General features: G+C 41.0%; 77 protein-coding genes, 3 tRNA genes and 4 pseudogenes. 52 read left to right on the forward strand and 32 right to left on the reverse strand.

The features are described 5' to 3' along the window. Positions 1-908, reverse strand: a 908-nt coding sequence (locus ABF638_RS05585; protein ID WP_435020981.1) for a FecR domain-containing protein, incomplete at its 3' end; no start/stop codon positions are given. Between the two features lie 674 nt (positions 909-1,582). Between ABF638_RS05585 and ABF638_RS05590 the strand changes: the two genes are divergently transcribed. Continuing rightward, entirely contained in the window at positions 1,583-2,887 is a 1,305-nt protein-coding gene (locus ABF638_RS05590; RefSeq protein WP_435020983.1) for a hypothetical protein, read from the forward strand. A gap of 55 nt (positions 2,888-2,942) precedes the next feature. On the opposite strand, the gene ABF638_RS05595 is transcribed toward ABF638_RS05590, so the two are convergent. Further along, positions 2,943-3,764, reverse strand: a complete 822-nt coding sequence (locus ABF638_RS05595) for a sulfurtransferase (protein WP_435020985.1) — start codon at positions 3,762-3,764, stop codon at positions 2,943-2,945. A gap of 26 nt (positions 3,765-3,790) precedes the next feature. Between ABF638_RS05595 and ABF638_RS05600 the strand changes: the two genes are divergently transcribed. From ABF638_RS05600 to ABF638_RS05625, 6 genes are all read left to right on the forward strand, one after another. Further along, positions 3,791-4,723, forward strand: a complete 933-nt coding sequence (locus ABF638_RS05600; protein WP_435020987.1) for a tRNA (5-methylaminomethyl-2-thiouridine)(34)-methyltransferase MnmD — start codon at positions 3,791-3,793, stop codon at positions 4,721-4,723. Positions 4,724-5,611: 888 nt separating this feature from the next. After that, complete coding sequence (locus ABF638_RS05605; protein ID WP_435020989.1) at positions 5,612-6,850, forward strand: HD domain-containing phosphohydrolase; 1,239 nt, start codon at positions 5,612-5,614, stop codon at positions 6,848-6,850. A 223-nt stretch (positions 6,851-7,073) separates the two neighbouring features. Then, entirely contained in the window at positions 7,074-8,426 is a 1,353-nt protein-coding gene (gene glmU, locus ABF638_RS05610) for a bifunctional UDP-N-acetylglucosamine diphosphorylase/glucosamine-1-phosphate N-acetyltransferase GlmU (RefSeq protein WP_435020991.1), read from the forward strand. A gap of 47 nt (positions 8,427-8,473) precedes the next feature. Next, on the forward strand, positions 8,474-8,701 hold the full coding sequence (locus tag ABF638_RS05615) for a type II toxin-antitoxin system HicB family antitoxin (RefSeq protein ID WP_181932482.1): 228 nt from the start codon (positions 8,474-8,476) through the stop codon (positions 8,699-8,701). 25 nt (positions 8,702-8,726) lie between these two features. Next, the gene (locus tag ABF638_RS05620) at positions 8,727-8,918 is read left to right on the forward strand and encodes a type II toxin-antitoxin system HicA family toxin (protein ID WP_435020993.1); all 192 of its coding nucleotides are present in this window, start codon (positions 8,727-8,729) and stop codon (positions 8,916-8,918) included. Between the two features lie 3 nt (positions 8,919-8,921). Then, a complete protein-coding gene (locus ABF638_RS05625; protein ID WP_435020995.1) occupies positions 8,922-9,344 on the forward strand; it encodes a DUF29 family protein in 423 nt (140 codons plus the stop codon). Here ABF638_RS05625 and ABF638_RS05630 read toward each other — a convergent pair. The 4 genes from ABF638_RS05630 to ABF638_RS05645 all read right to left on the reverse strand — a co-directional run bounded on the left by ABF638_RS05630 (position 9,335) and on the right by ABF638_RS05645 (position 13,755). After that, on the reverse strand, positions 9,335-10,288 hold the full coding sequence (locus tag ABF638_RS05630) for an isoaspartyl peptidase/L-asparaginase (RefSeq protein WP_435020997.1): 954 nt from the start codon (positions 10,286-10,288) through the stop codon (positions 9,335-9,337). The two genes, ABF638_RS05625 and ABF638_RS05630, sit on opposite strands and share 10 nt — an antisense overlap. Continuing rightward, positions 10,266-10,394, reverse strand: a complete 129-nt coding sequence (locus tag ABF638_RS05635; protein WP_435020999.1) for a hypothetical protein — start codon at positions 10,392-10,394, stop codon at positions 10,266-10,268. Before ABF638_RS05635 ends, ABF638_RS05630 begins: the two co-directional genes overlap by 23 nt. 40 nt (positions 10,395-10,434) lie before the next feature. Next, positions 10,435-10,590, reverse strand: a complete 156-nt coding sequence (locus ABF638_RS05640; protein WP_181932485.1) for a DUF2256 domain-containing protein — start codon at positions 10,588-10,590, stop codon at positions 10,435-10,437. A 246-nt stretch (positions 10,591-10,836) separates the two neighbouring features. After that, positions 10,837-13,755, reverse strand: coding sequence for a GAF domain-containing protein (locus ABF638_RS05645; RefSeq protein WP_435021001.1), 2,919 nt, complete (start codon positions 13,753-13,755; stop codon positions 10,837-10,839). Between the two features lie 139 nt (positions 13,756-13,894). Here ABF638_RS05645 and ABF638_RS05650 point away from each other — a divergent pair, with 139 nt between their 5' ends. Together ABF638_RS05650 and ABF638_RS05655 are read left to right on the forward strand one after the other, a co-directional pair. Beyond that, positions 13,895-14,290 (forward strand): hypothetical protein, encoded by a 396-nt coding sequence (locus tag ABF638_RS05650; protein ID WP_435021003.1) that lies wholly within the window; start codon positions 13,895-13,897, stop codon positions 14,288-14,290. Between the two features lie 15 nt (positions 14,291-14,305). Beyond that, on the forward strand, positions 14,306-15,439 hold the full coding sequence (locus ABF638_RS05655) for a quinone-dependent dihydroorotate dehydrogenase (protein ID WP_435021005.1): 1,134 nt from the start codon (positions 14,306-14,308) through the stop codon (positions 15,437-15,439). 26 nt (positions 15,440-15,465) lie between these two features. Here the strand turns inward: ABF638_RS05655 and ABF638_RS05660 are convergent, their stop codons facing one another. After that, entirely contained in the window at positions 15,466-16,197 is a 732-nt protein-coding gene (locus tag ABF638_RS05660; protein WP_435021007.1) for a hypothetical protein, read from the reverse strand. Between the two features lie 521 nt (positions 16,198-16,718). Between ABF638_RS05660 and ABF638_RS05665 the strand changes: the two genes are divergently transcribed. From ABF638_RS05665 to ABF638_RS05680, 4 genes are all read left to right on the forward strand, one after another. Next, positions 16,719-16,848, forward strand: a tRNA-OTHER gene (locus ABF638_RS05665). Positions 16,849-16,890: 42 nt separating this feature from the next. Beyond that, a tRNA-OTHER gene (locus ABF638_RS05670) sits at positions 16,891-17,019 on the forward strand. Positions 17,020-17,065: 46 nt separating this feature from the next. Continuing rightward, a tRNA-OTHER gene (locus ABF638_RS05675) sits at positions 17,066-17,191 on the forward strand. Between the two features lie 37 nt (positions 17,192-17,228). After that, positions 17,229-18,830, forward strand: coding sequence for a TROVE domain-containing protein (locus ABF638_RS05680; RefSeq protein WP_435021009.1), 1,602 nt, complete (start codon positions 17,229-17,231; stop codon positions 18,828-18,830). Between the two features lie 321 nt (positions 18,831-19,151). Here the strand turns inward: ABF638_RS05680 and ABF638_RS05685 are convergent, their stop codons facing one another. Then, a complete protein-coding gene (locus tag ABF638_RS05685; protein ID WP_435021011.1) occupies positions 19,152-20,006 on the reverse strand; it encodes a peptidoglycan-binding domain-containing protein in 855 nt (284 codons plus the stop codon). A gap of 254 nt (positions 20,007-20,260) precedes the next feature. Between ABF638_RS05685 and ABF638_RS05690 the strand changes: the two genes are divergently transcribed. Beyond that, positions 20,261-22,558: an NB-ARC domain-containing protein gene (locus ABF638_RS05690; RefSeq protein WP_435021013.1), complete on the forward strand. Its 2,298-nt coding sequence runs from the start codon at positions 20,261-20,263 to the stop codon at positions 22,556-22,558. 351 nt (positions 22,559-22,909) lie between these two features. Further along, positions 22,910-24,256, forward strand: coding sequence for a glutathione-disulfide reductase (gorA, locus tag ABF638_RS05695; RefSeq protein ID WP_435021015.1), 1,347 nt, complete (start codon positions 22,910-22,912; stop codon positions 24,254-24,256). Between the two features lie 80 nt (positions 24,257-24,336). On the opposite strand, the gene ABF638_RS05700 is transcribed toward gorA, so the two are convergent. Then, complete coding sequence (locus ABF638_RS05700) at positions 24,337-26,697, reverse strand: CHASE2 domain-containing protein (protein WP_435021017.1); 2,361 nt, start codon at positions 26,695-26,697, stop codon at positions 24,337-24,339. 739 nt (positions 26,698-27,436) lie between these two features. On the opposite strand from ABF638_RS05700, the gene ABF638_RS05705 reads away from it, so the two are divergent. From ABF638_RS05705 to ABF638_RS05730, 6 genes are all read left to right on the forward strand, one after another. Then, entirely contained in the window at positions 27,437-27,958 is a 522-nt protein-coding gene (locus tag ABF638_RS05705; RefSeq protein ID WP_041565194.1) for an NYN domain-containing protein, read from the forward strand. Positions 27,959-28,053: 95 nt separating this feature from the next. Beyond that, on the forward strand, positions 28,054-29,658 hold the full coding sequence (locus tag ABF638_RS05710) for a 2-isopropylmalate synthase (RefSeq protein ID WP_435021020.1): 1,605 nt from the start codon (positions 28,054-28,056) through the stop codon (positions 29,656-29,658). Between the two features lie 101 nt (positions 29,659-29,759). Next, positions 29,760-30,239 (forward strand): GNAT family N-acetyltransferase, encoded by a 480-nt coding sequence (locus ABF638_RS05715; RefSeq protein ID WP_435021022.1) that lies wholly within the window; start codon positions 29,760-29,762, stop codon positions 30,237-30,239. Between the two features lie 46 nt (positions 30,240-30,285). Then, positions 30,286-30,780 carry a hypothetical protein gene (locus tag ABF638_RS05720; protein ID WP_435021024.1) on the forward strand — a complete coding sequence of 165 codons (495 nt, stop codon included), beginning with the start codon at positions 30,286-30,288 and terminating at the stop codon, positions 30,778-30,780. Positions 30,781-31,038: 258 nt separating this feature from the next. Further along, complete coding sequence (locus ABF638_RS05725) at positions 31,039-31,497, forward strand: hypothetical protein (RefSeq protein WP_435021026.1); 459 nt, start codon at positions 31,039-31,041, stop codon at positions 31,495-31,497. A gap of 474 nt (positions 31,498-31,971) precedes the next feature. After that, positions 31,972-32,643, forward strand: coding sequence for an ester cyclase (locus ABF638_RS05730; protein ID WP_435021028.1), 672 nt, complete (start codon positions 31,972-31,974; stop codon positions 32,641-32,643). A gap of 173 nt (positions 32,644-32,816) precedes the next feature. Here the strand turns inward: ABF638_RS05730 and ABF638_RS05735 are convergent, their stop codons facing one another. Together ABF638_RS05735 and ABF638_RS05740 are read right to left on the reverse strand one after the other, a co-directional pair. Then, positions 32,817-32,963, reverse strand: a complete 147-nt coding sequence (locus ABF638_RS05735; protein WP_435021030.1) for a hypothetical protein — start codon at positions 32,961-32,963, stop codon at positions 32,817-32,819. 30 nt (positions 32,964-32,993) lie between these two features. Beyond that, positions 32,994-33,254 carry a hypothetical protein gene (locus ABF638_RS05740; protein ID WP_435021032.1) on the reverse strand — a complete coding sequence of 87 codons (261 nt, stop codon included), beginning with the start codon at positions 33,252-33,254 and terminating at the stop codon, positions 32,994-32,996. A gap of 163 nt (positions 33,255-33,417) precedes the next feature. Here ABF638_RS05740 and ABF638_RS05745 point away from each other — a divergent pair. Next, positions 33,418-33,705, forward strand: a pseudogene (locus tag ABF638_RS05745) (DEAD/DEAH box helicase); the annotation flags it as partial. Positions 33,706-34,070: 365 nt separating this feature from the next. Here ABF638_RS05745 and ABF638_RS05750 read toward each other — a convergent pair. After that, positions 34,071-34,409, reverse strand: a complete 339-nt coding sequence (locus ABF638_RS05750) for a hypothetical protein (protein ID WP_435021034.1) — start codon at positions 34,407-34,409, stop codon at positions 34,071-34,073. 271 nt (positions 34,410-34,680) lie between these two features. Further along, positions 34,681-34,830: pseudogene (locus ABF638_RS05755) on the reverse strand (BRO family protein); the annotation flags it as partial. 205 nt (positions 34,831-35,035) lie between these two features. On the opposite strand from ABF638_RS05755, the gene ABF638_RS05760 reads away from it, so the two are divergent. The 4 genes from ABF638_RS05760 to ABF638_RS05775 all read left to right on the forward strand — a co-directional run bounded on the left by ABF638_RS05760 (position 35,036) and on the right by ABF638_RS05775 (position 36,877). Continuing rightward, positions 35,036-35,347 carry a hypothetical protein gene (locus ABF638_RS05760; protein ID WP_435021036.1) on the forward strand — a complete coding sequence of 104 codons (312 nt, stop codon included), beginning with the start codon at positions 35,036-35,038 and terminating at the stop codon, positions 35,345-35,347. An 8-nt stretch (positions 35,348-35,355) separates the two neighbouring features. After that, the gene (locus tag ABF638_RS05765; protein WP_435021038.1) at positions 35,356-35,637 is read left to right on the forward strand and encodes a hypothetical protein; all 282 of its coding nucleotides are present in this window, start codon (positions 35,356-35,358) and stop codon (positions 35,635-35,637) included. A 115-nt stretch (positions 35,638-35,752) separates the two neighbouring features. After that, positions 35,753-36,205, forward strand: coding sequence for a hypothetical protein (locus ABF638_RS05770; protein ID WP_435021040.1), 453 nt, complete (start codon positions 35,753-35,755; stop codon positions 36,203-36,205). Between the two features lie 372 nt (positions 36,206-36,577). Next, positions 36,578-36,877 carry a hypothetical protein gene (locus tag ABF638_RS05775; protein WP_435021042.1) on the forward strand — a complete coding sequence of 100 codons (300 nt, stop codon included), beginning with the start codon at positions 36,578-36,580 and terminating at the stop codon, positions 36,875-36,877. A gap of 158 nt (positions 36,878-37,035) precedes the next feature. On the opposite strand, the gene ABF638_RS05780 is transcribed toward ABF638_RS05775, so the two are convergent. Next, positions 37,036-38,508 (reverse strand): tyrosine-type recombinase/integrase, encoded by a 1,473-nt coding sequence (locus tag ABF638_RS05780; protein ID WP_435021044.1) that lies wholly within the window; start codon positions 38,506-38,508, stop codon positions 37,036-37,038. A gap of 62 nt (positions 38,509-38,570) precedes the next feature. Between ABF638_RS05780 and ABF638_RS05785 the strand changes: the two are divergent. The 3 genes and pseudogenes from ABF638_RS05785 to ABF638_RS05795 form a co-directional block, all read left to right on the forward strand. Then, positions 38,571-39,194, forward strand: a pseudogene (locus ABF638_RS05785) (helicase-related protein); the annotation flags it as partial. A gap of 248 nt (positions 39,195-39,442) precedes the next feature. Continuing rightward, positions 39,443-41,329 carry a S9 family peptidase gene (locus ABF638_RS05790; RefSeq protein ID WP_435021046.1) on the forward strand — a complete coding sequence of 629 codons (1,887 nt, stop codon included), beginning with the start codon at positions 39,443-39,445 and terminating at the stop codon, positions 41,327-41,329. A gap of 211 nt (positions 41,330-41,540) precedes the next feature. Next, positions 41,541-41,867 carry a PadR family transcriptional regulator gene (locus ABF638_RS05795; RefSeq protein WP_238845510.1) on the forward strand — a complete coding sequence of 109 codons (327 nt, stop codon included), beginning with the start codon at positions 41,541-41,543 and terminating at the stop codon, positions 41,865-41,867. 123 nt (positions 41,868-41,990) lie between these two features. Here ABF638_RS05795 and ABF638_RS05800 read toward each other — a convergent pair whose 3' ends face one another. Further along, positions 41,991-42,416: a fused DSP-PTPase phosphatase/NAD kinase-like protein gene (locus tag ABF638_RS05800; RefSeq protein ID WP_435021048.1), complete on the reverse strand. Its 426-nt coding sequence runs from the start codon at positions 42,414-42,416 to the stop codon at positions 41,991-41,993. A 141-nt stretch (positions 42,417-42,557) separates the two neighbouring features. On the opposite strand from ABF638_RS05800, the gene ABF638_RS05805 reads away from it, so the two are divergent. Next, a complete protein-coding gene (locus ABF638_RS05805) occupies positions 42,558-43,772 on the forward strand; it encodes a chromate transporter (RefSeq protein WP_435021050.1) in 1,215 nt (404 codons plus the stop codon). 47 nt (positions 43,773-43,819) lie between these two features. Here the strand turns inward: ABF638_RS05805 and ABF638_RS05810 are convergent, their stop codons facing one another. The 4 genes from ABF638_RS05810 to pheS are packed head-to-tail and all read right to left on the reverse strand — an operon-like array spanning position 43,820 to position 45,493. Further along, positions 43,820-43,945: a hypothetical protein gene (locus tag ABF638_RS05810; protein WP_277926727.1), complete on the reverse strand. Its 126-nt coding sequence runs from the start codon at positions 43,943-43,945 to the stop codon at positions 43,820-43,822. A gap of 13 nt (positions 43,946-43,958) precedes the next feature. Continuing rightward, positions 43,959-44,243, reverse strand: a complete 285-nt coding sequence (locus ABF638_RS05815) for a type II toxin-antitoxin system RelE/ParE family toxin (protein WP_435021053.1) — start codon at positions 44,241-44,243, stop codon at positions 43,959-43,961. Beyond that, positions 44,240-44,455 carry a hypothetical protein gene (locus ABF638_RS05820; RefSeq protein WP_435021055.1) on the reverse strand — a complete coding sequence of 72 codons (216 nt, stop codon included), beginning with the start codon at positions 44,453-44,455 and terminating at the stop codon, positions 44,240-44,242. Before ABF638_RS05820 ends, ABF638_RS05815 begins: the two co-directional genes overlap by 4 nt. A 45-nt stretch (positions 44,456-44,500) precedes the next feature. Then, positions 44,501-45,493, reverse strand: coding sequence for a phenylalanine--tRNA ligase subunit alpha (pheS, locus tag ABF638_RS05825; protein ID WP_420760043.1), 993 nt, complete (start codon positions 45,491-45,493; stop codon positions 44,501-44,503). Between the two features lie 373 nt (positions 45,494-45,866). On the opposite strand from pheS, the gene surE reads away from it, so the two are divergent. The 4 genes from surE (at position 45,867) to ABF638_RS05845 (ending at position 50,463) form a co-directional block, all read left to right on the forward strand. Further along, the gene (gene surE, locus ABF638_RS05830) at positions 45,867-46,673 is read left to right on the forward strand and encodes a 5'/3'-nucleotidase SurE (RefSeq protein WP_435021057.1); all 807 of its coding nucleotides are present in this window, start codon (positions 45,867-45,869) and stop codon (positions 46,671-46,673) included. Between the two features lie 277 nt (positions 46,674-46,950). After that, on the forward strand, positions 46,951-47,847 hold the full coding sequence (locus ABF638_RS05835; protein WP_435021059.1) for an MBL fold metallo-hydrolase: 897 nt from the start codon (positions 46,951-46,953) through the stop codon (positions 47,845-47,847). A 503-nt stretch (positions 47,848-48,350) separates the two neighbouring features. Further along, on the forward strand, positions 48,351-49,415 hold the full coding sequence (locus ABF638_RS05840) for a bifunctional riboflavin kinase/FAD synthetase (RefSeq protein WP_435021061.1): 1,065 nt from the start codon (positions 48,351-48,353) through the stop codon (positions 49,413-49,415). A gap of 139 nt (positions 49,416-49,554) precedes the next feature. Further along, positions 49,555-50,463 carry an AAA family ATPase gene (locus tag ABF638_RS05845; protein ID WP_435021063.1) on the forward strand — a complete coding sequence of 303 codons (909 nt, stop codon included), beginning with the start codon at positions 49,555-49,557 and terminating at the stop codon, positions 50,461-50,463. A 474-nt stretch (positions 50,464-50,937) separates the two neighbouring features. On the opposite strand, the gene ABF638_RS05850 is transcribed toward ABF638_RS05845, so the two are convergent. Further along, a complete protein-coding gene (locus ABF638_RS05850) occupies positions 50,938-52,266 on the reverse strand; it encodes a hypothetical protein (RefSeq protein ID WP_435021065.1) in 1,329 nt (442 codons plus the stop codon). 35 nt (positions 52,267-52,301) lie between these two features. Beyond that, complete coding sequence (locus ABF638_RS05855; RefSeq protein WP_435021067.1) at positions 52,302-53,396, reverse strand: cysteine synthase family protein; 1,095 nt, start codon at positions 53,394-53,396, stop codon at positions 52,302-52,304. A 760-nt stretch (positions 53,397-54,156) separates the two neighbouring features. On the opposite strand from ABF638_RS05855, the gene rppA reads away from it, so the two are divergent. The 7 genes from rppA to ABF638_RS05890 all read left to right on the forward strand — a co-directional run bounded on the left by rppA (position 54,157) and on the right by ABF638_RS05890 (position 62,817). Beyond that, positions 54,157-54,909, forward strand: coding sequence for a two-component system response regulator RppA (rppA, locus tag ABF638_RS05860; RefSeq protein ID WP_435021069.1), 753 nt, complete (start codon positions 54,157-54,159; stop codon positions 54,907-54,909). After that, a complete protein-coding gene (rppB, locus tag ABF638_RS05865) occupies positions 54,896-56,335 on the forward strand; it encodes a two-component system sensor histidine kinase RppB (protein WP_435021071.1) in 1,440 nt (479 codons plus the stop codon). The genes rppA and rppB overlap by 14 nt, the downstream gene beginning before the upstream one ends. Before the next feature lie 371 nt (positions 56,336-56,706). Next, complete coding sequence (locus ABF638_RS05870; protein ID WP_435021073.1) at positions 56,707-57,273, forward strand: cytochrome C; 567 nt, start codon at positions 56,707-56,709, stop codon at positions 57,271-57,273. 278 nt (positions 57,274-57,551) lie between these two features. Then, positions 57,552-60,344, forward strand: coding sequence for a preprotein translocase subunit SecA (secA, locus tag ABF638_RS05875; RefSeq protein ID WP_435021075.1), 2,793 nt, complete (start codon positions 57,552-57,554; stop codon positions 60,342-60,344). 188 nt (positions 60,345-60,532) lie between these two features. After that, the gene (locus ABF638_RS05880; RefSeq protein ID WP_435021077.1) at positions 60,533-61,507 is read left to right on the forward strand and encodes an S-4TM family putative pore-forming effector; all 975 of its coding nucleotides are present in this window, start codon (positions 60,533-60,535) and stop codon (positions 61,505-61,507) included. Between the two features lie 297 nt (positions 61,508-61,804). After that, on the forward strand, positions 61,805-62,137 hold the full coding sequence (locus tag ABF638_RS05885; RefSeq protein ID WP_435021079.1) for a low molecular weight protein tyrosine phosphatase family protein: 333 nt from the start codon (positions 61,805-61,807) through the stop codon (positions 62,135-62,137). Beyond that, the gene (locus tag ABF638_RS05890) at positions 62,134-62,817 is read left to right on the forward strand and encodes a class I SAM-dependent methyltransferase (RefSeq protein ID WP_435021081.1); all 684 of its coding nucleotides are present in this window, start codon (positions 62,134-62,136) and stop codon (positions 62,815-62,817) included. The genes ABF638_RS05885 and ABF638_RS05890 overlap by 4 nt, the downstream gene beginning before the upstream one ends. A 42-nt stretch (positions 62,818-62,859) precedes the next feature. Here ABF638_RS05890 and ABF638_RS05895 read toward each other — a convergent pair whose 3' ends face one another. Together ABF638_RS05895 and ABF638_RS05900 are read right to left on the reverse strand one after the other, a co-directional pair. Beyond that, complete coding sequence (locus ABF638_RS05895) at positions 62,860-63,303, reverse strand: hypothetical protein (protein ID WP_435021083.1); 444 nt, start codon at positions 63,301-63,303, stop codon at positions 62,860-62,862. Between the two features lie 203 nt (positions 63,304-63,506). After that, positions 63,507-66,086: a penicillin acylase family protein gene (locus ABF638_RS05900; protein WP_435021085.1), complete on the reverse strand. Its 2,580-nt coding sequence runs from the start codon at positions 66,084-66,086 to the stop codon at positions 63,507-63,509. A gap of 565 nt (positions 66,087-66,651) precedes the next feature. Between ABF638_RS05900 and ABF638_RS05905 the strand changes: the two genes are divergently transcribed. Next, on the forward strand, positions 66,652-68,439 hold the full coding sequence (locus ABF638_RS05905) for a right-handed parallel beta-helix repeat-containing protein (protein WP_435021087.1): 1,788 nt from the start codon (positions 66,652-66,654) through the stop codon (positions 68,437-68,439). A 449-nt stretch (positions 68,440-68,888) separates the two neighbouring features. Here ABF638_RS05905 and ABF638_RS05910 read toward each other — a convergent pair whose 3' ends face one another. Genes ABF638_RS05910 through ABF638_RS05925 form a run of 4 tightly spaced genes read right to left on the reverse strand, consistent with a single transcriptional unit; the run spans position 68,889 to position 74,723 of the window. Beyond that, positions 68,889-70,142 carry an ABC transporter ATP-binding protein gene (locus ABF638_RS05910; RefSeq protein WP_435021089.1) on the reverse strand — a complete coding sequence of 418 codons (1,254 nt, stop codon included), beginning with the start codon at positions 70,140-70,142 and terminating at the stop codon, positions 68,889-68,891. Next, positions 70,143-70,940, reverse strand: a complete 798-nt coding sequence (locus ABF638_RS05915; protein WP_435021091.1) for an ABC transporter permease — start codon at positions 70,938-70,940, stop codon at positions 70,143-70,145. Between the two features lie 19 nt (positions 70,941-70,959). Beyond that, a complete protein-coding gene (locus ABF638_RS05920) occupies positions 70,960-73,623 on the reverse strand; it encodes a glycosyltransferase family 2 protein (protein ID WP_435021093.1) in 2,664 nt (887 codons plus the stop codon). An 11-nt stretch (positions 73,624-73,634) separates the two neighbouring features. After that, complete coding sequence (locus tag ABF638_RS05925) at positions 73,635-74,723, reverse strand: glycosyltransferase family 2 protein (RefSeq protein WP_435021095.1); 1,089 nt, start codon at positions 74,721-74,723, stop codon at positions 73,635-73,637. A gap of 483 nt (positions 74,724-75,206) precedes the next feature. Here ABF638_RS05925 and ABF638_RS05930 point away from each other — a divergent pair, with 483 nt between their 5' ends. The 6 genes from ABF638_RS05930 to ABF638_RS05955 all read left to right on the forward strand — a co-directional run bounded on the left by ABF638_RS05930 (position 75,207) and on the right by ABF638_RS05955 (position 81,914). Continuing rightward, complete coding sequence (locus tag ABF638_RS05930) at positions 75,207-75,341, forward strand: hypothetical protein (protein ID WP_435021097.1); 135 nt, start codon at positions 75,207-75,209, stop codon at positions 75,339-75,341. 211 nt (positions 75,342-75,552) lie between these two features. Then, entirely contained in the window at positions 75,553-76,557 is a 1,005-nt protein-coding gene (locus ABF638_RS05935) for a glycosyltransferase family 2 protein (protein WP_435021099.1), read from the forward strand. Between the two features lie 26 nt (positions 76,558-76,583). Then, on the forward strand, positions 76,584-78,071 hold the full coding sequence (locus ABF638_RS05940; RefSeq protein ID WP_435021101.1) for an NAD(P)/FAD-dependent oxidoreductase: 1,488 nt from the start codon (positions 76,584-76,586) through the stop codon (positions 78,069-78,071). A gap of 31 nt (positions 78,072-78,102) precedes the next feature. Beyond that, the gene (locus tag ABF638_RS05945; RefSeq protein WP_435021103.1) at positions 78,103-79,251 is read left to right on the forward strand and encodes a glycosyltransferase 87 family protein; all 1,149 of its coding nucleotides are present in this window, start codon (positions 78,103-78,105) and stop codon (positions 79,249-79,251) included. A gap of 185 nt (positions 79,252-79,436) precedes the next feature. After that, positions 79,437-80,177, forward strand: coding sequence for an RNA methyltransferase (locus ABF638_RS05950; RefSeq protein WP_181927719.1), 741 nt, complete (start codon positions 79,437-79,439; stop codon positions 80,175-80,177). 174 nt (positions 80,178-80,351) lie between these two features. Then, complete coding sequence (locus ABF638_RS05955; RefSeq protein ID WP_435021105.1) at positions 80,352-81,914, forward strand: serine hydrolase; 1,563 nt, start codon at positions 80,352-80,354, stop codon at positions 81,912-81,914. Positions 81,915-82,048: 134 nt separating this feature from the next. Here ABF638_RS05955 and crtD read toward each other — a convergent pair whose 3' ends face one another. Next, a complete protein-coding gene (gene crtD / locus ABF638_RS05960; RefSeq protein WP_435021107.1) occupies positions 82,049-83,563 on the reverse strand; it encodes a C-3',4' desaturase CrtD in 1,515 nt (504 codons plus the stop codon). A 562-nt stretch (positions 83,564-84,125) separates the two neighbouring features. Here crtD and ABF638_RS05965 point away from each other — a divergent pair. The 4 genes from ABF638_RS05965 (at position 84,126) to ABF638_RS05980 (ending at position 87,425) form a co-directional block, all read left to right on the forward strand. Beyond that, a complete protein-coding gene (locus ABF638_RS05965; protein WP_435021109.1) occupies positions 84,126-84,515 on the forward strand; it encodes a hypothetical protein in 390 nt (129 codons plus the stop codon). A 195-nt stretch (positions 84,516-84,710) separates the two neighbouring features. Continuing rightward, positions 84,711-84,902, forward strand: a complete 192-nt coding sequence (locus ABF638_RS05970; RefSeq protein WP_435021121.1) for a type II toxin-antitoxin system VapC family toxin — start codon at positions 84,711-84,713, stop codon at positions 84,900-84,902. Between the two features lie 228 nt (positions 84,903-85,130). After that, positions 85,131-86,441: a M16 family metallopeptidase gene (locus ABF638_RS05975; RefSeq protein WP_435021111.1), complete on the forward strand. Its 1,311-nt coding sequence runs from the start codon at positions 85,131-85,133 to the stop codon at positions 86,439-86,441. A gap of 120 nt (positions 86,442-86,561) precedes the next feature. Further along, on the forward strand, positions 86,562-87,425 hold the full coding sequence (locus tag ABF638_RS05980; protein WP_435021113.1) for a fructosamine kinase family protein: 864 nt from the start codon (positions 86,562-86,564) through the stop codon (positions 87,423-87,425). A gap of 127 nt (positions 87,426-87,552) precedes the next feature. On the opposite strand, the pseudogene ABF638_RS05985 reads toward ABF638_RS05980, so the two are convergent. The 4 genes and pseudogenes from ABF638_RS05985 to ABF638_RS06000 all read right to left on the reverse strand — a co-directional run bounded on the left by ABF638_RS05985 (position 87,553) and on the right by ABF638_RS06000 (position 91,446). Further along, a pseudogene (locus tag ABF638_RS05985) lies at positions 87,553-88,647 on the reverse strand (transposase). A gap of 363 nt (positions 88,648-89,010) precedes the next feature. Next, the gene (locus ABF638_RS05990; RefSeq protein ID WP_435021115.1) at positions 89,011-90,339 is read right to left on the reverse strand and encodes an IS701 family transposase; all 1,329 of its coding nucleotides are present in this window, start codon (positions 90,337-90,339) and stop codon (positions 89,011-89,013) included. Positions 90,340-90,583: 244 nt separating this feature from the next. After that, positions 90,584-91,153 (reverse strand): transposase, encoded by a 570-nt coding sequence (locus tag ABF638_RS05995; protein ID WP_435021117.1) that lies wholly within the window; start codon positions 91,151-91,153, stop codon positions 90,584-90,586. Continuing rightward, the gene (locus tag ABF638_RS06000) at positions 91,150-91,446 is read right to left on the reverse strand and encodes a hypothetical protein (protein WP_435021119.1); all 297 of its coding nucleotides are present in this window, start codon (positions 91,444-91,446) and stop codon (positions 91,150-91,152) included. Before ABF638_RS06000 ends, ABF638_RS05995 begins: the two co-directional genes overlap by 4 nt. Positions 91,447-91,611 lie beyond the last annotated feature (165 nt).

Raw genomic sequence — 91,611 nt, forward strand, 5'->3', positions numbered from 1 at the left:
GTTGAGGCGTTGGGTTTTGTCTCAGTTGAGGCGTTGGGTTTTGTCTCAGTTGAGGTGTCGGGTTTTGTCTCAGTTGAGGTGTCGGGTTTTGTCTCAGTTGAGGCGTTGGGTTTTGTCTCAGTTGAGGCGTTGGGTTTTGTCTCAGTTGAGGTGTCGGGTGTAGGAGCTAGCTTCATTTCAAATACTCCCTCGCCTTTTATCGGTGGCTGTGCTTCCAAAGCCTCAACAGTTTCGGCTTGAACACTTGTGATTGCAGGATCAGGTGTAGGTACAGGATTTTGCCTGTTCAAATCAAGTTCTCGAACCAGTTGGCTCGTTTCATAAAAATTTCTTAGATCAAAATCATATAACCTATCAAATTTCCCTTTAACTATAATCACCATTTGCCCTGCTTCCAACACCTGAGTTTCAGAAGCTTCCTTGTTAGAAACTTCAATGCCGCTATTTGTTAGCGCACCCACAATAGTGGTGTCTGTTTGTTGGTCGTAGCGCACAAATAATGCTGAACCACGAATTGCTGCTGCTGCATTTGGTGTTTGTATACGTGTTTGTCCTTGTCCTGGTGGGATGAGCAGCAACACAGTCCCATTTGACAGTTTAAAGTCACGAGTCTTCGGTAAAAATTGAAATAACGCCTGTTCTCCAACTCGTGCCAAAGAGCCATCATTGAAACGTAAATCTGCTAGGGAAGCTCTACCAGTTGACAACCCATCCCCAGGAGTCATTGCATCTAACTTGCGTGCAGGACGTTTCTTCAATTTATCTTTCGGTATCAGTTGTACGATGTTGCGGAGGTTCTGAATCTCTGCTCGCGTTAGAGGAGTTATGGCGCTTACCCGATTTGGCAAAGGCAGTACTATAACTGCCCATAAACTAATCACCAATAATGGAAACGATTTATAAAACATAGGTTAATAATTTTTGAGCTTCAACTAATACCAAAAAAATTATTTTTTAATCTAAATGCTAATTTTTATAGGATTTTTTAGGTAAACTTATTTGAATTTTTATTTACTTTCTAATAAATAGAGGAGATAATAAGTAAACTAGATAAATGCATGTTTGGTTTTTAAGAAAAATCAATATTATTTTATTACTTTTTTCTCTTCCCTGCTCCCTCTCTACGCAAGTAAGTTCAGGAATAAAATCAGATTACTAATATGTACTTAGTTGATTTAATTTCTCATTCTGAGAGTAACATTAGTGTGTAATAAAATCTGTAGCAGATTTAAAAATTAGTATTTGATATCAACAATTAAATAATGAGTACGTTACATATAATTCTCTCTAATCATTTCAGCCAAAGGGTTATCAGTTATGCAGGGCAATAAGTTGCGAGGGATTTTTTGTGAGATTACTCACTGGCTATATTTCATTAAATTTCAGCAGAAACTTGATCGGGGCATTTCAGTTTTACAAAATAATGTGGGAAAAAATCCGAAAAGCAACAATTTTAGTTTGTAGTTTCAGTATATACCTACAAGGCTAAAATAGATGCAGTCAATTGTCTATTCAGAATCGGAACTTCCGGTACAGCTTGTGGGTCTACATTTGCCAAACGCGATCAACGCGATCTAACCAGATGCGACTCCAAAACTGGAAAAATTTGTTTTTTTGTATTTTATTAGCATCCAGTGGTGGAAGCTGGTGTTGCATTAGAGTAGATGCGGCAGAATCTGCAAATACAGATATTTCGCGTCCGAACAGTTTAGTAAGCACACAGGTAAATTATCAACGGTTATGTCAGAAGTTGGAACAAGAGGCAATTAACTATTTGTGCAAGCAGTCGAGTGAGTCGCATTTTTTAGACTCTCAAATGCCGTTGAATCTGACACAGCAAGCACCAGAAATACCTCAAACTCCAGTCCAAACTGAAGAACTTGAAAATGCTCAAAGGCAAAATGAGCCGCCACAGCTAGAATCGCAGCCAAGTAATTTGCCAACATCTCCTTCAGACTCAAAAGAGCGACTATTAAAGACACCTGAGATAGATTATTCTCAAAGGCTAGAGAGGCTAATAGAACTGCTACGATCGCCAAAACAACCACCTGAGTCTGATAGCGATCGCGAATTGGGGTTGCGGGTGCGGTTACGACCCCTAGAACAGCAGCTACCACCCATAGAACAACCCATCATACCTAAAAATTTTAAACCAATAGGCTACCTACAGGGTCGTGTAGGCTACTTCCAGACGACTAATATTTTTTCCTCAGATGATAGTCCCATAGAAGATGGTTTAATTATTTCTGGACTGACACTAGCCTCTGCATATTTCCCTTTGACATCTAAGACTTATTTAAACGCCTCAATTGATGGCAATCTCATTCGTTACATAAATCAGTCACAATATCATTACAACCAGGTGAGATTAAATCTCAGTCTTTACCAGCATCTCTCCCAGCGGATGTACGGTGAAATCACTTGGAGCAATCAACACTTATTTTATGCCAACAACAGCGATCGCCTGGATGGCTTTAAAGCAGGCGATCGCTTTTTAAATGAGAATTCCCTGCAACTGTCTTTAGGAAGGCGAGATCCCTTAACTTCAAGATTAACCCTAGATAGCTTTTACGAATTGAGTGTAAATTTTGCTGACCCCCCAAGTCGTAATCGGATAATCAATACCTTTTGGGTGTCTCTGAACTACTACTTGCAAAAGCCTCTCCAGGTTGGCATTAACTACCAGGGTAACTTCTCAGACTTTACACAGCGCGATCGAGAAGACCAATTTCATCGGCTATTCGGGCACTTAAATTACCGAATATCCGATACTAGTAATCTGAATTTACAGGCTGGAGCAAGTTTGGGTAGTTCAACCGCCGAAAACATTGATTTTGATGGCTGGTTTTTCAGTATTAATTACAGTTTGCAATTAGGTAGGTTTTGAAATTTGTCATTTGTCATTTGTCATTAGTCATTTGTTAAAAACCAATGACTAATGACTACATATAACTAATCCAATCACTCCAACTGCCCGCATAAAGTTTACCTTTGGTAATATCAGCTAATTCTAAAGAAAGTAAATTTACGCAAGCAGTAACGCCAGATCCGCAATATACCAAGATTTCTTCGGCTGCTTGTAGCTTCTCCCACCGACGACGTTGTTCCTCTTGAGGAAGTAGGTAGCCGGAAGAATCTGTAACTTCTTGCCAAGGATAGTTGACTGCGCCGGGAATATGCCCAGCAATTTTATCAATTGGCTCTCGTTCTCCTCGGTAGCGATCGCTTTCTCTTGAATCTACCAATACTACCTCGTGGCTATCTTTCTGGCTTTTCACCGCTGTAATATCTACCACCTTTTCTGTTTGTACTTGAGCTACAAACGTACCTATTCGGGCGGGAGGAATAACATCTGTAACAGGATAACCAGCTTTTTGCCATCCAGCAAAGCCTCCATCCAGTACTGCTACTTGCTCATGTCCGAGATAGCGCAACAGCCACCACAGACGAGCCGCAAAGGCAAAGCGCGAATCATCATAAGCTACAACTAAAGTTTTTTGGTAATTTACCCCAATCGCCGCAAATTTCTTCGCTATATCATTAGAGTTAGGTAAAGGATGTCTTCCACCATGCTTACCCACTGGACTAGAAAGATCCTGATTCAAATCTAGGTAATATGACCCTTTTATATGACTTGTCTGGTACTGTTGTTGTCCTAGTTGTGGATCGGCTAAAGAAAAGCGACAATCCACAATAACGACTTGCGGATCATCTAGATGTTCAAACAGCCAAGTTGGCGAAACAACGAATTGGGAATTTGGCATTGGTCATTATTTAGTTTTTTTGTAAGATGTCAGACTTAAAAAATTTTACACCTAAGCTAACAGCAGATGGTTCTTTCACCTTTGTCTCTCAAGAGTTTGGTGAATCTTTTCACAGTCATTATGGAGCGCAGCAGGAGAGTTTTTCCAAGTTTGTGGAACCGACTCAACTGGCTATAGCAGCGCAAAAACCAGTTTTACGACTATTGGATATTTGTTATGGTCTAGGATATAACACGGCTGCTGCTTTGCAGACAATTTGGGCAGTGAATCCTAGTTGTTGTGTGGAAGTAATCGGTTTAGAACTAAATCCAGGTGTACCACAAGCTGCGATCGCTCATCGCTTGTTCGACAATTGGAACTGTAACTATATTGAAATGTTGCAAGAGCTAGCTTTTGAGCATCAAGTGGAAACACCTCGCCTAAAAGCGAAGCTACTAATTGGCGATGCTAGAACTACGATAAAGCTAGTACATCAATCGGGTTTTTGGGCAGATGCAATTTTCCTCGATCCCTTTTCACCACCTCAATGTCCTCAATTATGGACTGTTGAATTTATTAAACAGCTGTCATTGTGCTTACATCCAGATGGTTTATTAGCCACCTATTCTTGTGCTGCTGCTGTACGCATAGCGCTTTTATCTGCTGGCTTGATCATAGGTTCTACTCCACCCGTGGGAAGGCGATCGCCTGGTACTGTGGCATCGCACGCAAGAGATGGGGGAGCAGAAGTTAGTCCACCCAAAGAGTCTTCTCTGCCCCTCTCACAAATTGAAAAAGAACACTTGCTAACTCGTGCTGCCATTCCTTATCGCGATCCTCAATTGAGCGATCCAACCAAAGTCATAGTGATGCGGCGACAACAAGAGCAAGAAATCTCTTCGCTGGAACCTACCTCCTGTTGGCGAAAAAGGTGGCTATTAGGAAAACAAAGTAGAGATTTTTTGGGAAATACTTTGTAGTTCGGTTGTGATGTCTACGACGGGCTACACCTGAGCAACTACAAGTCTCATCTTTAATCCTTAATTCCACAAAAGTAAACATTTTTTGGAAAAATTTCTGATTTCTTTATTCACATACTCAGGCAACGAGTTTTTACAAAGAAAGGCAGAGGGCAGAGGGCAGAAGGAAAGAAGTATTAATAAAAACTTTAGTTGTGGGTCTAGCAGCCCATTAGTATAAAAAGATTTGTGTCGAGCGGAAAGTGCCACGAGACACAAGGCGTCCCAATACTGCTCGCTTTGTGCATTTTTAACTCGGAATTGGGTTTTGGGAAAAGGGTAAAGGTTAAAGGTTTTTTCTTTCCCCTTCCCCTTTTCCCCTTAACCGACAAGTATTGCAAGGCGTCCTTACTTCAATCCCACGTTTTTAAACGTGGGTTCCCTTCTGCCTTCAGCCTCCTGCCTTCTGCCTTTTGAAAAGCCAAATAGCTTGTTTTTGTGGTAGTATTTAATATCACATTAGCATTGGCAGTAATTGAGTATTGCTATAACTAAGTAAGTAAAAATATGTATATATAATAATTACAATAAATATTTGACACTCAAAACCCGATATCTCAATAGAAATTGGTAAACTATAACGTTTTCTGACGCTGCTAGGTTAAATAATCTCCGTAAAAAACCTGATTTAACATTTATGAAAATTCATCATACTGGAATTAGGAGCAAAAAATTTGACAAAAAGATACACCTTGTTCGTAACATAAAAGATACATACTGCGAAAAACTCAGATAGGCAGTTTGATATCATACATAATCCCTATGAAAACTCTGGCTCAGATACAATCGAATATTAATTTTTTTTGAAATTTAACACTGTTAACTTGTGCAAAAACTTGGAGTGCCTTTGTGATTCAATGGAAATCCAACCATACAGGCTTTACAGAACAAATTGTTAGTGGGTCAAACCCTATTAACACAGTGAAGAGTATAGGTTTAAATAATACCGTAGGATCGCAAAATGCGGAGAGTTATTCTTTAGGCTTATCTCAAGGAGACCTTATGCTTGAAGATAGCCAAGCACTGTCTTCTTGGATAAAAGCTGATGTTAGTTGTGGTGATGATTCACTGGTTTCTAGAACACTACAAGCCAAAGGTTCTAAAGTGAATGGGTTTGATTTAGATCCGCCGAAGGTTTTAGTTGTTGACGATCATGCCGCCAGTCGGATGACTGCTGTTGCCCTCTTGGGGATGGAAGGATACGAAGTGATTGAGGCGGACAGTGGTTCCATTGTTGTGGGATTGGTAACTCAAAAACAACCAGATTTAATTTTGCTGGATGTGATGATGCCGGGAATGGATGGATTTGAAGTGTGCCAATTGCTTAAACAGGATGAGCAGACTAGACTAATCCCTGTGATTTTTATTACAGCGTTAAATGACAGGCGATCACGCATCCGGGGAATTGAAGTTGGTGCAGATGATTTTCTCACCAAACCCTTTGATCGAGTGGAACTGTCGGCGCGTGTAAAGTCTTTGGTGCGGCAAAAGCGTCTAAACGAAGATTTAGACCATGCCGAACAAGTACTGTTTTCCATTGCCATGTCCATTGAAAGTCGCGATCCCAATACGGGCAACCATTGTGAACGGCTAGTAAAACTGGGACAAGTTTTTGGTGAATACCTCGGCCTATCACGCTATCAAATTCGAGATTTAATGTGGGGTGGTTATCTCCACGATATCGGTAAGGTGGGTATCCCCGATGCAGTGCTACTGAAAAAAGGCGAACTCACCCCCGAAGACTGGCAGATCATGCAGCAGCACGTTTTGATTGGGGAAAAAATCTGCCAGCCACTACGCAGTATGCGGGGTGTAATTCCGATTATTCGTCATCACCACGAACGCTGGGATGGCTCAGGCTACCCTGATAAAATCAAAGGGGATGATATTCCCTACCTGGCGCAAGTATTTCAGTTAATTGATATTTACGATGCCCTAACCAGCGAACGACCTTACAAAAGAGCTTTTCCTTCAGCAGAAGCACTTTCAGTAATGCAAAAAGAAACTGATTCCGGTTGGCGTAATCCCAAACTAATGCAGCAGTTTGCAGAGTTTATTCGCTCTTGTCATGGAAAAGAAAGAGAGTAGGGAGTAGGGAGTAGGGAATAATTTGAATTTCTAGCTGCTACTGTAATGAACGCCAATTGGTATTATTGCAACTTGCGCCTTTGATGAGTTAATTTCTCACAACTCCTGAATTCTGACTCCTTTGATAATTTCAGTCTTCTATAATTAGCTGGTATGATTTGAGCCTGTATTTCAAAGTACCAACAGCATTAATCACAATTTCACTGATAGCTGATAGCTAATTATGGTAGTTGTAGCAATTCTAGCGGCGGGACGCGGCACACGGATGAAATCACGCTTACCTAAAGTTTTACATTCTTTGGGTGGGCGATCGCTAGTAGAGAGAGTTCTCGACAGTGTAGAACCACTTTCGCCCTCACGGCGAATCGTGATTGTGGGATATCAATCCGAGGAAGTGCAAGCCGCCATGCATTTAATTCCCAGTTTAGAGTTTGTCGAACAGACTGTGCAATTGGGTACAGGTCATGCCATCCAGCAATTACTGCCTCACTTGGAAGATTACACAGGGGATTTGTTGATACTTAACGGCGATTTACCGTTGATACGCACCCAAACCCTCAAGCAGATGTTACAAACTCACGCCCAAAATCAAAACGCTGCCACTATTCTTACCTCCCAACTACCCGATCCCACGGGCTACGGGCGCGTTTTTTGTAACGATGAAAATATTGTGCAGCAAATGGTCGAACATAAAGATTGTAGTGCTGCCCAAAGACAAAATCACCGCATTAACGCTGGAGTTTACTGCTTCCGCTGGCCAGATTTGGCAAAAGTGCTTCCCCATTTACAGGCAAACAATGCCCAAAAAGAATACTATCTCACTGATGCCGTAACTCAGGTAGGACAAGTGATGGCAGTCGATGTGGAAGATTACCAAGAAATTCTCGGTATCAACGATCGCTTGCAACTGGCAACAGCATCCGAAATTTTGCAAAAACGAGTCAAGGAAAAGTGGATGCTAGCGGGTGTAACCCTCATAGATCCCACAAGTATCACCATTGATGAAACTGTAGAATTACAGCCGGATGTCATTATTGAACCCCAAACTCATCTACGGGGAAATACTGTGATTCAAACAGGAAGTCACATTGGGCCAGGGAGTTTAATTGAAAATAGCCAGTTGGCTGAAAATGTCACAGTGCAGTATTCAGTAGTAACAGATAGCACTGTGCAGGCAGGAAGCCGAATTGGCCCCTATGCTCATTTACGCGGTCACGTAGAAGTGGGTGCTGGTTGCCGCGTGGGGAATTTTGTGGAATTGAAAAATACGCAATTAGGCGATCGCACAAATGCAGCACATTTGTCGTATATAGGTGATACCGTTGTCGGCAATCAGGTAAATATTGGTGCTGGTACAATTACTGCCAATTATGATGGCGTGAAGAAACATCGTACCAAAATAGGCGATCGCACAAAAACTGGTGCTAATAGCGTTTTAGTAGCTCCACTCACCTTGGGAGATGATGTCTATATTGCAGCTGGTTCTACAGTCACAGAAGATGTGCCTGATAATTCTCTGGTGATTGCCCGTAGCCGTCAGGTAGTGAAACCAGCTTGGCGCAAGAAAAGCCAATAAAGCGATAATTAAATCATCAGATTAGCTGATTTAACTAAAGGTAAAAGATGAGGAAAACAAAACAACTTACCGCTATTATTGAGCGTGAAGAAAAGGGCTATGTATCGCTTTGTCCAGAATTAGATATTGCTAGCCAAGGTGACACCATCGAAGAAGCACGCAGTAATTTGGTTGAAGCATTGGAATTATTTTTTGAGACAGCTGACCCCTCTGAAGTCCAAGATCGGCTAATTACAGAAGTTTTTATTACGCGCCTAGAGGTAAATATTGGGTAAGCTGCGAGTTCTTTCGAGTAGGGAAGTGTGTCAAATTTTAGAGATGCATGGTTTTGTGCAAGTACGCCAGCGCGGTAGCCATATTATTATGCAGCAGCGAACAGAAGACTCAACTCTAACTGTTCCTGTTCCTAATTATGATGAGCTTCGTGTTGGCACTTTACGCTCTATTATTCGCCAGTCAGGATTGCCACGCGCTCTTTTTGAGGTGACTTAGCAGATGGAAGAATTGCTAGAACTGAGGCAATTTCTAGAACAAGGCAAAATCCATGAGGCGCTGCTGTTGGTGGATGAGTTAGAAGAAATGAGCCTCAGTGACAAAATCAATAAAATTGATAGTTATGGTGTAATTCTGCTCATCCATTTAATTAAACAAAAGGCTGAAAAACGTTCTACTCGCTCTTGGGATGTTTCGATAGAAAATACAGTGCGGGAAATCAACAAAATAAATAAGCGCCGCAAATCCGGTGGTTTTTACTTGAATCAAGCAGAATTAATCGATATTCTGCAACAAGGATATCAAGTGGCACTAAAAAGAGCGGCGCTAGAAGCTTTTGAGGGGCGTTATGAAGCCCAAGAATTAGCTGAAATGCTTGACCAGCAAGAAACTTTAGCCGAAGCACTAGAACTGATTCAACAATAGCCAATCAATTCATTATCATTCCACTCCAAGGTGTCACCAACTTTTTCGCCGTCGTGGTAGGCGGCGAGTAAGATTTCGCTAGTTTTTCCCCAAGCGATCGCTCCACTGACATCTAAGGCGATCGCTCCCAAATCTCGTTTGTTGTGGTGCGCTTCTCCAAAGGAGCGCTGCATAGCATCCTTCAGGGACATACCATCAGTGACACGCACCACAATCCGGGGAGCTAAACACTCATCAATGATATCTTCCCCAATCCCAGTACAACTCACACCAGCATTACTAGTAGCATAATTACCTGCGGGCATCGCAGAATCACTTACTCTTCCAATGCGCTCAAAGCCCTTTCCACCAGTAGAAGTGCCAGCAGCTAGCCTACCAGATGCATCTAAAGCTACTACGCCGATGGTGCCGCGTCCGGCATTGCTGGTTTCCACGAGTTCGGGTTCTGCTACCACGCCAGCCATTGTGCTTTTAAAATTATCTTGGCGCTCTTGCATCCACTCTTGTAACCGCAAATCAGTTAAAGCGTTATAGCTGGGAAGTTGCATTTCTCGCGCCAACTCAGCCGAGCCGAAATCTGATAGCACTCGGTCTGGCGAACTTTGTAAAAATTGCGCTAAATCAATGGGATTTTTCACCCGTGAGATATTAATCACACCACTAAACCGCCCTGATGCACCATCCATCAAAGAAGCACTCATGCGGATTTGCCCATCAGATTGCAGTACTGAACCAGTACCAGCATTAAAGCGGGGATTGTCTTCGAGCATTTGGCAACCCTGCACCACCGCCTCAGAGGCAGTTGCTCCTGACAATAGTAGAGAATAGACTTCTTCTATTACTGTATGGAGCGATCGGCGCACCGCCTCTAATCCTCCTTTACCGTGGAGAGAACTACCAGCCCCTCCATGAATAATTAATTTAGGTTGCACCTGTAACTCCATTAATCTCTTGCGCTATTTGCGTCTGTGTTGCAGTTGGTTTTATTAGGGATTGGGGATTGGGTATCAGGGATTGGGTATCGGGAATTGAGTATTGGAAAGAATTCATTCCCCATTCTCCAGTTCTTAGTCCCCAGTTCCCAGTCCCTTTAAGTTTGCGCTTCAGAACGGCGACGACGACAACGTTCTGAACAGTATTTCACATCCTCCCAGCAATCTTGCCACTTTTTACGCCATGTGAAAGGACGTTGACATACCGGACAGATTTTTGTGGGTAGGTCAGATTTAGAACGAACACGTCCCATATAAATACTGTGTAGATGAGAATTTCATTTCTGAGGGAGATGGAAAATAATTATAACCAGTTTGTTACAAAGGGAGGATGCTTACGACAAATAAATGTTTTGTCAATCTATCTTAAGACTTATTTTAGGATTATGTAGTATTTCGCCAAAGTTAGAAGGGAGCGATCGCTTTCTTCTGACAAGAGTTTACTAAGAATCTATAAGATTTTTGTTAGTGCAACCAGAAAAATCTGATAAAACCATTCGCTAATCATTACCAACTAACGGCAACAATAATCGACTAACTACTCGATTATCTGGTAACTGATAGAAATTCAACTCTCCTCCTAGTTCCTGCATGAGGTTTTGGCAGATTACCAGATGTAAAGCTGGTGGTTGGTCGAGGTTGCAGGGAGCAAGCACATCTTTGGGTGTATTATCATGTAGTTCTGTTAATAACTGTGGTTCGATGGCACCGTTGTATGTAATCGACAGTTCTAGAGATGTCTGATGATCAGCCCCTTCACTTGTAGAATAATGCTTTGCCTCTGAGGGTTTTGACGCATCTAAACGGCGACACCAAATATCAATTCTGCCGCCGCTTTGAGAACGGTTACAGGCAGTAACCAATAATTCATGGATAACTAATTCAATTTTGACAATATCACCAGCGATCGCCATTGAAGATTGAGCGCTGGAGCTAGGAACACCTCTGACTAATGAAGAATTCTTTGGCGACTCTTGCTCGTCAATCGGTTGTCCTAAGCCATGTACACCAATCCATAGCTTTTGTTGTTTAAGTAAATTGTCGATGCGTTCGAGCGATCGCTTCAGTAAACTGGCTATGGGCATAGTTTCCCAACTAATATGTAGCTGCCAATGCTCAAGTTTAAGCATTCCACTCATAGAGGTAGCTGTATGATCTAACTGCCGCAGCAATAGTTGGTAGCGCATCTGAGTCAATTCATTAGCAGGAATCCCCAAATCATGTATTTGTTTAAGGGACAGCGCCGTTATTCTTTGGATTTCCTCTAGGCGACGATGTTTATACCAGTTGAGTTGTCGTAATTCCTCTGTTGTAGATTCTAAAAGTCGGGTAATTTGCTTTTCACGACGCCACCAAGCTAACAGAGAAATCAGAGTTGCAGTCGCACTGAGGTTTTGTTCTGACCAGCGACGCTCTTGATAGTCTACTAACAAGACTACACCAGTGGTTTCATAATCAGCATTGGTACGTAATGCCATCACCAAAATTTGACTTTTATCTGGAACATTCAACCATTTTCGAGTTTCCGGGGGTAAATTATCCACCTTCAAAGTCAGGTAATTCTCTGTCGCAAGTGCCCACTGAATTAAGGCTTCAGACTGAATAGAAATAGATGCATCGGAAACAATTCCAAATAGGCTATTATCAATCACTCCAGGGATAATTTCTGCCCTCCTTTCACCAGGTGACCAGGATAGCATTACTGCTAAGGGACAACCCAAAATTGATGCTATTTGTTCGAGTGCTGTACGTTCTAAATGCTTTTTTTCAACCTCGACGCTGTTCTGAGATTGTGTCAAGATGCGTAGGCATTGCTCAAATGCCTGGGAAGTTTTTTGCTGCTGGGTGGTACGGTTATGTAATTGCCACTGACGAACAATTACGCCAATCTGTTGACTGACGGCCCACAGCAATTCTTTTTCCAGAGTTGTCCAAGAACGATGGGTTTCGTGAGTGATGACCAAAAGTGGTGCTGGTATCTGACCGTGAGTGCATTTACAAATAAGTAGCGATCGCACACCATTCTCTAACAACGAGGGACGCCAGTTAAAAAAGCGTAAATCTTCATCTAAGTTTTCAATCTCCACCGCTTGAGTTGAACGTTGCAAAAGCTGCCCATCTAATTCCTTGAGAATATTCAGGCTAAATGTCAACGGTCGGCGATTATGAGGCTGACTTTGGTAAATAAATTGATAATTATTCTGCTCAGAGTCATGCTGCAACAGCAAAAAGCGGGTAGCACCTAGTCTAGCTAAAACTCTTTTAGCACAGCTGTGTAAGGTTTCCTGAAGGTCATGTTCGCTATAGATACCTTGGGCAACTTGGCTAGTCAGTTGGGCATCTTCTTGAATCTGTTTAATGGTGCTTTCCATACTTTCGGTAGGTGCAACCAGTGAGATTAAACCAGCAACACCTTGGACGAAATTTTTGTCTGTGTCCGTCCAGATGCGGGGTTCATTACTTTCCACTGCCAGAAAACCGACTAAGTTCTTTTGCCAGATTATCGGAGCGGCCAGGAGCGATCGCACTTTCAGCCGTTGCAGCAATTTTGCCGTAAAATGACTCTTCAAAGAACTGCGTGCATCACCAATTGAGACAATTTGGTTAACTGCCAAAGCATAATAAAAGTCGCTCAACTCCTGTACAGTCATTCCCGCTGATTGCTGACTGCTGGAATTGCGATCAATTTTAACTAGCTGATTGCTCATTCGACACCAAAAGTAACGCCCTTCCCGCTCAAACCAGTAAACATTTGTTCGGTTGGGGGAGACAAATTTATGCGTTGCTTGCACCGCTGCTTCAAGTCTTTGATTCAGGTTACTGAGAGTGCGTAAATTTTCTAGCAATTCTAATAATGGCTCGTCGGTTCGCTTGGTTTGCTTTTGCTGCTTATGCATCTCATGTTGATAAAGCACTGCCCCCAGTTCACCTAAAACCATCATCAAACGTGCTTTTGTTTCTCCTGTCAGTAGGTAGCCCCAGCGTTCTGAACCCAGTAACAGCAAGCCTAAGCAACGGTCTTTATAGCGAATTGGTAAAATAATCGTTCCTTGAATGTGGAGTTTTTCGGCAATTTTTCCCCATTCGGCGGCGCGGATTTCAGTTTGTAAATCAGCTATACCCAAGGGATGCTGTTCAATCACCACTTGTTCTAATAAATCTCCAGGACTGAGAACAACCCTTTGGCGTAAAAAGCTCGTATCATGATCAGGTGTAATGCCGCCTTTGCCGAATAATATGTGATTTAGGCGATCGTAAAGAGCAATCCAAATCAGTCTGTAGTCAAACTGTTCCTTGAGATAAGAAATAGTAGTTTCAATCAGAACGTCAACATCATCTTCTTCTCTAAGGCTCTGGAGGACACGTCCCAAGGAGAGGATCTGCTGTTCGGCGGCTATAGGTTTTTGCGGCTGCCCCATCTGATTTATTGGTTAACATAACTTGTAATATATAAGATGCCCAGAAAAGCACCCTGAGTAATATTGCCACGGGTGTTTGCTGAAAGTTCTAAGTAACGAGTTGGTTGGAGTTAGATTATGGAGTGCTAGGGATAGGGAAATGGGCGAAACTTCATCCGATGCTCTAGAGGAGCAAAGACAAGTCTCAGAGGAAAAGCGAGAGTCTGCTGAAGATACCAGGCTCTCAAAAGAGAAGGAGCGAGAGTCTGCTGAAGATGTCAGATTCTCACAAGAGGAGCAGCGACAGTTTGCTGAAGAAATGAGAAATTCTGCCGAAGAAATGCGGCAGATTGCTGAAGAAATGAGAAATTCTGCGGAAGTAATCCGGCAGATTGCTGAAGAAGTGCGGCTAGCTAAAGAAGAACTCCGACAAGTTAGAGAGGAAGCACGGCAAGTCAAAGACGAACTCCGACAAGCTAAAGAGGGACTCCAAGAAGCTAAAGACGAACTCCGACAAGCTAAAGAGGAAGCGCGGCGGTCTACCGAATTCGCGTAGTGTTTAAGGATTAAAATGGATATTTATCAACTTGCTATTCGTCCGCTTTTGTTCAATCTGGTAAAAACCGATTCAGAATGGTTACACCAGCAGACGATTCGCACTTTTAGCTGGCTATCGCAAACCCCTGCTAGTTGGGCAAACCAACGCTTACGAAAATCTTTATGTCTGTACGATTCCCGCCTAGAACAAAATTTGTTTGGGCTAAACTTTCCAAATCCCGTAGGGTTAGCAGCTGGCTTCGATAAGGATGGAGTCGCTGCTGGCATTTGGCCTAATCTGGGTTTTGGCTTTGCGGAATTAGGAACTGTAACTTTTCATGCACAGCCAGGAAATCCACGTCCTCGTTTGTTTCGCCTACCGTTGGATAAAGCTGCTCTCAATCGGATGGGTTTTAATAATCTTGGTGCAGCAGCAATGGCGGCACGTTTGACACAGGAAAAACAGGAGTTAACTCAGTCAATACCCATAGGGATAAATTTGGGTAAATCTAAGGTGACTCCCCTAGAAGCAGCCGCACAGGATTATCTCGATAGTTTTCGCTTACTCAAGGATTTGGGAGATTATTTTGTTGTTAATGTCTCTTCTCCCAATACACCAGGGTTGCGATCGCTCCAAGATGCTTCTATGCTCAGTGCCATCTTAGATTTATTACAACAAGAAAATACTTCACAAAAACCAATTTTTGTCAAGATAGCGCCAGATTTATCATGGGAAGCGATCGCTGACATTATAACTCTTGCTAAAACCTACCAACTGGCGGGAATTATTGCCACTAACACCACCATTAGCCGTGATGGACTAAAAACTCAGGTAATTGACCAAACTGGCAAATCACCCCAGGAAGAAGCTGGCGGAATTAGTGGTGAACCATTGCGCGATCGCTCCACTGAGGTAATTCGTTTTATTTGGCAGCAAACCCAAGGACAAATCCCAATTATTGGCGTTGGTGGCATCTTTTCTGCTGAAGATGCTTGGGAAAAAATTACTGCTGGTGCTAGTTTGATTCAGGTTTATACTGGCTGGATTTACGAAGGGCCACTGATGGTACGCCGGATTCTAGCAGGTTTGCTTTCCAAGCTAGAACAAAACGGATTAAATTCCATCAACGAAGCTGTGGGTTTACAAACAAATATTCCAAAATCCTAATTACGAATTACGAATTACGAATTGTTTTACCCTTCTTCCTCCACTGGGAAAAACTCCTTAGTTTTTTCCGAGTATGTCCAGGCAATACCATCAGGGTCTTTGCTGCGACTCCATTCTGGAAACTCTGGATCATTTCGCCGTTTATAAACTGTACTGGAATAGACATTTAGCCGTTTAGCAAGTTCAGATTGAATCAGAGAGCCAAAAATTAACTGTTTTTCCAGTGATCGTTTCGCTTCCTCATGGGTTGGCTGTGGGAGTGATTCGGTTTCTGGTTCTTCCTCCTGTGGGGTTGGTGGTGGCGGTGGTGCTAAGAGCGATCGCGCAGTTTTAGTAACTGCTTGAGCCGGAAGCTCTTTAACAGGCTCACTACTGTCAAGAATATTGCCGAGAATACTGGCAGTTATAAAGTAATAAGACTGCCCCGCCTCTTCAGAGTTGACTATACTGGCACCAAATTCCGAGGCTTTACCATCCAAGTAGCGTTTTGCCGTTGTTCCAGGAAAATTGCCCTTGATTGCCAAGTCCATTGGCGTAAGTCTGCCTTGATTTTCGCGAACTAACTGATGAAAAATGGGGTTAACTCGATGAGTCCACTGTTGCCATTGATATTCCTGCCAAAGCTTGAAGCCAATTACCAGCACAATTAGCGCCAGTAAAATTCTCCATGTGGCAACCAGGAAAATAATCAAAAACGAGATGGGCAAAAGTAGAACGAGAAAAGCCTTGCCGTTATCTTCTATGGGTTTCTCACTCATGCCGATTTTTGCCAAGTGAATTTTGGGAAATAATATTATTATTATATTGGCAAAAATTGGCACACTTTTTTGTATCTTTTGGCAAAGTTGCAGCAAATTTGCCGGCAAAAGCTTTTTTCAGTAAGTGTTATAGGCTTTGGTCTGCGATGCCTACAGCGGTAAACTACGCGCAAAAGTTTTTTAGCAGAGAAAATGAAAGTATTTTTAACTCAACCAACAACTCTATAAATTAGCTTGCCACCCTCTTGACAACAAATACTACATATACTACATTAGTAATACAAGTCAACTTTCACTAGGGAGTTAGCTTTCACCAGTAGCGGATAGCTCAAATGGCAGAGCGCCCACCTTGCCCGAAAGGGCCGACGTATCGAGGGTTATCGCATATAACAAAAACACCCTTGATTAAACTTCTGGAGGTGTAGGTAAAAAACCTACTTCGCTACAGCAAATAGAGTGCTGAGTGACGAATTTTAAATGTTTAACTCATAACTCCTCACTCTTAACTCATAACTTTATATGTGGTGGGTAGCTCAGTGGTTAGAGCGCCTAAACATCCTTATTCACCCCTTGCCTGAAAAGGCCGAAGAATTGAGGGTTATTGCCTGCCAAGCGGGAGGTCGCGGGTTCGATTCCCGCTCCACTACACCAAATCTAGTCCTGAATTTTTAATTTTTAATTTTTAATTTTCATGTGGCGGGTAGCTCAGTTTGGTAGAGCGCTAAACATCCTTGTTCACCCCTTGCCTGCAAAGGCCGACGAATTAGGGTTATCGATTAGGGTTCGAGAGGTCGCGGGTTCAAATCCCGCTCCGCTACACCAAATAATTTTGGATTAAATTTAAAATCCAAAATCTAAAATTTTCATGTGGCAGATAGCTCAGTTGGTAGAGCACCGAAAAACATCCTTGTTCACACCTTGCCTGAAAAGGCCGACGAATTAGGGTTATCGCCTCTTAAGCCGGATGTCGCAGGTTCAAATCCTGCTTTGCCACCTTTCATTTTTGCCCGCAAGGGCCGGGAGATGAAGCGATGAATTACAATTTTTTCACTAAAAAGAAAACAACTACACCCCAAAATCAACCTATCCCCGGACGAGAAGCAGAGATGATTCCGGGACGTTCCGGTGGCTTTATGTTTGATGCTGGCATTTGGAAAATGCTGCGCCGTTGTCTTTTAGTTGGCACAGCAAAAAGCACTTACTACGCTGGTAAACAGGAATTAACTGAAGATTTTGTGACAGTTGTCAGACAAGCTGTTGCCGAAAATCCTGGTCGTGTAGCGGAAGAAATTCTCTATGCTAGCGATGGACGCGCCATCAACAACAGTGCGCCTATATTAGCTTTAGTGTTGCTATCAATGGGTGAAACACCAGAAGCAAAACAGGCGTTTGGTGAAATCTTCCCGCAAGTTGTCCGTACTGGTAGCCACTTCTACGAATGGCTGAACTACACCAAATCTCTGCGGGGATTTGGCAAAGTAGTGCGGGAAGCTGGTAAAACTTGGCTCTCAAGGGAAGATGTCAAAGGCTTGGCTTATCAACTGTTGAAATATCAACAGCGTCAAGGCTTCTCCCACCGAGATGCATTGCGGTTGTTCCATGTCAAACCGCCTACAGAAAATCACCGTCAACTATTTGAGTGGGTAGTTAGAGGCTGGGAAGAATTGCCAGCAGACATCCCTTCAGAGGCGTTGACGCAGATTTGGTGGTATGAGTGGCTGAAGCGGAATCCCACCCAAACCCATGAAGCTATTTCCCAAGGACGCTTAACCCACGAAATGGCTGCACCTGTGGGCAAAATGGACAAGCTTGCTTGGCAGCTGCTATTTCAGGAAATGCCAATAGGTGCAATGTTACGTAACCTGGGTTCTTTAACTGAACTGGGTGTGTTACGAGCTGATGAAAACGCTAATTTGCTTCAAGTGGAAGCAGTTCTTAATCGCAGAGAACATCTGCGTAAAGGTCGCATCCATCCGATTGATGTTTTGAAAGCACTCAAAACTTATGAATCTGGTGGGACATTAGGACGTAGTAAGAAAACTTGGAATCCAGTTCCTCGGATTGTAGACATATTAGAAAAGGCGGTTGAACTGTCTTTTGATGTTGTCCAACCCACAGGTAAAGTGTTCATGCACGCCGTGGACGTTTCTGGTTCTATGGGTAGCATGGTTGCAGATATGGGACTGACTTGCTGTGAAATTGCCACCATAATGGCACTGGTGACAGCAAAAGCAGAGAAAAACTACATGATTCGCGGCTTTGCTACCGAATTCCGGGAATTGGGTATCACCGCCAAAGATAGTTTTAGTTCTGCGGTTCGCAAAGCTAGCAACCAAAACTTTGGTGGAACGGATGCATCTGTAGCTTACGACTGGATGATTAAGAATAAGTTCAAGGCGGATGTAGTCTGCTTTTGGACTGACTCGGAAAGCTGGGCTGGGTATAAGCATCCAAGTCAAGCGCTGAAGGAGTACCGCAAAAAGGTAAATCCCAACGTCAAGGCGGTTTATGTCACCTTGACACCTTACCAAATTACCTTGGTAGATCCTGAAGATTCGCTCTCTTGGGATTTGGCAGGATTCGACCCAGGTACACCTCGGATCATCCAGATGCTAGCTGCGGGTGAATTATAGATATTGCTGAAGGATAAAGGATGAAACACTTTATCCTTCATACTTCATGGTGGGTTATCCTTGTTCGCAACTTGCCTTTCGGGGACGGAGAATTTAGGGTTATCGGTTACGTCTCCACCATTGTGGGGATTAGCGGGTTCAATCCCCGCACCCGCCTTTGTTTGATTTTTTCGTTACGCAAGAGCGCAAAGAAGAAGGCGATTTAATTTTTGAATGGTCGTTTTTCTATTTCAGCTATGGGTAAGAGTAGGGTTTTTTCGATGTGCGATCGCTATTTTTAGAAGCACAACGATCGCTCATCATCTATTCACCCACTCAATGTTAATTAAACAATGTCCCCACAAAACCGATAATTGGTTTCCAAAAGATACCAGTTAACACATAAGGAGCATATTCTAAAAGCGGTAAACTTGAGTGCTTCGAGGGCTTCAGTGGTAAACACTCCAAAAGAAAAGGCACTATACAGGTGAGTCCATAGGCAGTTGCTAAGGCTATATTCCATTTCAGTTCATCTGCTACTGGTATGGGGCTACAATAAATACCCAGTAGAATGAAAGAGATCATTAAAAGCTGCTCACAAAAAAACCAGGATTGGGGCGAGAGAAAATAAACTAACTGGAGAAAGCTTTTGTTATCTATTTTTTGTCGCATTCCCATTAATACAGCCCAAGTCGCAGCCCCAACTACGCCATCATCTTTCAGTCCATAAGTTCTTTGAAAACGTTTAACACCTCTTTCAGTTTCCCGACTAAAATATCCATCAGGTTCTTTTTTGAAAAATCCTTCTTCATTAAGGATAGTTTGCAGTTCCTTTATAGCATCCTGTAATTTCGGCGACATACTTTTCTGATTGCGGTAAAGCCTTGGGTATAAAAGGCAAGCCCAACTTAATGGCCCTACTACTCCATCTACCTGAAGATTATTGGTTTTCTGAAATTTTATTACAGCTTCTTCTGTCTCTAGGTCAAATTTACCACTAAGAGTTGAGAGAAAACCCTGAGCTTGCAGTCGCTCTTGCAGTTCATTAATCGATTCCTGTGCAGAGGTTGGCGAAAAATCTCGGTACAGTATGGGACGTTTATTGAATACACAGACTTGTTTTTCTTCTGGGAAATAACGCCGAGATTGTTTTAGCCCAAATAAGATACTTAAGAACTTGAGTGTTGTATTTTTCATAGTTTTGTTGAGTAAACAGTTTTGAGAAGTTTTAGAGATTAGAAGCAGGCATTATCTGGAGTAACTCCCTACCTACCAAAGAAAAAAATCAATTTAGATACTAATATACGAATATTTGCTATTAATAGCCCGTTGCAAAGTTAACAACGTGTTAATGCTTTGTAAGTTAAATAAATTGATACAATATCTGAAAATTTTGTCCGTTAAAATGTTCGTAATACAACATTTAATCAAAAACTAATAGGGCGATATTTATGTCAGATGAGTCAGAGGGTGGGAATCTGTCTGAAACCTGGTATCAAAAGGTTTTACAGGACTGGGATATAGATCGTTTATTGACTGACTTGGAGTCTAGAATTCAAAAGCGATACAGACAAAATACTAAGAAAGACCTGTTACTTGGGTTGCTGTGCGGGTATAGCTTGACAAAGATCAGTCAGGACTTGTATAGAGATAACGCTGGTGTAAGAGTGGTATTGAGCAATATCTATCGAGATATTGAAACTTTGACAGGAGAACCAGACAACAGCGTGAGGTCAAGCAACCTTATTTGCATTCTAGAGAGACATGGATATCGCAGAGGTGTTGCTGTCCCCCACAATCTGCCATCACCAACCTACACAGAATTTATTGGGCGCGAGGCAGATATGAAAAAGCTACTGGAACGGCTTTTGCCGATGCATGGCGCTCACATGATTACAGTGCATGGCATTGGTGGCGTAGGGAAAACAGCGCTGGTATTAGCAGCTGCTTACGTATGTTTAGAAGCTAGCAACGAAAACAGTTCTGATGCACCTAAATTTGATGCGATTATTTTCACTTCAGCCAAACAACAAGAACTGATTCCCGATATGATTTTGCAACGGCAGCAAGGACAGCGTAACCTGCGCGAAATTTTTCGGGTGATTGCTAATGCTTTAAACGACTCTACAATTATTCAATCTCCTCCCAATGACCAATTTGAGCGTGTACGCCAATGTCTTTCTAAACAGCGAACGCTTCTGATTGTGGACAATATGGACACTATAGAGGACAGGGATGAGGTTATAGAATTCCTATACAATTTACCCATTTGCGTCAAAGTAGTAATTACTACCCGCGAACGAATTGCCTTGCTGCCAATCAGTCTGCGAAACTTGCCCCTGAATGATGGTTTGCAGTTGATTCAGCAACAAGCCGAAGAAAAAGGTATAACTATCCAAGATGAAGACTCTAGCTTGCTCTATGATCGCACTGGAGGAATCCCTCTCGCTATTGTCTACGCACTCGGTCAAGTTTCTAGTGGCTACTCTTTGAACTTCGTATTGAAGCAGTTAGCCTCTGCTACAGGCGATGTGGCTCGTTTTTGCTTTGAGAAATCAGTGCAAAATATCGAGGGACAGCCACCCCACAAGTTACTAATGTCATTGGCGATTTTTCCTGACTCTCCCATCCAAGCCGCTGTGGCTGAAGTAGCTGGACTAACATCTGCTCCTGATTCTGTCAATAATGGCCTGGTACGTTTGCAGCAACTCTCATTAGTGAATCTGAACTCAGAAACTAAACGATACGAGATGCTGTCTCTGACTCGTGAGTATGCCTTAGCACAATTAGCTGCTTACCCAGATTTTGAGAAAGAAGTACGGAAACGGTGGGTGAAATGGTATCTAAATTTTGCTTACAGATACGGCGGAGAAGATTGGGAGAACTGGATACATTACGACAGGTTAAAGGAAGAGGAAGGAAATTTACGGGCAGTACTTTATTGGTGTAAAAACCAAGACCATTATGCAGAAGTTAGGGATTTGTGGTTGCTCTTGAACCACTACGCCAATCTCTATGCTTATTGGAACGAGCGCCTCGATTGGTTGGAATGGTTGATAGAACAATCAGAACGACGTGGTGAATGGTCATCTTTAGTAAAATTCATGATCCGCAAAACCTGGCTGCTAATTCGGGAGTGTTCACCCCAAAGTCTCACGCAAGCAGACGAAATATTGCAGCGGGCGTGGGTTTTACGCGACCATGCAGATTCATACGTTCAGGCTGACTTAGCCGAAAGTATGGCTAGACTGCGAATCAGACAAAATAATTATACAGATGCACGCCACTGGCTAATGGTAGAAGAAAAATTGGTGATTGATGCGAATCTAGAGGAGCGACAGCACATCCGCTATTTTATTCCCGTTCTTTATCATCGGGCTGAAATCTTTTATTCAGAAGGTGAATATTTTTCAACAAAGAAACTATTTCAAGATGTGATGAAAAGCGCAGAAAAAATCAATTGGCATCGGGTGATTAATTCTGCTCAAAATTGGCTTGCTGATATTGCCATCGAACAAGGCGATCGCGATGAAGCTCAAAAGCTATTAATTAAAGGCTTAACTGTCGCCGAAAGCAGCAATAATAAACGGCGTCTGGCTCGTTATCAACGTTCTCTAGCCCGTTGGGAGAAAAAGTGGGGAAGTGCCCAGAAAGCCTGCCAATTATCAACTCAGGCTTTTAATGGTTTTGAGCAATTGGGAATGACAAGGGATGCACAGGAGATGCAAACTTTACTTGATTGCCCATAATTGTCTGCAAACAACGCATTTCCGGTTAGAGAGACGCGATAAATCGCCGTCTCTACAATGGGCTGCACTTCACCGCCAGCGATCGCACGCCCACCCGAAGCGATCGCACTTATATCTCTTGTAAGATGTACAATATGCTTGTTTAGCAACATAATGTAATATAACTTAGCAATAATGGAGCGATCGCTGTTCCTTTTGAATCTAATTGCTAGGAAAGCAGCAATCTGCTACATATCAGGATGGTTTGATCTCAATTTGTCCACCCAAAGACAGTAGATTAAGTTTTGTCTGAATAACTATAAGGGATGAAATAGCTCTGCTTTCCAAAAAGTGAAAAAGGAACAGATTTTTATGACATTTGATTACGATTTGTTTGTCATTGGTGCTGGGCCTGGGGGATTGGCAGCAGCTAAAAAAGCAGCTAGTTACGGTGTACGTGTCGCTATTGCCGAACAAGAATCCCTCGGTGGGACTTGTGTAAATCGCGGTTGCGTTCCGAAAAAACTGATTGTTTACGCCGCTGACTTCGCCCTGCAAAATAAAATAGCGCACAGTTATGGGTGGAGTGACTGTCAAACATACTTTGACTGGACATTATTTATTAAGTCAGTACATCAGCATATTGACACCATTAATCAATCATATTTTCAGCAATTGCACAAAGCTGGGATTGAATTAATTTCTCACCATGCCACTTTCATCGATGCCCATACGATCAATGTTGATGGACGCAAAGTTACAGCAGATAAAATTTTAATTGCTGTGGGAGGGCAACCCCTCAAGCCCAAAATCCCTGGTATAGAATATGCCATCACATCCCGCGAGATGTTTCAGCTACCTTATTTGCCGAAACGTTTAGCAATTATTGGCGGCGGCTACATTGGCGTAGAATTTTCCAGCATGATGCACGCTTTTGGTTGCCAGGTGACGGTAATTGAAAAAGACGAGATGATTTTATCGGGGTTTGATGATGATATTCGCTCTGCGGTACAACAGGGTTTGAGTCAACGCGGAATTAAATTATTTAGCAACCGCACCGTTCAAGAAATCAAATACTCAGATGAGAGTTTGTTGTTAACTATTACTGGTAAGAAACGGGAAATAATTACAGCAGATACCATCTTAGTTGCCACAGGTTACGCTCCAAATACCAAAAATCTTGGTTTGGAAAATGCCCGTGTTGAACTTGGCGAAGATGGTGCCATTAAAGTAGATGAATATAGCCGCACCAGCCAAAAAAATATTTTTGCTGTGGGTGACTGCACCAGCCGCGTGCAATTTTCTCCAGTGGCTAAGGCAGAAGGTATTGCTTTTGCCGATACAGTTTTTGGTAACAAGCCGCAAAAACTAAATTATGATTATGTACCCTCTGCTGTTTTTTGTCGTCCAGAAGTGGCTAGTGTTGGGATGACAGAGGCGGAGGCACGGGAAAAATTTGGTGAATCTGTAGAATGCTACTACACCCAATTTCAACCACTGTTGTCTCGGCTAATCGAACAAAGTCAGTCAACTACTATGAAGTTAGTAGTAAATGCTGATTCTGGGCAAGTTTTGGGTGCCCACATGGTGGGTGAACACGCAGCAGATATCATTCAAAGTCTCGGCGTGGCAATTCGCAAAGGCATTACTAAAGAAGACTTTGATGAAACCATAGGCATTCATCCCACAGCAGGAGAAGAATTTCTGTCGTTACATTAAAATCGTGTGCAGGATTGATTCAAGAAGATGCGGAGAAATTTAAAATATTTTCTCCGCTTACTCCTATCCCCGCGTCCTTTTCAAGAAGTTTCTGAGGGAGATTTTGTGGGAGGATCTAATTCGGCTAAAGTATTCATTGATGAGTCATCTTCTGGGATATGGTATCTGCTTTGAGTGCTTCTCAAATCGTCAAAAGCTTCAAAAGCTTCAAGATCCTTAAGAGCCTCTGATGCAGACTGATATCGCTGTTTGAAGTCATCCACTACCATTTTACTGAAAATCTTAGCTAGGGATTGACTGACCTGGGTGCGTAGCTTACCGCCGTAGGCATCGCTCCATTTGATTTCCCCGTCAGCATCTCTTTCTAGATCACGGGGTGCGATACCAGTCAAGGCTTTAATCCCAACCATGCCAACTGCATAGATATCACTACTGTAGTGTGGACGCCCAAAACATTGTTCGCTTGGTGCGTAACCCTGAGTACCAATGCCAATGGTGAAAGGGGTTTGCTCTTGCTCATCAACCTGTTTGATACTAACTTCTTTGACGGCGCCAAAGTCAATCAATATCAGTTTTCCGTCTGAGTGTCGCCGGATGATATTGCTGGGTTTAATATCCCGATGAATCACGTAGTTTTCATGGACAAATGTTAATGTTTGCAATAAGTCCCTGACAATTTTGATCGCTGCAATTTCATTAATTGCTCTACCTGCGATCAGTTCCTGACTTAGAGGATGACCAATTATCTGTTCTTGCACTAGATAAAATTCTTCATCTTCTTCAAAATATGCCAAAAGTTGAGGGATTTGTTCGTGTGTTCCCAATCTTTCGAGTGTTTGTGCCTCTGAGTTAAATAAACGCCTAGCAAGTTGTAACCCTTCTGGTTTAGTGTTGGCTGGTTTGAGTTGTTTGACAACACATCGCGGATTACTAGGACGTTGAATATCTTCGGCAATGTAGGTTTCGCTGAATCCACCGGAACCGAGGACTTTAACAATTTTGTAGCGTCCAGCCAGTATTTTTCCTGATAGGGCTAAATCCCTTTGTTGGATTAGGTATTGTAAGTCATATTGTTGGCTGATAATCTCTTGGACAACGGGGGAAGTTTTATACTTTTGAAAAATATCTACTAATTGGCGTTTTCTAATGCTTTCTCTCATTACTGAGGTTCCCAGGTAACAAAGTCCGGTCATCGCGATCGCGATCGCTGGTACTGTAGTGGGAAAAATTAACTGACCATAGACAAAGAACCCATAACTAATTACGACCCAAGTGCTAGACAGGGCGAGGCTATAGAGAAATCTATTGATACTACGCTTGCGACTTTTAATCATCAAGGCTGTACTGCCAACTAGAATTAGCACAAACAAACCCCGCAATGGTAGATTTTTAATTCCTTGAGCGATCGCTTTACCTGTCATCAAAGTTGCGATCGCATTGGCGTGAATTTCCACGCCCGACATGGGTTGAGTGCTACTGCTAACGGCGACTGGATGATAATCATTGTTTAACTTATCTGTTGCACCAATCAGCACAATCTTATCTTTGAAGAACTTTCCCTGCTGCAAATAGGTGTTCCAGTTTTCCGGGTCGAATACGTGCCAAAAGGGTATTTGCTCAAATGTACCCGCAGACCCCCAAAAATAAATGCGATCGCCCTTTGGTCGGGGATAATTTACTTGTGCTGCCCTCAGCGCTGCTTCACCAAAGGATAGCCGCTTCTTGGTAAATAAATTATCTTCACCTAATAACTTGGGAAACTCACTCGCTAATCGATGAACTTTTCCATCAACTTCTAAAGGAAAATTAACTGAGCCAATAGACACTGGCCCTGTGCGAAACATTTGTTGTGGGTCTGTAAGTTGCGTAAAAGACCCTTGGTGCGTTTCAGAATTTTCATAGATGGCTGCTAAGGTAACTTTGCGGCCATATTTTTGCAATGCTGCCTGAAGTTGGCGATCGTCATTAGCTCCATAACTGCTTGTTGTGTCAAAAACAACATCTATAGCTACAGAGCGGGCACCGGCTTTGATTAATTTTGTGATTACCTGGCCATAAGCAGCACGCTGATAAGGAAAAGATTTCAGTGTTTCTAGGTAGGCATACTGTTTTGGATCTGTTTTATAGTACTGTTCGGGAACTGATATTGACTGATCGTCTATTGCTAAAATTACGATATCTTCTGGAGGCACTATCGGCCCACGCACTTGCATAAAGCCAGAAAACACCTGATTATCCAGCAATTGAACCACTTCCCAACCAGAAGCACTCACAACTGCTGCCCCGATTACCCAAGCGCCAGCGAGGAGATGACCTAAGCGAACCATCCACCTGGACTGGCGAACCGATGCAGTCGAAGTTACTTTTGTCGGTTTACTTGACAGTCTATTTGCAGCAGAGACATAGTTTTTAGTTAAGGTAGATGTAGGTTCTTCTGCCATGTCGTGTTACTAATTGATTTAAGTCCAACACTTTTATTTATTCAGACCACGTTTTAGTGTAAGCACATTGAAATAAGACTTAAATGATAATCTTATACATTTGTAAAGTATCTTCTATTCACCAACAAACTTCTATTGGCAGAGCTAGTCCCCAAGAGATTTCTACTCAAACACCACTTAAATTATTCTTTTTTTGTTGAATGAGTTACAACTAGTGATTGTCTCACAGATCAGAGCCGGATATCCTCTGCCTGTGCATTTGGTTGTGGTGAGATTTCACCCTAACCTAACCAACAAGTACGCTTCTAACTGGGTGCTTTACCCAAAGCTGTCCCAATCCTGTCTTCTGTCTTTGGCGCAATATTGGTACTCCCCACAAAGCGTATCCTGAGACTGAAAGCTTTACCTAAAGATGGGCATTAACTTATATCCTACCTTAAGCCTATGCTATACCTCTTTAGGAGTAAACTTTAGTGTTATGCAGCGATGAATGCTGTTACTGGGTCAATTTTATTGGTAGATTTTGATCATCGGGTGGCTCTTGTAGTGTCGGAGGTGAATACGGTTAGCACCCAGGATCTCAACTCCAATGTTGCATCCGTTTTTATGCCTTGAAAGAGGTAGGATAAAAGCTATAGATAAAGAGCTACTTTATAGATATTAGCAAACAAGGCATTTGAAAATTGCTATAATCTATTGTTCCATCTAAATTCATATATATTATTAGGTGTAAATTTGTATGGGTTCTCCAATGAATCGTCTGTCTATTTTTGTAGACGGAAACAATATGTTCTATGCTCAACAAAAAAATGGCTGGTTTTTTGACCCACGGCGAGTCTTAGAATACTTCAAACATGAGCAATCAGAAACAACATTAATTAATGCCTTCTGGTACACTGGCTTAAAAGACCCGCAAGATCAGCGAGGTTTTAGAGATGCTCTAATTAGTCTAGGATATACAGTCAGAACTAAAATTCTTAAAGAATATTATGATGATACTTCCGGTCGCTACTCACAAAAAGCGAATTTAGATATTGAAATTGTTGTAGATATGTTTAATACAGTTGACCAGTATGACCGAGTAGTATTATTCAGTGGTGATGGGGATTTTGAAAGAGCAATCGAACTATTACGCTCAAAAAATACACATATTACGGTAGTATCAACTGAAGGAATGATCGCTAGAGAGTTACGCAACGCTACTGATAGATATATAGATTTAAATGATATCAGAGATCAAATAGAAAAAACCGAAGGTTAGTAGCCTTAGCAATTATTTACAAAGGTAAGAGTAAAAGAAAAACTAAGGTTGAAGATATATTGAGCTACACATAAACACTAAACAACAAACGGCAAATGACAAACAAAACAGATCGAATCATCATTTTTGATACAACATTGCGAGATGGAGAGCAGTGTCCAGGAGCGACTTTAAATATAGACGAAAAGCTAGTTATTGCCAAGCAATTAGCGCGTCTGGGTGTAGATGTAATTGAAGCCGGCTTTGCTTTTGCCAGTCCCGGAGATTTTGAAGCAGTCAAGAAGATTGCTCAAGTTGTTGGGATAGAAAATGGCCCGGTAGTTTGTAGTTTGGCAAGAGCCATTAAAGCAGATATTGAAGCGGCTGCGGAAGCATTAAAACCAGCAGTTAATGCCAGAATTCACACATTTATTTCGACTTCTGATATTCATTTAGAGTATCAGTTACGGAAGTCAAGGGCAGAGGTGTTAGCGATCGCAGAAGAAATGGTAGCCTATGCCAAGTCCTTCATGACAGATATCGAATTTTCACCAATGGATGCGGCTCGTACCGATCCAGAATTTCTGTACCAAGTATTAGAGCGAGCGATCGCAGCAGGTGCAACAACAGTTAACATTCCCGATACTGTAGGTTACACAACTCCTAGCGAATTTGGAGCCATGATTAAGGGGATTATCGAAAATGTCCCCAACATCGACCAAGCGATTGTTTCCGTTCACGGGCACAATGATTTAGGCTTGGCAGTTGCTAACTTCTTAGAAGCCGTCAAAAACGGCGCACGGCAACTAGAATGTACAATCAATGGCATTGGCGAACGAGCCGGCAATGCATCACTAGAAGAATTGGTAATGGCGTTGCATGTGCGGCGACAATATTTTAACCCTTATCTCGGCAGACCAGAAGATTCTCAAGAATCTCTGACAAATATTGACACCCGACAAATTTACAAAACCTCACGCTTAGTTTCTAATTTGACGGGAATGTTAGTACAACCAAATAAAGCAATTGTTGGGGCGAATGCCTTTGCCCATGAGTCGGGAATTCACCAAGATGGGGTGTTAAAGAACAAGCTAACCTACGAAATTATGGATGCCCAATTGATTGGCTTAACAGACAATCAGATAGTTTTGGGCAAACATTCAGGTAGAAATGCTTTCCGCACTCGGTTGAAAGAATTGGGCTTTGAACTGTCAGATACCGAGTTAAATAAAGCCTTCGTTAGATTCAAAGAAGTAGCAGATAAAAAGAAAGATATTTCTGATTGGGATTTGGAAGCGATCGTTAACGATGAAATCCAACAAGCACCCGATTTGTTCCGAGTAGAATTGGTGCAAGTTTCCTGTGGTAGCAACGCCCGCCCTACTGCTACAGTTACCCTGCGTACCCCAGAAGGTGAAGAATTAACCGATGCTGCGATCGGTACTGGGCCAGTGGATGCAGTTTATAAAGCCATCAACCGGGTGGTGAATGTACCCAACGAGTTGATTGAATTTTCTGTGCAGTCAGTAACAGCCGGTATTGATGCCATTGGCGAAGTGACGATTCGTCTACGTTATGAATCTAAAGTGTTTTCTGGTCATGCAGCGAACACAGATATCATCGTGGCATCCGCGCAAGCTTATGTAAATGCGCTGAATAGGTTGTATGCATCTTTGCAGACTCAAGAAAAGCCAGAGGAAGTAACAGCACAGAAAGTCTGAGATCGGAATCTGTGAAACTGCCAGTTTTTAGCTGATGCTAACAAACTCCTCCCCAACTTTGGGGAGGAGTTATTTATGAGTTCCAAAAATCGTTGGAAATTATGCTGACAGAAAAACATATAACTATCAGAGAAGCCACTAGCAAAGAAGACTTACTGATTGCACAACACTTTTATCAAATGTGGCTAGATATTGGTATTGATGAGAGTGATATCCTTCTGGAGTGCCAGAATATTACCCTCAAATTCATAGAAGAGGCGCGTCGAGATTTGTTTTACAAGGCTTTTGTTGCAGAGGTTGATAATACAGTTGTGGGTTCTGTAAGTTGTCAACTGTTTGCAGGTTTATACCCGAATGTTTTCAAAGATGAATACCGCAAATTTGGATATATTTGGGGCGTTTATGTTGAACAATCTTACCGCGGACAAGGAATTGCCAAATCTCTAACTAATAGAGCAATTGAATATTTAAAAGCAATTGGTTGCACGCGAGTAGTTCTTAACGCTTCGCCATCAGGTAAACCCGTTTACTCCAGCCTCGGTTTTTCTGAAGGGAATGTAATGCAATTAGATTTGGTCTGAGAATGGTTTTGACTTAGACCTATGTAAATTCAATCCCGGAAATACAATGATAGACCGTATCCTTCTTTTAGCTATTTTCATTGTCATCGGAATACCATTAAGTTTGTTAAGCATCTTCTATAGCTTAAATTATTCAGGTTTCTGTTTTGCAAAGATGCGTTATTTAAGTGATGAAGAAAAGTTACGAATGGCTTTTGATTATAACAATAGGGAGGATAAATTATTTGTATATGGAGGTGGAACAGTAAAATCTTACCAACATATCAAGTATGCAAGTTTTGATGAATATATCAAAGAAAATCCAGACTGCTGTTCTATCAATTACGGTGAACCATACAAGATTGCACAGGCTTCATTTATTCCAGAGTCTTCATTTTTAGATCGTATATCTGGACTTGGTTTTCGCGATTTGACAGTAATTAACTTCAAAGTACGTTATTTAGATGAAAACGGTAATGAGAGAGTACAAGAAGTACGTTTTGGAAATACTTTACGGAACTGTGGTCGTCCAGTATCCATTTGGTTTAATAAAGATACTTAATCACATTAAGTACATATCTTTTTAGGGGACTATAGCTATGTATCCCTAGCTTTTTATTAACTAAAGCGGGAAATACTATACCTATTAAACAACTCAAATGTATCGGAGATTAATAATGCAAAATCTAACAATAATCAGATTATAACTTTGTGCCTATAGGGGCAAATTTCCACTAATACAATTTTTTTTAAATAGAAATTGGATTTGACTGCAAGATGTTTTGATTGAAGAAATATCTAAATTATCATAGATTCAATAATGAACCGCACTTATTTTTTAGCTATTTTACTTGTAATTGGATTCCCGTTAACCATTTTAAGCATATACTTTAGCTTAAATTATTCAGGATTTTGCTTTGCTAAGATGCGTTATCTCAGCGAGAAAGATAAGCTTAAATTAGCTTTTGATTCTCTAAATAATGCAGAACAATTACGTATTAAAATTGCAGGTAAGATGCAATATCACGAATTTATCAAGTATAAAAGTTTTGATGAATATATTAAAGATAATCCTGATTGTTGTACGATTAGTCCTCGTGGTGGTGTTGATGCTATAGGAGATTCTTTTTTAACTCGTATATTTGGACTTCATTCTGGCGAGGGGATACGTATTAAGTTCAAAGTCCGCTATTTAGATGAAAATGGCTTGCAAATATCTCAAGAAAGAACTGCTGGCATTAGTTTACAAAACTGTGGGGAAGGAGTGACTTTAGATTAATATTTGTTAATTAACATAACTGAGATATTGGAGAATCGTAATGTCAATTTTAAATAAAAAATAAGGAAAACTACCTAATTATTCATATACCTATGAATTTCTTCATCAAGAGAGTAAATTTCAGGATTTAGAAGCAGCCCTAGCGACTATAAGTCGCGGCTATACAGACAAAAGCAGGTTAGCAAAACTTTAGATTTTGTGTCAGTCCAACTGCATGGACTACCTAAAAAAGCACTCCAGGGTAGGTTGGGTTGAGGAACGACACCCAACCTACGAATCTTCTTAACCGAGCAGTATTGCGATAGGATAAGTTTTTAGCTCAAGAAGCATCCGTGTTACTCGTATTCGTATTTGTGCAAAAAGTCAAGTTTATTGAGTTGATTATGAATATTGTTTACTTTTTTAGATTTTTCGATTTACTTATATCCATAAAATTTTATTCTGAGAAACGATGTTTATAGTCAGTTAGCTTGTATGAGTAGCGAGAAAACAACAGAATTGCCACTCTGGGTACAAGATAGAGATATAGTCATTGCTCATGATGAAGAAGTACAGTGGCGAGAAGGAAAACGCCCGGATTATTCATACACCAATGAATTTCTTCATCAAGAGAGTAAATTTCAGCATCCTGAAGGTTCTTTAGAAGCGATCGCTCAAAACTTAGTCCGAAATTTTGAGATGGAAGCTTCTAATAAATCTAATCCTGAACAGTGGCTTTCGATTGTTACTGATAAGTTTAAAATGAGTACCAATGGGGGACAACAATTCACTGCTCAGGATGTCGCAACTGAAGGTACTTATAACCTGTTTTTGGGTCAAAGTGAGCAGTATAGCTCTGAAACAGAAACCTTTGAATCGTCATTCCAAGTTTTTCACAATGCTTTTCCTAATGGCTTTCTTTGGGAATTAACAGAAATCCTTTCGGGGCCACCTAATGTAACCTTTAAGTGGCGACATTGGGGAACATTTAATGGTTCTTATAAAGACTATGCACCCACAGGTGAAACCATAGAAATCGTAGGAATTAGTATTGCTCGTGTGACTGATGATTTGAAGATTGAGTCTTTAGAGCATTATTTTGATAATAGTGTCTTTCTTCAGAAATTAACGGCAGGTGGTTGTCCCTTCCATTCCCAAAATCAGTAGCTTTGGCGACTAGAAGTTGCGGCTATAAAGACAAAACCTGTCTCCGCAGGTTAGCAAAACTTTGATTTTGTGGTAGTCCAACTGCATGGACTACCCTGCGGTAAGCAGCAAAGCACGTATGTTTGTGTAGTAGCGACTTCTACTCGTTTAATACTTTTAAAATATCCTCTTACTTATGCTTGATCAGTATTAGGATTTAAACGCATCATGATTTTTTCCGGCTCTGCCAAATTTTTAAAACCATAACGGCGATAAAGTCCATGAGCATCTTTTGTACCTAACAACCACCTTTGCACGTCTTGCAGTTCTGGATATTCCAAAATATATTCTACAAACCATTTTCCTAAACCCTATCCTCGATAAGACTCCAGAATAAAAACATCTTTTAATAATGCAGAAGTTGCATAGTCAGTGATGACTCTGGCAAAGCCAACTTGTTGATTATCTTCATAAATTTCAAAGCATAAAGAGTTTTGTATTGACTTTTCAAAAGTAGCTAACGGGATATTTTTAGCCCAATAGGAAGTTTGGAAAAAATCATGAATCATTTGAGTATCTAATTTAGATTTATCAGTGCTGATGTAAAACTTGTGTTTTAATTCTTCGTTCATTTGGCTGAATTTTTTATTTAATATGTTGATGCATAATAATTCATTTTAATTCATTATTACAGTCAGTACTTTGCAAACTAAGATGATGAAATTACTGAACCATTAGCTGGATAGTAGAGGCTATATTCAGTGTTTAAGAATATTGGTGCATCTACTATTGATTATGAATCAGCCTACAACAAAATCTTGGCAAGAAGTTCTTGCTGCTTTTAAAAAAATCTGGGGTTATGAAGATTTCCGTCCGCCACAGGGAGAAATTGTCAGCAGTTTATTGGCACAAAAAGATGCGCTGATTATTATGCCCACAGGTGGCGGAAAGTCGATTTGTTTTCAACTCCCCGCACTCCTACAAACAGGATTAACTTTAGTAGTTTCGCCCTTGGTGGCGTTGATGGAAAATCAAGTACAGGAACTACTACAAAGCTATCAAAAAGCAGCACTTTTGCATGCGGGATAGTTGATATACCTGTATTATCAGTACTTTCAGGCTTGTTTACCCAAACAATGCTCACTCAATGCTCAAACTATTGTTTTTGTGTACAAAATGCTATTGTTGGGTAACTTTTGGCACACAGTATTAGTGTTCAAACAATGCTCAAATAATTGACATAATACCCTGTTTCCAGAGTGCTACTTTTACCTAACACTTTTAATGTTAGTTTAAGTGTTACTTGTAGGTAGCACTTCCTGGGAAGGTATACCCTATGCTTCCAAATAAACAATTATCGACTATTCAGAATATGCTTTCATCTCTTGTAGTAAAGCAAGAGTACTGCAAAAGATGACATTTAAGCATAGGGCAGCCTGTTTACTGAATTAAATATAATCAGGCACTATGGCATTTCCGTTTACAGCCGTTACGACGTTTAACTTGTATGTGGAAGCAAAGGACTGAAGATTGAGAGTGGTATCAGTTTCAACGGTTCCTGTCACTGGTAGCGGATAAGCGTTTAATCTCTCTCCTTTCTCAGCGCTGGTATTGTCGTTATTTGCGGTAATTTGTGCTACGGCACACGCTTGCAAAAAGATAGCCAAGAACTCACATACAGTAACGTTGATTGGTAATACAGCCATAGAAGCAATGTAAGTAGCGACTTCTGTGCTTGTGCATTTAGCATGAATTTGAGCAAGTGTTAGGTCTGGAGTAGCGGTCATCTTTGCACCTTGTTGTAACTTGATTATTTACCTAAATTAGTTTTCCCCACAATCAATCTTGAAGTCACATAGCAGTGGTTGGGGTACTCCAGAAAGGATAAATGCTTAGAAGCTATCAAAGGTCACCTTGAACATGGTTTGGACTTTTCCACCTCATCAGGGAAAAGTACTGGAGGTAGACCAAAGCAAGATACAAGGTTGTCTGTGGAAGGTTTTAAGTTACTCGGTATGATGTCTGGCACGGAACAAGGCGGAAACATTAGAAGGTATTTTATTCAGTGAGAACGAGAGAGTATAAACCAGGCTCGTTAATAGTTGCCATTTCCCTACTTTGACCTGATGTCGTTATTACCGACATCCCTTTTTCATCGTCATCTAATCTATCTAGTGCATCTCTACTGTTTGCAATACCCAATACATTGCAAACATCTGCAAGAAAAGAATTTTATCCGTCACAGTATACATTTCAGCCTATTTTCTTATTTCTGTCCCAAAATAAGTTGACACTCTCTTATTTAATGGCTATAAATAAGAAAAGGCAGAGACAGCAAGGGATTCAGAGATTTATCGATTCCATAGCGCTGTTGATGTCGATTAGTAAAGTTAGCTGAGGGAAACAATAGCTTATGCCTAGAGGTATTCCGAAGACAGGTAAACGTAATCCTGGGGGTGGCAGAAAAAAGAAGTTTGATACTCCTACAGTACGTAAGCGCATACCTAAAGCACTTGCAGAAAAGATTGAAGACATCCACCAATTTTTAATGGAATTGGATGAGGAGATTAGCAAGTGGGAACAAGTGTGTGATGAGAAATCTACAAGCCCAAGGTATGAAAGAGCGAGGCAACTTGTTCTACTCCTAAGAGAGCGAATTAATGCACTAGGCATTAACATCAGTTCCACCAATTCTGATAACCAAGAAAACAAACAAGAGGAATAGTTAAACAGATGAATACCAAAAATACAACTAGCAATATTGTTCCATTCCGCCGTTGGGTCAACGATTGTGACCGAATAAAAGCGTATGTGATTCCCGCCCCTAATGGGAAATGGCGTTGTTATTGCTACTGTCGTATTAGTTGTGACGGACTTTGTTATGAAGGGGATTTATCACAGATGATTTACCCTACAAAATCTAGAGCTATTGCCAGCGTTCAGTTCATGGTCAGAGGTTTATTTGAGAATAGTGAATTAGGCACTCTATTAAAAATACCTACCAAGGAACCGTAGTCCTAGTAGGTATTGGAAATGATTGATTTTGTCTAGTCTGTTAATTCAACATTCCCTTTGGTAGCTGGTAACTGCCAGAGGGAAACCAAAACAAAAATGTTTAGTAATCAATATCATGATAGCACTGTCATCCGTCAAAACTAACAGCATCCTGGAAACCAGCAACACAAGTGGACTCCCTGCTGCATACGATTATGCAACGATATATTGTGACAACACTTCCTATTCACTGGCATCAAGTCAAGAGCGAGATGAGAACCAATTGGTAAATGATTCCACCGAAGTTGCAACAAGCAATACAAAAACTGTTTGCGGTAAAAATCTCGCACTGAGAAACAAAGCACTTCGGGTATTTCGAGATAGGTGTTACCCTTTCTTCTCATTAGATGAAATTGCTCTATACCACAAGCCAAAAGACATCAGAGATTACATAACTCTACACGTTCACCCTTTCAACAAAGCTTGCCATCGTGACTTAAGCGTTCGCGGTGGGAGTAAGGACTTTTGGGAATCCGTGATTAAGTGGTGTGAGGTATACCCATCCTCTCAAACTAACACTCCACACTAACACTCTAACTAACACTTTTAGTGTTACCTGGAATGTTAGTACAGGGTAACACTTTCAACAGAGGTATACCCTGTACTGCTGTGCTTTGCGAACGGTTAAATAGTCGATGCCGCCCATAAGTTGTAGACCTAATTTTACAGTGTCTACCCCAAAAAGTTTTTCTAATACCTTAAGGTATTAGAAAAATATTTTATTGTATTGAGCTTTGGAGCGATCGCAATCACGAGTCATTGCTGATAAGTTTTGTGGGGGATGACTGTCTTAAGACTTCCCAAGTTTGGCGTGTAAATGAAAATCAAACTGCAAGGACTACCGATGTAATCAATTACAGGTTATATTAATGCCCTCACAAAAACTCTAGAATCCAGCACTATGTTTGTACTCTCACATAACTTGCGTTTTCAGGTTTATCGCCGTGGTAATTGCATCGGTGTGGTGAAATATTCTCAAGGTCATGGTAAGTGGTATGCACAAGTTTATCAGTGTGGTAAAAAGTGGAATGATTTTGTAAGGGAGCTTGCAAGCTGGGTAGGTGAGACGGCTGGTAAAGCTACGGCTCCTATGCATGAGATGTTAATGCGTTATGCTGACTTTCCCCTTGAGAAGCAGCGCTGGCAATTGCCACCTTTTGCAAACAAAGCAGAATGTTTAAAACGTGTTCACAGTTTTTAGGCGAATGCTATTCATGAGCTTCCCAATAAAATGATATGTAGGTATACCCTGTCCCTCAAACTAACACTCCAAAGTAACACTTTTACTAACACTAAAAATGTTAGTTTGAAGTAACACTTTTTACAGAGGGGTATACCTATCTTGTTGTTTTCTGGATTCTAAATATTTGGCATTACAACATCACTGATATCACCCAAGTACTTTTTATCATCAAGAAGTTTTTCTATTAACTCTTGCTGTTTTCTAACTTGTTCCTTTAGTAGGTCAAGTTCAGTTTGCTGTTGAGATTGTTGATTAGCTGGTAACTCTGGGTTAATTTGCATTGCTCTATCAGCGATATCTTGATAATGTTTTTGACTCACTAATTCACCATGCCCACACCATGCACTAACTATTTTTTCGTCTCTATTTAAATCGAATATCTGATGAGTGATGAATGTATGACGAGTATTGTAAGGTGACAGATATTTAGTGAGCTTACCTTGCTTAACTAATTCGGTAATTATTCCTTTATTTTTATTTGCCTCATTTCCTTTCCAGGCGCGACAGAATACATTATCCAGAATTATTTTCCCTCTTTTGCTTTTGAAAACAATATCATTCAGTTCACCTTGTGGTATCGATTTCAGAAGGTTCCACACCTCACCATCTTTAGGCATAGGGAAAATTCTAATTAAATCCTTGTCCCCCTTGGCTGTTTTTGTGGGATAAAACCTTTTGGTTTGATTGTCGTAAGTACGCCTAATAAGTATTTGCTCTTTATTCCACAAAACATCACACCACATAAAAGCTATTGCTTCACCCGTCCTACAGCCAGTGAATAATTTGAATTTAGTAAATGAATACCAGTGGCTTATCTGTGGTGTATTTTTGATGTAATCAAGTATCAATTGCACCTCATCCCAAGCATAAGCTTTTGTTGTGTCCAATACATCATCATCAGACTCGGTTTCTATTTCATTTTGTTTTTTACCTTTAGCACCTTTAACTGTAATTTCATTCTCTAGTTTTTCGTAAGGATTGGAGTTAATCAATTTTTGACGCATTGCCAATTGATAAGCTTTTGATAAATGACCGATGAGTTTTTTAACATTTATCAGACTTCTATTCTCAAACAGCCAATTCCTTATCTTCATTGCATCTTGTGACTCTGTAGCCTTAATCGCTGACTCAATGAAGTTGACATAACAGCCCATAAAAACATTCTCAAAAGTACTTTCCTTTAAGTCGTGCTTGCGGTACTCACAATACATACCCCACACTTCCATTAAGCCGAGTTCGGGCTTGGGTGGTAGTTGGTCATCTGATGTAGTTTCACTTTTCACCAACCTCAACCTTGCTTGCAAACCGTACTCCTTCAAAATTTCTTGATATCGACCCAAGTCAAAGTTACCTTTACCGTCATCTAATTTCCCGTCCTCAAGTTCTATCTGTAGTCGTCTTTGTAACTGACTAGCCTTGCTTTCCCAACCGTCTATTAGCGAGATACCTGTCGCTAGCTTTATTTGACCCTTGTTGCAATAACTTCTAGGAAAACAAGCCTTGACACTTCCTGAATCAATCCTGACGGCTACTTGACCCTTCTTAGCTTTACCCGTCGGTGTTTTGCTGCTATTTACCATAATGCTCATTTAATGCTCAAAATGTGGAAGTCAGTTATTTTAGAACTGCCTTATAAGGATTATAAATTATAGCTAGTTATCATGCGGGATTAGGTGCAACCGAACGCCGTGCAGTAGAAGCAAGCTGGTTAAGTGGTAAAATGCCTTTTGTCGTTTGCACCTGTGCTTTTGGCATGGGGATAAATAAAAGTGATGTTCGTTGGGTGGCCCATTTTCACGCACCACATCTGCTATCTGAATATGTGCAAGAAATTGGCCGCGCTGGAAGGGATGGGAAACCGGCCCAAGCGTTGACATTGGTGAGTGAACCTACAGGGTGGTTAGATCCAGAGGATAAGCAAAGACAGGAGTTTTTTCAAGAGCAAATGCGATCGCAACAACAAATAGCGCAGCAACTTGTGAAAAAATTACCAAAACAGGGAGAAGTGAATGCAGTAACTCGACAATTTCCTGAAGGTGCAACGGCGCTAGCATTACTCCACAGCAGTGGTCAGTTAAACTGGCTTGACCCTTTCCATTACACCATTGCTCAAAAAGCAGGAAATCAGCCACCAACACAATTACACGCTGCTAAACAGATGCATCAATACCTGACAACTAAACAGTGTCGCTGGCAGTTTTTGTTAAACGCTTTTGGTTTTGACAAAGAAGCCGCTAACCTGCGTTGCGGACATTGCGACAATTGTCGTCAATGAGTATAAAAGACTCATCACTGAGTATCAAAGACTCATCACCGAGTATAAAAGACTCATCACCGAGTATCAAAGACTCGTCGCCGAGTATCAAAGACTCATCGCCGAGTATCAAAGACTCGTCGCCGAGTATAAAAGACTTTGACTTTTGACTTTTGACTTCCGCCTTGCGGTACTAGGTTCATCCAATAGGATGAATTGTCATTTTCACTGCCAAGTGACAATAGGGTAGTCAAGTAGAGGATGAAAATATGTCATCTGCTCAAGCGCCCTCCTTAGCACCGCTGATTCCGCGCGAAATTCTGTTTGGGAATCCCGAAAAAACTAGCCCACAACTCTCGCCTGATGGCAAGTACTTGGCATATATCGCCCCTGATGAAAAAAATGTCTTGCAGGTATGGTTGCGAACTATAGGACAAGAAGACGACCAGATACTAACTGTCGATAAAAAGCGGGGTATCCGCATTTTCTTCTGGACTTATAACGCCGACCAGTTAATGTATATGCAAGACTCGGATGGCGACGAGAACTTTCATCTCCACTTGGTTAATATTCACTCCAAGATTGTGCGTGACTTAACGCCATTCCAAGGTGTAAAAGCCGAACTTGTGGAACTGGAACCTAAATTTCCAGATCAAGTGCTGGTAGCGTTGAACTTGAACAATCCCCAAAAGTTTGACGTTTATCGCATCAATCTAAAAAATGGTGCTGTGGAGTTCGACACCGATAACCCCGGTAACATTATCAGTTGGACATCTGATGCTGAGTTTCAAATACGTGCAGCAACGGCTAGCACACCCGATGGTGGTTACGATTTGTTATTGCAGAAACCAGATAAACAGTGGGAAACTCTCCGTCACTGGGGGCCAGAAGAGGAAGGGAATTCTGTTAGCTTCTCAGATGATGGCAAAACCCTTTACATTCAAGGGAATCACGATGCTAACGCTAAACGTCTGCTAGCGATTGACCTAGACACCCGTCAAGAAACTGTCATTGCTGAAGATGAACAGTATGATGTCGTGGGGATAATCATTCAGCCATTAACGCGAGTTATCCAAGCAGTTTCTTTTTACAAAGACAAACAGGAATGGCAGGTAATTGACCAAAGTATCGCTGCTGATTTTGAGGAAATCGCTAAGGTGCGTCCTGGAGAATTCTCTATAATTAGCCGCGACTTGGAAGATAAAACCTGGTTAGTGGCTTATAGAACTGACAATGGGCCAGTTTATTACTATGCCTACAACAGAGAGTCCAAAAGTAGTACTTTCCTTTTTAGTAACCAACCCAAACTCGAAACGTTGCAGTTAGCTTCAATGGAACCGATTTCCTATGAAGCGCGGGATGGTTTGACTATCCACAGTTACCTAACAACCCCTGTGGGAATACCTACGCAGAATCTACCAACAGTACTGCTGGTTCATGGTGGCCCTTGGGCGCGGGATGTTTGGGGCTTCTCTCCCACAGCGCAATGGCTAGCTAACCGTGGTTACGCTGTCTTGCAAGTAAACTTTCGCGGTTCCACTGGCTACGGCAAAGCATTTTTGAATGCTGGAAATCGGGAATGGGCTGCTAAAATGCACGACGATTTGATTGATGCTGTTAACTGGCTAGTGGAACAAGGTATTTCTGACCCGCAAAAGATTGCGATTATGGGCGGCTCTTATGGCGGTTATGCCACCCTAGTGGGGTTAACTTTTACACCAGAAGTTTTTGCCGCTGGTGTGGATATTGTGGGGCCGAGTAACCTAATTACGCTGATAGGAACTATACCGCCTTATTGGGAACCGCTGAAGGCAATGCTTTACCATCGTGTCGGTAACTTGGAGACAGAAGAGGAGTTTTTGAAATCGCGATCGCCTTTATTTTTCGCTGACCGGATTCAAAAACCTTTACTTATCGGTCAAGGTGCAAATGATCCGCGAGTGAAACAATCAGAAAGTGATCAAATTGTCAATGCAATGCAGCAAGCTGGTTTACCAGTGCAATATGCACTTTACACAGATGAAGGACATGGTTTTGCCAGACCAGAAAATCGGTTGCACTTTTTTGCGATCGCAGAAGAGTTTCTCGCCAAATATTTAGGCGGTAGATTTGAACCTTTGGCAGATATCCCCGGTCATTCAGGAATAGTTAAATAAAGTTTCACGCATGGTGGTTAGTGTAATTTACTGACCACTTTTTAGCGACAAATATTTGAGAAACTTAGATTTCGCACGCTTCCACATCTGCTTAGACAGAAGAATCGAGTCCTGTCGTCATAAGTTTACTAATACTTATGAGGCTGCTTGGACAGTGGAATAAAAAAATCCCACAATGCCCAGCGCGATATAAGCGAAAATGAAATTCTAAGTGTCGCAAAAGCCTTGCCTAATGGATGGACGAGAGTTCTACTCAAGCTTAATTCGGCTTCATATTCTGCATCATGCAATTCAGGAGCCAATTTTTGGGCTAGGCATTATTGAAGAACTGGCACGTCACGGCTATAAACTCAGTGCCGGAACACTCTATCCAATGTTGCATGATATGGAGCGCAAGGGATACCTATATTCCGTTGAGCAGAGATCGGGACGGCAAAGCCGACGACTCTACCGAGCTACCGATTTAGGAAAAATGACTTTAGAGGATGCTAAAGAAAAGGTACGGGAATTATTTGGCGAATTGTTCGAGGAGTCATGATGAGTGCTGAGTGCTGAGTGCTGAGTAGGGAGTAGGGAGTAAGGGAGTAAGGGGAGATGAGAGAAATGAGGGAGTAGGGGAAAACTTTTAACTGCTAACTGCTAACTTCTAACTCAGCACTCTTCAGGAGAGGTTTTCTAAAAAATTCTGGAGATGAGGTTGATCTGGGTTGATATCAAGTTCTTTTGCTTTTGCTAAAATCTGTTCACAATTCAGCTTTTGTTGAGTTGCAAAGGCAATGAGCGCTAAGGCGCTAGCTCGTCCTCCTGCACCACAATGAAAATATACAGGAGTCGGCAATCCCTCTACTTCTGAGAGAACTGTTGCAGTCAAGTTGTCGTTGGCTGAATTTGTCTTGAGTGGAACATTAACATATTCAAGACCTATGGCTTTTGCTTGTTGCTGTTCGTCTGCTAAGGCTCCAGTTTCATCAAGCGATCGCAGATTCACCACAGACTTATACCCTTCATCAGCAAGCTGTTTTAGTGTCTCTGGGGTTGGCTGTCCACCTGCCGAAAACTTATCGCTCACTTTCTTGACATTACTCATATATACTCCGTAATCTCGATTGTATTACCGTGTTTTTGAGCCAATGGCATAGTATCACAAATTAATTTCTAATTATATAGATTTTCGTTATCGAAATTCGATATCCTAATTTTGTCATCTTCATTAACCAGGAAAACCATAGTGACGCAAGAAGCTGAGGATATCCAGAAAGAGCAAGAAGTGATTTCCTATAATGCTCTGACTCCCAAACAACAAAAGCAGCGATTAACAGAACTGGCGGCGGTGTTTTTGCGATTGGGGGCGATCGCTTTTGGTGGCCCTGCTGCTCACATCGCCATGATGGACAATGAAGTAGTGAATCGCCGTCAGTGGATGAGCCGGGAGAAACTGCTAGATTTACTGGGAATTACGAATTTGATTCCAGGCCCCAACTCGACGGAATTAGCCATTCACATTGGCTACGAACGAGCCGGATGGCGTGGTTTAATAGTTGCGGGTAGCTGCTTTATTCTACCTGCGATGTTGATTGTTTGGGCATTAGCCGCCATTTATGCTCGTTATCAAACAGTTCCCCAGGTAGAATGGCTGCTCTATGGAATTAAACCTGTAATTATTGCGATCGTGATTCAGGCTGTGTGGAATTTGGGGAAAAAGGCAGCCAAAGACGTACCGACGATCATTGCCGGGGTGGCAGCGATCGCAGCATACTTAGCTGGATTGAATGAAATTTTGGTGCTTATTTTGCTAGGTATCGCTGTGATGCTACTCAAGAATTGGCAAGCCAGAGGACACACAAGCGGAGTATTCCTGTTACCTATGTCAGGTATTTTGGCGCAGGTTGGGAGTACAACAGCAGCAGTTACATCAGTCAGTTGGATTAACGTCTTTGTCTTTTTTCTCAAAATTGGATGTGTTCTCTATGGTAGTGGCTATGTATTGCTGGCATTTCTGCAACGTGATTTAGTCGAGCGCAATCAGTGGCTCACATCACAACAGCTTTTAGATGCCGTAGCGATCGGTCAGTTTACACCGGGGCCTGTTTTCACCACCGCCACATTTATTGGATATTTGCTAGCAGGAAATGCTGGGGCAATCGCTGCTACAATCGGTATTTTCTTGCCAGCTTTTATGCTGGTGTTGCTGGTTAATCCTTGGGTTCCTAAGTTGCGTCAATCTCCTTGGGCAAGTGGATTTTTGGATGGTGTAAATGCAGCTTCTTTAGGATTAATGGCAGGAGTCACATACACATTGGGACGAGCCGCACTGGTAGATTGGTTAACAATTATCATGGCAGTTTTGAGTGCGATCGCTGTGTTTCGATTTAAAATTAATTCAGCCTGGTTGGTGCTAGCAGGAGGAGCGATTGGATTGGCTTCATACATATTATTTAGCTGAAGATAGCGATACAAAAGCAGTTATAAACCTTTTTGGATGAGTGAATTTTAACTTTTTACTTTTGCCTTGCTGGGTGTATTCCTTTCTCCGGCTTGGAGTAATTGCTGTGCGGTATAAATCTGGGAAAATAGTAGAAGCGATCGCACTATTTCCTGCAAATCTGGTTTCTTCAACAGCACCTACAATTCAGTACACTTCATCATGAGTGCCGATATCAATTAGCAAAATTTCTTCTTCACCAGATTCTATATTTTGCACGAAGTTAAAGACAATGCGACAATCATAGTCCACTGAACACGCCCAAGCTCCAGACAGTTTGCCTTTAAGTTTATGAGTCTGCAACAATGGATCAAATGGATCGGCGGTTAGTAGTGCTAACCGCTCTTCAATTCGCTCTTGTAATTCTGGCTGTCGTCGTACCAATCGCTTAAATGCTCGTTTAAACGATGATGCCAGAACTACAGTTCTCACTTGCGTAACTCATCCATTATTTGAGTCACAGTTCCACGGAACACTTTTCCCGACTGGTAGTCTACTTGTGCTTGAGCGATATTAGCAGCAATTTCAGAACGCCGCCGTTCTGCCAACCGATGACTTATCAGATCAATTAATGTTTCTTGTTCATCTACCGATAAGTTTTCGATGCTTTCTAGAACTTGATCTAACCTGGAGACTGATGTCATTATTTATTGTTACCTTGGTTGCAGTACATAACTATTACATAAGTCCTAAAATTGTTGTAAAAACCGCAAATCGCTAGCATACAACCGACGAATATCATCGATTTGGTGTAACACCATTGCAAAGCGTTCTACACCGAAACCCGCAGCAAACCCTGTATAAATTTCTGGGTCATAACCCACAGACTTAAGTACATTTGGATCGACCATACCGCAGCCCATCACCTCCAACCAGCGACCATTCCACTGCAAATCTACTTCAGCGGAAGGTTCGGTAAAGGGGAAATAACTGGCGCGGAAGCGAATTGGCAAATCGCCAAATATTGCTTGTAAAAATACTTTAATTGTGCCTTTGAGGTCTGTAAAAGTTAGTCCCTCGTCAATAGCTAAAAGTTCTATTTGATGGAAAACAGCCGAGTGAGTTGCATCTACATTATCTCGCCGATAAACTCGCCCTGGAGCCACAACCCGAATCGGTGGTTCTTCTCTTTCCATGTAACGAATTTGTACTGACGAGGTATGAGTACGGAGAAGATTACCATCTGGCAGGTAGAAGGTATCCTGCATATCACGGGCGGGGTGGTCAGGTGGGGTATTCAAAGCCTCGAAATTATAGTAATCTGTTTCCATCTCTGGCCCTTGAGCCACGGTGTAACCCATACCAACAAAGATATCCAGTGCCCGATCGATAATGCCGTTGAGGGGATGAATGCGACCTTGGGGGCTGTAAATTCCCGGCATAGTTACATCTAGGGTTTCCGCCTCTAGCTGTAGTTGAATTTGTGCGGATTCCAGGGCGACGCGTTGCTGGTCTAGACTAGTTTGCAGGGATTCTTTAACTGTATTAGCGATCGCTCCAATTTTTGGCCGTTCCTCTGCACTCATTTGCCCCATACTTCGCAACAGTGCCCCCAACTCGCCTTTTTTACCCAGATAGTTAACTCTGAGTTCTTCCAGACGTTCTAGAGTGTCGGCGGCTGCGATCGCTTTTTCTCCTTCTTGCCGCAGTGCTAAAAGTTGAGCTTCTAAATTGCTAGTCATTAGTTATTAGTCATTGGTCATTTGTCATTAGTCTATAGTCAAAAGCTGTGAACTGGTCGATAAATAAACCTACAGCTACACCATTAACATCAGCCAAAGGCGAGGGTCAAAACCAAACCTTTAGAGACAATTGGGGTAGTAGAGCGGGCGCGTAAATCCAGCTAACATCTCAATTAACAAAGACTTGACGATAGACAAGGGGATTGAACAACTTGTTAAAGGTAGGCAAACGTTTGCCACAGTGTACTTAGTGAGTATAAATATTTTTTTGCTAGTTGTGACCTCAGACATTGACAAATGGCTAATAACAAATAACTAATAACTAATAACGAATGACCAATGACCAATGACTAATGACTAATGACCAATAACTATGAAATTACTAATTAGTAACGATGACGGCATTTCTGCTTTGGGGATTCGTACCCTAGCCAACTACTTGGCAGAGGCAGGTCATGATGTCAGTGTAGTTTGCCCAGATCGAGAGCGATCGGCAACTGGACACGGGTTAACTTTACACCAACCCATTCGCGCCGAAATTGTTGAAGGGATTTTTCATCCTGCTATCAAAGCTTGGGCTTGCGATGGTACGCCTTCAGATTGCGTCAAATTAGCGCTGTGGGCTTTGCTCTCGACTCCCCCCGATTTGGTTCTCTCTGGGATTAATCAAGGTGCGAATTTGGGAACTGAAATTCTGTATTCCGGCACTGTATCTGCGGCAATGGAAGGTTTAATTGAAGGCATTCCTAGCATAGCGCTAAGTCTTATGAGCCACACATCTAAAGACTTTCAACCTGCTGCTAAGTTTGCCAAAATTCTCGTAGACCAGTTAGCCCAAAAACCGCTACCAGATTTAATGTTGCTCAACGTCAATATTCCTGCGGTCAAATGGGAAGAAATTGCCGGCGTTACTCTCACCCGTCAAGGAATACGGCGTTACATTGATGTATTTGATAAACGAGTTGATCCTCGTGGAAAAACGTACTACTGGCTAACTGGAGAGGTAATCGAGGATGTGGAACCCCCAACCGGATTAAATCTGCCTGAAAATGTACCTACAGATGTGCAGGTTGTGCGTAAAAACTACATCAGTATTACCCCGTTACAATACAATTTGACTTACGCAACTGGACTAGATAAATTGTCTGATTGGGAATTCAATATTCCTGGAATAATTTGATTTATCAGGACAAATCCGAGGTTATTTAAATACATTAGAGAAAAATGTAGGCTATAACGTAGGGGCACTCTTGAAATAACTGATACACATCCACCCCAAAATCTGGAAAATTTTAACTGACAGTATTTCATCAACATTACACAATCAGCCAGAAACAGGGTATGCTGTTTTACCAAGAAATCCTCCCTCTAGCAAAATTGGCGAGACAGCATAAACTTAGACAGAATAAGTAACAATTTTTCCAAATATCGCCCGCTCAGTCCAGCAAGCAATACACATGTCTAGGATAGAGAACCAATTTACCGTACAATTTTGGGGCGTTCGCGGCAGCATCCCCAGTCCAGGGCCACACACCGTTCGTTACGGCGGTAATACCCCTTGCATATCAATGCAAGCGGGCGATAAACGCTTAATTTTCGATGCTGGCACGGGACTACATGTTTTGGGGCAATCTTTGTTGCGCCAAATGCCGTTAGAAGCTCACATATTTTTTACCCACTCTCACTGGGATCACATGCAGGGTTTTCCCTTCTTTACCCCAGGGTTTGTAAAGGGTAATGACTTTCATATCTACGGCGCGATCGCACCTGATGGTTCTACCATAGAACAGCGCCTCAACGATCAAATGTTACACCCGAACTTTCCCGTACCCTTGCAGATTATGCAAGCCAATTTAAAGTTCTACGACATTCGACCGGGGCAACCAATCCACATTGATGACGTTACCGTAGAAACAGCACCTTTAAACCATCCAGGTGAAGCCGTAGGATACCGCGTCAATTGGCGTGGTGGTGCTGCTGCTTATATCACCGATACCGAACATTTTCCCGACCGACTCGATGACAATGTGCTGTGGCTAGCTCGTAATGCCGACATCTTAATTTACGATTCTACTTACACAGACGAGGAATATCATTGCCCAACATCCCTGAAAATTGGCTGGGGACATTCTACCTGGCAAGAAGCTGTGAAAGTGGCACAAGCTGCTAACGTCAAAACTCTGGTGATTTACCACCACGACCCCGCCCACAATGATGACTTTTTGGATCGTGTAGGCAAACAAGCCGCTGAAAAATTTCCTGGCGCTATTATGGCACGAGAAGGAATGGTACTTCAGATTCCCACTTCAGTTGCCTTATCAGAATCTTTTCCTGTTAGTAAATTTTCTACCTAGAGATTGCGATCGCAGGAATTGGAGATTTTAGATTAGATTGGTGATCAGAAGCTTTCAGCGTGAGAGCGTACCTGTTGGCTGCACAGTGAGACAGCACTGCCCAGAGTTGTCAAAGCGCCGATTAAAGGATCAGGGCGACAACAGGAGGACACACTTTATAGATTCACCAACACAGTCCAGACAACCACAGACCCCGTTTCTTGCGGCTGATGGTCGGGTTAAAACCTCGTTACAGTCTCAACATGGGACTAGAGCCTTTTTAGCTCTGGTATTTGAGGTTATTTGGACTTAGCAATTTAGCTGTAAGCTTATTGCACAAGAAAGCATCTTGGGAGACTTCCCGTGGGTTAGGCTTTTGGCTGATAGCTAAAAGGGGTGGCATCAACGCCCTGGCTGATCGCACAAGAACTCATGGGCAGTTGGTGAATGTCTTCCTCAAGTCGGTTTACCATAGGGTAGCTTCCCGCTGATAGCTAAAATAAACCTAAAATCTCAGAATCCACGTGCTAAATTTGTCTCAAAATGGGTGTTCTGTGTGGGTTGCTTCTTCAAGTGAAGGGCTACTAACGCCGACTGCTGTTGCCCTTGGCAAGTTTGATGGTGTTCATCTTGGTCATCAAAGGGTAATTCAGCCAGTCTTGCACGCTGGTAGTCACTTGTCAGTAGCCAGTAGCCCGCAGTCAAAGGAAAATCAACTGCCAAATCAAGAATATATCTACTCAACAGTTGTCACCTTTGACCCCCATCCACAGGAGTTCTTTACAGGACAACCCCGGACTTTGTTAACGCCACTGGATGAAAAAGTCCAACAATTGCGATCGCTTGGGGTAGAACAACTAGTATTACTACCCTTTGACAAAGAATTGTCTGTTTTAACTCCCGAAGATTTCGTCGAAAAAATTCTTGTGCAACAACTGCAATGCCAGCAAATTAGTATCGGGGAAGATTTTTGTTTTGGTGAAAAGCGTAGTGGTACTGCCAAAGATTTGCAATTAATCGCCGCCAAGTACAATATCCCTGTGGCGATCGTTCCCTTACAAACTTATACAGGTGACTCGCCCAGCCAAAGTAATTGCGTTAGTACTACTCCGACTCAAGATGCCCGCATTAGCACTTCATTGATCCGCCAAACCCTTGAGCAGGGAGACATCGAAAACGCAAATCTACTACTAGGACGCCCTTACACCCTCTTTGGTGATGTCGTTCAAGGTCAACAATTGGGCAGAACAATTGGCTTTCCTACCGCTAACCTCCAACTACCAAAAGAAAAGTTTTTGCCCCGCCAAGGAGTCTATGCTGTCCGCGTTTTCACTCTCACTGAAACATCAGATGTTGCTCATAGTGAGGGCTTGGGCGTAATGAATATCGGTAATCGTCCAACTGTAAACGGTACTTATTCATCTGTGGAAGTACATTTATTAGATTGGTCTGGTGATTTGTATGGCAAAAAACTGGCTGTGCAGCTAGTTAAATTTTTACGCCCTGAACAAAAATTTCCTTCTCTAGAAGCCCTGAAAACACAAATTCAACTTGACTGCGTTGTTGCTAGAGAAGTTTTGGGTGCTTAGTGGGAACAATAGATAGGGCATTGGAAGAGGCAGAGGTGCGGAGGGGCAGAGGGGCAGAGGGAAAAAACTTACTGCAACTTCTCCTCTGCTCCTCTGCTCCCCTGCTCCCCCACTCCCCACTCCCCATTTCCCACAACGCATGAGAGAAAAAATCGACGCCTTAACACAAAATCTGGCTCTTACCATCGTTGGCAAAGCTGAGGCAATACGCTTAGTGCTAGTCGCCTTATTAGGTGGTGGTCATGCCCTCCTAGAAGATGTCCCTGGTGTTGGTAAAACCCTCCTCGCTAAATCTCTGGCTCGTTCAGTGGATGGCAAGTTTCAACGGTTGCAATGCACTCCCGATTTACTACCAACTGACATTACTGGCACCAACATTTGGAACCCTAAAAGTGGCGAATTTACTTTTCTGACTGGGCCAGTCTTTACCAATGTGCTATTAGCTGACGAAATTAACCGCGCCACACCCCGCACTCAGTCAGCTTTACTGGAAGTTATGGAAGAACATCAGGTAACAGTCGATGGTGTCTCTCGTCCAGTTCCCCAACCCTTCTTTGTCATTGCCACTCAAAACCCTATCGAGTATCAAGGTACTTTTCCCCTGCCGGAAGCGCAAATGGATCGGTTTATGTTGTCGCTGAGTTTGGGCTATCCTTCTGAGGCAGAAGAACTCCTGATGCTGCAAAATCTCCAAAATGGTATAAAAGTTGCCGATTTGCAGCCTTGTATTACCTTGGCTGAAGTACAGGAATTGCGTTACCTCTGCTCTCAAGTAAAAGTGGCAACTTCCTTGCAGCAGTACATCCTCGAATTAGTACGAGTAACACGCCAAGATGAGGAAATTGCCCTTGGCGTCAGTCCACGTGGCACATTAGCATTACAACGGGCTGCCCAAGCGCTAGCTTTTCTATCAGGGCGTGATTATGCCATTCCTGATGATGTGAAGTCTCTTGTCCCCCATGTTCTTTGCCATCGCCTTATTCCTAGAGGAGGACGCAATGCAAGGACTGTTGTTGAGCGATTATTGCGATCGGTTTCTATTCCTTAAGGTAACGTGACTTCGTTTGTGTAGCCGCGATTCCAATCGCCCGGTGTTTCTTCCAAAAGTGGATGCTCCCAGTAATTGTGCAGAGTTAGCGCGTCTCAAAGTCTATTGACAAGCAGACTTGTTTGATAAGCAATTTTTGCGGGAAACAAAGTGGCAGGACGAGAGCTAGGGTAGATTTAATCCATCTATAGGACTCATATTTGATTTCTGAAAAAACTCAGTACAACTAAGAAGCCTTTTTTCCTGTTGCCTATTGCCTGCCTATCGCGCTTGCGCTGCGCTTGTCTGCGACACGCTCCGCGAACGCGCACCACGCAAATCAGTTCAGAAATCAAAGCGGATTCCTATAGTTGCAAGCTCAAAGTATTCAGGTCTAGAATAATTTGTTTTAGTCCGTGTTAGTCATTATGTGCTTCATCATTCTTTTTGCTCAGTGTTAATAGTGCCATAGTCGCTAGTAAAAATTGAGCCAATTTATTTCTTTTGAAGCGCAAAAACAAGCACGATTATTTCACTAATAACGCCCGCAAGCATTCCATACGCTGCTGAATTAGCTCCGCTATGTCTGGTAAAAATCAGACTGCCACATACTACTAAAGTAAAAGTTGCAGCAACTACTGTTGCCAAGTTGATCAGCCAGTTCTTGCCTTTGTGAATAAGTAGCCCTTGAAACGTATTTTGCAGTGCTAAGAGCAGAGGTAGAAATGACAGTATTTGTACTACCGGACGAGCTGCTTCCACAAGAGATGAATTATTTCCCAAAAACTGACCAAGTAGTAATAATCCTTTGTCTGTAAACCCAATAAAAATTGGTATTACAGTAAAACCCAAACCGACAAGAACCACAAAAGCAACAAGTGTTCGCCTGGAAGTTTCTTCATAAGTAGAAATTACCACTTGTTGAATCATACGTGTACCGTTAGCGATCGAAAGAAGTAGCCCCCAAGCCGCGGGCCATACAGCAAGTGCGAGGCTGCCATCGAATGAGCGCGCAATGAGACTCAGGAGTATTGCCCTTGCACCCCAAACAATAAGCATTGTTGAAGCTAAGGGAAGATAGTAAAAGGTTACTTCTTGAAAGGTTTGAGGCAGTTTTTTAGTCTCAGAATGTACTTGTTGGTTAAGAATAGAAATAGCACCAAGACGCAAACAAAACCATGTGACCAGTACTGCTTCAATGAGTATTGCTCCCATCATGGTAATACCTGCTAGCAATCCTCCATCTAACCTCAAACTTACTCCCACTGCCAGCGTTACAATTACCCAAGTCAATCGCGCTACACTTGCCCAACCTACAGCTATGCTCTTGTGAGCGCGGATTAGCAACCCTTGAAAGAATCGCCGCCAAGCAATTACGAAAGGCCAAAGGAACATTAATATAAAAGCAGTTCTTCCTCGTGCGGCAATTGATGAGCTAACGCCGAAGACATCAAGCAGTAACCAGTTATACAAAGGTTCCCAAGTGAGCAAAAGAAAAATACCACTAAGAGCTAGTCCCGTAATTACTGTAAACTGCCAAAGTGCGCGCCGAGATTTGGCTTGGCCTCCCAGTGCGGTTGAGGCATGAAGAATCATGATGATGGGGCTTTCTAGAAATACGGCAACTCCTTTGACTACCCCGACTCCGGCTAATGTCTCTTGGGGAAAGGCTAGACGACTAAGTGCAGAAGTCTGAAGCGGATCGCCGAGAGTCATTGCCACATCAGTTAAGGAAAGAGGTATGAACTGGGCAAGTAACATCAATAGCGATCGCCCAGAAGCTGTTTTATTACCTTCCTGTTCTTGCTGGGGTGAGGTATTCATGAAAATTTTCAGTATTATATGATTATGATGAGTTATTAAAAATACACAGGAGTTAGTGAGGCGATCGCATCATCAAGATGCTCTCCTTCTTTAAGGGTAAATCCATAACGGTTAAGCCAATGGTCATCGTAGACTGTCTCAAGATATCTGTCTCCTCGGTCTGGATTGATCATCAAAATCCGCGCACCTGCACCAAGAGAGCGCGCCAGATGTAAACCACCAGCTACAATTGCCCCTGTGGAAGCACCAAGAAGCAATCCCTCACGACGTGCAAGTGCATGGCACACTGAGTAAGCGATCGCCTCTGGTATCACATAAGCACAATTAAGCAGCGAAAGCTCCAGATTAGGTGGAAAAAACGATAATCCAACACCTGTCATTTTGTATGGTTTTGCTGGCGTTCCCATAATGACTGAACCCTCAACATCAACGCCAACAATTCGTAGTCCTGGAAATCGCGGTAGAAGATAACGAGCTATTCCCATTATTTGTCCTGCTGTGCTAACACCGACGACCACGGCATCAAGGTTAGAAGAAAAGTGAGCTTCAATCTCACGCGCAGTGTAGTATGAGTGTGCCTCAGCATTCAAAGGATTCAAGTGCTGACACGGATACCAAGCATGAGGAATGGTCGCAGCAAGCTCACGCGCTCGTTTCATTCTTGCCTTCTGCATCGAGCCTGATTCATCTGCCTCATGTAACGGTACATCTACAAGTTCTGCACCGTATGCTTTCAACATTCGTCTAAACGGTGGAGCAGTTTTTGCATCGACAACAATAATGACTCGATACCCTCGCACTGCTCCTACCATAGCCAGACCAACGCCGAAATTTCCTGAACTTGACTCGATAATCGTACCACCAGGCACAAGAAGCCCTTCTTCTTCAGCACGAGTAACGAGGTAGACTGCATTTTTCTCCTTAATAGAACCTCCAGGATTGCAGCTCTCTAACTTCAAGAAACATTCTGAGACAACACATACAGGAGAAATATTCTTGAGTTTTACAATCGGTACATTTCCTATTGCCTCGGTAACATCAGAGGCAGTAATCTTTTTCCATTTACTATGATTCTTCCATTGACAGTTAGAAACGTTCTCGAATGATGAAGATTTTGCAAGCTGATTCATATTTACCATCCAAAAAATTTAAAACCTAGTAGGAATTATCAGGGCTGAATGAACTTGCTCATTGGAGCGGATTTGTATTTGCAATATCACTACTAAATTCTTTTATTGACGATCTGAATTGTAGTGAATATTGCTTACATAGCTCATCACAAATTAAAACTGTTTCAATTTTGTCCAAAAGTAAATATCAATTCGGTCTTAGCGAGAACTACCTGAGCAAGCCTTTAAATCATGTCCACAAAAATATTGATATCCATTATGGAATCAACCTATTTTTTATCTTGAATGATAAATATGAAATCAAGATGAAATTTTCTATTTTGTTTTTAATAATTTTCCGAGTTCAGTATTCATAACGTGTTTTTGTCATCTAATTTACTTCTCATTCTTATATAATTTGAAGAAAAATTCAGATTCAGAAATCATAATTATGGGAACATCCTTCTTTGGTGAAAACATCAAATAGCGAGTGTTCCGTTGAGGTAAGCACAACGAACAGGAAGTACTGAATTAACGTTGTCAACTTTCCACTGCGCTCCAGAAATTTTCATGCTTGTACCAAGAAGCTTAAATAGCAAATTCCACGAGTACACCCTATTTTGGCAAGTTATCTACTGAGTCTTTTTTATCTGATTATGTATCCGATAAGACCCTAGTCTGCTGTTAGGTCTTGCATAGCTGAATCCTAGTTTTTAAGAATTTCATTCTAATTTCATAAACTTCTGTCAACCTATTTATAGGGATATCCCTATTGCAAACTATGATTACATCACAAATTTACAACGAACCTTTAACTATTCAATTTGATATGAGGGTGCTGCTAGTCGAAGATGAGCCAGATTTAGGGGCTGCTATCAAGCGCACCTTAAATCAACAAAAGTACTTAGTTGATTGGGTAATGGATGGTAATGAAGCATGGGCTTACTTAGAAAATAGCTCGGCACAATATACAGTCGCAATTCTTGATTGGATGCTTCCAGGAATTACTGGTTTAGAAGTGTGCAAAAGACTGCGTTACAAAGTAAATCCTCTTCCTATCCTGATACTAACTGCTAGAGATAGAATGGAAGATAAAGTAGCCGGACTAGATGCAGGTGCTGACGACTACTTGGTAAAGCCATTCGGTATGGTAGAACTACTGGCACGATTGCGGGCTTTGCAGCGTCGCTCTCCGCATTTCCAACCTCAACAATTGACTGTTGATAACTTGACTCTTGATTATGGTAACAGTACAGTTGTCAGACAAAATACTACAGGTGAACAACAAAAGATTCCTTTAACTAATAAAGAATTCCAACTATTGGAATATTTTATGAAACACCCCAACCAGATTGTTACTACTGAACAAATTCGCAATCAAATTTGGGAAGTTAATGCTGAATCCACTAGCAACGTAGTGGCGGCGCAAATACGTTTGTTACGTCGCAAACTCACCAATAGCCACTGTGCTAACTCAATTGAAACTTTGCACGGTATGGGATATCGTTTTAATCTCAACAATGAATCAGAATAAGCTGTTTCGACTCACCCGTATTCGGTTGGCTCTGTATTATGCCATCGTTATGGGTTTAATTTTAAGCCTATGTGCCTTCGGTTTTTATCGATCTGTGTTCCATGCCCACGTGATGGCTTTAGACAGTGAAATCGAGTCTGTAGCGGGAACATTGCACGACAGTATCGAACTAAAACTACAGTCACCTGGACGTTTGGAACCTTTGGCACATAAGTTATTCCCAAATCTAGATAACTGTGCAACTGGAGCTACTAATTGTATTCAACAACAGCCGCATTCTAAACGTCATTTTCTTGGTATCGTTACTAAGACTAGCTACTATATACGTTTTTTTGATATTTCTGGAAAATTGATTGCTAATGCTGGTTATTATCCAAAGGGATTACCTGAAGTTTTTAATCAAAAAACTTGGCAATTTCTTAAAGATAGCAAAGGCAAAGATTACCATCAAATTACTCTAGCACTGCATACCAAAAATTATCAAGACTGGGGATATATGCAGGTGGGGCGAAGTCTGCAAGAGTTTAATCATTACTTGGATAGTGTGAAATTAGTTTGGGTATTAGGGCTGTTAATTGCAATGGGTATGATTGCTGGTGCTAGTTGGTGTTTATCAGGATTAGCTATGCAGCCAATTTATCAATCCTATCGACAAATTCAACAGTTTACAGCAGACGTAGCACATGAATTACGAACGCCTTTAGCTGCAACAGGTGCAACGGTGGAATCAGCACTTTTAATGTCACGAATAGACGAAGAAGATGCAAGGGATATTTTGCAAACTATACAGCGTCAGAATCAACGGATAACTACTTTAGTTGTTGATTTATTGATGTTGGCACGTTTAGATAAACAAGCCCAAAAGTTACAATGTGAAGTTTGTTGCCTAAATGATATTGTTAGCGATTTAGTTGAAGAGTTTGAAGCGATGGCAAATGCCGCAGAGGTAAAGCTGACATCTTTAATACAAGTGCATCAAGCCCTGAATATTATAGGTAATCCTGACCAGCTTTATCGCTTGTTTTCTAATTTAATTATCAATGCAATTCAATACACATCCAGAGGAGGAGAGGTAACAGTTTTTTTAGATCGCAACGACTATAATGCTGTAATTAAAGTTCAAGATACAGGCATTGGTATCCCAAAACACGAACTGAATCGAATTTTTGATCGCTTTTATCGGGTGAGTAGCGATCGCTCCCGTAGCACTGGTGGTTCTGGATTGGGATTAGCTATTGTTCAAGCTATTGTTCAAGCACATCAAGGTAAATTAAATGTACAAAGCGAGTTGGATCAAGGTAGTACTTTTACAGTTCAATTACTTTTGGATGTTGCTCCACTAAGGAGCGTAGGTGCAGCCCAACCTAGGCATCGCTCTATGTCTCTATGGAAATTGATGTATCGTAATTTACGTAGTTATAAATAAAAAATTTTACCTAATTTATAGATTTTTTATCTTTCGTAGCGATGAATGAGCAGTACATGGTTTCTGTTTTGGCAGTAGCTCTCCAAAACTCAATACTCTGCTAGAATCCAACTGTTAATAGGGTTTGAGGCGCGCTAACCCTGGATATTTATATTAAGCTAATCGTCATTCATTTTTCCAGAATGATTCGCTTGTAGTAAGGGCTTCAGCCCTGCTTTTATGCAACTAAAATGCCGATTAGCTTACTGTTATCGATATGAAAAATGTGTTGCTTGACAAAACTACTTACACAAAATTTGAAACACTGCCAATACTGCGTAAGTCTTATGATTAGCACAAGCGCCACTTTTAAATATTTGGGAATGTGAGGAATGTCAATTTTTGTTAAGCGCAAAATCCGCGACCGCCAAGCACTACAGCCAAGCGCCGAACGTGAATTCAAACGCCAATTTTTCGGTTTACTTCTGGTAATTGTAACGTGGAGTTTAGCTATGGGCTGGCTTCTAGCCTTGGCAACTAACGCCCAAAGTGCGACTCCTCCCGCCGAAATTGGCACTGTTGACGTAGTACCTGCACAATACCAACTGGGGCAAGAACTTTATTTAGAAAATTGCTCCAGATGTCACATTCCCATACCACCAGCTGTTTTACCTACCCAAACTTGGAAAAATCTTCTGCAAGACTCGCAGCACTACGGCGCACAACTCAAGCCTTTAGTCGATCCGCCACGCATCTTAGTGTGGAAATATCTTTCGACTTTTTCCCGTGTACAGCTAGACGATGAAGAAACACCCTATCGCCTCAACAACTCACGTTATTTCAAAGCTTTGCATCCAGGAGTTGAGTTACCACGTCCCGTCCAAGTTGGCAGTTGTGTCAGCTGTCATCCCAGTGCTAGTGATTACAATTTTCGCCGCTTGACCGCAGAATGGCAGTGAAGAGTGAATAGTTAGGAGTTGAAAAACTCCTAACTCTATTCCCCACTACCTCTCTGGCCCCATCTGGGGGCAAAATGATACTATGAAGAAAGACTAAATATAAGATAAGAGTTAAAACCAATCAGTTTACTAAGATGATTGGCTAATTTTTCTCCTGTTTTTGAGGTAATTCTCATTTCACACCCATCCACGACCAAGACGGTTGGGCTGGGTTAAATGTTTATAATCAATGCCAACCTTTTAATCCCCATCCCCTTGATTCAGTTCTATAATCTGCCATGCTAAAACTTCTGTTGGGCGACCCCAACGCTCGTAAGCTTAAAAAATACCAACCTTCTGTTACTGAAATTAACCTTTTAGAGGAAGAAATTAAGGTTCTTTCCGATGATGAGTTAAAAGGTAAAACCGTCGAATTTAAACAACGGCTCGCTAAAGGTGAAACCTTAGATGACATATTGCCAGAAGCTTACGCCGTTGTCCGGGAAGCAGGACGGCGAGTCTTAGGCTTGCGGCACTTTGATGTCCAACTCCTTGGCGGTATCATTTTGCACGTAGGGCAAATTGCCGAGATGAAAACTGGTGAGGGTAAAACACTAGTCGCCACCTTGCCGAGTTATTTAAATGCTCTCACTGGTAAAGGTGTACACGTCATCACCGTGAACGATTACCTGGCTCGTCGGGATGCTGAATGGATGGGACAGGTACATCGGTTCTTGGGGCTGAGTGTGGGGCTAATTCAGTCAAGCATGACTCCTAGTGAACGCCAGAAAAACTACGACTGCGATATCACCTATGTTACCAACAGCGAGGTCGGCTTCGACTATCTGCGGGATAACATGGCGACATCAATGGCAGATGTGGTACAACGCCCGTTTAATTATTGCGTAATTGACGAGGTGGACTCGATTTTAGTTGATGAGGCGCGGACACCACTGATTATTTCTGGGCAGGTGGAAAGACCTACAGAAAAGTATCTACAAGCAGCTGAAATAGCATTCACACTCAAAAAAGACGAACATTACGATGTAGATGAAAAAGCTCGTAACGTTCTATTGACAGATGAAGGGTTTGCAGAATCGGAAAATCTTTTGGGAGTCACAGATTTATTTGACCCAGAAGATCCTTGGGCGCACTTTGTTTTCAATGCAATTAAAGCCAAAGAACTTTTCCTTAAAGATGTAAATTACATCGTCCGCAATGGTGAAGTAGTAATTGTGGATGAATTTACTGGTCGGGTGCTAGCCGGACGGCGCTGGAGTGATGGATTACACCAAGCGATTGAAGCGAAAGAACACGTAGAGATTCAGCCAGAAACTCAAACTCTCGCGACAATTACTTACCAAAATATGTTCTTGCTGTATCCAAAACTCGGTGGAATGACAGGAACGGCAAAAACCGAAGAACCAGAATTTGAAAAAATTTATAAACTCGAAGTTGCGGTAATTCCCACCAACCGCGATCGCAGACGGGAAGATTTATCTGATATGGTCTTTAAGACAGAATCAGGTAAGTGGGGGGCGATCGCCAGAGAATGTGCCGAAATGCACGAACTCGGCAGACCTGTATTAGTAGGAACCACTAGTGTAGAAAAATCTGAACTTCTGAGTAGGCTGCTGAAGGAATTGGCGATTCCTCACGAATTACTTAACGCCCGTCCCGAAAACGTCGAGCGTGAGGCGGAAATTGTCGCCCAAGCTGGACGAAAAGGCGCTGTTACCATTGCTACTAACATGGCTGGTAGAGGTACAGACATCATCCTGGGTGGTAACTCCGAATATATGGCGCGTCTAAAGCTGCGGGAATACTTTATGCCCCGGATCGTCATGCCAGAAGATGAAGATGCTTTTGGCGTTCAAAGAGCAGCTGGATTGCCTACAGGACATGGTGGTGGACAAGGCTTTGTCCCTGGTAAGAAAGTCAAAACTTGGCGGGCTTCACCAGAAATTTTCCCGACTCAGTTGACAAAAGAAACCGAGAAACTACTCAAAGATGCAGTAGAAATTGCCGTGCGTGAGTATGGCGAACGTAGTTTACCGGAACTGGAAGCAGAAGACAAGGTAGCTGTAGCCGCAGAAAAAGCTCCCATCGATGACCCTGTGATTCTGAAATTGCGGGAAGCTTACAACCGCGTCAAGCAGGAATACGAACAATTTACCACCCGCGAACATGATGAGGTAGTGGGAATCGGCGGTTTGCACGTAATTGGTACAGAACGCCACGAATCACGGCGGATTGATAACCAGTTGCGCGGACGTGCAGGAAGACAAGGCGACCCTGGAACCACGAGATTCTTCCTCAGTTTAGAGGATAACCTACTACGGATTTTTGGTGGCGATCGCGTTGCTGGGTTAATGAATGCCTTCCAAGTGGAAGAAGATATGCCTATCGAATCTGGGATGCTTACCCGCAGTTTGGAAGGCGCACAGAAAAAAGTTGAAACCTATTACTACGACATTCGGAAGCAGGTATTTGAGTATGACGAGGTGATGAATAATCAACGTCGTGCTATTTACGCTGAACGCCGCCGGGTGTTAGAAGGTCAAGATTTGAAAGAACAGGTGATTAAATACGCTGAAAAAACGATGGATGACATCGTTGACTACTACATCAACATAGACTTGCCCTCGGAAGAGTGGGAGTTAGAAAAGTTGGTTGAGAAAGTTAAAGAATTTGTCTATCTGCTAGCGGATTTACAAGCGAGTCAATTAGAAGATATCACAGTCAGCGAAATTAAAGCCTTCCTCCACGAACAGGTACGAATTGCTTACGACCTCAAAGAAGCGCAGATTGACCAAGTTCAACCCGGACTTATGCGCCAAGCGGAACGCTTCTTTATCTTGCAACGCATTGATACCCTGTGGCGGGAACACCTGCAACAAATGGATGCCTTGCGCGAATCGGTAGGATTGCGTGGTTATGGGCAAAAAGACCCGCTAATTGAATACAAGAGCGAGGGTTACGAACTCTTCCTGGATATGATGGTAAATATTCGTCGAGACGTTGTGTACTCATTGTTCATGTTCCAGCCGCAGCCGCAACCGATGGTGCAAGCTTCGTCTGAGATGGTTTGATATTGAGATAGAAAATAATCTCACGCAGAGACGCAAAGACGCATAGTCGTTTTTGCGTCTTTGATTTATTGAATAAATATCAATTCAAGAAAATCTAAATAATATTAAGCTTTTAAGAGTTTTTCATCTAAAATACAAATGTACTATAATATTATTTTCTAGTTTCTTCCAGTTATTAATAGTATTTTATGGCTAAAACTGTCAATGCAGCTTTTAATGATTTTTTGAAAAATTATGTCAACTTAGATCCAAATGATACTATTCAAGCAAGAAAGAGCAGAGATTGGCTAGTAGAAGAGCAAATACATTCATTTCCGGAAAAAGACATATACTTTCCAACGCTGTATTCAGAAAAAGATATTTACTTTGGCTCTTTTGCTAGACGTACAAAAAAAAGAGAACTTGATGATATTGATATTATGATTGTTTTAAGTGGTGAAGGAGCGTCCTACTATGAATATATAGATAATGTAATTGAGATATATGTACCTGATTCTGCTTATAAATTAAAAAGACTTTGTTTCGATAGTACAAACAAACTAAATTCACGGAAAGTTATTAATAAAATTATAGCTTTAATGAATAAAGTGCCACAGTATGAAAAAGCTGATATCAACAGAAACTTAGAAGCTGCTACACTCAAATTGAAAAGTTATTATTGGAATTTTGATATTGTCCCTTGCTTTTTTACAAAACCCGACTTTTCTGGAAGAACTTATTATTTAATTCCAGATGGCCAAGGTAACTGGCAAAAAACAGATCCAAGAATTGATCGAGATCGAGCAACTCAAGTAAATCAGTTCCATGATGGCAATATATTCAATTTAATAAGATTAATGAAATTTTGGAATAAAAGACCAACGATGTCATCAATGTCCTCATATTTACTTGAAAATATGATATTAGACTATTATTCAGATAATATTTATAGAAAAGCATCTAGTTATGTAGATTTAGAAGTTCCAAACTTATTACAATATAGTAGAATTGCTCCTCAAGAACTTGAGACAGAATCATATAATTTGCAAAATCAAATATATGATAACCGTCGTCTTAGTCCATTAATTTTTGATTGGATATACTATCGATTGCAGCGAAAAAATGAAGAAGAAATGAATAGGGGTGCTGAAGCCCTGATTCAGGAATTGCGTCAGTCTCCTTAGTAGGATTTTTTAATGAATACTCAGCGATCATCAATGAGAATCATTCAATTTCTTGAAGCTTAATAAGATATGTTGGTTTATATTTGGCTTAGTTTTGGGGTTGCGATTGCAGTAAGCTATTTTACTTTAATAACTAGGCAACCAGAGACAAGCTAGCCTATAAATTAGCTGATATAATATGAATAGCAGTCAAGAGGTCTGACCTTTTCAGATCGCGGAAGCTAGGTCTTCCCTTGACTGATTTTTATTGTCTAAGAATATAGAATAGCTATGCATTTGCTGTATACAGATTAATTAATGAAAAAGCTTTTATTTATCTGTAGCCAGAATAAACTGCGAAGTCCCACCGCCGAGGCTGTATTTTCTGAATATGAAGGATTTGAAACAGACTCGGCAGGTTTAGATCGCCATGCTGAAGTACCATTATCAACGGAGGCTATTCAATGGGCTGATATTATCTTTGTAATGGAAAAATCCCATAAAAATAAACTATCCAAAAATTTTCAGCCCTTCCTGAAAGATAAAAAAATTATATGTTTAGATATACCAGATGACTATGAATATATGGAACCAGCTTTAATTGAATTGTTAAAACAAAAAGTTTTACCTTTATTAAAAATAAAAAAATGAATATTCAAGAAGCTTTTAATATTGCCGCAGGAGATTACGATAACTTACGTCGTGTTTTAATTCCCTGTTTTGATGACTTTTACAAAACAGCTGTTGAAATCATCCCAGGCGATTGCACTGCACCGCTGAAAGTTTTAGATTTGGGGGCTGGTACTGGACTTTACTCAGGTATGGTTCAGTCAATATTCCCGAATGCAGAGTTCACATTGCTTGACTTAGCCCCCGATATGTTAGAGAAAGCTAAGTTGAGATTTAGCAAAATGGGTAAATCTCCCAATATCTTAATTGGTGACTATATTGAGACTGATTTAGGTGGTTCATATAACCTAATAATCTCTGCCTTATCGATTCATCATCTGTCGGATGTTGACAAAGAACTTCTTTATCAACGGATTTATGATGTTCTCAATCCTGGAGGGATATTTATCAACGCCGATCAAGTTCTCGGTAAAACGGCTGATTTAGAACAACTTTACCGTCAACACTGGTTAGATTCTGTCCGCGCGAAAAATATCTCAGAAGAGGATCTCAAAGCTGCACAAAAACGCATGGAATACGATCGCATGGCAACCCTTGATATTCAACTTCGCTGGTTAGAAGCGGCTGGGTTCCAAAATGTGGATTGCTGGTACAAAAATTTTAGCTTTGCTGTTTTTGGTGGTTATCGACCAACTATTTAACCGCTATTTTTGCGATCGAGATTCTAGGCAGAGGAGAATGGATTATTTGCCAGAACAGTAGCTATTAATTTCCTTGACTATTGAACTTTCTTCAGTACTACTTTTTTGCAGAGATGCCAAAAATCCCTTTGCTGCTGGTAGATTCTTTTTATCTATAGCTGCTGCTGCATTATTTAATTCCTTGCTGATGTTCTGATAGAGTGTGAGAAAACGTCCTTGAAAACCTTGCAGTTTCTCATCCTTAACTTCTAGTGCTTTCATTTCTGTGGCAAGTGGGTCTATCTTACCAGCAAGTTCAGTTAAAGCTTTAGAACCTTGAGCCGGATTAGAATTTTTACCGAATTCCTGACCTAGAGTAGATGCCTGATTGGCAACCTTTATGACTTTGTTACATTGAGCAACTTTACTTTCTCCACAACCTGCAAATAATAATGCGATCGCAGTAGTTGCTGAAAGTATAAAACTTCGTTTAAACACGCATTGCATAATGTTCTATTATCTCCGATGATGTTTCACTCAAGTTGGGCAGAGGAAACGGATGGTCAGCAAAAATACGTTTTCTCAAAAGAATCTTTATTTCTGTTTCTAACTTTCTTTCTGCCCTGTTACTTTATACTTCATTTTCCCTAAAGAGTGTATGTAATTACACTGGATTAACTAAATTTAAAATTGCATAGTCAGCTTGCCCTCTACTCTCGCAATTTGGGAACTAATTTCAATGTCACAGTGGTGTTATTTGCAACAGACTTCTGTTCCCAAAGCATCTGGTGATATTCAATCTTGCGCCAAGGGTCAACCATATCGTTGTAGTGACTATGGAAAGCATGTCCTGATTGTCCAGGAGTGTGAATTGCTACTGAGTTATCTAAATTTCCTAAATCTACAATCATCCGCAGTGAAGGAATATCAGTCACTTCAAAGGATTTATTTGCTCTCCACCGGTTAGCATTCACTGTTTCGCCGTTACCAGATGTAGCAAAAGCACCACGATTAAATAAAGCTTCAATCGGTGCAACCCCAGATTTACCTAAAGTGGCATTCCGAAAAGTAATGGTATGCAGCTTGCCCCAATTCCAGTTTTTCGGGTGTTTGCTTTGAATTCGTTCTAGTTCATCCACGGCTTCTATGAAGGATTGTCGCAGGATTTGGTCGCGGCTCTCAACTTCTGGGGTGTTGCGATTGTCCCACCAAGAACTATTGGGCTGTTTGACCAGATTTGCGATCACAGCATACCAGCGATCGCCTCCATGCGGAAAGTACTTTTCAGGCAACTGATCGTGAAACGTATCTGCCAGTAAGTGTTTCCAGAAGACTTCAAACAAAGCAGCAACAGGCGATGTCATTCCTAGCTGCAAATTCCAATCTTGCAGAAGTTTTTGGGCTGCTTGCAAGCGGGGGGTATCAACAGTGATAGATTGCAGTAGTGGTACTAATGTTTGTGCGTTCAGATTGCGATCGTCTCCCTGTATCTGCTGCACACCTTTCAGGGAAATCGGTTTGGTTTGTTGTGAAATCATCTCAACGATGCGCTGTGCCCGATAGCCATAAACCCAGTCTGCGGTAATTAGATAAGGATATTCACGCATAACTAAATTATTGGCAGTAGCAATATAACCTTGAGGTGGATTGAAACTTTTGGGTAACTGCTCAAAGTCAATATAGCCTTGCCATTCATATTCATCCGTCCAACCAGGAACGGGATAACGCCCATCTCCCTGAGCGCGGATGGGGAATTTACCAGGCATTTGGTAGCCAATATTGCCATCAATGTCAGCGTAGACCAAGTTTTGAGCCGGGACATCATAATTGCTGGCAGCAGTGCGGAATTCTTGCCAGTTTTGGGCGCGATTTATTTGGGGAACGGCATACCCTAGTTTGGAAGGTTCTAGGGCTGTCCAGCGCAGAGCCACGGCGTAGTTTTGCGGTAATTCTAGCGCCTGACTTGGCTGGAATTGCTTTAGATTGGGCGAAACATCAGAGAGAATTGGCCCATGTCGGGTATAGCGAACTGTTTGCACAATTGGCTGACTTCCGGCTACTTGAATCGTCTCTGGCACGAGTTGCATATCAACCCATTTGCCATTGACTTCATACTGGTTAGGATTTTTTGGGTTGATTTTCTCAATGTATAAATCCATCACATCAGATTGTACATTGGTAACACCCCAGGCAATGCGATCGCTATGACCGATAATTACCCCAATCATTCCCGCAAAGGAAAAGCCAGAAACGTTGTAGGGACATTCTGTACTCTTCGGTGTACAGTGCAGACCAACCTCGTACCAGATAGAGGGAATTTGCACACCTAAGTGCGGGTCATTCGCCAAGATTGGCTTACCTGTAGCTGTCCGCTGACCAGATATCACCCAGCTATTCGAGCCAATACCTATTCCTGTGGGCCCAATGAGTTTTTCTAAAGCCATCATCGGCTTAGTAATTGACTCTAAAGCAGGTAATACATCTGGAAAGTCGAGAAGTGAAGAAGATGCGGGGAAATAACTCTGCGTGTTCCCCTGTCCCTGTGTCCCTGTGCCCTCTTTTTTCTGGAACTCAGGTAAAATAACTGGCAAGTCTTGAGGGTATGGCGGAAAAAGTTCCTCTACTTGATTAGGATTAAGGGTTTTGAGCAAAATAGCACGTTCAATTTCGCTCTGAAAATTTCTGCCCAAATCATAAGCCATTACCTTACCCCAAGTCAGAGAATGCAGTATTTGCCAAGGTTCTGGCTGATACCTAGGATTGAGGAACTTTAGCACAGTGTATTCTAAACTCAGGGCGCTGCCTTGATGCTCTGTCAGATAAGCATTGACACCATCGGCATATGCTTCCAAGTATGCTTTCATCTCTGCATTAATTTCCTGAATTTCTTGCTGCGCCACCCTCGCCCAACCCATTGTCCGCAGATATTTATCAGTGTCAACCTGAGATGAACCAAACATTTCTGAAAGTCGCCCAGAACCAATGTGTCGCCAAAAGTCCATTTGCCAAAAGCGGTCTTGGGCGTGGATATAACCTTGCGCCATGAATAAATCATGAGAGTTGGCAGCATAAATATGGGGAATACCCCATTTATCCCGCTGAACGGTTACTTCAGCTTTCAGTTCAGGTAGTTGAATTGTGCCACTATCTTGCGGAAAGGATTGGCGTACAGTGTAGGTGACAAATCCCACTAACAATAGCCCCAGCACTAACAGCACAATCAAAGTTTTTTTGAAAATCTGAGGAAACCAACGTTTCCTGAAGCTTTTTATTTGGGCTTGCCGTGGCATTGTTTAGTGAAATCACATGATGTTACAACGTTGATATTACAGCAGAGTGAACGCCGAAAATCACCCTGGAAGTATCAGATTTTTATGTATTGAGAGCTTGTATCCCTCTTTAAAGAAAACAGAATGGTTTCTTTTATCTATAAGTGGGCGATCGCTCTCTACTTTTTCAGTACAAGCATCATTGACTAATATTGCTTTCCAATATGTATAAGTTATGACCGAAGATATCTCTGTATTTTAGCTAGGGTTATAGCTGCATCATAATTAATACCCTAGTGTAAATACTTATATAAAGCTTGTTTTTTCTTTAGCTTAATAATTTTGCTCAATATCATCTTGGATGAACTTTTAATTAAAAATTTTTGATGCTTAAGATAAAAAAATACCAAAAAAAGTGTTTTTTGCGGTCAATAGCTTGATTGCATTAATTTAAATTTTTTAATAATTCTTAATAATTAAACTATTATTTTTGCAAATTATAATCTCCACCCAGAAATATGAAGATTTGGTTGTGATTTTTATAACTTCGACTAGAATAAGTCAGAGTTTATATACGGTAAAAAAAATGCTCAGTATTCTGGGATATCTTGCTATTCATATACTCAATCCTTCATTGGCATTGGTAGAGCAAAATCTAGTTCAAAAACAGCCGAACGCAACTACTCTCGTTACCTTTCAACAAAAGAGTAGTGGGGTTACACATAGCCAGATATTTGGTGAAGCTGTAACTAAAAAAGATGTCAGTTCAGCCACACCAAGACAGAATGTGCAGCAAAATCAACGCTTTTCGGCTTCTGGCAAAAGGTTAGTACAAACAACTGTCACAGGAACTACTTACTACATCAGTCCCTCAGGAAATGACAAAAGCTTAGGTACATCGCCAACCAGTGCCTGGCGCAGTATTAATAAAATAAATAATGTGATATTCAAGCCAGGCGATCGTATTTTCTTTCAAGGAGGAACTACTTTTACAGGAAATCTTTCGTTTAATGCTAATGATAAAGGTACAGCCTTAAATCCCATTATCATCAGTTCCTACGGCACTGGCCGCGCCACAATTAATGCAGGCACGGGTAAAGGGATTATGGTATATAACAGTATGGGTTATAACATCTCTAATCTCAACATTGTTGGTTCCGGTGTTAGCACCAATAAAGGCGATGGTATTAGCTTTTATAATGATTTAGCAGGTAACATCAAGCTGGATGGAATTACCATTAACAACGTCGAAGTGCAAGGGTTTATAAATTATGGAATAGCTATTGGTGGGTGGAATCAACAGAGTGGATATCGCAATGTCAAGGTGACAAATATTTTAACCCATAACAACGGCAAAGCAGGATTAATAACTTACGCTCAACTTCCCAACGTGAATGAAAATGTTTATGTTGCTTATGTGAAAGCTTATAACAATAAAGGTATTGCAGGTGATACAAATCCTACAGGAAGTGGAATTATTTTTGGAAGCGTAAATACAGGGGTGATTGAACGCTCTGTAGCTTATGACAATGGCATTTTGAATAATTCTGTGAATGGCCCAGTTGGTATTTGGGCTTATGATTCTACTAAAATCACAATTCAGTACAACGAATCATATAGAAATCGGACTGGTGGAACAACAGATGGAGATGGCTTTGATTTAGATCAGAATGTTTCTTATTCCGTCATGCAATATAATTATTCCCACGATAATGACGGTGCTGGATTCTTATTGTGCCAAAGTCCAAATAATCTGAATCATACAGGCAACATAATAAGATATAACATTAGCCAGAATGACGGTAGAAAGGTAAACTATGGAGCAATCCATATATATGGGAATGTTCGCAATGCCGAAATTTACAACAATACCGTTTTTGTCAAGGGTGGCACAACTAGTATCCCCTCCGCTGTCTTGATTTATAATCCTGTTACCAACGTCAGCTTCCGCAACAATATCTTCCAAACTAAAGACGGTGTAAAACTGCTTGATATAGCTAGTGGTTCTACAGGTTTACTTTTCCAACGAAACGTTTATTATTCTACAGGCAGTACTTTCCGGATTCGTTGGGGTGGAACGACTTACTCTAGCCTTGATAGTTGGCGAACAGTAACCAATCAAGAAAAGTTGTCTTCACAAAATGTGGGCATGAGTGTAGACCCTCTGTTATCCAACCCTGGTGGTGGACAGGCTCTCAACAATACAGACCTACTCAACACACTTGATGCCTATAAACTTAGCTCAAACTCACCCCTAATTAATACTGGATTAGACTTAAAAACGCTCTTTGGAACCAACACGGGGAACCAAGATTTTTATGGATCTTTACTACCAAAAGATTTAGGCTTTGATATAGGAACCCATGAATTCTAAATTTTCAACCATCTTAGGAAATACACACTTATTAAGATGATTTCTTGATCATAAGTAGATATTGTGTCGTCACCCAGTTTTATATAGACCCTGACCAAAATCCTGGGACAGGGGATTCTACTAATTGTAGTCCAGATTGGATTGCAAAACGCTCAATCAAACTCAGTTGATAGGCTGTTAGGCTGTCATTTCTTCAGGATTATCTGGCTGTACAATAGCAAACTCATTTCCATAAAACCCATAAGAAGAGTTAAAATTGAAACTTGGTTTAGCAAACCCAAGTGGTGTAGGTTGTCCAACCAGATAATTGTCAAGTAAAAAAAGCTAAATATAGCCCTTCTTACTGTCTTAAGAACTCGGAACGTTTCCCTAAAGCAATTTTATGCAATTTAATTTTTATTTGCTTCAGCATTGTAAGTTTTCCTTTCTTTTTGATATTTTTATATAAATTAATAATTATTGTTTAATTTGGATAGTGTCATGCTGCTTATCTCCCAGATAAATGGTGGGCTAAGGATATTTTTTTCATAAAGGTTGGAGTGAACAAGCAGAGGATAAATATTCCAATGGTAATCATAGGCATAATTCCAATTCTGTTGATAAACTCCAACATTGATGAAGTACTTTCCACCTCTTATATCTAATCTGGCAATTTTGAGTTTGATTTGTCCCTTGCCATGAATATATGGAATAACGATTCCCATAATTTCTGTATTGGTATCAAAACAGATTTGCCCATCTTCTTGACTGATAGAAACATTAAAAATAGGATGTTTAACTACTTGAGAAGTAAAATACTCAATCTCAACCTCTAAAGGATCACCTCGATTAATTTCTCTATCTGGTAGCAAGCAGACATCAATGATTTCAACTTCTAAAGAACCAAAACGGTTTTCATTCACTCGCAGTTCTATACCAGTTCTTGTCATCTGTGGTGGTCTTGCGGGGGTAACTTGCTGAGTTTTTAATCGCATCTCGACCACATACTGTCCTGCAACGACTTCAGGTTCTCCATAAGCTACAACTCTTCCCTCACGCAGCCACAAAGCGCGATCGCACAATTCTTGGATTTGCTCGGCACTATGAGAAATATAGACAATAGCACAACCTTGTGCTTTTAACTCAGCAATACGTTCTAAACACTTAGCTTGAAAAGAGATATCGCCAACCGAGAGAAATTCATCTACCAAAAGCACTTCTGGATTGGTGTGTATGGCTATGGCAAAAGCAAGACGCATTTGCATTCCTGTACTATATGTGCGTACAGGGTTATCAATGAAATATGTCAATTCTGCAAACTCTACAATAGCATCAAAACTATGTGCTACCTTTTTGCGGGTTAACCCTCCGACGATTCCAGATACAAAAACATTTTCCCTACCAGTTAAATCAGGAGAAAAGCCAGCGCCCAAGTCTAGCAAAGCTCCTATTTTCCCATTAACTCTTACCTTCCCTTCATCTGGACATCCAACACCCCCAATCAGTTGCAAGAGTGTAGATTTTCCTGCCCCATTTTTGCCTATGATGCCTAACATTTCACCGGGGGCTACGGTAAAGCTAATATCCCGTAAAGCCCAGAACTTCTCAACAGCTTTCATGCGGCGAAACCCCCTTAGTGTTGCTTCCATAATCGTGATGGGTTTTTCTGCATGGTAGCGGTTATAGCGTTTTCCTAACCCTTGCACAATAATTGCATCTCGCATCTATAGTTCCTCCACAAAGCGATCGCTTTGGCGGCGAAAAAACTGAAGACCAATAGGTAATGCAATGCTAATGGCTAAGGTGATCAACACAAGCCCAAGCCAATCAGGTTGAGTTCCATTAATAAAGATAGCGCGATAAGCCCCAACAATATGTACCATCGGATTGAGATAGTAGGCTGGAGGGATAGCTGACACTTGAGTGTGATCGTAAAAAATCGGTGTGAGATAGAAAAATAGTTGTAGCAATACGCCAAGGGTGTGTTGTGTATCTCTGAAAGTTACATTCACTGCGGCAAGGAAATAGGACAGGCTGATTGTAAAGGCAAACTGAATCAAATTTATTATCGGCAAAAAAAGTATCACTGGTTTTAACTCTATGCCGTCAAACAGCAAAAAAACAATCAGGACTGGCAGAGCTAATATAAAGTGAATTAACCCTGTCGTAGTAATCACAATAGGTAAAATTGCTTTGGGAAATCCTGGCTGTCTAATAAGAGGACGATTGGCAGTTATTACCCCTGTTGCTTCAAACAATGAATTTTGAAACCATGTCCAAACTAGCAAGCCTGTAAAGACAAAAGAAGCATAATGGGGAGTTTGTATAGGAATTACTGTCTGAAATACAAAGGCAAAAACGGCTAATTGCAGCAAGGGATTAATGAGAGTCCAAGCAACTCCTAAGAGCGATCGCTTGTATAGTAACTTCATGTTACGAGAGACTAGCTCTCTTAGTAGATCGTACAGGTATGGAAGTCGCAATTTCAGAGGCATCAGTGAAAAAGCTTTGTTGTTTTGCATAGAAGAAATTTTTATAAGACTAATTACTTCTCACTAATTTTGATGCCTTCTGTGAATTTGTTTTAACTAAATCTGGTGTTCGTTGAGACAAGCTAATATAAGGAACACTACGCCCTTCCCGTCTTACTCGCAAACGAGAGCGCCACAGTGACCAAGGACCTGCGAGATTTCCGACAATTTCTATGACAATAAGTGAAAGAGGATAATTACTTCGTCTCAACAACCAATTTTTGAGTTGTTGTCCGTGGTAGATGGGTAGTCCAACTAAAATTTGTATTAACCCTCTTAAATCTTTATCTTGTAAATAAGTGATTAGATTGTATGCAACGTGTCCTTTACTATACCCGTAAAGTTGACGGCGTAATGCCAAAGGTTCTTTCCGATGTTTGTGCCAAACATAAGCATTTGGTTCATAGATGTGAGTATAGCCTGCTTTCAATACCTTATAAAAAAGATAAGTATCTTCGCCTACCCCAGATGGCATACCAGGACCAAGGGTTTCTTGCATTAAGCCAATTTGACTGTGGCTAAAGATTGTTGTCCGAAAGGCAGCATTTGCCGTTGCTCCCAGACGCCAAGTTGGGACGGCAGTTCGAGGAAAACTTTCAAACCAATCGCCATTGACTTCCAAAGCCGTAAACCCTCGCCCTAAACCTCCATAATTTTCAAAAAATTGCTGTGAATAAGTTTCTAACTCTAACGGTAGAACATTACCAGTCACAACCATTACATCTGGTCTGGCAAAGGGAGCAATTAGTTTCTCAAGCCAATCTGGAGGTTGAGTAACATCATCATCTGTGGCAATCACAATCTCACCTGTACTGTTAACAAATCCTGTATTACGCGCATAAGCTAATCCTTGACGTGGTTCACTTACTAGGATAACCCCAGGAAACTCTGCAACTACAGGTGGTGTCATGCCGGAACTCGGATGATTATCAACAACAATAATCTCAACGTTTCTAGCAGTTTTCTGAGCCAACAAACAGCGCAAACAGTTACGTAAATCCTCTGGGCGGTCATAGGTTGCTAAGTTAATTGATACCTTCACATGTGAAAGTAGTCCCTCAAATTGACCAATTTCAGTTGATTTGTAATTTTTTTCCAAAACATAGGCTATTTTATGCCAGTTATCATTTTCCTTATTTTGGCAATTATCGCTAGCTAAAACCTTTAATCCAAGCTGGCTTACAATCGCCTCAATCAAGCGATTTTGACTAACAGAATAGTAAGAATTGGCAATATTCACACTTCCTAACAGCCGATCACATAATGTTACAAATACTCTAATGTCGGAGTATTTGCCTAGCTCAGTCAGTGTTGGCATAGTGTGACTTAAATCAATAGTTATTACCGCTACACGGCGTTCAGAATGAGCAGAGTTTGTTTGATTTTGACATGATTTCTCAGGAATTGAAGATCCAAAAATTTTTACAATTTCGTCAGATTTTTTACAAGATTGCTGATATTTCGTGAGACCTATTAAAGAACCTTTCAATTCATTCCAAATCAAATCTACAGGTAGACGAATCGGATGTTTAAAGGCAATCCACAACCTACGAAAACTCCAGTAAAGCAACCACCAAATACCTATTAAAAATGAGGAAATACGTAAATCTGGATACTGTTTGGCACAACAGACAAAATAAGAATATAAGCCGATACCATTATTCTTTATCTGCAATTGTAAACTTTCATATTCCCGTCGATGTCGATGCCTAACAATCGCCTTTGGTTCATATACTAGTGTGTGACTTAACTTAAGAACACGGAAAAACATTTCCAAGTCACCACCACCATTAGTTACTGTTCCAACATCTAAGGCTGGATCAAAATAACCAATTTCCTCAAAGACACAGCGACGATAAGCCATATTTGCCCCTGTGCCAAATTTTCCAGTTCCTAACAGATGCCAAGGAACTTTCTCACCTTTAGCTACTCGATACCATTTGCGCTCAAATCCTTTACCAAAACCACCGTACATCTCAAATAAAACTTGAGCTTCGGTTTCTAGTTCATAAGGTACAACCAAGCCTGTCACAGCCATCACTTCCGGGTTTTCTGCAAATACTTGAGCTAAAGCTTTCACCCATCCGGAATCAACTACTACATCGTCATCGGTGTAAGCAATAATTTCGCCTTTCGCTTCAATTATGGCTCGATTTCTAGCCCAGTCTAATCCGGGGCGGGGTTCGCACACATAACGAATCTTGGGATATTTTGTCTGTACCAGTTCTTTGGTTCCATTACTGGTTGGCGCATTATCTACTACCAAAATATCTAGATGAGGATAATCAAGACGACTGATAGCGTCTAAGCAAAGAGCTAAATTAGTGGTGCGATCGCGCGTACAAACTGCTATTGTAACTAATGGTAAATCTCCCTCATATTTAGGCGGTGGCACATCAAATAAATCTTCCAAACATAAACCTTCTGGTTTTGGCTGTGCTGCCAACCCGTTACATAATAGTTGTTGAATAATTGCCCAACTATGCTGTTCTAAAATCAGCTTACTTAAAGTTTGCGCTGTACAGTGACCATTTGTAATGGGTGCTTTGACATAACCAATAGGTACACCGTGCAATCGCACTAATGTTTGTACTCCCATGTATCCATCTAAATTTTCGATGGTACTTAACGGACGACTTAATTCTATATCTAGAACTTTGATTGGATAAAGCATAAATTAAATTTCTATATAGACGAAATTAATTGTAAAGAAAAATGCAACAAATTTCCGACTAAAAGCTGAACTTTTAAACTTATTTTTTGTTTAATTGATTCAACATGATTCCAATTATTTTGAAGTTTACTGATATTAACATTTTTTTGTTTGTCCATTAGTAAAGTGTTTTTTTTGAAAAGCTTACCTACAATACTTTTAATCACCAGTATGTATAAGCTATAGCGAAAAAAAGGAGTAATACAATCTTGCCGTAAAGCTTGTATTAGCCAAAATATGGTATTTTCATACTGGTGATATTGATTGCTTTGGTGTGCCAAATACACATCAAAGCTACTGCTAGACAATCGATATAAAAAGGCTGGAATTTCAGGATGCTTTTGTTTTACTTCCTGCAACATTAAACAATGAGATTTCGCCATTTGACTAAAGTCTTTGGACATACTGTTAGCAAGCTGGCGATATCCAATCAAAAATTCTGGAACAACTTTAAATTGATAATGTTCAGCCATTCTGAGATATAGTTCCCAGTCTTCACAACCTTGGGCATTCTGTTCTTTTAACTTGCAATTGTAACCGCCTACTTTATCAAAACAACTACGGCGAATTAGAGTAGCGCTTGCATTTGCAAGAAAATTATGGCAGATCAGAGTTTTATAGACATTACCCTCAATATGCGAGGCACGAATACAGCCAGTAGGTAAGCCTTGTTCGTTGATATGTACAGACCACGAATAAACTAGTCCAACATTATTATCCGAATTCAATAAACATTGCACCTGTTTTTTCAAGTTTTCAGGATACCATATATCATCAGCATCGATTGGCGCAATAAATTCTCCTTGCGATTTTTTTATTGCTAAATTACGTGCCGCAGCCACTCCAGCATTTTGCTGCTCTAATAAAATTACACGCTTGTCTTTCTCGGCGATTACTCTAACTATTTCACCAGTTCGATCTTGGGAACCATCATTGACAACCAATATTTCTATGTTCTGATAAAACTGATTAATTACTGAATGCAAAGTTTCTGCAATATATTTCTCTGCATTATAGGCAGGTATGATGACAGAAACTAGTGGAAGATTTGTAATTGTCATTGATTATTAGGAAAAAACAAAATAATTGTAAACTTATTGTACATATAAATATATTTTGAAAGAGGTTAAAAACTACCTAAGTTTTGGTATCTTCTTCTGTTTGAATAGCATAAATAAAGTTGTGTGCTCTATCAAGTTTAATAATATTTCTATAATTTGACGCACTATTGAATCTGCAATTTTTTTCGGTCGGTAGATTGCAGGAATATGTATACCAGTTTAGAATCTGATATTTTTTGTGCGATGTTTCATATTCTATGATCTAATGTGTATCAATATTATTTTTTCTCTCTATTCCGAATTATTGAGTGATTACGTGCTATTCATGACATTAGAGTATTTATTAAAACATAGTATGAGTAATTTTATTTTACTTGCAGTATTGATTGAAAAGTTACTACAGAATCAATAAGAGTGTTCCAAAAAATAAATGTCATTGCGTAGACGTGGAGTGGTTTTTCGGATGGTATGGAGCAAAGTGTAATGTCCGCAGAGCGTTCAAGTTACCTAGAAGAGGTTTCCCGAAAGGTAGGTAGCGATCGCAATAACGTTGAAATTGCTTACCCTACAAGACACTATGTGATCGCTATACTTAGTTTCGCTTGCGATGAAAATTAGGCATTTTTTTACATGGAGTACTGTAATTAAAGCAGAACGAGTTTATGACATACCTGTACTTTTAACATAATTTTGTGTATTATCAAATCCATAGAGATAAACAGCTGATACCTGTCACAGTTAACATCATATTTGCTACATAAAAACACAGCAAATATAATTTTTCTGGCTTGTTATATCGTAAAATTTTGCTAATTTGTAAACGAACACAATGATTTTCTCCACTGTGCCAATTATCTCTGTAATTATTCCTGTTTACAACGGAGGCGAGAGTTTTCACAGATGTCTTTCCAGCTTGTCTAAAGCCGCAGCTTCCGCTTATGAAATCATAGTTGTTGCTGATGGTGATACAGATGGTTCGTGGCTTGTAGCCAAAAATTTTGGAGTGACTGTAATTAGAAATGAAACTAATGCAGGGCCTGCACAAGCACGAAATTTAGGAGCGAAGCTAGCAAAAGGCGATGTACTTTTCTTTGTGGATGCTGATGTAGAGATTTATCCTGATACAATCGCTCAAGTTGCGATCGCCTTTCAAGAAGAAGCAGGTATAGATGCTTTAATTGGCTCCTATGATGACGCACCTGGTGCTAGTAATTTTCTCTCGCAATATAAGAATTTATTTCATCACTATACTCATCAGACAGCCTCTAGCAACGCCTCTACTTTTTGGGGAGCCTGTGGGGCAATCCGTCGCGACATATTCTTAGATATCGGCGGTTTTAATGAAAGTTACACTTGTATAGAAGATATTGAGTTAGGTTATCGACTCAAACATCATGGTTATCAAATTAAACTATACAAAAACATCCAAGTCAAACATCTAAAGCACTGGGGAGTAATTTCTCTGTTGAAAGCCGAATTTTTCTGCCGCGCCTTACCTTGGACTAAGCTAATATTGCGCGATCGCCAGATGATTAACGATTTAAATCTCAAGCTTAACAGTCGAATAAGCGTCATCTTGTTGTATCTTGTTCTTGCGATCTCCATAATATCTTGTATCTTACCAACTATTTTTATATCCACATATTTTCTACTCCTATTTCTGTTAATCTTGAATTTACCAGTTTACCAATTCTTTTTTCAAAAAAGAGGGTTTTTGTTCACAACGAAAGCTATAGCTTGGCATTGGATTTACTACTTTTATAGTGGACTAGCATTTGCTATTGGTTTTGCCAATTATCGAATTTATCATCCAAATAAAAAAGTTTCGTATTAGCATTAGGTAAATAATTTAACAATTTAATGGTAAATTTAAAAAAATATCCTGTAGTCATTATTGGTGCTGGACCTGCTGGTTTAACAGCTGCTTACAAACTTGTAAAACAAGGAATTAAACCTGTAGTGCTGGAAAAAGCAGATCGGGTAGGTGGTATTTCTCGAACTGAGGTTTACAAAGGCTATCGCTTTGATATTGGTGGACACCGATTTTATACTAAAGTTGAAGAAATTGAGCAACTTTGGCACGAAGTCTTGGGAGAAGATTTTATTCAAGTTCCACGTCTGTCACGTATTTATTACCGGGATAAATTTTTCAATTATCCCCTATCTTTATTCAACACCTTGTCAAATCTGGGATTGATAGAGAGTTTATTAATTTTATTGAGCTACTTTCAAGCCAAACTTTGGCCCTCACCTCAAGAAGAAACTTTAGATAAGTGGGTAACTAATCGTTTCGGTAAACGCCTCTACAAAGTATTTTTCAAAACTTATACCGAAAAAGTGTGGGGAATACCCTGCAATAAAATTCAGGCAGAATGGGCAGCACAACGCATTAAGGGATTATCATTAAAAACATCAATCCTTAACGCTTTGTTTGGTACTAATAATACTAAAACTCTGATCAAAAAATTTGATTACCCAGTGTTGGGTCCTGGGATGATGTGGGAGCGTTTCCAAGAAGCTGTAGAAAATGAAAGCGGTGAAGTCTGTTTAAATACGAGAGTTATTAGTGTTCAACGAAAAGATAATCATATTACAAAAGTTCTTGCACAGCAGGACGGAAAAACTATCCAAATATCCGGTGAGCATTTCATCTCCAGTATCCCTGTGACAACACTAATTCACCGACTAGATCCCCCAGCACCAGAAGAAGTAATTCAAGCAGCAAAATCACTTAATTATCGCAACTTTATTATTGTTGCCCTCATACTTGATGTAAAAGACCTGTTTGCTGATAATTGGATTTACATCCACAGTGGAGAAGTGAAAGTAGGTCGCATCCAGAACTTTAAAAATTGGAGTGCTGCTATGGTTCCAGATCCAAACAAAACCTGTTTAGGTTTAGAGTACTTCTGTAGCGATGGAGATCAAATTTCCTCTATGACTGATGCTGAACTGCTGAATTTAGCAACGAAAGAACTGAAGAAGCTAAAGCTTGCTAATGTCAATACTATTATAGATGGTGTTGTATTGCGTCAGCCAAAAGCTTATCCAGTATACGATTGCAATTATCGCCAGCATTTACAAGTCATTCAAACATTTTTGGCAGGCTTTGATAATCTCCAAACTATTGGGCGCAATGGAATGCACCGATATAATAATCAAGACCACTCTATGCTAACCGGAATACTTGCAGTTAGAAATATACTTGGAGAGAAACATAACTTGTGGAATGTCAATACCGAACGCTCATACTACGAAGAATTTACAAAAAATGACCTAAATTCAACCGTAGAAACAAAGGCAGACGATTTGGATATCAAGCATCGTGATAAAGTTGTCAAAATATAAACTAAAATACTAAAACTTAAGTAGAAATATAATGAAACCTTCACATAACTTTTTCAATGGAAGAAACATTATATTATTTGTATCCACAATCTTAAGTCTACTTTGTTTAGCTTATTTTACCAAAGGCTTTTACCATTTAATATTTGATCCAACTGGTGCAAAAGATTTACACAGCCGATGGCAAGAGCAACAATACATTTATCGCGGTTTATATCCTTATGATATGAGAAAAGATTCTCCCCAAATCATTGCTGAACTTGGCCCGATCATTTCAGGAGGGTATCCCCCTTGGGCTTTTTTCACAGGCTTTGTCGTATTTCCGCCGATTTCCTGGGAATTAACTCGGTGGTATCATGCCTTTCTCAATATAATATCACTATCCATTTTGGGCTGGTTTGCTTATCAAATTGGACGACCATACGGTAAATTAAAAGCTTGGTTTACAACAGTTGCTTGTTTATCAATTAGTAGTCACACTACTACTCTTGGGCTAGGTCAATATGGCATTATCATTAATGCTCTTTTAATTGGAGTATTTTGCTTTCTACAAAATCGCCAAAATATCATAGCAGGCTTATTATTAGGTTTGGCACTAGCGAAACCTAACATCTCTGCGCTTTATTTTTTTGTATTAATTGTTCGTAAGCAAACGCGCTCTGTATTAGCCTGTTGTCTATATATCTTAGTAGCAAGTTCGGTAATTGGAGGACTAGTCAAGCTTTCTCCTATTTATATGCTATTTAGCGAGATTCAAGTAGCTTCTTACTTTGTCCAATCAGGCAGTTCTGGTATCAATATTCTGATGAATCTGGGAATTAATCCAGCAGTAGCAATAATCTTGTCTGGTTTATTGGCTACATCAATAATATTATTAGTGTTGTTTTGTATAAAAAATAGTAATTTAATTTATCTTTTTGCGATTGCTTCTGTTATAGGTAGACTATGGACTTATCATCTAATTTATGATAATGTTATGCTAATATTTTTATTAATAGCAGTCATTAAGATGACTTGGGATAAGCCCAATCAGTCAAATATTGTAGTATTAAGTTTAGTTTTAATGAGTCTAGTAATTCCAGCGAAAATTGCTGAATTTCCTTATGCCATAATTCTCCAAAGTGTGATTTGGATTGGATCTGTGATTTACCTATTGATTTTCCAAAAAGAATATCAAAGATAACAAGGGTAATTATGATCAACTACTTATGGTTACTTACAGCTACTAAATGCGCCCATTAACTTTTCAGACCTACCTTAATAATTTACCTGGAAAGTTAGAATAATATCAGGGAGATTTTTCAGCAGAACCACGACGCTGAAAATTAGCCTGTAAGTATTATCTGGTGCGATCGCAGGAGGCAAAAAATGGGCTTGGCTGGATTAAGAATTGTGTTGGTAGAACCAGCTGGGCCGATAAATATCGGCGCGATCGCCAGGGTGATGAAAAATTTCGGGCTATATAATTTAGTATTAGTGAACCCCCAATGCGATCCGCTATCGACGGAAGCTTTGATGATGGCTGTTCATGCTCAGGAAATTATAGAATCTGCGGTACTAGTAGCAACCTTACCAGAAGCATTGCATGGATGTGTCAGGGCGATCGCTACCACTGGTCGCGTTCGCAGTTGGGAAACTCCCTTAGAAAACCCCCGCACTGCCCTACCCTGGCTACTGGAGGAACCAGAAAAACCCACAGCACTGATTTTTGGCAGGGAAGACCGGGGATTAAGCAATGAAGAATTAAATTATGCACAGCGGTTTGTTGGCATTCCCACAAGTAAAGATTATGTCGCCCTAAATTTGGCTACCGCCGTGGCAATCTGTTGTTATGAATTGTCACAATGTGCCCAACAATCTGACACTCAGCCCTTACCCCAAACTGAACTTGCACCCTTAGATGTTGTGGAAGGATATTATCAGCAATTAGAATCACTATTACTGAAAATTGGTTACGTGTATCCCCATACGGCAGCTAGTCGCATGGAAAAATTTCGCCAAATGTATAATCGCGCTCACCTGAAAACAGGGGAAGTATATATGCTCCGAGGAATTTTGCAGCAGGTAGAATGGGCCCTTAAAAACCAAAGAGATGGTGAAAACTTGTAATAATTCGTTTAATATATACGCAATCATCCCCCCAAAATATTTAACATAGCTTAAACTAAACGTAAAAATGCTACTTAGTGGCAAAGTGAAATTTGAGTATTAATATTGCTTAAAGATTAAGTTTTGGGTCAGGAGTCTGCAAGAAAACAGTCAAGTGGGTCACAAGGAGTAACGGTGTCAGAGTCAAGTGACGAACTAACAGCTTTCTCGCGGCGTCAACCCCTAAATCGCCGCCAGCGTCCACAAAAAGTTCAAAAAGTGGCACAGAAGAAAGTTAAAGCCAACAGCCAGCAGCAAACTGTCAGTGGACGAAAAGCGGCGCTAACACGCCCAAAAAATCAAATCAGTCCTCCCCCAACCCCTGGTGCTACACGTAGGGTCAAATCGGGGTTAGTCATGCCAACGGCAGTAAAACCAATGCCTAGTGTCAAGGGGAAAATTCCTCCCTTTCGACCGGGTGCTGTGATGGTGAAAACGGTGCGGATGGAAAAGCCAAAAATGGGTAGGCGCTCATCGCGGAAAACGCGGTTAAAGCCAATGGCCAAAACTGTATTGTATGTTTTACGGTTATTAATTGTGGGTGTTGGGATGGGTGCAATTGTGGGCACGGTGTTGTCAGTATTAGACCCAGCTAATCGCATCAGTACATCGGCGTCTCCATCTAATAGTAATGTGGTGCGATCGCAGCCACAACCCACCCAAACTCCCCCAGCCGCAGCTGCGAGTATGTATTTATCTCAAGAAATTACCTCTTTGAAAAATGCCGTGCAAAATTTGGCGGACACCAACCCAAATCTCACACCGGGAGTTTTCTTATTAGATTTGGATACAGGTAATTATGTAGATGTCAATGGCTCTACCAGTTTTCCGGCGGCTAGCACGATTAAAGTGCCAATTTTGATTGCCTTTTTCCAGGATGTGGATGCGGGGAAAATTCGTCTGGATGAAATGCTGACCATGCAACAGGATATGGTCGCTGGCGGTTCGGGAAATCTGCAATACAAACCAGCCGGAACCCAGTACGCTGCTCTGGAAGTCGCCACCAAAATGATTACAATCAGCGACAACACGGCGACAAATATGCTGATTGCCCGACTCGGAGGCATAGACGCTTTAAACCAGCGTTTCCGTACTTGGGGATTGACAGCCACAATAATTCGCAATCAACTTCCAGATTTGCAAGGGACAAACACCACAACTCCCAAGGAACTAGGGAATTTGATGGCGATTGTGAGTCAAGGAAATTTAGTCAGTATGCCATCACGCGATCTCATGCTCGATATCTTGCGTCGTACTCAGAGAGACTCTCTGCTACCATCGGGTTTGGGGGCAGGCGCAAGAGTGTACCACAAAACTGGCGATATCGGCACAATGTTAGCAGATGCAGGTTTAATTGGTGTTCCAACTGGTAAGCGCTATGTAGCTGCTGTCATGGTACAACGCCCCAATAACGACCCTCGCGCCGAAAAATTGATTAGCTCAATTTCTCGTGTTGCCTACCAAGAATTTAGCCAGATTCCTGTCACACCTAACAGTCCTACAAGCACTATACCCACAAACGGTTATCAGCCCCAGCTTGTGAATCCTGCTTTACCCAACGGGACAACAGGCAGCGTACCGATGAGTGTTTATCAGCCTCCTGTTGTGAGTCCTGTACCCAACGGTATGGGAAGTACTGTACCCACAAACGGTTATCAATCTCCAGTTGTAAATCCCCAGTATTATCCTCCGAGATAATTCATACAGCAGTTTTCTTTTGTATGAAGTACAAAGCTACGGGTTTTGAGGCAGGGAGTAGGAACTCTTTATATCTGATGCATGAGTTCTGCATTTTGTACCTCAGTTACTTGCAAACTGCTGTAAGTAAAGTACTACATTTGCGCTTCAATTTGCCTGACTACTGTTAGCGCTGAGTAACTCACCCCAGCGGTGCCTTCTCCTGGATGGGTGGAGTCACCAACTAACCACAGATGTTGGATGGGTGTACGATTTGCGAAGCCAAAGGGGCCAAAGGTGGGTATTCTTTGACCAATACCACCGACTATACCGCGATCGCGGGCTGTGAAATGAGCAAAGGTGCGGGGTGTTGCCGCTTCTTGATAAAGAATAGTTTCTGGTTTGAGATAAAAGTATTGAGCTAGACGAGCGATCGCTTCTTGGGTAAACTTTTGTTTTAGTCCTTCATAATCATCAGTCTGCCACCACTCTGTAGGATCGACAAATGAAGAAGCGATAATTGTCGCTTTCCCCTCTGGTGCGCGACCGTCTCCAGGATGACTGACGGAAACAAATAGGGAATTATTCTCGCCAATCGGGCCATCAGCATCGTACAGAAATTGGAGATGGGGAGGACATCCAGGCGGAATCGCACTTGCATCCACACCCAAATACACCACAAAAGCACCCGATGCTTGGGGTAGTTTTTCCACACGGTTTTTATAACCAGATGGCGCTTGTTCTCCCAATAACTGCACCAAGTTTTGTACGGTGACGTTACTAATTATGTGGTCGGCTGGTTCTGTCCAGACTTCGCCAGTTTTCTGATTTCTAATTACTACAGCACTGGCTTTGCCGTTTTCTACTTTGATTTGTTCTACAGTGTGGCGCATCAATAACTTGCCGCCATCTCTTTCTAAGGATTGTACCAAGCGATCGCTTAATACTTGCATACTTCCCTGGAGGTGAAACAATCCTTGGGGCAGTTGGGATACACTCAACGCCGTCGCTGCATAAAGTAATGCTGTTTCTTCTGCATTGACTTGGGAATACAACTTCAGTTGCAAATCCAAAAAAGTTCTCAATCGTTGGTCATTACCTAATCCACATAACCGTAAAGCATCTCCTACCGTAAACAAAGTGAAGGGTACAGTAATTAATGTACTGGGACGCACCGCCTGAGCTAACTGCCACAAATCCCATAAATTACGCGGTGGTAGTACCGGGTCACGTCCTTGAAATTCCCAACTCGCATCAAACAAAGTTGCCATCAACTGCCAAAACGGTTCGCTACCGGGGAATTGTTTTTGCCGTTCCTCTTGCCATTTCTCTTGGTCGCGCCAAACATTGATGGGTGTGCTTTCCCCAGGTAAATATACCGCACAAGCAGGGTCACAAGGCGTTGCTGCCGGTAAATCTATTTCTAATTCTGAGAAAATGCGGTGGTGAATTCCCCCTGGTTCTAACCCTGCAACTTGAGTTGCTCCCACATCAAAGGTAAATCCCTGGCGTTTAAACGTCGAAGCACAGCCTCCTGGTACGAGGGCTTGGTCTAGAATGAGGACGCTGTAACCTCTATGAGCTAATAATGCCCCAGCAGTCAGTCCACCTATTCCTGCACCAATAACGACTACATTAGATTTACTTTTGTCAATAGAAATGCTGGACATCGATATTTATTTTTATAATTCTTAACATTGCTATTCATAATTTTATAGCGTGATTGATTAAACCACAATCTTCGTTAGGGGCGCATCCCATTGCAATACTTGTCGGTTAAGGGTAAAAGGGGAAGGGGAAAGGGGAAAGAAAAACCTTTAACCTTTAACCTTTAACCTTTAACCTTTTCCCAAACCCTATTCCGAAAAAATGCAAAAACCGAGCAGTATTGCATCCCATTGGTGTCAACTTAATGCGAAACTGGCGGTTAGAAACCGCACGCCAGGTGCTTCAAGTCGGCGGAGCCGCCCAACGTACTGGCTCGTCTACACAAAGAAAAGCTACCGATCTTGGGTTTCAAACCCTTAATTTTCGTTAGTCCGCGGAGGCGGACTTTGCCTGTGTAGCCGCGTTCACGCAGTGTGCCGCAGGCAATTCTATTCTAAGTTGATGACTTGGTTGCATGGAAGTGCTATCACGTCTAAAAACCTTGGCTAGACAGATTAAAATAGTGGTGGAATAGAATTTACTTTCTAGTCGTTAACTGTAGTTAATTTGATAACTAAGAGTATTATGTATATTAACGAAAAAGTACGTTTAATATCATCTACACTATCTTCTTTAGCCATTTTAGAGTTAACATTGTTGAGAGGAATAATTGATTCTCTTATTACAAACAAGGGAGACAATGTTAGAGTAAGTATTTTTTTCAGTGGCGATCAAGTCCAAGTTCTTAGTTCTGGTATTAGTCAGAATAAAACAACTATTCCTCAAACTTCATTCACGACTGAATGGACTGAGGTTAAGAACCCTGTAATCAGTTATACAATTAATGAAATAAAACAATTATCTCCCACTCAAAACTCTCCTAGACCATTAGGTATTTGGAAAGGACAAGTAGAAATATCAGAAGATTTTCATAAAACATCAAGTGATATTATTTCTGAATTTGGTATTGAATAATAATGGAGTTATTACTTGATACCTGTGCTGTAATATGGTCACTTGAAGATAACTCTTGTCTTTTGCCTGAAGTTCGTAAACAAATTTCAGATTCTTCAAATAAAGTGGTTGTTAGTGCTGCTAGTGTTTGGGAAATAGAAATAAAAAGAAAAAAAAGGACAGCTTAAAACCCCAGATAATTTAATACAAGCCATCATTGATACTGATTTTAGTTTTTTATCAATAACCGAACACCACGCTGTTAAAGCAGCATCGTTACCTGAGCATCATAAAGACCCTTTTGATAGGCTTTTAATAGCACAAGCGATACTAGAAAAGATGATTATAATTACTTCTGATACTCAATTTATAAATTATGGAGTACCACTTTTATTTGCTACAAAATAATTAAAAAGATGTAATAGTATCTAGATTGACACTTTGAAAGGGCTAGTACAGCACGGCGTAAATAAACCACCCATTCCCAATCAACAAAACCCTTACGCTGTCTTCATTTTTAATTTTTAATTTTTAATTCCGCCTTGCGGTACTAGTCCTGAAAACTACAAAACTTCACTGAGCAGTAAGTCGCAGATAAGATAAAGAAGTAACATCGCTCCTCACACACAAGTAGCAATGACCTCAACCCTACGGAAATTTCCCCGTCTTAATGCTCCGGCACTGCACTACTTGCCCAATGGTTTGACAATCATTGCCGAGCAAATGCCAGTTGAAGCCGTAAACCTCAATTTGTGGATTAAAGTTGGCTCTGCTGTAGAACCTGATGCCATTAACGGCATGGCTCACTTTTTAGAACACATGATTTTTAAAGGAACAGAACGACTGGCTAGCGGCGAATTTGAACGTCGAATTGAAGAACGGGGTGCTGTTACTAATGCTGCTACTAGCCAGGACTATACTCATTACTATATAACTACTGCACCCAAAGATTTTGCCGAGCTTGCACCACTACAAATAGATGTAGTATCTAACGCGAGTATTCCTGATGATGCCTTTGAACGTGAGCGATTGGTAGTTTTGGAAGAAATTAGGCGTTCAGAGGATAATCCCCAGCGACGGACATATCGGCGGGCGATGGAGACAGCTTTTGATGAGCTACCTTATCGCCGTGCGGTATTGGGGCCAGAATCGGTGATTGCCGAACTTAAACCCCAGCAGATGCGAGATTTTCATACTAATTGGTATCAACCCCAGTCAATTACTGCTGTGGCTGTGGGCAATTTACCCGTCGAAGAATTAATTGCAACAGTTGCTGAAGGATTTACAAAAGCCGCTAAAACTCCCCACTCCCCACTCCCTATTCCCCATTACCCCTTATCTCCAGAGGGGGTCCCACCTTCTCCACTCAGCCCTGAATCACCATTTACAGAAATTGTCCGTCGAGAATTTATCGATGAAAGTCTGCAACAAGCAAGGCTAGTGATGGTTTGGCGGGTTCCCGGAATGACCCAGTTAGATCGCACCTATGGATTGGATGTTTTAGCAGGAATTTTGGGACACGGACGGACATCAAGACTAGTGAGGGATTTACGAGAAGAACGGGGATTGGTTTCTTCAATTTCTGTGAGCAACATGAGCAATCAGCTGCAAGGGATATTTTATATTTCAGCTAAATGTGCAGTGGAAAATTTAGCAGTTGTAGAGGATGCGATCGCTCAACACATTGGTAAACTACAAACAGAGTTGGTAACAGAATCAGAAATTGCCCGTATACGGCGGCGAGTAGCTAACAGATTTATATTTGGTAACGAAACACCAAGCGATCGCTCTGGGTTGTATGGTTATTATCAATCTTTGGTGGGAGATTTGGAACCCGCCTTTAACTACCCAGCGATAATTCAGAGTCAAGATGCAACAGACTTGATGCAAGCAGCTAAAGAGTATCTTTCCCCAGATGCTTATGGCGTGGTTTTTGTAAAGCCGTAAATTAAAAATTGGGAATAGGGCATGGGGCATTGGGCATGGGGAAGAGGAAAATAATTAATAATCAGTACCAATGCCCAGTTATTAATCCAAAATCCAAAATCTAAAATCCAAAATTGCATCATGTGGACTCAAATCGACACCCATATTAGCCAGGTAACTGGCGAAAAATTTCAGAGTCAGCAACGGCGATCGGTTGGTGGTGGGTGCATCAACCAAGGCTATGCTGTTTCTAATGGTGAGATAACCTACTTCGTCAAGCTTAACGAAGTATCTCAAGTTGCAATGTTTGAAGCTGAGGCGATGGGTTTAAAGGAAATGCTAGCAACAGCTAGTATTCGCGTCCCCAAACCAATTTGCTGGAGTACTGCTGATAATTCTAGCTACATCGTTCTGGAATGGTTAGAACTTGGTAGCGGTAACAGTAACTCATGGGAAGAGATGGGGCACAAGTTAGCGGCGATGCACAAAGCTAGCAGCAGTCAAGGTTTTGGTTGGAAAATTAACAATACCATTGGTTCCACACCTCAAATTAATACTTGGACACCAGACTGGACGGAATTTTATATTAAACATCGTTTGGGTTATCAATTTCAATTGGCAAGGCGGCGGGGAGGTAATTTTCCCCAGCAAGACAAGTTACTAGCAGCGATTCCTGAACTATTGGCAAATCGTGAGGTGCAACCTTCTTTAGTACACGGCGATTTATGGGGCGGAAATGCTGGGTGTACTGTGTCGGGAGAACCTGTGATATTTGATCCAGCAACTTATTTTGGCGATCGCGAAGTTGATATCGCCATGACAGAATTGTTTGGTGGTTTCCCAGCAGCATTTTATCAGGGTTACAACGAGGTATTTCCGTTAGATTCAGGCTATGAACGCAGAAAAATACTCTATAACCTGTATCACATTTTGAATCACTTCAATTTATTTGGCGGCGGTTACGATTCGCAAGCCAACCGGATGATTGACCAGATTTTGCGCTAAGTAGGGCTTGCTGAAAAAGTCGTATTTAAGGCAGATCGAGAATCAATTAACAATGCTTGTAAGTAGAAACAATAAAATATTATATGAATCAAAATGATTCATATAATATTTTCTAATCACCCAAACCTTAAAATAGGGTAAATACAGCATTTACTAAAATAAATACAAAAAAAGTCATAATAATCCGCCGTAGTAATGCGGAAAGATTCATGACTAGAAAATTTATAGCAATTGCTGTTTCAGAAGTATTAGAAAGTTTGGTCATCAATCAAGCAAGGCTATATCTTCTTTTTGCTTCTCCAAATTTCCCTTCAATACAATTACGGTCTCTCTCGTCTAATTGTGTCTGTTTTTTTGTTTCTTTACTGATATTTTTTGGAGGTCGTCCTAATGGTATACCACTAATTCCTCTTTCTTTACACCATTTTCTATTGTCTTTGGTTCGATAAATCTGGTCTACATGTATAGATTATAGATTTCTTAAGAGATATTGTAGTTGTCTTTTTATTGCTTTTATTCTTTGTTTTTTCGATGGTCGTCGCTTTTTCGCTACGTCTAGATATTCTTTTCTAGCTGTATTTCTATAAGTTCTAGGTTTTTTATTTTCGTTGTCATCTAATTCTTCATACAGAATATCTATTATTTCTTCTGTTTGCTCTCTCGATCAAGTTCAATAATCCTAAATCTGTCGGATATTTAATATCTGCTGGTACACAAGTTGCATCTAATTTTAATTTACCTTGATTTCTTTCTTCATTTATTTTTTCTTCTCCTCCACTGCTAATAACTTTTTTTCATTTACTTCTTCATTTTCTTCCTCTCGACTATTCTTGACCATACTCTGATTCATTCTATTAACTAATCCAATATCTATTCTTTGTCTAAAATGGACGAGCATTGATGCTTCAAATGGTGCTTCATTACTATACTTATTCAACCCTATAAAGTACTGTAAATAAGGATTCTCTCTTATCTGTTCTACTGTCTCTCTATCACTTAATCCCAATCTTTCCTTGATTATTAAAGCTCCGATAGCTGTCCGAAAGGACTTTGCTGGTGCCCCCATTTCAATCGTAAATTGTTGAGCATATTCATCTTCAAATTCTGACCAAGGAATTAAATTAGCCATTATGACCCATCTATTATCCTCTGCCAATTTCCCCTCAAATGGCAGTTCAAACTTTTCTATTGGGGTGGCTGGGGTCTCCATTTTTCTATACATTTTTTATACTGATGTTAGGGTTTTGAGCCATTCTACTTGATTTTCTTGCACTTTTACCCAACCTATAGACCTCAATTAATATTTGTACAAGGGTTTCAGCTTTAATCAGCAAGCCCTACTTAATGAATGTTAACCCCAACTCCTGGGCTAAGACTTTGGCGTAATCTTCAGCAAAAAGTTGAACTTTGGGATGCTTAGTAAAGCCGCAACTTTATTGGAAGTGAATGTACGCGGCTATTGTGAGACTAGCGAGGAGAATTTAGACCGCCTCTGCGAGCTGTACCAAGAGGTTGAAGAGCGGATTGAAGGAATATATCCCTCTTCTGTCACTTTCCGGAATAAGTAAGTAGTAAATAAGTTAAATTATCCAGAAGCATAACCAGGTTTAAATTGATTCATTGCAGCAATTAAATGATTAAATCCTAGCAATAAATGTGAATTAGGGAAAATACTTAACCAGGGATAAATCAACCAAAATAGTAAAAGTGGTTGGATAATTAGACGCAGATTATTTAAAGTATTTTTCCATCCGTATTCGTGGTTCCATTGCGGATGATCAGAAAAATCAACATCATTATTTTCTTCTGCCTCAGTCTCAATTTGACGAGATTGATTTAAGCCTAAGAAGACTGGAGAATTTAAACTAATCATCGTGTAAACACAAAAAATAATCTCCCACCATCTCTCAATATGTTGGAAATTAGTGAAACGGTAATCTGTCCAGCCTAGTTCCTGTTTACACTGTCGAAACCCATATTCTACCCAGGTTCTTAATCCATATAAATCGCCTAAAGTCTTCTTCAAATTTCCTTGAAGATTCGTCATCACGAAGGAGGTAGAATTTTCTGGCATAGTTTCTGGGTCAGTAGTTATTTCCCAGTAAGTTATGGCTCTTTTTTTACCATAAATTATTTCCCTAATGTATCTAGTTTCTGATTTTTGATTGCTAAATGTTCTTTCAAATTTACACCATTTATTCGCCCTAACGCCTTGTCCTGCTGGCAACCAGACTCCATGATTACTTCTTATTGATACAACGTAACCTAAATTGTATTCAGCTATTTTTCTAATAAATTGGCTACTTTCACCATATAAACTATCAGCCAGTACTAATTCAATATTAAACCCTGATTCAATTAGCTCTGTAATAATTTCTGATGCTAGCTCTATTTTCGTTTTGTATTTATCCGACTCCTTTAGTGTTCCTTTTGGTTTAAATACTTTTACAATTAATGGAAAAGTTATATTAGAGTAAACTCCATAAGCATTGACTGAAACTATCCCATTATCTATCTTCCCCACGCTTCCCAAATATTGTCTAGCCACATAATCAGTCTTTTTACCTTTTTTTCTATCTCCGGTTTCATCTATAACTACTGTAATTGCCTGACCATCTAATTCTTTCTTCAGTTTATTTAATCTTCGTTGTTTTAACTTATTTACTGACCAATCTGAATTGGCTAGAAAATGATGTAATGATTGAGCGGAGTTTATACTTACGACTTTCGCTATCTCTGGTAACGATTTTCTTTGAATTTGGGACATTATCCCCAGATGTAAATATTTGAAGCACTCATAATTTCTTACTTCTTTAAACAGGTCTTTATACTCTGCACAATATTCATCTATGGTGGCAACTGTTGGGTGAGCATCTCTTGCCAAATGTTTTAAGATTTGTAATTCTACATCCATTGACCTACTTACCTTTCAGGGTTTTATTTTTTTATTCTTTTATTCAGAATACCCGGAAAGTGACAGAAGAGGGATAATAGTGCGAATTAGGCAGGTATAACCCCTCCATTTTGTCTTTTATAGATATTTACTCCCAAATATTGGAATTTTAAATACCAGAGTATAGAATAGTACTTCTAGGGCGGGCATCTTGTTTACTCTAGCTTTTTATAGGTGTTTACTACGATACCTGTCTAAATGTTATTTAGCCGCCAGATAAAAGTTTGGCAGTAGAGACGTGAGGATGCTTAGGATCTTTGACCAGAGGCGGCTTCTTTTTCTTTTGGGTTCGGGGCTGTTTGAGAAAACGTGTTAGATGAACTTTTTGAGCTAAATCCTGGAGCATAAAAGCGAAATCGGGCAAAGCCAGCTCGCCAAAACACAGCCATGCGGTCGGTGGAATCGCAATCATCATGCCACGGTAGGTGCTGTGAATTTCATCAACGACATAGAAATCAGACAAGGATGCGTCAATTTTGCCGACACCATGAACGCTGGCTAAAGCAGCTCTCAAGGTTGCCAGCAGATTGTAAGCTACTAAAGCTAGGGCAAAACTGAAGAGAGCGGCTTTGGGATAAGCCAATGTGTTAATTTCGCCTTCAAAGTTCTGTGTCACCGTTAAAAATAACCGCTCCACCTGCCAACGTTCTCTGTACAATTGCATAACTTGTTGAGCACTCGCATCCTTGGTGGGCAGATTTGTCAACACCACAATCTCGTCATCACCATGTCGAGACGGTGTGGTTAAGCGCAGAACAATCCGACGCAATTTCATGGTTTGCTCTGCTCCCCACGCTGAATCTCAATCGGTTGTTCCCATAATTCACCGCCCTCCACTTGACCACAGGATTTCAATTCTTTGATGGCTGTCCAAGGCAAGTTTTGATGTTCTCTAATCGCGAAACTGGCTTTTCGTTGGAGAATTCCTGACAGAAAATCGAGTGTACACATATTGCGGTCAGCTATCCATAATTGTTTTGTTTCGACCGTTTCCAATACCTGTGCAAACAATCGCCGCTCCTGGGCATGTCCATCTTCACAAGGGAAAATATCTACGGCTAGCCGCAATTGTGGGGAGCATCTCAGCTTTGCTAGAACATATGAACTAGTAAGTGGGGGTGAAAATCATCGAAAATAAAGGAATAAATTAACCCCCACTGAATCAACAATGGAAGCAGCTATAGGAATCCGCTTTGATTTCTGAACTAATTTGCGTAGGCAGGCAATAGGCAA

It is taken from the genome of Nostoc sp. CALU 1950, from assembly GCF_051172895.1.
GTDB classification, from domain to species: Bacteria; Cyanobacteriota; Cyanobacteriia; order Cyanobacteriales; family Nostocaceae; genus Nostoc; species Nostoc edaphicum_A.

Coding starts and splice junctions, on each gene's coding strand:
- ABF638_RS05920 (WP_435021093.1), bottom strand. CDS start 73,623: ATGCTTTATCCAATCAAAGTTCTAGATATAGAATTAAGTCGTCCGTTA.
- ABF638_RS05925 (WP_435021095.1), bottom strand. CDS start 74,723: ATGACAATTACAAATCTTCCACTAGTTTCTGTCATCATACCTGCCTAT.
- ABF638_RS05965 (WP_435021109.1), top strand. CDS start 84,126: ATGTATATTAACGAAAAAGTACGTTTAATATCATCTACACTATCTTCT.
- ABF638_RS05780 (WP_435021044.1), bottom strand. CDS start 38,508: ATGAGCATTATGGTAAATAGCAGCAAAACACCGACGGGTAAAGCTAAG.
- ABF638_RS05995 (WP_435021117.1), bottom strand. CDS start 91,153: ATGAAATTGCGTCGGATTGTTCTGCGCTTAACCACACCGTCTCGACAT.
- ABF638_RS05835 (WP_435021059.1), top strand. CDS start 46,951: ATGTCTAGGATAGAGAACCAATTTACCGTACAATTTTGGGGCGTTCGC.
- ABF638_RS05725 (WP_435021026.1), top strand. CDS start 31,039: ATGAACCGCACTTATTTTTTAGCTATTTTACTTGTAATTGGATTCCCG.
- ABF638_RS05790 (WP_435021046.1), top strand. CDS start 39,443: ATGTCATCTGCTCAAGCGCCCTCCTTAGCACCGCTGATTCCGCGCGAA.
- ABF638_RS05845 (WP_435021063.1), top strand. CDS start 49,555: ATGAGAGAAAAAATCGACGCCTTAACACAAAATCTGGCTCTTACCATC.
- ABF638_RS05715 (WP_435021022.1), top strand. CDS start 29,760: ATGCTGACAGAAAAACATATAACTATCAGAGAAGCCACTAGCAAAGAA.
- ABF638_RS05800 (WP_435021048.1), bottom strand. CDS start 42,416: ATGAGTAATGTCAAGAAAGTGAGCGATAAGTTTTCGGCAGGTGGACAG.
- glmU (WP_435020991.1), top strand. CDS start 7,074: ATGGTAGTTGTAGCAATTCTAGCGGCGGGACGCGGCACACGGATGAAA.
- ABF638_RS05600 (WP_435020987.1), top strand. CDS start 3,791: ATGTCAGACTTAAAAAATTTTACACCTAAGCTAACAGCAGATGGTTCT.
- crtD (WP_435021107.1), bottom strand. CDS start 83,563: ATGTCCAGCATTTCTATTGACAAAAGTAAATCTAATGTAGTCGTTATT.
- ABF638_RS05765 (WP_435021038.1), top strand. CDS start 35,356: ATGAATACCAAAAATACAACTAGCAATATTGTTCCATTCCGCCGTTGG.
- ABF638_RS05885 (WP_435021079.1), top strand. CDS start 61,805: ATGAAAAAGCTTTTATTTATCTGTAGCCAGAATAAACTGCGAAGTCCC.
- ABF638_RS05890 (WP_435021081.1), top strand. CDS start 62,134: ATGAATATTCAAGAAGCTTTTAATATTGCCGCAGGAGATTACGATAAC.
- ABF638_RS05690 (WP_435021013.1), top strand. CDS start 20,261: ATGTCAGATGAGTCAGAGGGTGGGAATCTGTCTGAAACCTGGTATCAA.
- secA (WP_435021075.1), top strand. CDS start 57,552: ATGCTAAAACTTCTGTTGGGCGACCCCAACGCTCGTAAGCTTAAAAAA.
- ABF638_RS05720 (WP_435021024.1), top strand. CDS start 30,286: ATGATAGACCGTATCCTTCTTTTAGCTATTTTCATTGTCATCGGAATA.
- ABF638_RS05880 (WP_435021077.1), top strand. CDS start 60,533: ATGGCTAAAACTGTCAATGCAGCTTTTAATGATTTTTTGAAAAATTAT.
- ABF638_RS05750 (WP_435021034.1), bottom strand. CDS start 34,409: ATGACCGCTACTCCAGACCTAACACTTGCTCAAATTCATGCTAAATGC.
- ABF638_RS05940 (WP_435021101.1), top strand. CDS start 76,584: ATGGTAAATTTAAAAAAATATCCTGTAGTCATTATTGGTGCTGGACCT.
- ABF638_RS05710 (WP_435021020.1), top strand. CDS start 28,054: ATGACAAACAAAACAGATCGAATCATCATTTTTGATACAACATTGCGA.
- ABF638_RS05760 (WP_435021036.1), top strand. CDS start 35,036: ATGCCTAGAGGTATTCCGAAGACAGGTAAACGTAATCCTGGGGGTGGC.
- surE (WP_435021057.1), top strand. CDS start 45,867: ATGAAATTACTAATTAGTAACGATGACGGCATTTCTGCTTTGGGGATT.
- ABF638_RS05870 (WP_435021073.1), top strand. CDS start 56,707: ATGTCAATTTTTGTTAAGCGCAAAATCCGCGACCGCCAAGCACTACAG.
- ABF638_RS05900 (WP_435021085.1), bottom strand. CDS start 66,086: ATGCCACGGCAAGCCCAAATAAAAAGCTTCAGGAAACGTTGGTTTCCT.
- ABF638_RS05935 (WP_435021099.1), top strand. CDS start 75,553: ATGATTTTCTCCACTGTGCCAATTATCTCTGTAATTATTCCTGTTTAC.
- ABF638_RS05680 (WP_435021009.1), top strand. CDS start 17,229: ATGAATTACAATTTTTTCACTAAAAAGAAAACAACTACACCCCAAAAT.
- ABF638_RS05930 (WP_435021097.1), top strand. CDS start 75,207: ATGTCCGCAGAGCGTTCAAGTTACCTAGAAGAGGTTTCCCGAAAGGTA.
- pheS (WP_420760043.1), bottom strand. CDS start 45,493: ATGACTAGCAATTTAGAAGCTCAACTTTTAGCACTGCGGCAAGAAGGA.
- rppA (WP_435021069.1), top strand. CDS start 54,157: ATGATTACATCACAAATTTACAACGAACCTTTAACTATTCAATTTGAT.
- ABF638_RS05855 (WP_435021067.1), bottom strand. CDS start 53,396: ATGAATCAGCTTGCAAAATCTTCATCATTCGAGAACGTTTCTAACTGT.
- ABF638_RS05635 (WP_435020999.1), bottom strand. CDS start 10,394: ATGAATTCTTTCCAATACTCAATTCCCGATACCCAATCCCTGATACCC.
- ABF638_RS05770 (WP_435021040.1), top strand. CDS start 35,753: ATGATAGCACTGTCATCCGTCAAAACTAACAGCATCCTGGAAACCAGC.
- ABF638_RS05700 (WP_435021017.1), bottom strand. CDS start 26,697: ATGGCAGAAGAACCTACATCTACCTTAACTAAAAACTATGTCTCTGCT.
- ABF638_RS05655 (WP_435021005.1), top strand. CDS start 14,306: ATGGATATTTATCAACTTGCTATTCGTCCGCTTTTGTTCAATCTGGTA.
- ABF638_RS05945 (WP_435021103.1), top strand. CDS start 78,103: ATGAAACCTTCACATAACTTTTTCAATGGAAGAAACATTATATTATTT.
- ABF638_RS05775 (WP_435021042.1), top strand. CDS start 36,578: ATGTTTGTACTCTCACATAACTTGCGTTTTCAGGTTTATCGCCGTGGT.
- rppB (WP_435021071.1), top strand. CDS start 54,896: ATGAATCAGAATAAGCTGTTTCGACTCACCCGTATTCGGTTGGCTCTG.
- ABF638_RS05630 (WP_435020997.1), bottom strand. CDS start 10,288: ATGGAGTTACAGGTGCAACCTAAATTAATTATTCATGGAGGGGCTGGT.
- ABF638_RS05990 (WP_435021115.1), bottom strand. CDS start 90,339: ATGGATGTAGAATTACAAATCTTAAAACATTTGGCAAGAGATGCTCAC.
- ABF638_RS05905 (WP_435021087.1), top strand. CDS start 66,652: ATGCTCAGTATTCTGGGATATCTTGCTATTCATATACTCAATCCTTCA.
- ABF638_RS05895 (WP_435021083.1), bottom strand. CDS start 63,303: ATGCAATGCGTGTTTAAACGAAGTTTTATACTTTCAGCAACTACTGCG.
- ABF638_RS05820 (WP_435021055.1), bottom strand. CDS start 44,455: ATGACATCAGTCTCCAGGTTAGATCAAGTTCTAGAAAGCATCGAAAAC.
- gorA (WP_435021015.1), top strand. CDS start 22,910: ATGACATTTGATTACGATTTGTTTGTCATTGGTGCTGGGCCTGGGGGA.
- ABF638_RS05595 (WP_435020985.1), bottom strand. CDS start 3,764: ATGCCAAATTCCCAATTCGTTGTTTCGCCAACTTGGCTGTTTGAACAT.
- ABF638_RS05910 (WP_435021089.1), bottom strand. CDS start 70,142: ATGCGAGATGCAATTATTGTGCAAGGGTTAGGAAAACGCTATAACCGC.
- ABF638_RS05685 (WP_435021011.1), bottom strand. CDS start 20,006: ATGAAAAATACAACACTCAAGTTCTTAAGTATCTTATTTGGGCTAAAA.
- ABF638_RS05740 (WP_435021032.1), bottom strand. CDS start 33,254: ATGAACGAAGAATTAAAACACAAGTTTTACATCAGCACTGATAAATCT.
- ABF638_RS05730 (WP_435021028.1), top strand. CDS start 31,972: ATGAGTAGCGAGAAAACAACAGAATTGCCACTCTGGGTACAAGATAGA.
- ABF638_RS05705 (WP_041565194.1), top strand. CDS start 27,437: ATGGGTTCTCCAATGAATCGTCTGTCTATTTTTGTAGACGGAAACAAT.
- ABF638_RS05950 (WP_181927719.1), top strand. CDS start 79,437: ATGGGCTTGGCTGGATTAAGAATTGTGTTGGTAGAACCAGCTGGGCCG.
- ABF638_RS05615 (WP_181932482.1), top strand. CDS start 8,474: ATGAGGAAAACAAAACAACTTACCGCTATTATTGAGCGTGAAGAAAAG.
- ABF638_RS05660 (WP_435021007.1), bottom strand. CDS start 16,197: ATGAGTGAGAAACCCATAGAAGATAACGGCAAGGCTTTTCTCGTTCTA.
- ABF638_RS05975 (WP_435021111.1), top strand. CDS start 85,131: ATGACCTCAACCCTACGGAAATTTCCCCGTCTTAATGCTCCGGCACTG.
- ABF638_RS05590 (WP_435020983.1), top strand. CDS start 1,583: ATGCGACTCCAAAACTGGAAAAATTTGTTTTTTTGTATTTTATTAGCA.
- ABF638_RS05645 (WP_435021001.1), bottom strand. CDS start 13,755: ATGGGGCAGCCGCAAAAACCTATAGCCGCCGAACAGCAGATCCTCTCC.
- ABF638_RS05625 (WP_435020995.1), top strand. CDS start 8,922: ATGGAAGAATTGCTAGAACTGAGGCAATTTCTAGAACAAGGCAAAATC.
- ABF638_RS05915 (WP_435021091.1), bottom strand. CDS start 70,940: ATGCAAAACAACAAAGCTTTTTCACTGATGCCTCTGAAATTGCGACTT.
- ABF638_RS05640 (WP_181932485.1), bottom strand. CDS start 10,590: ATGGGACGTGTTCGTTCTAAATCTGACCTACCCACAAAAATCTGTCCG.
- ABF638_RS05980 (WP_435021113.1), top strand. CDS start 86,562: ATGTGGACTCAAATCGACACCCATATTAGCCAGGTAACTGGCGAAAAA.
- ABF638_RS05650 (WP_435021003.1), top strand. CDS start 13,895: ATGGGCGAAACTTCATCCGATGCTCTAGAGGAGCAAAGACAAGTCTCA.
- ABF638_RS05850 (WP_435021065.1), bottom strand. CDS start 52,266: ATGAATACCTCACCCCAGCAAGAACAGGAAGGTAATAAAACAGCTTCT.